Origin of the sequence: Nonomuraea sp. NPDC049625 (assembly GCF_040675285.1) — a bacterium.
Lineage (GTDB): Bacteria > Actinomycetota > Actinomycetes > Streptosporangiales > Streptosporangiaceae > Nonomuraea > Nonomuraea angiospora_A.
Map to the genome: position 1 here is coordinate 848,371 of NZ_JBFAOQ010000002.1, position 112,615 is coordinate 960,985.

Consider the following 112,615-nt stretch of genomic DNA (forward strand, 5'->3'; position numbering starts at 1 on the left):
CGCCGATGCGCTGGCCGGGATAGGAGTCGAGCACGCGCCGCCACGCGCGGTGGATGTCGTGCACGCCGTCGTTGTCGAAGTACGGCACCGGCTCCTTGCCGATCAGCGTGGTCTGGTTCGGGTGGCCGATGTCGGGCAGGTCGCGCGGCTTGACCATGCCGTGCGCCACGTCCACGCGGAAGCCGTCCACGCCCAGGTCGAGCCAGAACCGCAGGATCGACTCGAACTCGCCGCGCACCTCGTCGTTGTCCCAGTTGAGGTCCGGCTGCGCGGGGTCGAACAGGTGCAGGTACCACTGCCCGTCCTCGACCCGCGTCCACGCCGGGCCGCCGAAGATCGACTCCCAGTCGTTCGGCCGGTCGCGGAAGATGTAACGATCGCGGTGCTCGCCGCGCAACGCCTCCTGGAACCAGGGGTGGGCCGAGGAGGTGTGGTTGGGGACGATGTCCACGATCACCCGCAGGCCGAGGTCGTGCGCCTCGTCGATGAGCGCCTTGGCGTCCGCGAGCGATCCGAACAGCGGGTCGACGTCCCGGTAGTCCGCGACGTCGTACCCGAAGTCGGCCATGGGGGAGGTGTAGAAGGGCGTCAGCCAGATGGCGTCGACGCCGAGCCCGGCCAGGTAGGGCAGGCGATCGCGAACGCCGATCAGGTCACCCACGCCGTCGCCGTCTCCGTCGGCGAAGCTACGCACGTACACCTGGTAAATCGCGGCGTCTCGCCACCATGCGGTCATAGTCTCCCCCTGACGGTCTCGACTATGAAATCCCTTGCCGCAAGTTTACGCAAGCCCTTACATACCCCTCCAATCCGGAAATTTCGGCGTAAGAACCCACAAAGCCCTCGACCGAAACGCCTGCGCAGGAGATTCTTTATGTCAAGGGTGGACATCTAGCGTTAAGGCGCGATGTACTACCTCTTCAATCAGCCCCGTCACAGGTGACACGTGCGCAAGGTGTGGGCCCATGAGCTCGGTCGTTCTCGACAAAGTGTCCAAGGTGTATCCGGGCGACTACCTCGCAGTCGACCGGTTGAGCCTGCGGGCTGAGGACGGCGAGTTCCTCGTCCTCCTCGGACCCTCCGGCTGCGGCAAGTCCACGCTGCTCCGCATGATCGCGGGACTGGAGGAGATCACCGAGGGTGACCTGTGGCTGGACGGCGAGATCGCCAACCATCTGGCCCCGCGCGATCGTGACGTCGCCATGGTGTTCCAGAACGGCGCGCTGTATCCGCACCGGACGGTGCGCGGGAACATCGCCTTTCCCTTGGAGATCGCCAAGTCGGACCCGGCGATGGTGCGCGAGCGGGTGACCGAACTGTCGAAGGCCTTACACATCGACGAGACGCTGGACCGCCGCCCCGGCACGCTCTCCGGCGGCCAGCGGCAGCGTGTGGCCATGGGGCGGGCCATCGTCCGGCAGCCGAAGCTGTTCCTCATGGACGAGCCGCTGTCGAACCTGGACGCGGGCATGCGTACCGAGCTGCGCATGGAGATCTCGGCGCTGGTCAGGTCGCTCGGCGTCACCACGATCTACGTGACGCACGACCAGGTGGAGGCGCTGACGCTCGCCGACCGGATCGCCATCCTGAACCGAGGGGTGCTCCAGGACGTCGGCACCCCCTCCCAGATTTACAACGATCCAGCCACCGCGTTCGTGGCGGCGTTCCTCAACTCCCAGCAGTTGAACCTGTTGTCGGCCACTGTCAGGACGCCGCAGAACCAGTACGTCATGCTCGATTTCGGCCCGCACCAGCTCACGATGCCGTGGAGCGATCCGAGGGCGTACGCGATCTCGCAGCACACCGGCGGGCAGGTGCTGGTGGGCATGCGCCCGGACGGGCTGGCCCCGGTGCAGGAGTCGTACGACGGGCCGTCGTTCTTCGGGCGGGTGCGGGCGCTGGAGTACCACGGGCACGAGTGGCTTGCGTACCTGGCGTGCGGGGTGCCCGCCGTACCGGTGCCGGAGCCGCCGGACCCGCGCCAGCGGAGCAACGGGAACAAGAGCGGCCCGGGGAAGCTGTCGGGGCTGGTACGGCGGATCTTCTCCTCCCAGCGGGAGGAGGAGCACCAGGAGCAGGAGCAGGTCGGCCAGCACCCGAACAGCGGCATCCACCGCCGCTCCGACCTGATCGTCCGCCTGGGCAACCGCCCCGTCTGGCGCACGGGCGACGCCGCCAAGGTCGCGATCGACCTCTCCCGCATCATGATCTTCACCCTCGACGGCGCCCGCATCGACCCCCCGCGCCGATAGCCGGCGCCGCGCCGCGGTTCACTGCTGGAGGGTCTGGCTGCGTTCGATGAGGTCCAGCATGCCTTTCTGGATCTGGCGCAGGAAGGCGAGGACCTCGTCGGCGGCCGCGGCGACGGCCGAGTCGGCGGGGGCGACGGCGGGTTCGAGCAGCCGGGCCACGGTGTCGGCGAGGACTTGGTCGGGATCGACGCCGAGGGCGGCGGTGGCCGGGTCGGACAGCGCGGCGCCGAACCCCGTGAGCACGGCGTGCACGGCGTAGGTCAGCTCGGGCAGGGGCCGGTCGTGGCGGATCAGCCCGTGGCGGTGATGGATCGGCATGCCCGCCTCGCACAGGGCGCCGGGTGTGGTGCGGGCGAACAACTCGCGGTCGCCGGCCTGCTGGGTGAGCAGCCGCAGCAGATCGGCGTCGCCGCTCTGCACCCGGCGTGCCAGCGGGAACTTCAGCCCGGTGCGGACCAGCAGCGGGGCCAGGCGGTGCGGCAGCACGGTGGCGGGGTCGGCGCTGACGCGGCTGGTGATCTCGTCCAGGAAGGCCAGCAGTTCGCGGGCGAACAGCCCGAGGATGAGGTCCTCTTTGGCGGGCCAGTACAGGTAGACGGTGCCCTTGCCGACCCCCGCCGCGCGGGCGATCTCGCTGACCGTCACCTTGTGCACGCCGTGATCGAGCACCAGCTCCCGCGCGCTGTCCAGGATGCGGGCGGCTTTGCGCGAGTGGCGCTCGATCAGCTGGCTCACGTGGGCTGTCCTCTGCTTTCGGGCTGGGGTCGGGTCACACGGCGGCGACGTCGAAGGTCTTGTTCTTCATGTCCGGGCCGTTCATTATCTTGCCCATGGCCGGCCCGATGACCGGCGTGCGCATGAGGCGCAGCATCGCGCCGCGCATGACCAGTTCCTTGCGGTCGTGCGGCGTGAAGATCCTGCGCATGATCAGCGCGCTGTCCTGCTCGGTCTGGATGAAGGGCCGCATCCGGGCCTCCCAGGCGCGCAGCGCGCCGGGCAGGTCGCCGGGGTGGCGCTGCACCATGGTGCCCAGCAGCTCGCCTCCGGCGATGCCGCTGGAGGCGCCCATGCCCGCGTACAGGGTCACGCACCAGGCGGCGTCGCCGACCAGGACCACCCGGCCGTGGTGCCAGCGCGGCATCTTCACCTGGTTCACCGAGTCGAACAGGGACTCCGGAGCCTGCTCGAACGCCGTGAACAACTTCTCCAGGAGCGGTCCGGCGGGCTGCGGCCCGAACGCGGCGCGGATGGACTCGATCGGCGGGCGGGCGAACTCGGCGTCGATGTCGTCGGTGCGGTAGGAGAACAGCAGGCCCGGCGGGTGGTCGGAGAAGGGGAAGATCCACGCTGAGCGTCCCGGCTCGGCCAGGGTCAGGCCCTGCCCCTGGCCGAGGCCCTCGATCGGCCGGTCCAGCACGGTGGCGCCGATCATGTAGTTCAGCGGGCGCAGGTGCTCCTCGGGGCCGAAGGCCAGCCTGCGTACGGTCGAGCGCATCCCGTCGGCGCCCACCACCAGGTCGAAGCGCTCGGTGACGGTGGCGCCGGAGGCGGTGTCGCGCAGGGTGACCTCCGCCGCGGAGTCGTCCTGGGCGATGTGGGTGGGCACGGTGGAATAGCGGATCTCCACGTCGGCCGGCAGCGCGGAGAACAGCGCCCGCTCGATGTCCCCGCGCAGCACCACCCGTGGCTTGCCTGGCAGGTTGGCCAGGCTCATGCCGGCGGTGTGGCGACCGGCCCGGTTCACCTCGTAGGGGGGAAGCCGCGGAGTGCGGTCGCCGATCGCCTCCAGCGCGCCCAGCCGCTGAGCGGAGGCGAGACCGGTGCCGAACAGCAGGATGAAGTACCCGCCCGAGCGGCGGGCCGGGGCCCGCTCCACCAGCACCGGCTCCCAGCCGACCTGCCGCAGGCGCAGCGCGGTGGCGATGCCCGCGATCCCGAGCCCCACCACCAGCGCACGCCCGACTGCGTCCTTCATTGCCGACTCCCTTTCTGTCGTGTCACCACGACCCTAATAGACAAACTGACCAGATCGGTTCTGTTGGTCAGTTTTTCGGGACGCAGTCGTAGAGGGTGAGGCCGCCGGTCGCAGGACTTCCTCCATAGGCGGCGGCGGGGACTTCGGCGCAGTTCGCCTTGATCCATTGCGAGCGGCTCGTGCTCGACCCGCCCATCATGGAGCCGAAGCCGGACCCCAGTACGAAGCGCAGCTGTCCGGAACCCGTCCAGTCCTTCAGCTGCCGGACGGTCGGGGCGTCGTCGATGCCGATGAAGCCGCCCATGCCGATCACGGTGGCGTCGCTGCCGAGGATGAACGTGGAGGCGAACGTGGCGCCACCCTCGACGGCGAGCTTGATCCGGGCGGAGCCGGAGTTCTTGACGGCATGGTCGAGGATCTTGCGCTGGTCGGAGGTGAGCTCGGCGCCGCCGCCGGGAAAGCCTCCCGGGAAGCCGCCCGCGAGTCCGGATGGCATGTCGCCCGGGCTCCCGCCGGGAAAGCCTTCGGGAAGTTCCATGCCTGGCGGGAGTTCCATGCCTTCCGGGAGTTCCATGCCTGGCGGGAGCTGCATCCCTCCCGGGAGTTCGCGCCCGCCCGGAGCCGGGCCGGCTCCGCCACCGCCGCCGAAGGGCATGGCCGGCGGCCCCGCGGTGGGGTTGGCGCCGCCCAGCGCCGACGTGGTGCCGGGAACGCTGATCGCCCAGGCCGCGGGCGCCGCCAGCACCGCCAGGACCGCCACGCCGAGGGCGGCGGGCAGCAGCCGACGCCGGCCGGCGGACAGCAGGAGCAGGACGACCGCCGCCAGCCCGGCCGCACCCACAGGCCACACCAGCCAGCCGTTCCAGAACGGGGCCCGCCCGATCACGGCACAGGCCCAGGCCGCGGTCACAGCGACGGCCCCGGCCCCCAGCGGGAGCGCCCAGCGCGCCCCCGCCCGATGGGCGCGGGCCAGCGCCGTGACGAAGCCCGCGGTGAGGGCGGCGATGGCGGGGGCCAGCTGCGTCGTGTAGTACGGGTGGAAGATCCCCTGCTGCGTGGCGAACACCACGCCGCAGACCACCAGCCAGGTGCCCCACAGCACCCATCCGGCCGCGGCGAGCGGCTCACCGGGCATCGCGACCCCGCGCCGGCGCAGTACGGCGACGGCCAGGGCCAGCGGCAGCGCCACCCCGCACAACGGCAGCAGCCAGCTGATCTGCCCGCCGACCTGCTCGTTGAAGAGCCGCCCCGGACCGGCCGCACCGCCGAAGGAGATGCCGAAGCCGCCCGGGACGCCGCCGCTCCCGCCGCCGAGGACCCGGCCGAGGCCGTTGTAGCCGATGACCAGGTCCCAGGCGCTCCCGTCGGTGCTGCCGCCGACGTACGGACGGTTCCCCGGCCAGAGCGCGACCATCGCGATCCACCACAGGGAGGACACGGCGAGGACCGCGCCCCCGGCCAGCAGCCTGGCCAGCCGGCCGAGCCAGGGGCCGCGCGCGCCGACCAGCCAGGCCGCCGCGAAGGCGGGGATCACCATCCAGGCGGCCAGCATCTTCGTCAGGAAGCCGAGGCCGATCAGGAACCCGGCGGCGCACAACCAGCGCAGGGCGGCCCGGCCGGAATCCGTCCGCAGCGCCCGGGTCAGCGCGTACGCCGCCGCCACCAGCGTCAGCACCAGCAGGGTGTCAGGGTTGTTGTCACGGTTGATCGCCACCGTGATCGGGGTCAGGGTGAGGACCAGCGCGGCCAGCAGCCCCGCCGCCTCGCCCGCCCACAGGCGTACGGTGCGGTGCAGGAGGAACACCGTGGCGACGCCTTCCAGCACCTGGGGCAGGATCATCGCCCAGCCGTGCAGGCCGAAGAGCTTGGTGCTGAGGACCTGCGGCCACAGCGCCGCCGGCGGCTTGTCGACGGTGATCACACCCGCCGGGTCGTAGGCGCCGAACAAGAAGTTCGTCCAGCTCTGGCCCATCGACTTCACGGCGGCGGAGTAGTAGCCGTTGCCCCAGCCGAGGGAGCCGAGGGCCCAGCCGTACAGGCCGGTGGCCAGGAGCAGGATCGCCGCCAGCGCGGCCGGGGCCGCCCAGCCGGGCAGGCGACGGCCGGCGGCACGCGGCGGCAGTTCGGTGATGTCGGTCATCTGTGCTTCTTCTTCTCCGAAGACGATCAGGGTGTGGGACGGCGGAAGACGGCCAGGCGCAGCGTCACGAAACGGACGGCGGTGACCAGCACGGACGAGGCGGTGAGCACCAGCGTCTCGGCCGCGGCCGACGCGTCGGGCTGGACCTGGCGGAACAGCAGCACGGCGGCGGAGGTGACGACGTACCCGAGCAGGAAGAGGGCCCCCGCTCCCAGGTGCGCCCGTCCGGCCCCCGTGCCGGACCAGCGGAAGGTGAGGCGGCGGTTGGCCTCGGTGTTGAGCACGGTGAGGACGAGCAGCGACACCAGGTTCGCGATCACGGGCGGCCACCAGGAGCGCAGCAGCCAGTAGAGCAGGGCCTGACCGGCCGTCGAGAGCACGCCGATGGCCACGAAGCAGCCGACCTCCCAGGTGATGCGGGAGCCCGCCCTGGCGGGGGCCAGCACGGCGTCGGGGTGCTCGGCGGCGGGGGCGGGGCGCCGCGGCAACGGAGCCCGTGCGGCGCCCGAAGCCTTCATGCGGGCCACCCGCCACAGCCCGCGCAGGTCGTCCACGGCGGTGCCGACGACGTCGACCCGGGTGTCGACGTCCTCGACCCAGTCGACCGGGACCTCGTGGATGCGCAGCCCGTTGTGCTCGGCGAGCAGCAGCAGTTCGGTGTCGAAGAACCAGGCGTCGTCCTGCGTCCTTTCGAGCAGCGGGCCGAGCACGTCCGTACGGGCGGCCTTGAAGCCGCACTGCGCATCGCTGAACCGGGCTCCATGGGTGAGCCGGATGATCGCGTTGTAGCAGCGGGAGATCAGCTCGCGGCGCGGCCCGCGCACGGTGCGCGCGCCGGAGGCCAGCCGGCTGCCGATGGCGAGGTCGGAGTGGCCGCTGGCGAGCGGGGCGATCAGCGGCAGCAGCCCGTCCAGGCGCGTGGACAGGTCGACGTCCATGTAGACGACGATGTCGGCCTCGCTCGCGCCCCACACCGTACGCAGTGCGAGCCCGCGCCCCTTCCTGTCGAGGTGGACCACGTCCGTGCCGGGCAGCTCGGCGGCCAGCTCCCGGGCCACCTCCAGCGTCCGGTCACGGCTCGCGTTGTCCGCCACGGTGATCCGCCAGGGGAACGGCATCCGCTCACGGAGGTGCGCGTGAAGGGTGCGCAGGCATCCCGGGAGCGCGCGCTCCTCGTTGTAGACGGGGATGACGATCTCGACCGTGGGATTCGGCAGCTCCGAGCGCTGGAAGTCACGGAGGACGCCCTGGCCGCAGGTGGTGTCGGTCATCGCTGTCCACTTCTCTTCGCAGGGATGTCAGATCGCTCGGTGGGACGGCTCCATCACCGGCGATCAGCACGACGCCGGGCGCGATCCCCGCGCCGGGGCCGTCGTGGTCACCCCTCAAGCCTCGTGGCCCCGCCCCGGGGGAACGTCCGCCTGGAGGAGGGTTCTGAACTGCGGCGATCGCAGTAGACGTGGGCGCGGGCCTACCGCGCCCGCGGTTCCCGGCCGATCAGCGGGGCTGGGGGCGGACCAGGCCGGTCTCGTAGGCGATGATCACCAGTTGGGCGCGGTCGTGCGCCTTGAGCTTGGTCATGGCCCGGTTGACGTGGGTCTTGGCGGTCACCCGGCTGATCCCCAGCAGGTCGGCGATCTCGTCGTTGGTACGCCCGCAGGCGACCAGGGTCATCACCTCCCGTTCGCGCTCGGTGAGCACGGCGAGGTCTTCGGGGACGTGCTGGGCAGAGACGCCGGGGCCGGCCAGGAAGCGGGTGATCAGCCGGCTGGTCGCCGCCGGCGACAGCAGCGCCTCGCCCCTGGCCACCACCCTGATGGCCTCCTGCAGCTCGCCGGCCTCCACGCCCTTGCCGAGGAAGCCGCTGGCGCCCGCCCGCAGCGCGGCGAAGACGTACTCGTCGATCTCGAACGTGGTCAGGACCAGCACCCGGACCCCGGCCATGGCCTCGTCGGAGGTGATCTCCCTCGTCGCGGCCAGACCGTCCATCCCGGGCATGCGGACGTCCATCAGCACCACGTCGGCCATGGTCTCCCGCGCCAGCCGTACTGCGTCGTGACCGTTGGCGGCCTCGCCGACCACGTGCAGGTCGGGTGCCGAGTCGATCAGCACCCGGAACCCCGCGCGGACCAGCGCCTGGTCATCGGCCAGCAGCACGTTGACGGTCATCGCCTGTTCTCCCTGGAGGTGGGCAGCACGGCGTGCACCCGGAACCCGCCGCCGTCCACGGGCCCGGCGAGGAACGTGCCGCCGACCGACAGGGCCCGCTCCCGCATGCCGATCAGGCCGTGACCGAACCCGGGGGAGATCCCGCCCGCACCGCCACGACCGTCGTCGGTCACGGTGACGATCACCTCGTCGGCGGCGTACTCGATCCGCACGGTGGCGGTCGCCCGCGGCACGTGCTTGCTCACGTTGGTCAGCGCCTCCTGGACGATCCGGAACGCGGCGAGGTCCACAGGGGCCGGCAACGGCCTCGGATCGCCGTAGAGCAGCCGGCCCAGCTTCAGCCCGGCGGCGGTGAAGGAGTCGACCAGCTCCTGCAGCCCCTCCAGCCCCGGCGCGGGCTCGGTCAGGAGCTCGTCGCGGCTGCCCGGCCGGCGCAGCAGCCCCACCGTCGTCCGCAGCTCGTCCAGCGCCTCCTTGCCGGCTTCGCGGACATGGCCCAGCGCCGCGCGGGCCTGCTCGGGCTCGCTCTCCAGCATGTACGCGGCGACCTGCGCCTGCACGTTGATCAGCGCGATGTGGTGGGCGAGAACGTCGTGCAGCTCCCGCGCGATGTGCAGCCGTTCCTCCATCACCCGGCGTTCGGCCTCCTCCTCGCGCGTCTCCTCGGCCCTGCGCGCCCGCTCCTCGATGGCGGCCACGTACGCCCGGCGGCTGCGCATCGAGTCCCCGACGGCGGTGGCCATGCCGATCGCCGCGATCGGCGCCAGCACTTCGGGCGCCAGCCACGCGCTGTCGCCGAACACGATCCTGGCCACGGCGACCACCAGCGCGGCGAGCCCGCCGCAGATCCACGCGTGCCGGCGCGGGCATCGGGAGGCCACCGTGTACATCGCGATCGCCGACGCCAGGTCCAGCACGCTCCGCGCGCCGTCGATCATGGCATAGGCGGCGAACCCGGTGACCGTGACGGCGAGCACGGCGTGGGGCCACCGCCGCCGGAAGACCAGCGCGCCGCAGACGACCGCGGCCAGCGCGATGTCGTACGTGGTGAGGGGCCGCATCGGATGGTGCCACTCCGCGCCGGGCGGCGGGGGAGCGCCCGGCGCCAGCAGCGTCATCGCATACACGCACACGGCCAGGACAGTGTCGGCCGCATAGGGCCGGGACAGGAGTTCCCGTCTCAGCCAGGTCACCGTACGCACCTTTCAAACGTTAGGCCTGACCTGGGCGAAGTCCCTCATCCCGAGGTACCCATCCGCTCTACTGCGCCCGCAGTACGCCCGTCGCTCCGCCACTTGACCAATCGGACTGCAGTCCGTATTTTCGATGCAGTAATCGGACCACAGTCCGGAAAGGACGTGAAATCATGAGCAGACTGCTGCACATCTCCGCCTCCCCCCGTGGGGGCGAGTCGATCTCGCTGGGCATCGCGGGGACGTTCGTCGAGGAGTACCGCGCCGCCAGGCCAGGTGCGACGGTCGATCACTTCGACCTGTGGGACGGCACGCTCCCCGAGTTCGGCCCCGCCGCCGCGGGCGCGAAGATGACCGTGTTCGGTGGTGGCACGCCCGAGGGGGAGCAGGCGGAGGCGTGGGCGGCGGCCGTGCGGACGTTCGAGCGCTTCGACTCCTACGACCGATACCTCTTCAGCGTGCCGATGTGGAACGGGGGCGTGCCCTACAAGCTGAAGCAGTTCATCGACGTGGTCAGCCAGCCGGCGATGGTCTTCGGCGTGCACCCGGAGACCGGGTACCGCGGCCTGCTGACCGGCAAGCGCGCCGCCGTCGTCTACACCAGCGCCGTCTGGGGACCCGGCCTGGGGCCGGAGTTCGGCAATGACTTCCAGTCGACGTACTTCGAAGACTGGCTCCGCTGGGCGGGCATCGCCGACATCCAGGAGATCCGCCACCACCCCACGCTGACGGGCTCGTACGAGGCCGAACGCAAGCAGGCCGACGAACGCGCCCGCCGGATCGCCAGGACGTTCTAGCGCTCAGCCGAGACAGGTGTCCGCCGGATGTCTCAGGAGGCGCAGGTCCAGCGGGGCCCGTCCGGGGTGTCCTCCACGAGGATCCCGCCCTCCTGCATCGCCGCCCGCACCGCGTCCGCCACCTCGTACCTTCCCTCCTCGCGCAGCCGGGTGCGGAGCACCAGCAGGGGCTCCACCAGGGAGGGGAGGCTCTGCGAGCGGAGGCGGGCGGTCGAGGCGAGCTCGCCGAGGCGGGCGATGAGCAGCCGCATCAGCTCTCTCGCCTGGTCGACCCCGCCGGCGTCCTCCTCCGTGTCGGCCGCCCACTTGACGATCTCGGCCTCCAGGTCGAGCACCGCCTGGGCCGCCGCCACCAGGTCCGGACGGGCCACCGCCGCCTTGAACAGCTCCTCGCACCTGTGGATCGTCTCCTCCAGCGTCACCTCGGCCGGAGCGGGGTCCGCCGGGGGCGGCGGGGTGACGGCGCCCGTGCCGGGGCCGCCCTCGGCCAGGCGGCGCAGCTCGGCCAGGTCGGTGTGGGTGCCCGTGGGCAGGACCGTGGTGGAGCCGGGCAGGCGGACGGTCAGGCCGCCCCGGCCCGCCACCCGCACCGACTCGGTCTCGAGGTCGATCATCAGGGCGGTGTGCTCGTCGAGGCCCAGGACGGCGGTGCCGGGCGGCAGCTCGCGCTCCATGCGGGACAGCCGGCGCTCGCCCAGATAGCAGTAGCGGGTGTCGTGGGTGCCGCCCTCGGCGTTGTCGAAATGGGGGATCAGCACGGCCCGCAGCCCGAGCGGATCCAGCAGGTCGACGCCCTCGCGCCAATGCGGATCCGCGCCTACCTTGTAGATCTCGTAGACCGGCACGGTGGCCAGGCCCGCCGTGCAGGCGGCGGCCGAGGCCAGCACCGTCACCCCCTCGCGCGCGCGGATCCGGGCACGCAGGTCGCCGGCCACGCCCGAGCCGGCCCACCGGTCGAGCGCGTACGTCGGGCTGCCGGGACCCGAGAAGACCCAGTCGGCGCCCGTGATCCCGGCCGCCACCTCGACCTCCAGGCCGACGCTGCGCGCGAAGTAGCGGCAGGCGCGGGCGGAGATGTCGGCGGAGTTTTCCTGGAAGGCGTAGGGAGTGTCGAGCAGCACGGCCCGTGCCCCGGCACGCAGCGAACGCGCCGCCGCGCGGTGGATCTCGACCATGGTCGGGCTCGTCTCGCCCGACCCCATCAACACCAGCAAACCCGGCATGGCTGTCGGCCCCTCTCTCGCATGTCATCGACTACATCCGGGCCCGCCACGGCTTTCAAGAGCGTTGCGACAATGCGTCTGAGACGTACTTGCATATAGTTGGCAGTAAGTTGGTGGCGGTGACGGGAAGACACGTGATCCTGGTTGAGACGCTCATGCTACGGGTGGGCACCGACAATCGCTGGTCCTACCGGCATGCCCTCACCCGGCCGCGGCGAGAGGAGAGCCCCGACGAGGCGGCCCGCCGGCTCGGCGGGGTCGCGGCCGAGGACCCCGGGACCGTCGTGCACTCCACGAGCTGGCGATACGAGCCGGACGGCGGGGTCGTCCTGACCTATGCGGTCTGCCCGGACCCGGAGCCGTGGCTGCCCGCGGTCGAGGTGCCCGAGCTGGAGATCGCCAGGGGCGAGGGGCCCGCGACCCCGTCACCTGAGCGCGTCGCCCTGGCCAACGTGGTCGCGCACGCGGTCCGGCACCTGGGCTTCCTCATGGCCGAGGACCCCGTCGTGTCGCGCGTCCTGTCGAGCCATCCCGCGATCGCCCTCGCCCTGGAGCCGGCGGGCGCGCCCGCCTGAGAGGCGGCGGCCCAGCGCCTGCATGGGCCGTTCGACGTATCTGTAGCTGAGCGCGCTGACGGTCAGCACCACGGTCAGGGCCAGCGCCGCCATCATGAGCTGGTACGCCGGCTCGGCCCGGCGCAGGTCACCGGTGATCGCCACGAAATACTTCAGCAGCGGGTGATGCACCAGGTAGAGCGAGTAGCTGATCAGCCCGAGCCAGGTCAGCACCCTGGGCAGCCGCCGCCCCCGCAGCGCCATCCCCGCCGCGAACGTGGTCCCGGCCAGCACGATCGTCGTCAGCCACACATCAGCCCGCACCCACCACCAGCCGCCCTGGACGGCCCACAGCGGCGCGATCCCCACCAGCGCCGCGGCCACCGCGACCGGCCACAGCCGTCCGTGGCCCCGCTCCCACCGGTGGATGGCCGTCCCCGCGAACATCACCGCCAGCACCGCCACCGCGAGCCACGGCACCCGGCTGCTCAGCGGCAGCAGCGTCAGCGCCATCAGCCCCAGCACGCAGGCCGCGGCCGTGCGCAGGCGTCCCCACACGACGCAGGCCAGCCCGGCCGCGAACATCGCGGCGGAGACGTAGGCGGGCCACCCGCCCGTCAGCACCGCCCCCGACGCCACCAGCCCCACCACCACGGCCCCCGCCGCGAACGACACCGACAGCAGCCCGCTCCGGCCGTGCCCTCCGATCAGGAACAGCGCGGTGACCAGGAGGTAGAAGATCATCTCGTACGACAGCGTCCACATCGTGTCGGCCACGCCGCCCACGTTCACGACGTCGAGCAGCATTGTCGCGTGCGCCGCCACCGCGCTGGCGTCCCTGGGCACCTCCGGCCGCACCGGCACCCACCAGGCCAGGGCCAGCACGAGGACGACCACGCCGAGGTAGAGGGGATAGAGCCGGAAGAACCGGCTGATCCAGAACTTGCGCACGTCGCCGTGGCGTTCCAGGGACGTGGGGATGATGTAGCCGCTGACCAGGAAGAACACGAGGATGCCGTAGATGCCGAGGCTGAACCAGTACGGCCTGAGCTGGGGCAGGAACCACGGCAGCAGGTGCTCGGCCACCACGGCCAGCGCGCCGATCCCCCGGAGCGCGTCCAGCCACGCGAGCCTGGCGGCAGCGGGGACGGGGGTGGTCACGGGCTGGGCGGCGACGGCGGACACCCGGCCAAACCTACCCACGAAGGCTGAAGAGATGCTGGCACCGGAGAACGTCGTGCTCGGGCATCACCGATACGCTAATGATCCCGTGGCGAGAAGGAGGCCCCAGCATGACCGTCGCCGTCCATGTCGGACCCGAGCCGGTTCCCGTGCTCATCGAGGCGGTGCGTCAGGCGGGCGGCAGGGTCGTGCCGCTGGAGGAGGCCGAGGCGATCGTCTTCTTCGGCGGCGGTCCCGCGGAGCTGCGGCCGATGCTCCACGAGGGCATCCGCTGGGTGCAACTGCCGAGCGCGGGCATCGAGCGGTTCGCCGACGCCGGGCTGATCTCCGAGCACCCGGTCTTCACCGCCGCCACCGGCTCCTACGGCCTGCCGGTGGCCGAGCACGCGATGGCCCTGATGCTGGCGGCCGCGCGCCGGCTGTACCGGGCGGCCAGGGTCAAGACGTGGGAGCCGAAGACGTCCAGGGAGTTCGCGGGCTCGACGGTCGCGATCGTCGGCTACGGCGGCATCGGGCGGGTGCTCATGCGGATGATGGAGCCGTTCGGCTGCCGGGTCCTGGCGGTCACCGACAGCGGTGAGGCGCCCGGCGCGGACCTCGTGCTGCCGCGCGCCCGCTACCGCGAGGTGCTGCCCGAGGCCGACTACGTGGCCGTCCTGGCGCCGGCCACGCCGGAGACGAGGGGGATGTTCGGGAAGCGGGAGTTCGAGCTCATGCGCGAGGACGCCTGGCTGGTGAACGTCGCCCGAGGCAGCCTCGTCGTGACCGACGAGCTGGTGGACGCGCTGCGCGCGGGCCGCATCGGCGGCGCGGCGCTGGACGTCACGGACCCGGAGCCGCTGCCCGACGGGCATCCGCTGTGGAGCCTGGACAACGTGCTCATCACTCCCCACTCCGCCAACCCGCCCTCCTCCTACTGGCGCGGCCTGACCGAACGCGTCACCGCCAACGTGCGGCGCTTCGGCGACGGCGCCCCGCTGGAGGGCGTGGTCTCCCCGACCGAGGGGTTCTGAGGCGTCCCGGAGGCGGCTCAGAGGCGGCTCAGCCGAGGTTGAGGCGGGCCCCGTTGCTCAGCCCCGAGTCGTGCACCTCGAGCGCGGCCGGGGCGAGGTCCTTCGGCAGCTCGAACACCAGCGCGCCGGCGAACGACTGGCCCGCCTCGATGCGGATCGGCGTGATCTCCTTGCCGTCCATGTCGAGGAGCTTGGTGCCGCCGTGTAACTCCTTGTCCTCATCCACCAGCTTCTGCTGGCCCGGGTAGAGCACCCTGGCCTCCTGGCCGACGTTGCTGACCCGCACGCCGATCTGGCACGTGCGGGTCTGCGCGGACTTCACGGGCTTGGGGCACTTCGTGCTGGTAACGGCGAAGCGCAGCTTGCCGTCCTGCACGGGCCCGTCCTCGCCGGCCGACGAGGGCCGCAGCACCCAGATCAGCACGAGGATCAGCCCCACCACCAGCGCGAACGCGATGATCAAGGCGGTCATGCAGCCCGCGAACACACCCCGCTTGGGCTTGGCGGGCGGATAGCCCGGCAACGGCCCCTGGCCGGTGGCGGAGGGGTGGGGCATCGGCCCCTGCCCGGTCTGGTGGTGGGGGACCGGCCCGGTGAGATCCGGATGCGGCCCCCGCGGGCCCATCCCGGTCTGCGGCACGGGACCGGTCCGCTCGGGGTGGGGCGCCGGCGGCTGCTGCGGCACCCGGCCGACGCCGGGCGTGGGCCCGGTCCGCTCGGCAGGCGGCGGCTGCATCATGCCGGGCTTGGGCCCCGTGCGCTCGGCAGGTGGCATCTGACCCGGTTTGGGCCCCGTGCGTTCGGCGGGCGGCGGCTGCATCATGCCGGGCTTGGGGCCGGTGCGCTCGGCGGGCGGCACGTGGCTCGCCGCCCTCGGCGTGGGGCCGGTGCGTTCGGCGGGCGGCTGCGGCTGCGGCTGCGGCCCGCGGGGCTCGGCGTGCGGGCCGCGACCCTCGGGCCGGCGGGGCGGGCGACCCGCGCTCGTACGGTCGGGCGGCATCATCGGGAAGTCCGACGGGTTCCACGAGTTGGTCAGGTGCTTGGTGGCGGCGAGCTGCGCCGCGGGCTCGTCGGCCGCCCCCACCAGCTCCAGCAGCAGCTGCTTGGCCGCGGGCCGGCGCGCCGGGTCGGGGTGGATGGCCGCGGCCACCAGCCGGTCCAGCGGCGCGGGCAGCCCCCGCAGGTCGGGCGGCGCGCTGCGGGCCCGGGCCGCCATCACGTACGCGTCACCCTCGCCGAACGGATGCCCGCCCAGCCCCGCGTAGGCGATCAGCGACCCCCAGGCGAACACGTCGCCCGCCGGGCTGGTGCGCCCCTCGAAGACCTGCTCGGGAGCGATCCATCCGGGCGTGCCCATCACCATGCCGGCGTTCGTGTGCCGGGAGCTGACGTGCGTCGAGCGCGCCAGCCCGAAGTCGATCACCCGGGGCCCGGCCAGCGTCAGCATCACGTTGGCCGGCTTGAGGTCGCGGTGCACCAGCCCGGCCGCGTGGATCGCGGTCAGCGCGGCGGCCACGCCGACGGCCGCGGAGTGCAGCACCGACGGCGACAGCGCGCCGTGCTCGATCAGGTGGTCCTCTAGCGAGATGCCGTCGATGTACTCGGTGACGAGGTAGAGGACGCCGCGGTCCTCGCCGTGGTCGAGCACGCGCGCCGTGCAGAACGAGGCCACCTTGCGCGCGTTGGACACCTCTTCGTGGAAACGCGCCCGGTAGACCGGGTCGGCCGTGTAGTCGCGCCGGATCGCCTTGAGCGCCACCCGCTGCCCGTCGGCCGCCTTGGCGAGGTAGACCACGCCCATGCCACCGGAGCCGAGACGGCTGACCAGCTCATAGGGGCCGATCGCCGGCGGATCTTCCGGCTCCAGCGGAGTGCCTGCGGAGCGCCCCAACGTAGCCGTCCTCTCGCCGTCGTCATCCCGTCTCAATCCGAACCGTTCCTCCGCCCGGCACGTCATTTTGTACCCAAGACTCTAACGGAGGAAGTGCCTGCCCGGTGGCGACTAGTTCTGAGCAGGAGAGGGAGCGCCGTGGATGCGCAAGGGGCGCATCGTCACCCGCAGGCGCGAGAGGTTGAGACTGTGGGGGAGCGGGCGGTGCGGGGACAGCAGCCGCCCGACCGGCTTGGGGCGGGCGGCGCGGACGATGCCGGCCAGGAAGGCGGTGCCGACCGCGAGCGTGAGGTGCACGCCGTCGCAGCCCGGTCTGGCCCACCACTCGTTCGCCGCGGTGCCGTCCAGCCAGATCTCGGGGGCGAAGGTGTTCGCGTACGGCAGGCGCGAGCTGCGCTGGTGCGCGGCGATCGGCACGAGCACGGTGGTGCCGGCGGGCAGGGTGGTGCCGTACCAGTCGGTCCTGGTGGCGGTGACCCGCGACAGCGCCGGCACCGGCGGCCACAGGCGCAGCCCTTCGCGCAGGCAGGCCCGCAGGTAGTCGGCGTCGCGGCGGGCCGACTTGCGCTGGGCCGGGTGGGCGGCCAGCAGCGCAAGCGTCTGCATCAGCCCCGCCGACATCACGCCGAGGCCCATCAGCCAGAACGCCGCCTGCATGAGCCCGCGCGAGCGGCCCACCCCCGGCCTCTCCGCGATCAGGCCGGCCAGGCTGCCGGGTTCGGCGCGGCGCAGGTGGTCGAGGATGCGGGCGTCGTAGCGGCCCGAGAGCAGGTCCTGGCGCCGCCTGTCGCGCCACCTGCCGGCCCGCGTGAGGTCCGTCAGCAGGCGGGTGAGCTCCACGTCGTCGGCCGCGCCGTCGCCGTAGACGCAGCGCCTGGCCACCCGCTGCCACCGGGCGTTGAGCCGGTCGTGGTCGACCACGCCGGAGGTGAGCTCCCCGGCCTCCTCCCTGGCGATGTCGATGAACGTCGGGCGCAGCACGTCCGTCGGCAGGCCGAAGGGGCGTTGCTCGACGCCCTGCGCGAATTCGCCCTCCTCCGACAGCACGCGCAGGGCGTCCCGCTTGGAGATGATCAGCAGCGCGGGGCCGCGCAGGCCGCGCACGAGGACGGGGCGGCCGCCGTACCTGGCCTCGAGCTCGGCCAGCAGCGCGCGGGAGCGCAGCGGGTCGCGCCCAGGCGTCAGATGCGGCAAGCCCGGCGGGACGATCGTGGCGGCCAGGCGCAGGCTCTCCAGCACGGAGGCCCGGGGGAGGTCCCTAGGCACGCGCGGCCTTCCGTGCTCCGACCGGCGCCCGCGGGTCCGTGGCCATGCGGGCGCTGACCTTTCGGCCCGCGGGCGCCTCCTGGGTGGCCGGAGCAGGAAGGAAGTCCATATGCCGATGTGATCTCCCGTGGCGCCGCGTTCGCAATCAGGGGTCTCGGCCACCGGAACACTTCCGGGCTGAGGCCGCGGAGATGTTCCGATGGCCGGAACGCCTACGCGCCGAGGAGGGCCGCCGAGATGGCCTGGGCGGCGCCGCGTACGGAGATGCCGAGCTTGGCGAGCGGCACCGCGCCCACGGGGGCGGCCACGCCGAGGGACATGCAGATCCGGCCGCCCGGGCCGAACACCGGCGCCGCCACGCACGCCACGCCCTCGGTGAACTCCTCCTGCGAGTACGCCACGCCGTGCCGGCGGACCTGGGCCAGCTCGCGTTCGAGCCCGCCCAGCGTGGTGATGGTGCGGCGCGTCATCCGCTCGAACGAGCCGCGCGCCAGCAGCTCCTGGCGCAGCCTCGGGTCGAAGGCCAGCAGCGCCTTGCCGGTCGCCGTGCAGTGGAGCGGCGCGCGGTCCATGCCGTCGGAGCGGGAGTCGACGCGGTTGTGGCCGTAGAGGCGCTCGACGTAGCGGGCCTCCAAGCCGGAGGGGACCGCCAGGTTGACCGTCTGCCTGGTGGCCTCGTACAGGTAGAGCAGGTAAGGAAGCACGACCTTGCGGGTGCCGGGCACGCGGGCCCGGGTGATGCCGGCCATCGTCTCCAGCAGCTCGCCCGGCAGGTAGCCGTTGCCCACCCGCCTGGCCAGCTCGCGCGAGCACAGCACGCCCAGGATGCGGTGGGCGGTCGACTTGGGCAGGCCCGTGCTGCGGCACAGCTGCGAGAGGCTGACCGGGTGGGAGGCGGCGCCGAGCGCCAGCAGGATGTCGATGCCCCGCTCCAGGCTGCCCGGCTGGGCCACGGGGCGGTCGTCCGCCATCCTCTGCACTTGGCGGACCAGTTCCGTCGGCATTGATGTCCTTTCGCTCTCCGGAGAGCGAAAGGGGCTTCCCGGGGGCTGCGGTTGTCCTGTCCTTGGCGTACCCGGCTGCCGCCCGTTAACGCAGGCTGATGATCTCGGCGTACACGGAAACGGCCACTTCACCGGGCGTTCTGGCACCTATGTCCAGACCCGCCGGAACCCGTACGCGCTCGCCTCCCTCCACGCGCGCCAGCACCGCCGTGCCGCGCCTGCGGCTGGCGATCAGCCCGATGTACGGGACGCCCTTGGCCAGCGCGTCACGCAGGATCGGCTCCTCGCCGACCCCGTGCGAGGCCACCAGGACCGCGTCGGCGTCGGCGGCGACCCCGGGGCCGGTCTCGATCTGGTACCCCAGCGCCTGGCCGACGGCGGCGAAGGCCCGGCCGATGGGGCTGTCGCCGTACACGTGGATCAGCACGGGAGGCAGCACGGCCTCCAGGAAGATCTCCAGCGTGCCGCCGGACAGGCACGGCTGGCCCACGGCGATCAGGCCCTCCTCCTCGTGCGGCTCGCCCGCCTCCGGCGTGATCCGCAGCAGCGTGGTCCGTGCCGCGCGCCGGAGTTCGAGCAGCCGCAGGCCCTGCGCCCGGACGGTGTCGGTGGCGCAGACCCCGCCGACGAACCCCTCGATCGTCCCGTCCGGCAGCACCAGCGCGCGGTCGCCCGCCTTCGCGCTGGTCGGCCGCTGCGCCCGCACGACCGTGGCCAGCACGTACGGCTCCCGCCCCGACCGCAGCCGCGCGACCCGGGCGTCCAGGTCGGCGGCCGGGCGCGGCCGGGACGTCGGCATGCCGAGAAATTCGCTCATGCGCCCTCCTTCGTCGGACGCATGAGCGAGATTCGGCTGTGTCTGATTGTTCGCTCGCTGCGCTCACTCACGGGATGGCCAGGTCCGTGCGGAACGGGTCGCCGTTGACGACGCGCCAGACGTTCGCCGGGGTGAGCGGCATGTCGGCGTGCCGCACACCGTACGGCTTGAGCGCGTCCACCACGGCGTTGACCACGGCCGCGGGAGAGCCGACGGTGGCCGACTCGCCCACGCCCTTGGCCCCGATCGGGTGCGTCGGCGAGGGCGTCACGGTCTCGCCCAGCTCCCACGACGGGCACTCCATCGAGGTCGGCAGCAGGTAGTCCATGAACGACGCCCCCAGGTGGTTGCCGTCCTCGTCGAACGCCATCACCTGCATGAGCGCCATCCCCACCCCGTCGGCCAGCCCGCCGTGGATCTGCCCCTCGACGATCATGGGGTTGATCCGCACGCCGCAGTCGTCCACCGCCACGAACCTGCGCACCTTCACCTGCCCCGTCCCCGGATCGACGTCGACGACGCAGATGTAGGCGCCGAACGGGTAGGTGAGGTTGGGCGGGTTGTAGACGGTGGCCGCGTCCAGGTGGCCCTCGACGCCTTCCGGCAGCTCCAGGTTGGAGTGCGCGGCCAGCGCGATCTCGGCCATCGACTTGCCGGCGGACGGGTCGCCCACCACCGACCACCTGCCGTCGGCCCACTCCAGGTCGTCCGGCGCGGCCTCCAGCATGGCCGCCGCCACGATCTTGGCGCGGTCGCGCACCTTCCTGGCCACGATGGCGGTGGCCGCGCCGGAGACGGGGGTGGAGCGCGAGCCGTACGTGCCCAGCCCGAACGGCGTCTGGTCGGTGTCGCCGTGCACCACCTCCACGTCGTCGGCCGGGATGCCCAGCTCCTGCCCGACGATCTGGGCGAACGTGGTCTCGTGCCCCTGGCCCTGCGACTGGCACGAGACCCGCAGCACGGCCTTGCCCGTCGGGTGCACGCGCAGCTCGGCGCCGTCGGCCATGCCCAGGCCGAGGATGTCCATGTGCTTGCGCGGGCCCGCCCCGACGGCCTCGGTGAAGAAGCTGACGCCGATGCCCATCAGCTCGCCCCTGGCCCGCTTGTCGGCCTGCTCGGCGCGGAGCTTGTCGTAGCCGGCCATGTCCATGGCCAGGCGCAGCGCCCTGGGGTAGTCGCCGGAGTCGTACTCCCAGCCGGTGGGGGAGTGGTAGGGGAACTGCTCGGGTCTGAGCAGGTTGCGCATCCGCAGCTCGGCCGGGTCGAGGTCCAGCTCGGCGGCCAGTACGTCGATCATGCGCTCGACCAGGTAGACGGCCTCGGTGACGCGGAAGGAGCAGGCGTAGGCGACGCCGCCGGGGGCCTTGTTCGTGTAGACGCCGGTGACCTCGCAGTGGGCGGCCTCGATGTCGTACGAGCCGGAGAAGACGTGGAAGAACCCGGCCGGGAACTTGGTCGGCTGGGCCGTGCCGTTGAACGCGCCGTGGTCGGCCAGCACCTTGACCCTGATCGCCTGGATCCTGCCGTCACGCGTCGCCGCCACTTCGCCGCGCATGTGGTAGTCGCGGGCGAAGGCGGTGCTCATGAGGTTCTCGGAGCGGTCCTCCATCCATTTGACCGGCTTGCCGGTGACGATCGAGCCGACGATCGCGCACACGTAGCCGGGATATATCCCGACTTTTCCGCCAAAACCGCCGCCGATGTCCGGGGAGATCACCCGGATCTTGTGCTCGGGCAGCCCGGCCACCATCGCGTACAGCGTCCGGTGGGCGTGCGGCGCCTGCGTGGGGCACCAGACGGTCAGCTTGCCGGTGACCCTGTCGAAGTCCGCGAGCGCGCCGCACGTCTCCAGCGGCGCCGGGTGCACGCGCGGGTAGAGCAGGTCCTGGGCGACCGTCACCTCCGCCTGCTCGAAGAGGGCGTCGGTGCGGGCGCGGTCGCCGGCCTCCCAGTCGAAGATGTGGTTGCCGGTACGCCCTTCGAGATCGTCCCGGATGACCGGCGCGTCCTCGTCGAGGGCCCTCCTGGCGTCGATGACCGCGTCAAGGGGGTCGTACTCGACGTCGATGAGCTCCAGCGCGTCGCGGGCCGAGTAGGCGTCCTCGGCCACCACGAACGCGACCTCCTGGCCCTGGAAGCGCACCTTGTCCGTGGCCAGCACCGCCTGGGTGTCCTGCGAGAGCGTCGGCATCCAGGCGAGGCCGAGCCCGGCCAGGGTCTGCCCGGTGATGACGGCTTTGACCTTCGGGTGGGCCTCGGCGGCGCTCGTGTCGATGGAGACGATCCTGGCGTGGGCGTGCGGGCTGCGCAGCACGGCGCCGTACAGCATGCCGGGCAGCCGTACGTCGTCGGTGTAGTTGCCGCGGCCCCTGATGAAGCGGGCGTCCTCCTTGCGGTGCATGCGTCCGTAGCTCATGATTTCGCCTCCGTCGCGGACTCGGCGACATTCAGACTCGCCTGCGCAGCCCAGCGGATCGATCGGACGATGTTCTCGTAGCCGGTGCAGCGGCAGAGCTGGCCGGAGATCGCCTCGCGGATCTGGCCCTCGTCGGGGTCGGGCACGCGGTCGAGCAGCGCGCGTGCGGTGAGCAGCATGCCGGGCGTGCAGAACCCGCACTGCAGCCCGTGGCACTCCACGAACCCCTTCTGCACCGCGTCCAGCTCCCCGTCCCGTTCCAGGCCCTCCACGGTGGTGACCTCGTGGCCGTCGGCCATCACCGCCAGCACCGTGCACGACTTGACCGGTACGCCGTCGAGCCGCACCGTGCAGACCCCGCAGTTGGAGGTGTCGCAGCCCCAGTGGGTGCCGGTCAGGCCCAGCTCGTCGCGCAGGAAGTGCACGAGGAGCAGCCTGGGCTCGACCTCTCTGGTGTACGGCTGCCCGTTCACCGAGACCGTGATGCGCATGTCAGATCCTCCCTGCGGCTCTGACCAGCGCGCGCCGGGTCAGCTCGGCGGCCAGGTGGCGCTTGTAGTCGGCGGGGCCGCGCTGGTCGGCGTGGGGGTCGCAGTGCTCGGCGGCGATCCTGCCCGCCTCCGCGAACGCCTCCCCGCCGGGCGGCCTGCCTTCGAGGTAGCTCTCGGCCTCGGGGGCGCAGAAGTGCTCGGCGCCGACCGCGGTCAGCCCGATGCCCGCCCGCGCGAGCACGCCGTCCCGGACGGTGACGACCGCTCCGGCCGCGGCCACCGGCCAGTCGCCCACGCGCCGCTCGACCTTCTCGTACGCGCTGCCCGTGCCCGCCGTGACCGGCACGCGCAGCTGCACCAGCAGCTCGCCCGGCCCGACGGCGGTCTCGTACGGGCCGTGGTGGAAGTCCCTGATCGGCACGGTACGCTGACCGCCCGCGCCCTGGATGACCGCCCGCGCCCGCAGCGCCGAGAACACGGCGGACAAATCCTCGGAAGGGTCGCCCTGGCACAGCGACCCGCCAACGGTCCCCCGATTTCTCACTATCGGGTCGGCAATAACTCGCTCCGCATCCCGAAATATCGGGAAAAGGTCGGTGGCGGTGGTGCTGTCCAGCAGCTCTGTGTGGCGTACGAGCGCGCCAATGGCCAGTTCGTCACCCTCGACGGCGATCCGCCCCAGCTCGGCCAGCCCGTTGATGTCGATCAACGCCTCCGGCTGGGCCAGGCGCAGCTTCATCATCGGGATGAGGCTGTGCCCACCTGCGACGATCCTGGCCTCGGGGCCGTAGCGCGCCAGCAGTTCGAGCGCGTGCGGCACGCTGTCCGCTCTCTCGTATTCGAATCTCGCGGGAACCTGCATGACTGCACATTGCTGGCACCGATTTGTCCCGACAATCCGCAAATAAGGGATTCCTTAATGCGCGCCGGAGAACTATGAAGGGGGAATGACACTCAGCCAGCTCGGGGCGTTCGTTTTCGTCGCGCGTCTGGGATCTGTCAAGGCGGCGGCACGGGCGCTGGGCGTGAGCGAGCCCGCCGTCTCCCAGTCACTGGCCCAGCTCCGCAGGCACCTCGGCGACCCGCTGCTGACCCGTAGCGGCGACCGGATGGTGCTGACCGAGGGCGGGCGGCGGCTGCTCGGGATCGCCGCCCAGATCGTCGCGCTCGGCGCGGAGGCGGTCGCCGCGGTCCAGCCGGGCCGAGTCGGGCTGCACGTGGTCATGGACGCCGGGCTCGCCGAGTACGTGGCCGGGCCGCTCGTCTGCCTCTTCACGCAGCGCAAGTCGGTGGACGCCACCACCGGCGTGGCCGCCACGGCCGAGATCCCGCTCCTGCTGTCCAGCCGCCTGGCCGACGTCGCGCTCGGGGCCCAGGTGAGCGGCGAGGGCCTGGTGAGCCGCCCGGTCCTGCGCTGCCGCCTCATCGTGGTCGGCTCGCCCCGCGGCCGCCGCGACCAGTGGCTGGTCGGCCCCTCCGGGACGGACCCCCTGAGCGACACGAGCCGGTTGCTGCGGCTGCTGCGGGTCCCGGAGTCCCAGGTACGGGTCTTCGCGAACCAGACGGCCGCCTGGAAGGCCGCCGCCGAGGGCTCCGGCCTGGCGCCCGCCACGGCCCACCTGGTGGCGTCCCAGTTACGCAGGGGCGAACTGGTGGCCGTCGAGACCGCCGCCACCCCGCTGGCCGCGTACTGGTACGCCACGACCCTGGAACCGCCGAACCGGTCGGTGGCCGCGGGCACGTTCCTGAACTTCCTCACCACCCCGGCCGCCACCCAGGTCATGCGCACCCCGGAGGACGGCATCCCCCGCAGCCGCTTCCGCCCCCCGATCCACGTGTCGATCTGGAGCTGAGGCCTACTGGAGCCTCCGCCGCGCTCAGCGCAGGGCCGCGGCCTCCGAGGCGAGCTTCTCCACGCGGCCCCAGTCGCCGGTGGCCAGCGCGTCGGCCGGGGTCAGCCAGGTGCCGCCGACACAGCCCACGTTCGGCAGCGCGAGATAGTCGGCCGCCGTGTTCACCCGGATCCCGCCCGTCGGGCAGAAGCGCACGTCCGGCAGCGGCCCGGCCAGCGCCTTGAGGTAGGGGACGCCGCCCGCGGCCTCGGCGGGGAAGAACTTCAGCTCCTTGACCCCCCGCTCGACCAGCGCCATCACCTCGGACACGGTGGCCGCCCCCGGCAGGTACGGGACGCCGCTCGAATCCATCGCCTCGACCAGCGACAGGGTCGTCCCCGGCGAGACCAGGAACCGAGCCCCGGCGGCCACCGACGCCGCGATGTCCTCCGAGCTGCGGATGGTCCCCGCGCCCACGGTCGCCTCGGGCACCTCGGCCGCGATCCGGGCGATGGCCTCGCGCGCGGCCGGGGTCCGCAGGGTCACCTCGATGACCGGCAGGCCGCCGGCGACCAGGGCCCTGGCCATCGGCACGGCGCTCTCCACGTCGTCGATCACCACGACGGGGATCACCGGGGCGAGATCGAGCAGGCTCATGGGTTCTTCTTCTCCTCGTCGGCCCGTTGACGGCCGTCTAGTCACGTACAGGTCCGCCCAGACAAGTCCGCACGGTCATCCCACCAGTTCCCGGCGGGCGCGCTGGGCCAGCCAGGCCGCCGCGCCCGTCAGCGCCGGCTGCGGGGCGACGATCAGCGCGGTGCCGATGGCCTCCAGGTAGTGGGCCATGTCCGGATTTTCGGCGAAGCGGGTCCGGAAGCTGCTGGTGCGCACGCGTTCCACGATACGGGGGAGCACTCCGCCGCCCAGATACACCCCGCCCCTCGCGCCGAGGGTCAGGGCCACGTTCCCGGCGAAGCTGCCCAGCATCCCGCAGAACACCTCCACCGTCTCGGCGCACAGCGAGTCGTCCAGCCGGGCCACGATGTCCGAGGCGGTCAGATCGGGGGCGGCGACGCCGTTCACCTGGGCCAGCGCCCGGTGCAGCCGGACCAGCCCGGGCCCGGACAGCACGTGCTCGGCCACCACGTGCGGCAACCCCTGCGACTGCAGGACCTGGACGATCTCCAGCTCCCGCCGGTCCACCACCGGCACCGTGACGTGCCCGCCCTCGCCCGGGATCGGCGTCCAGCCGTGCTCCACGGGCACCAGCCCGCCCACGCCGAGGCCGGTCCCCGGCCCCAGCACGGCCTTGACCCCGTGACCCGGCTCGGGGCCGCCCAGCGAGACCAGGTCGTCGCCCTCCAGGTGCGGCAGCGACACCGCCAGCGCCTCGAAGTCGTTGAGCAGCGCCGCGTAGGGCACGCCGAGATCCCGTACGGACCCGGCCCACGCGGAGTTCGTGAGGCGGTAGCGGTCGCCGTCGATCGGCCCGGCCAGGGCCAGGCACGCCGCCCCCGGTCGCACTCCGCCCGCGTGTTCCGCGAGATAGGCGGCTACGGCTTCGGGGAGGGTCGGGTAGTCGGACCCCGCCAGGACCGCGACGTTGGCCGGCCGCGCTCCCGACGAGGTGACCAGGCCGAACCGGGCGTTGGTCCCGCCGATGTCGGCGACCAGCCACGGAAGGTCAAAGGCACTCACCACATACCTCCGGCGTCCAGGGCGGCGTCAAGATCGCTCGCCATGAACCGAAGGATCCCACGAACGCTCTCGCCGTCCCAGACGGGACGGCGAGCCATCGACTTCTGAACCGTCACCTCGCCAGCCCGGCGTGCTGGGCGCCGACCGGGGCGCCCGTCTCCAGGTGCGAGGCGCCGGCCTCGGCGAGGAAGCCCAGGCCGGGGCCGTGGTCGGGCGACTCGGCGCCGCTGAGGCCGAAGATCCCGGCGCCCTGCTCCGCGTGGCCCGCCATCCGGCGGAAGGCCGCGAACAGCTCGCGCCCGGTCCCCACCCACTGCGCGTCGCTCAGCGGGCGGCCCTCCGGCAGGCGGCGGGACAGCTCCTCGGCGGGCACCTGCAGCTCCAGCGTCCCCGCCGTCGAGTCCAGCCTGATCATGTCGCCGTCCCGCACCAGGGCGATCGGCCCGCCGTCGGCGGCCTCGGGCGACAGGTGGATGGCCGCGGGCACCTTCCCGGACGCGCCGGACATGCGGCCGTCCGTGACGATCGCGACCCGCTGACCCCTGTCGAGCAGCACGGCCAGCGGCGGCGTGAGCTTGTGCAGCTCGGGCATGCCGTTCGCGCTCGGACCCTGATAGCGGATGACCGCCACGAAGTCCTGCCCGTCCAGCTCGCCCGCCTCGAACGCCCGCAGCAGCTCCAGCTGGTCGTCGAACACCTTCGCCGGCGCCTCGATCACCAGGTGCTCCTGCTTGACCGCCGAGACCTTGGAGACGGCCCGGCCCAGGTTGCCCGACAGCATGTGGATCCCGCCGTCCGCCGAGAACGGCGCCGCGACCGGCCGCAGCACGTCCAGGTCGGAGCTGCCGCCGGTGACCGGCGCCCACACCAGCTCGCCGTCCACCAGCTCGGGAGCCTCGCGGTAGCGGTCGAGGCCGGGCCCGGCCACGGTCATGACGTCCCCGTGCAGCAGGCCCTCGTCCAGCAGGTCGCCGATGAGGACCTGCATGCCGCCGGCGTCGCGGAAGTGGTTCACGTCCGCCTGGCCGTTCGGGTAGATCTTGGTGAGGGACGGCACGACCCGCGACAGGCGGGCGAAGTCGTCCCAGGTCAGCACGATGCCCGCGGCGGCGGCCATGGCGACCAGGTGGATCGTGTGGTTCGTGGACCCGCCGGTGGCCAGCAGGGCGACGCAGGCGTTCACGATGGCCTTCTCGTCGACCAGCTCGCCGATCGGCGTGTACTCCGAGCCGTGCGCGGTGATCTCCACCGCGCGGCGCCCGGCCGCCTCGGTGAGGGCGTGGCGCAGCTCGGTGTGCGGGTTGACGAAGGTCGAGCCGGGCAGGTGCAGGCCCATGACCTCCATCAGCGCCTGGTTGGAGTTGGCGGTGCCGTAGAAGGTGCAGGTGCCGGGGGAGTGGTACGACTTCGCCTCGGCGTCGAGCAGCTCGTCGCGGCCCACCTTGCCCTCGGCGAAGAGCTGGCGGGTGCGCGCCTTGACCTTGTTCGGCAGGCCCGAGGTCATCGGCCCGGCCGGGACGAAGATCGCGGGCAGGTGCCCGAAGTGCAGCGCCCCGATGAACAGGCCGGGCACGATCTTGTCGCACACGCCCAGCAGCAGCGACGCGTCGAACATGTCGTGTGACAACGCGATCGCCGCGGCCATCGCGATCACGTCGCGGCTGTAGAGGGACAGCTCCATGCCGGGCCGCCCCTGCGTGATGCCGTCGCACATTGCGGGCACGCCGCCCGCCACCTGCGCCACGCCGCCGGCCTTGCGCACCGCGGCCTTCAGCTCCGGCGGGTACGTCTCGTACGGCTGGTGCGCCGAGAGCATGTCGTTGTAGCTCGTCACGATCGCCACGCCCGGCTTGGCGGCGCCGCGTAGCGTGAGCTTGTCGTCGGCGGGCGCGCCGGCGAAGCCGTGCGCCAGGTTCGCGCAGCCGAGGTGGGCGCGGGCCGGGCCCTTCGCCCTGGCGGCCTCGCCGTCGCGCCGGATGCGCGCCAGGTACGCTGCCCGGCTGGTGGCGCTCCGCTCGGCGATGCGGTCGGTGACGTCCTGGATGACGGGGTTCACGGTGCCTCCTTCGTCGGGTCCATGAACCCGGAATCGATTGTTCACACGTCCTCCTCGTGCCACTCGCGACCGCTGCGGCCGAGCAGTTCGTGGGCTCCGGCGGGACCGGTGGTCCCGGCGGGGTAGGGCTCGGGCAGGGCTCCGGACGACTCCCAGGTCGACAGGATCGGGTCGATCCAGCGCCAGGCCGCCTCCACCTCGTCACGCCGCATGAACAGCGTCGGGTTCCCGGCCAGCACGTCCGTCAGCAGCCGCTCGTACGCCTCCGGCACCCGCGCCGTGAACGTCTTGCCGAAGCTCAGCGACATCGGCACCGGCTTCAGCGTCACCTCGCCCGCGCCCGGCTCCTTGGCCATGATGTGCAGCTCGATGCCCTCTTCCGGCTGCAGGCGCAGCACCAGGCGGTTCGGCGTGCCACCGGGGAAGATGGAGTGCGGCACGTCCTTGAACTGCACCACGATCTCCGACCTGCGGTACGGCATCCGCTTGCCGGTCCGCAGGTAGAACGGCACCCCCGCCCATCGCCAGTTCTTGATCTCGGCCCGGATCGCGGTGAACGTCTCCACCCGCCGCGAGGCGTCCGTCGGCGGCGTGGAGGCGGGCTCGTCGAGGTAGCCCGGCATCCCGTCGGCCTCGGTGTACTGGCCCCGCACGGTGAAGCGGTCGACCTCCGTGCCCGTGATCGGGCGCAGCGCCTGCAGGACCTTGACCTTCTCGTCGCGGATGGCCTCACGGTCGTTGCGGGCCGGCGGCTCCATCGCGGTCAGCGTGAGGAGCTGGAGCAGGTGGTTCTGCACCATGTCGCGCAGCGCGCCCGCGTGGTCGTAGTAGCCGCGCCGGCCCGGCGTGCCGACGGTCTCGGCGGCGGTGATCTGGACGTGGTCGATCCACAGGGAGTTCCAGATCGGCTCGAGGAAGGCGTTGGCGAAGCGCAGGACCAGCAGGTTCTGGACGGTCTCCTTGCCCAGGTAGTGGTCGATGCGGAAGATCTGGCGCTCGTCGAAGATCGCGCCGACCTCGTCGTTGATCCGCTGCGCGCTCGGCAGGTCGTGGCCCAGCGGCTTCTCCAGCACCACGCGCGAGAGCGGCGTGACCAGCCCGGCCTCCTCCAGCTCGCGGCAGAAGGGGCCGAACGTCCGGGGCGGGCTGGCCAGGTAGAAGACCCGGTCGCGCTGCTCGTGCCCGGCCAGCAGCCGGCTCAGCGCCCCCCAGCCCGACTTGTCGGCGCCCCCGACGTCGACCGACACGTGGTGCAGGCGGCCGAGGAAGCGCTGCCACATGGCGGGGTCGTCGATCGGGACCTGGTCGCGTACCTCGGCGTCCACCTTGCCGCGGAAGTCGGCGTCGGTCAGGCCGCCCCTGGACATGGCGATGACGCGGGTCTCCGGGGAGAGCCGGCCGTCCCTGTCGCTGTGGTAGAGCGCCGGGAGCAGTTTGCGCATGGACAAGTCGCCGGTGCCGCCGAAGACGACGAGGTCGGCGGTGTGGGCGGGGCTGGTTGTCGACACGGGGGACACGGTTGCGGGCTCCGATGATCTACCAAGCAGGGACAGAACGGACACTAACGAGAGTTTGGGTCCCACACAAGCGGAGTTTTGGCATTTGAGATAAAAAAGTCTGGACTTTTCATGACCTAACCCCATGTGATTCACTTAGCCGATGCCTCGACGTACCGCCGCGACCCTCGCCACCAGTGGTGAGGTGCTCCGCCTCATCCGCACCGGAGAGGCCGCGACGCGGGCCGACCTGGGCCGGGTGACCGGCCTGTCGCGCCCCGCCGTGCAGCTGCGCGTGGGTGAGCTGCTGGAACGCGGCCTGGTCGTGGAGCGCGACGACGCCCCGTCCACGGGCGGGCGGCCGCCGGTCCGGCTGGAGTTCAACGCCACGGGCGGCGTGGTGCTGGTGGCGGCGCTCGGCGCCAGCCGCACCCGGGTGGCCGTCTGCGACCTGGCCGGGCGGGAGCTGGCCGGGCGCGAGTTCGCGATGGACGTGGAGCAGGGGCCCGACGTCGTGCTCCCGGTGATCATGGATTCCTGGGACGAGCTGCTCGGCGACCGGCCCCGCTCGATGCTCAGAGGCGTCGGGATGGGCGTGCCGGCCACGGTCGAGTTCGCGCAGGGACGCGCCGAGAGCGCCCGCGTGATGGCCTCGTGGACCGGCGTGGTGATCCCGCCGATCATCCGCGAGCGCTTCCCCGTCCCCGTGCTCGTGGACAACGACGTCAACGTGCTGGCCATCGGCGAGCACCGCGGCGCCTACCCCGACCTGGACGATCTGATGTTCGTGAAGATCTCGACGCGGATCGGCGCGGGCGTGATCGCCGGGGGCGGCATCCTGCGCGGCGCGCTGGGCGCGGCGGGCGAGATCGGGCACATCCCCGTGCTCGACGGCGGCGACGTGCTGTGCCGCTGCGGCAACACCGGCTGCGTCGACTCCGTGGCCAGCGGCACCGCGCTGCTGCGCGACCTGCGGGCCCAGGGCAAGGACGTCAAGACGATCGCCGACGTGACCGCGCTGGTGCGCGCCGGCGACGCCGAGACGATGGCCACGGTGCGCGAGGCCGGCCGCCGGATCGGCGAGGTGCTGGCCGGGGCGGTCAACATCCTCAACCCGTCGGTGGTGGTGCTGGGCGGCGACGTGGCCGAGGCGTTCGGTCCGCTGGTGTCGAGCATCCGCGAGGTCGTCTACCGCCGCTCCACGGCCCTGGCCACCCGGCGGCTGCGCATCGAGCCGAGCCGGCTGGGGGCGGGCGCGGGCATCAGCGGGTGCGCGGTGATGGTGCTCGACCACGTGCTCTCGCCGGACGCCGTGGACGAGACCATGACGATCTCTGCCCTGCGCCGCGAGCGCGTCGCCGCCCCGTAACGTCAGAGGTCCCAGCGGGGGACGTCGCTCTCCCGTACGAGCCCGTCCGCGCCGAACACCAGATGGCGATCGAGGTCGGCGGCGAACCAGCGGTCGTGCGTGACCGCCAGCACCGTCCCCTCGAACCCCGCGAGCCCCTGCTGGAGCGCTTCCGCGCTGGCCAGGTCCAGGTTGTCCGTCGGCTCGTCGAGCAGCAGCAGCGTCGCCCCCGACAGCTCCAGCAGCAGGATCTGCAGCCGGGCCTGCTGCCCGCCCGACAGCGTCTCGAACGGCTGCCCGCCCGCCGGCGCCAGCTCGTAGCGGGCCAGCGCCGCCATCGCCTCGTTGCGGGTCAGCGCGTACTCCCGCATCACCACGTCGGCGGCGGCCCGTCCGGCCAGGTCGGGCCGCGCGTGGGTCTGGGTGAAATGCCCGGCTGACACCCTGGCGCCCAGGCGGGCCACGCCGGTGTGCGCGATCGGCTCGCCCGCCAGCAGGCGCAGGAAGTGGGACTTGCCGGTGCCGTTCCGGCCCAGCACGCCGACCCGCTCGCCGTACCGGACCTCGGTGGAGAACGGCCGCAGCAGCCCGGTGAGCTCCAGGTCCTCGCAGGTCACCGCCCGCTTCCCGGTGCGCCCGCCGCGCAGCCGCATCCGGACGTTCTGCTCCTTCGGCGCGCGCTGCGGCGGCCCCGCCCGCTCGAACCGCTCCAGCCTCGTGACCGCCGACTGGTACGCCCCCGCCAGCGCGTCGTTGTTCGCCGAGCGCTGGCGCAGCGTGTGGACCAGTCGGCGCAGCCTGGCCCGCTCGTCCTCCCAGCGCCGGCGCAGCTCGTCGAGGCGCTCCCTGCGGCGCCTGCGGGCCTCGGCGTACGTCGCGAACCCGCCGCCGTGCACCCACACCCCGCGTCCCTCCACCGTGACGATCCGGTCGGCGGCCTCGGCCAGCAGCTGCCGGTCGTGCGAGACGAGCAGCACCGTCTTGGCCGAGCCCCTGATCGCCCGCTCCAGCCACTGCTTGGCCCGCACGTCCAGGTAGTTGTCGGGCTCGTCCAGCAGCAGCACCTCGTCCGGCCCGCGCAGCAGCGCCTCCAGCATGAGCCGCTTCTGCTCCCCGCCCGACAGCGTGCCCAGCTCCCTGTCCTTGACCCGCTCGTACGGCAGCCCCAGAGCCTCGGTGGCGCACACGTCCCACACCACCTCCAGCTCGTAGCCGCCCGCGTCGGCATAGTCGGCGATGGCCTGGGCGTAGGCGAGCTGGGCGGGCTCGTCGTCGTTCCGGGCGATCGTCGCCCCGGCCACCTCCAGCGCGGCGGCGGCGTCGCGGACGCGCCGCGGGGCGACGTTGAGCAGCAGGTCGTGCACGGTGCCGGCGCCGAGGAACTGCCGCATCACCCCGATCCCGCCGCTGCTCGCGACGCGGCCGTCCGACGGGGCCAGCTCGCCCGCGATCAGCCGCAGCAGCGTGGTCTTGCCCGCGCCGTTCGGCCCGACGAGCGCCGCCTTGGCGCCGGCGCCCACTTTGAAGGACGTCTCGAGCAGCAGCGGCCGCCCGTCCGGCAGCAGGTACGTCAGCCCGCTCACCTCGATGTGCCCCATGACGGCCACCTCCACTCGATCGTCGTTCGACCAACTAGACCATCGATCCGGTCACTAGAACAACGTATTATCTCCGGGTGGGAACCGTGTGGTCGCGCCCCCAGAAGGCGCCGAGGCAGACGCTGACGCTCGACCGGATCGTGGCCGAGGCGGTCGCGCTGCTCGACGAGGAAGGCGTGGGCCGGCTGACCATGCGCCGCCTGGCCGAGCGGCTCGACACCGGCTCGACCACGCTCTACTGGCACGTCAAGACCAAGGACGACGTCCTCGACCTGGCCCTGGACGCCGTCTTCGGGGAGGTGCGCCGGCCGGCGGGCGGCTCCGGGTGGCAGGAGGCCGTACGCGAGCTCATCGGAGGCTGGCGCGCGGCCCTGCTGCGGCACCCGTGGTCGGCCACCATCCTCGACCGCCCGCTCATGGGCCCGAACGCGCTGGAGCGTACCGAGTTCCTCTACGCGACCCTGGCCGCCGCCGGATTCGCCGCCCCCAAACCCGCCGCGTACAGCCTGTCCAACTACGTCATGGGCTCGGTCGTCATGCAGGTGACCTGGCAGGACCGCGACCGGGACGACACCGGCGAGTTCCTCAGGGAGCGCGCCGACCGTTATCCGGCGCTCGCCGAGTACGGGCTCGACCACGCGTGGGACGCCACGTTCGACGAGGGCCTCGGCTACCTGCTGGACGGCATGGAGCAGTCCCGCAGACGCGAAGGCGGCCGGCTCGGGTGAGCCGGCCGCCTTCGGGGGATCGTCAGTCCTCGCGGGCCTGCTTCGGGAGCATCAGGCCGACCGCGAACGTCGCGGCGATCATCCCGGCCGCCACCCACAGCGTGATCGTGACGCTCCCGGTGCCGAAGTAGAGGGTGCCCAGCAGGGCCAGGCCCAGCGCCCCGCCCACCTGCTGGAGCGCGGTCAGCGCGCCGGAGGCGGAGCCGGTCTCCTGGGGCTCGACGGCGGCCATCACGATGCTGAAGTACGGGCTCATGATCAGCCCGCTGCCCAGCCCGGCCACCGCCAGCGCCGGGGCGAGCTGCCACGGCGAGACCCCGGGGGACGCGACGGCGATCACACCGGTCACGCCGAGCCCCATGACGATCGCGCCGGCCAGCAGCACCTTGCGGCCGTGCCTGCGGGCGGCCTGCGCGACGCCCATGCCCGCGATCATGCCCAGCGACGAGGGCACACTGGTCAGCGCCGCCTTGAGCGGGGAGTAGCCCAGGCCGAGCTGGGTGTAGAGGCCGATCACGAGGAAGAACCCGGTGAAGGCGGCGAAGTAGATCGTGCCGGTCGCCATGCCCGAGACGAACGCCCGCTTGCCGAACAGGCTGGGCGCCACCAGCGGGTCGCCGCCGCGCCGGGCCCTGCGCTTCTCGTAGGCCGCGAAGACCGCGAACACCGCCGCGGAGGTCGCCATCATCGCGAACGCCCACGCCGGCCAGCCGCTCTCGCGCCCCTGGACCAGCGGGAAGACCATGAGAACGGTGCCCGCGGAGGCCAGCACGGCGCCCGGCAGATCGAGCCGCACGCCCTTGACCGGGCGGGAGGCGGGCAGGAAGCGCAGGGCGGCCAGCGCGGCGGCGGCCCCGATCGGCAGGTTGATCAGGAAGATCAGCCGCCAGTCGACACCGGTCAGCGCGCCCGCCAGGATCGGCCCGCCCACCGCGGACAGCCCCATGACCGGCCCGAACATCCCCATCGCGACCGCCAGCTCCTTGGGCGGGAACATCTCCTTCATCAGCCCCATGCCCTGGGGGATCATCGCCGCCCCGAACAGCCCCTGCACGACCCTGGCCGCGATGATCGTCTCGGGGGAGGCGGCCAGGGCGCACAGCAGCGACCCGACGGTGAACCCGACGACGCCGATGAGGAACATGCGCTTGCGCCCCACGATGTCCCCGAGCCGCCCGCCGGTCAGCAGGCCCGCGGTCATGGCGAGGGTGTAGGCCGCGCCGAGCCACTGGATCAGGGAGTCGCCGCCGCCCAGGTCGGCCCGCATCGTCGGGCCGGCGACGTTGGTGACGGTCGCGTCGAGCAGCTCCATCACCGAACCGGCGAGGACCACCGCGAGCGCGGGCCAGCGCCACTTGTAGGGGGCGGGGGTGGCGGGCGTCTGCGCGGGGCGGGTGTCGAGGATGGTCATCCACGGCCTCCTGAATCGGAACGGCTTGTTCTGTTCCAGAATAGCAGAACGGAATGCTTCATTCCACAACGAAGCCGAGATTCTTGCGGGGGAGGGGGTTGCCACGGAGCCGGTCAAGAGCGCGCGCCGTCACGGCGAGCAACCCGTGAGCCTTCACGACCGGCCATGACGGGCGGAAACGGGCGTCGGCGCGTGCGGCCCACCGTGCGCAGCCGTAAAGGACGGGCTTGAAGACCGTCGTGCGGCGTGTGCGGCCGTAAGAGGGGGTTCAGCGCTTTCTGGGGTGGCGCGTCTGGCCGGGCGGAACATGCGTGCGCGGCGGCGTGGCGGCGGTGGGAGGCGGCGCGGCGGACGAGCGGGTCGGCTGCACCGCTGGGGAGGCCGTGGCCGGCTCGGGCGTGGGCGTACGGGAAACCGAGGCGAGGGTCGGCCGCGTGGAGTTCGTCCGCCGCGGGGTCGGGCGCGCCGAGAGCGCCCGCTTCGGAGTGGGGCGGCGATGCACGGCGGAGGAGGGGTGCGCCGGGGACGCGGAAGGGCCGAGGGAGGTGGGCGCGGGGCTGAGGGCGGTGGGGGCGGTGGGGGCGGTGCGGAGGCGGGATTCGGTGGCGACCGGGATGGAGCCGTCACGGGCGCCGGGGCCGGTGCGGTGCCAGTCAACCGCGTCCAGCCGCCTGGCGGTGGACGCCCCGCCCACCAGAATCCCCGCCGAGGCCAGCATGAGCGTGCCGACCAGCGCGCCGGCGATCATCAGTATCCGCCCTCGCCGCCCGCCCTCGTCGGCGAACGGGTCGGGCTCCGATGATCGCTCCGTGCCGGTCACGCCTCAAATGCTAGAGAGGTGCCGCCGATGCCAGGGCCGATCCGGACAAATCGGAGAGTTAATTGTGATCATCAACAGGAGCACAGCAGCCCGCGCAGCGCCGTCTCCAGGCACAGGCCGGAGCGGGCCGGGGTCGGCCACGGGAAGCGGATCAGCGCCTCGTCCACCCGTACGGTCGCCCCGAACCGGTCCAGCTCCCACAGCCACACCTCGCCGGCCTCCTCGCCGAGCTGCCGGGACACGCCCGCGGTGAGCTGCGCCCGGTGCGAGGCGTTGACGTGCGAGAGCACCCGCTCGGCCGTCTCCGCCAGCGGGTCCGGCGCCGCGCCCAGGTAGTCGTCGGCGTCCAGCAGCCCCGACTCCTGCCCGGTCAGGTACACGACCTGTCCCACGTCCAGCCGCAGCAGCCGGGGCGCGGAGCGCTCCCCGAACCGCTCGAGCGCGTCGAACAGGCTCTCGTCGGCGCTGTGGGCGGCCACCGCGACCGCCGCGCCCCGTGCCTCGCTCTCCGGTACGGCCTCCGCCCACCCCTGCACCTCGAGCAGCCCGCGCGGATGGGTGGCCTCACCCAGTTGCCGCATCGCCGTCAGGTTCACCGCCACGACGGCGTCCTCGCGCAGGGGGTGCAGCGGCTCGCCGGGCAGCACCAGGAGCACGGGCCGGCCGCGCTCGTCCACGCCTCCCCGGGCCGGCGAGGGCGCTCCGTCGACGGACAGCTTGGCGACGTTCGCGGTCGCGGCGAGGGTGCGGACCCGCTCGGGGATCGGCAGCATGGGCCCTCCGTTCAATGATAGGTTAGGCTTCCCTAAGTAAGGATTACCTAATCACATTGAGGTGAACGTGCGCTACACCGGTCCCAAGGTGCGACTGTCTCGTCGCGCGGGCGTCCCGCTGACCAGGAAAGCCGTCCGCTACTTCGAGCAGCGCCCCTATCCGCCGGGCGAGCACGGCCGCAAGACCAACCGCCGCAGCACCGGCGACTACGGGCTGCGGCTGATGGAGAAGCAGAAGCTGCGCTGGTACTACGACGTGTCGGAGCGGCAGCTGCGCCGCTACTGGGACCTCGCCGTCCGCAAGTCGGGCGCGTCCGGCGCCGAGCTGGTCACGCTGCTGGAGAGCCGCCTGGCCTCGCTCGTGCTGCGCGCCGGGCTGGCGCCGTCCATCTACGCGGCACGCCAGTACGTCAACCACGGCCACATCGCCGTGGACGGCCGCAAGGTGGACATCCCCAGCTACCTGGTCAAGCCCGGGCAGGTGGTCACGGTGCGGGAGCGGTCCCGCAGGATGCAGCCGTTCGTGGCCGCCGCCGAAGGCGTGTACGCCGACGAGCGCACCGCGGCCTACCTCTCCGTGGATCACGCCAATTTGACGTTCACGCTGGTGAACCGCCCCGAACGCGAGCAGATCGTGGTCCCCGTGGAGGAGCAACTCGTCGTGGAGTTCTATTCTCGTTAGCCGTGAGCGAACCGGTAGAGCGTCATGCGAGTTGGTTAGAGCTGTTCTTCGACCTGGTGGTCGTCGTGGCGGTGGCGCAGCTGGCCCACCGGCTGGAGCACCCCACGTGGGAGAACGTCGCGTTGTTCGCGGTGCTCTACTACGCCGTGTGGAGCGTGTGGACGACACTGACGCTCTATTCGAACGCCGAGGCCGATCGCACCCGCACCCGCGGCATGCTGATCGGCATGTTCGGCATCGCGGTGATGGCCGCGGCCGCGCCCGACGTGGCGCACGTGCTGAAGGAGACCGGCGACACGCATGACGGCTGGTTCATCGCCGCCTACATCACCTGCAGGGTCGGCGCCTCGCAGACCCTGCAGCGCGCCGGCACGATCCTGACGGCGTGGCCGGCGGCCCAGCTCGGCGCGGGCCTGATCCCGTGGTTCGCCTCCATCGGCGTCCAAGGCCCGGCGCGCTACTTCCTGTGGGGGCTGGGCGCCGTACTCGACCTGATCTTCTCCGTGCTCCAGAGCCGCAGGCCGGAGCGCCTGATCAAGGAGATGCAGCACCAGGCCCTGCGGCAGGCGCAGCGGCTGGAGCAGCGTGACCGGCGGAGGGGCGACGGGCCGGTGGTGCGCCCGGCGGCGCGGGTCAAGGCCGCCGTCCTCGACCCCGCTCATCTCGGGGAGCGGCTCGGCCTGTTCGTGATCATCGTGCTCGGCGAGGCCGTCATGCAGGTCGTGATGGCCTCCTCCGGGCATTCCTGGGACCTGCAGCTCGGTCTGGCGGCGGTGGCCGGGTTCGGGCTGATCGTCTCGCTGTGGTGGCTGACCCTGCAGTACGGCGTGAGCGCGGTGCCGGGCGCGGCCGAGCGGGGGCTGCGCGCGTATGTGGCGCTGCCCGCGCACTTCGCGATGACCGCGGGCATCACCGCGACCGCGGCCGGGCTCGGCGCGGTCGCCGCGGACCCGGCCTCGCACCCGCACGGCGGCATCGGCTGGGTGCTGGCCGCCGGTCTGGCCGTCTACTTCGCCGCCTCCGCCGTGCTCGGCGTGGCGAGCGGCGCCGAGCGGCGGTGGATCTGGGGATGGGCCCTGCCGTCCGTGGCCGCGCCCCTGGCGGTGGGCGCGGTGTCCGGGTTCGTCGAGGGCTGGGCCGTGGTCGCGCTGCTGCTGGTCGTCGCCCTGTGGCGGGTCGCCTACCGGCACCGCGGCGGCACGGCCCAGGAGGGCTCAGTCCAGCCGGCGTAGCTCGGCGACCTCCTTGCGCAGCTCGGCCAGCTCGTCGAGGATCCGCTGGGTGTGCTCGCTGGTGTCCTCCAGCACCGCGCGCTCCTCGGCGCGTTCCTCGGCGCTCTCCTCGTCCATGGCGCTGACGACCACGGCCATGAAGAGGTTCAGGATCACGAACGTGCAGATCAGGATGAAGATGGTGAAGAAGACCCAGGCCGACGGATGGCGGGTCATCACCTCCCTGGCGATGTTGCCCCAGTCGTCGCCGGTCATCGTCTGGTAGAGGGTGAACAGCGAGGTCGGCAGGCTGCCGAAGCGCTCGGGGGAGGTGCTCCCGTAGAGCTTGGTGGCCATGACGGCGGCCACGTAGAGCACCAGGCCGAGCAGCACCACGATCGAGCTCATCCCCGGCATGGCGCGCAGCAGCGCCGAGACGACGCGGCGCAGGCTCGGCACGACCGACAGCAGCCGCAGGGCACGCAGGATGCGCAGCGAGCGCAGCACGGACAGGCCGCCCGTGGCGGGCATGAAGGCGATGAGGACGATCGCGGCGTCGAAGACGTTCCACGGGTCGCGGAGGAACCTGGAGCGTTCGACGTAGATCTTGGCGATCAGCTCGACGGCGAAGACGTACAGCGCAATGTGGTCGACCACGGTGAGCAGGTGGCCGAAGCGCGCGACCACCGCGGGGAAGGTCTCGAGACCCAGCGTGGCCGCGTTGAGCAGGATGACGCCGACGATGAACCGCTGGAAGCTTTCGCGGGCGAGGAAGGCGGCAGTGCGTTCACGCACGGGGGCAGGCTCCTAAGGGCTTGGTCATGTGCCCCACCATGATGGCGCAACATGATCAAGCCGATGTCTGTGGTATAAAAACGCACCTGAGCGACGAATGGTGAGGGCGCCGAGCGAGCATGTCCTATCCGAACTACGGTCCCTCCTACTACGGGCCGCCACCCCAGACCCACCCCCAGGGCACCGCCATCCTGGTGCTGGGCATCCTGAGCCTGGTGGTCTGCACGTTCATCGGCCCCTTCGCCTGGTCGATGGGCAACAGGGCGCTGCGCGAGATCGACGAGAGCGGCTACTACTACGAGAACCGCGGCATGGTGCAGGCCGGGCGCATCTGCGGCATCGTCAGCTCGGTCCTGATGATGATCACCCTCGGCTTCGTCGTCCTAATGTTCGGGCTCATGCTGGTCACCGGGGCCCTTTCCAGCTAGCAGGTCGCCCAGGCCCGACTCCAGCAGGTCGAAGGCCCGCTCCGCCTGAGCCCGCAGGCCGGGCTCGATGCTCTCCCAGTCCTCGCCCGCGAGGAGCCGGCGGATCGAGTAGTCGCCGAGCAGTCGCGTCGTGTTGAGAAGGTGGGAGGCCACCAGCCGCGGCGTCAGGTCGTCGGGGTCGGCCTCGAGCTCGTCGGCCAGCGCCTGCGCCAGCACGCGCTCCCGCTCCTCGCCGATCTCGCGGAGCTTGGCGCCCAGCGAGGGGGCCTCGTCGACGATCCTGGCGAACACGTCGACTCCCGCGTTGAGCCCGTAGCGCCAGTGGCGGGTGTCGAGCGCGTCGAGGAAGTCGCGGCGGAACGCCCGCACCACGCTCTCCCCGGGCCCCCGCTCGCGCAGCACGCGCGGGGCCAGGTCGACGGCCACCTCCTGCCGGTCGGCGAAGAGGTCCTCCTTGGTGCTGAAGTAGTTGAACACCGTGTTGACCGACACGTCGGCGGCCCGCGCCACCTCGGCCACGGTCACGTTGTCGAACCCCTTGGCCATGAACAGCCCCATCGCGACGTCCGCGATGCGCTGCCTGGTCTCGCGCTTCTTCCGCTCCCGCAGCCCCTCTTGCATGCCTCCATCGTACCAAGTTTGCAGTGACACCAAAATTGTGGTTACTCTAATTTTGGAGGCGATGAAATGATCAGGACTTCAGGTCTGAGCAAGACCTTCGACGGCGGCACAGAGGCCGTCAAAGGCGTCGACCTATCGGTCGGGCCCGGCGAGATCGTCGGGTTCCTCGGTCCGAACGGCGCCGGCAAGACCACGACCATGCGCATGCTGACCACGCTGCTGCGCCCCACGTCCGGCACCGCCACGGTGGCCGGCCACGACCTGCTCGGCGACGCGAAGGAGGTGCGCAGGCGCATCGGCTACGTCTCCCAGACCGGCGGGACGTCGCCGACCTCGCCGCTGATGGGTGAGCTCGTGCTCCAGGGCATGCTGTACGGCCTGAACCGGGCGACGGCCGAGGCCAGGACGCGGGAGGCGCTGGAGCGGCTCGAACTCGCGGGCCTGGAGTCGAAGCCCGGCGCCGCGCTGTCCGGCGGGCAGCGCCGCCGCTTCGACATCGCGTTCGCCCTGCTGCACGACCCGGTCCTGCTCTTCCTCGACGAGCCCACGACGGGCCTCGACCCGCAGAGCCGGGCCAACCTGTGGGACCACATCCGCTCGCTGCGCGGCGAGCGGGGCATGACGGTCTTCCTCACCACCCACTACCTGGACGAGGCCGACGCGCTCTGCGACCGGATAGTGATCATCGACCACGGCCGGATCGTGGCCGAGGGCGCCCCGGCCGAGCTGAAGACCGGCGGGCGCACGCTCGACGAGGTGTTCCTGGACATCACCGGAAGGTCCCTGCGCGAGGAGGCGGGCGTCTGATGCTGCGTGACACCTGGGTGCTGTTCCGCCATGGCGTGCGCGTCACGCTCCAGCAGAAGGTCGGCATGGTCTTCGGCGCGATCCAGCCGCTGCTCTTCCTGGTGCTGTTCGGGCCCATCTTCACCACGTTCGGCACGTGGGAGACGCTCGTCCCCGGCCTCATCATCCAGCTCGGGCTCATGAGCATGGGGCTCGCCGGGTTCGGGGTGGTGTTCGAGAAGCGCTCCGGCGTGCTGGAGCGCATGCGCGTCACCCCGGCCAGCCGGCTGGCGCTGCTGCTCGGGCGCGTGCTCAACAACGCGCTCACCATGACGATCCAGACGCTGCTGCTCCTGGTGGTCGCCTTCGCCTTCGGCCTGCGGGCTCCCGCGCCGGGGCTGGCGGCCGGGTTCGTGCTGGTGATCGTGCTCGGGAGCAGTCTGGCCGCGCTGTCGTACGCCATCGCGCTGACGATGAACGAGCACCTGTTCGCGCCCGTGATGTCCACGGCGGTGATCCCGCTGGTCCTGCTGTCCGGCTCGTTCCTGCCGATGTCGATGGCGCCGGGCTGGCTCGACGCCATCTCGCACATCAGCCCGTTCAGGTACACGCTGGAGGCGCTGCGCGACCTGTTCGAGGGGCACTACCTGACGGGCACCGTGGGCCTGGGAGTGGCCGTGACGGTGGTGTTCGCCGCGGCCAGCCTCACGGTCGGGACCCGGGTCTTCAACCGGGAGAACGCCTGAGAGCGCCGTTCAGGCCGCGTTCCTGGCGCGCCGCCGCAGCGCGGCGATGATCCCCGCCGGGTCCACGTTCCCGTAGCCGTAGTCGTAGTCGAAGCCCACCTCGCTGCGGTCCTCGGCGGTGCGCCGCAGCAGCGCCCGCAGCTGGGTGGGCGACAGCCGGGTCGACGGCCACAGGGTGCGGACGGCGGCGACGAGCCCGGCGGCCACCGGCGTCGCCGCGGAGGTGCCCGAGTCGGGCTCGTCGTCGCCGAACGCCTTGGACCCGGAGAAGTGGGTGTAGGCGCAGAAGTCGGGCTTGCGGGCGGTCAGCCGCCCGGGGCCCTGCGAGGAGTAGCCCACCCGCTCCCCGTTGATGTCGACGCCGCCGACGGACAGGGCCTTCGGGTGGGAGTTGGCCCCGACGATGGGCCGGTTGGGGTAGACGCACCGGCCGTCGGGGCACTGGGTGCCGCAGTTGCCCGCCGCGAACAGCACGTCCGCGCCCGCCCGGTCGAGCTCGGCCACCATCAGGTTGAACGGGTGGGCGGCGTTGTCGGAGTAGTTGCCCGGATGCCCGACGGGGAAGTCCCACTCGGGGGAGAAGGAGCCCCACGAGTTGCTCACCACCAGCGCCCTGGTCTCGGCGGGCTGGGCGGCGAGCACGCTGCGCAGGTGCGCGAACGCCGACACCGCGTCCGACAGCAGCCCGTCCAGCGCCGAGCCGCCGGGCCGGGTGGACAGCAGGACCGGGATGTCGATCAGCGACGCCTGGGGAGCGGCGATGAGCGTGTCGAAGGCGCACATCGTCCCGTGATCGACCTCGAACTCGCCCGCCTTGCCCGACACGCCCTGCGGGCTCCAGGACCGCTCGGCGTCCAGCGTGACGCCCCTGCCGAGCTGCCTGGCGGTGTGGGCCGCGTTGATCCCGGTGTCGAGCACGGCCAGCGCCACCCCGCTGCCGTCGAGACCCTCGGCGCTCAGTCCCGGCACGTTCAGCAGCCGCTCCACGTCGTGCCAGGTGCCGACCGGCGGGTCGCCTCCGCACGTGCGCGTGGTCGCGATCACCGGGTCGGCGAAGACGCCGACCACGTCGGGCCTCAACGCGGGCAGCAGCGTGACCCTGGAGGCCAGCTCGTCGTCCGAGATGGTGCCGCGCACCAGCACGGAGGCGTCCTCGGCGGCCAGCGAGAAGTCGAGCGGCTGGTTGAGCGAGAGGGGGTCGCCCCCGGCGATCGGGACGGGCCGCGCGACCGCCACGGGGACGTACGCGGTGTCGAGCTCGACCCCGGGCAGCCCGTCGGCCACGTCGGCCGTGGTGGCGCTCTGATCCGGGTCGGCGACGGCCGCGACCAGATCGGGGGAGGGGCGGAGCTGGATCAGGACCCGCATGTGTCACCACCGAATCTCGTGGAGGGAATGAACTCCCCAAGATTCCTCCATTCATCGCCCCGGCGTCCAGCGCCTTTCAAGGGTTTGACCTGCGCAAATACCCTAATTAGTGCGAACCGGATGACATTTCTTCCGGGGCGTCAGGCTTCCGTGTTCCCGGTCTGTTCACTACGGTGTCGAATCATGACGCTCCAGGCGCAGATGCCGGTCGACGACGGAGAAAAAGCTCACTGGCTGGCGGTGCGGCCGAGGCTCGTCCTCGCCAGCGCCTTCATGCTGTTCCTCGAGCTGGCGCTGATCCGGTGGACCGGGTCCAACATCGTCCACCTCAGCTATTTCACCAACTTCGTGCTGCTCGGCTCGTTCCTGGGCATCGGGCTCGGCTTCCTGCGCGTGGGGCGGTCGCGGCGGCAGCCGTACTACTCGCCCGTGGTGCTGGCCGTCCTGGTCGCCGTCGTCCTGACGTTCCCCGTGACCGTCGACAGGAACACCGAGGGCGTCCTGTACTGGACGAGCCTGTCCACCAGCGGCCCGCCCGCGTGGCTGATCCTGCCGGTGATCTTCGCCGCCGCCGCGCTGGTGCTCATGGGCCCCGCCGAGCTCGTCGGGCGCTGTTTCCCCGAGCTGCCGCGCCTGGAGGCCTACCGCTACGACCTGATCGGCAGCCTCAGCGGGATCGCCGCGTTCACGGCGCTGTCGTTCCTGAGCGCGCCGCCGGTGTTCTGGGGGCTGGTCGCGGCCATCTGCTACGGGCTGCTGCTCATGCCCCGGCCGCGCTCGCTCTACCTCGGCCTGGTGACCGTGCCCTCGCTGGCCGTGGTGGGGCTGCTGCTGATGGAGACGCTGACCGCCGGGGCCATCTGGTCGCCGTACTACAAGGTGACCGCGCGCCAGCTCACCCAGCTCGGCGTGCCCGTCACCGACATCTCCGTGAACGGCATCCCGCACCAGCAGGCCGTGCCCGCCGCCGCCCGGCTGCAGTGGGAGGCCCAGTACGGCCTGCCGTACGAGCGGACCAGCAAGCCACCCAAGGACGTGCTCATCGTCGGCGCGGGCAGCGGCACCGACGTGGCCATCGCGCTGTCCAAGGGCGCCAACCGGGTGGACGCCGTGGAGATCGACCCCAAGCTGCGCGAGCTGGGCGGCTCGGTCCACCCCGACAAGCCGTACGACGACCCGCGCGTCACCACCCACATCACCGACGGGCGGGCCTTCCTCGAGCGCACGGGCGACAAGTACGACCTGATCCTCTTCGCCCTGCCCGACTCGCTCACCCTCGTCTCCGGGGCGAGCTCGCTGCGCCTGGAGAGCTACCTGTTCACCGAGGAGGCCATGAAGGCCGCCCGCGCCCACCTCAAGCCGGGCGGCACCTTCTCGATGTACAACTACTACCGGGAGAGCTGGCTGGTCGACCGCCTCGCCTCCACCATGCAGAGCGCCTTCGGCCACAAGCCGTGCGTCGACGTCGTCAGCACCGCCGGCCAGCAGGCCGTCATCACGGCGGGCGTGACGGCCGACGCGCAGCGCTGCGCGTCGGAGTGGCCCGGCGCCGCCCCCGGCACCCCGCAGCCCGCCAACGACGACCGGCCGTTCCTCTACCTCAAGGACGCCACGATCCCGCCGATCTACATCATCACGCTCGGCCTGATCCTCATCGTCAGCCTCTTCGCCGTCCGCGTCGTCGCCGGACCCTACGAGCGGATGCGGCCGTACGCGGACCTGTTCCTGCTCGGCGTGGCGTTCATGCTGCTGGAGACGAAGAGCGTGACCGGGTTCGCGCTGCTGTTCGGCACCACGTGGGTGGTCAACGCGATCGTCTTCGCCGGCGTCCTGGTCGCGGTCCTCGCCGCCGTCGAGGTCACCCGCCACTTCCGCACCCCGCCGCTGCCCGTCATGTACGGCGTGCTGCTCGCGGGCCTGCTGCTGTCCTGGCTGGTGCCGAACTCGTGGCTGCTGTCCCTGCCGGTGCCCCTGCGCGCGGTGGCGGCCGTGGTGGTGGCGTTCCTGCCGATCTTCGCCGCGAACGTCGTCTTCGCCAAGCGCTTCGCCGAGACGGCCGACGCGACCACTTCCTTCGGCGCTAACCTGCTGGGGGCCATGGTGGGTGGCTGCCTGGAGTACGCGGCGCTGGTGATCGGGTACAAGGGGCTGCTGATCGTGGCGGCGGTGCTCTACATCGGGGCGATGGTGCTGCTGCCCCGGAAGTCGGTCACCGCCTGACGGCCGGGCGGCGGGGGGATTCCCCGCCGCCGGTGCCGTGGGTTACAGGCCGCAGAGCTCGTCGAGGGACTTGGCGCCCTTCTGGGTGTTCCTGGTCGGCGTCTGCGTGGGCGCCGCCGCCTGGCGCGTACGGGTCGGCGTGGCCGAGGACGTGACGCTCGGGGACGCGCTCACGTTGGCCGTCTGGGCCTGGCGGGCGGGCCGGCCGGAGTCGGCGATCGCCTTCCTGGAGGCCACGCGGATCTTCGCCCAGTCGGGCCGGCCCGAGTAGAACTCCGGCGGCACGAACTGCAGGCTCGTGATCCGGGCGTCCTTGACCTTGACGGCCAGCTCCACCAGCGGCTGCACCAGGTGCTGCGGGATGTTGGTCTGGGCCAGCCGCTTGGCCGCGCCGGCGATCCTGGTGAAGTTGGTGAGGATCACGGTGGGGGTGGCCTGCTGGGCGAAGGCGCCGATGACGCAGCGCTGGCGGGCCATGCGGGAGAAGTCGTCGCTGTTGACCCGGGAGCGGCCGTACCAGAGGGCCTGCTCGCCCGACAGTTTCCGGTAGCCCGCCTTGATGGTGCCCGCCGTGCCGAAGTGGCCGCCCCACTTGACGTCCTGCTCGACCCGGATCTTGAGGCCGCCGATGGCGTCGACGAGGTCCGCGAAGCCGTACATGTTCATCAGCATGTAGTAGTCGATCTTGAGGTTCAGCGTGTAGCCGATGGCGTCCATCAGCGCCCGGGGGCCCTTGTTCTTGCCGCCCATGAGCTGCGGGTTGTCGTTGGCGTACTGCCAGACCTCGTTGAGCAGGCCGCCGTTGGGGAGCTCGGCCATGTAGCCGTTCGGGAACTGCTTGTGCAGCGGCGAGGTCGGCGGGAATCGCACGTGCTGCAGGTTGCGCGGCAGGCTGAACAGGACGGTGTTGCCCGTCTTGAGGTCGATGCTGGCCACGTTCATGCTGTCGGTGCGCACGCCGGTGCGGTTGCCGGCCGCGTCGCCGCCGATCAGCAGGAAGTTCACGCGGTCCTTGCCGCCCCACGGGTCCTCGCCTTCCTTGACCGGGGCGGGGGCCTCGGGGTCGGGTGCCGAGGGGAAGATCTGCTTGATCGCTTCCCGCGCGGTCAGCACGTAGTTGGCGGTCAGGGCGAACGGCGACATCACCGCCACGCACAGCACCCCGACGACGATGCCGGTCAGCACCTGGCCCTGCTGGTTGAGGCGGTTGGGCCCGAGCGCGACGTACGAGGTCACCAGCACCGCGAACCACATCAGCGCGAGGACCGAGGCCACGACGACCACGGTCATCATCATCCCGTCGCCGGCGAACGCGGTGAGGTTCTGCATGTTCCGGGTCAGCCCGAAGGCCAGGGCCGCAAGGAGCAGCACCGCGTACACGCTGAGGAGGATCAGCCCGGTACGGCGGCGCCCGGCGCGCAGATGTGCGGCGCCGGGCGCGATGGCGGACAAAGCGGTCCACCCGAGTACTGATCCGGTCGTCAGGGGCTTGGCGAAGCGAGGGGAGGAGGAGCCAGGGCGCGGACGGCGAACGGGTCGCCGTTTCTTGTTGCCCCCTGGCACGGTTTCTGCCCCATCGCGATTGCTCACACCCGGCTCCTTACACGCCTACCAGGCAAAACTGTCGTTGCCCCCCGTTGGGCACAAGATTGCCAGGATTCTAGTCCCCATATCTGGACATCAGAGACATGTGCCCAAGCTGAGATGAACACTACGTGCACGATGGGCCGCGTTTATGGGGTTTTGGGTAGGTCGTAATTTTTTCAGGAGACGGTCGAGGACGGCGCCATCCAGGTGTTGCACTGGTACGTCTTGTCCCGCTCCCAGCCCTGCCGGAACCACCGGTTGTTGTTGGCGGGCGTGCCGTGGTCGCGCGGCCACCCCGGATAGTCGCCCACCTGGGCGTAGAACGAGAACAGGCGGCTGCGCAGGGACGTGCTCACCGGGTACGTCGCCGCCACCGACCGCATCCACATGGCGCCGAAGCAGGTCGCCTGCAGCTCGAGCCGCCTGCTGAGCGCCAGCTTGCCGCTCTGGCCGGAGGAGTCGAGGGTGGCGCTCCACCAGGAGTCCATCAGGCCGGTGATGTTCTGGATGTGGTGGCCGTACTCGTGGGCCATCATGCTGATGATGCCGCCGTGCCACTGGATGATCTGGCCGTACCCGCGGGCGTTGCCGTTGCCCCGGGACATGGCCGAGGTGGAGGCGTAGATCGTGTTGTTGCGCGGGCAGTAGTACGGCACCATGCTCCCGGCCGACGGATAGTCGCCGCACGCGCCCCGGCCCCGCTTGGCGGCGATGGCGTAGTTGGGCGCGCTGAACTGGATGCCCTGCTTCTCCAGGATCGGCCCCCAGGCCCGGTCCATGCACTTGCCGGTCTTCAGGATCAGCGCCTTGAGCTGACTGTGGTTGAAGATGTCGGCGCTCCCGCCGGAGCAGCTCAGCCTGGGCAGCGAGCCCGCCCGGTACATGGTGTTGCTCTTCAGGCTCGTGTTCAGCGTCACCTTGGGAGGCTGCGTCGGGGTCGTCTCCGGCTCCTGGGTCTCCTCCCGGGTGGGCTGCTGCGTCGGCGAGTCGGACTCCGTCGGGGTCGGCTGCCGCGTGCGGGTCGGGAACGGGTCGCTGGTGGCGCGCTCCGACGGCTCGTACGTCGGGATCGCGACCGGTGTCGTCGTCTCCGACCTCGACGCGCTCTTGAACAGCGCCGACGCGATGACGATCAGCACGAACAGCGCGGCGATCCCCCCGAGCACGCCGCCGATCACGCCGAAGACGCCCATGCCGGACTTCCTGCGCTGCGGTGGCCCCCACTGCGCCGGCGGCAAAGGGGGCGGCGGGGGTGGCGGCGGAGGCGGGGGCGGCGGTTGCCGGTATTGCTGCTGCTGCCCGTAGGGTGGCGGCGGTGGCGGGTACTGCGGGCCGCCCTGGGGATAGGCCTGCTGCGGGTAGGCGGGCCCCTGAGGGTGGGGCGGCGCCTGCTGGTACGGGTTCCCCTGCGGAGGCGGTCCCGGGGGCGGGGGGGGCGGTGGGGGAGGCGGCGGAGGCGTCGGGTACGGTTGCCGGCTCGGCGGCTGCGGCTGGCGGTAGTTCGGCGGCGGCCACGGCAATGAGGGAGGCCTCTGTGGCTGCCCTGGCCCCTGTGGCGGGGGTGGATAATGCCCGTTCCCTGTCACCGTGTCTCCCCGTTCGCCCGGTTGTCTGGAATCGATGGCTTTGCGCCGCGACTTGCCGGACCCTTGCCAAATTTGGGGCAAAAGCATACTCATTTCTCACCCGTCACGGATGTAGCAGTGATCGGTTACGGTCCGAAATCATTCGAGGTGATCTCGGTTATCTCCCGGTCCGCGCGGCGGGCGTTGCCCTAGCTTCTTTGGCATGAATCTCCAGCAGCTCCGCTATGTGGTCGCGACTGCGGAGCACCGCACCATGACCGACGCGGCAAGATCGCTTTACATCGCGCAGCCTGCGCTGTCCCGCGCGATCCGCGATCTGGAGCGGGAGCTCGGTATGACGCTCTTCGCTCGTTCAGGCCGTGGCGTGGTCGTCACCGCGCAGGGCCGTCGCGTGGTCAAGCTGGCGAGGGAGGCACTCGATGCCGTTCACGAGATCGAGGGCCTGGCCAACCACAGCGGCGTCACGGAAGCGGAGCTCCGCATCGCGTCCACGCCCAGCCTCGAACCCGGCCTGGCCGGGCGGCTGCTCCCGGCTTATGCGGCCGAGCATCCGGGAGTACGCGTGCACATCGTTCGCTGCGACGGCAGAGACGGCGTCGTCAGCGCCATCAGAGATCAGCGGGCCGACCTCGGGCTCACCGATCTCCCGGTCCCCACGGACCTGATCACCCATCCGCTCGAGCGCCAGGAGATCGTGCTGATCTCCCCGCCCGGGCTCGACCTGCCCAACCCGGTGCCGATGGGCAAGCTGCACGGCATGCGCCTGGCGCTGCCGGCCCGCGGCAGCATGCGGCGCAGGGAACTGGACGCGATGTTCGGCAAGTACTCGGTGAGCCCCGTGGTCGTGCTCGAAACCGACGAGCGCAACGGCTGGCTCAACGCGGTACGCGCGGGCCAGGCGTCGTTGCTCTGGTACCGCGGCCTGGCGGAACAGGCCAGTCGCGCGGGCCTGATCGTGCGCTCGCTCGAACCCGCCGTGCGGCGCGTCATCGCCGTCGTGCACGCCCGCCGCCGCCTGCCGCTGATCGCCCAGGACTTCCTGTCCACGGCGGAAAAGGGGACAGCGGCCTGACCCGATTAGGAACGATCCAGACCGGCACACCCCCTACCGGGAGACCGGCAACCGCACCACGGCCCGCAGTCCAGGCGCGGCGTCCTCCAGGACGACCGTGCCGCCGTGCGCACGCACGGTCTCGCGTACGATCGCCAGCCCCAGCCCGGCGCCGCCCTCATCACGGCTGCGCCCGGAGTCCAGCCTGGTGAACCGGTTGAAGACGCGCTCGCGATCCTGCTCAGGGATGCCGGGCCCGTCGTCGGTCACCGTCAGCACTCCGTCCGCGGTCAAGGCCACCTCGACCTTGGAAGAGGTGTGGCGTACCGCGTTGTCCATCAGGTTCGTCAGCACCCGGCTCAGGTCGAGGGCGTCTCCGCGCACCACGACCGGGTCGCACACCGTCAGGCGCGCCTCGGCGTACCTGTCGACGGTCTGGCGGACCACCTCGTCCAGCTCGACGGGTTCCCGCCTGGCGGGCACGCCGCCGCGCTCGTCCAGCCTGGCCAGCGCCAGCAGGTCCTCGGCCAGCCTGGACAGCCGCATCGTGTCCTCCAGGACGCCCTCGGCGGTCTCCCGCCAGTCCTGACCCTCCGGATGTCCCAGCGCGACCTCGAGCTGCAGCCTGATGCTGGCCAGCGGGCTGCGCAGCTCGTGCGCCGCGTCGGAGACCAGCGCCCGCTGGCGCTGCTCGGCCTCCTCCAGCCTGGCCAGCATGCCGTTGAGCGTGGTGGCCAGCGAGTACACCTCGTCACGCGACTGCGGCACCGGCAGTCGGCGCGACCTGGCCGTGTGCGTGATGTCCGCCGCGCCCCTGCGCAGGGCCGCGATCGGGCGCAGCGTACGGCCGATCATGAGCCAGCTCGCCACCGCGAGCAGCACGATCAGCGCGGGCGTGCCCACCAGCAGCACCCGTCCGGCCGTGACCAGGCTGGTCTGGATCTCGCTGATGGGCCGGGCCGCGATCACGGTCTGCCCGCGGTCCGCGCTGAGCACGATCACCCGCAGGAACCCGGGGACCGCGTACGGCCGCCCGTCCAGGAGCGTGGCCTGCCCCCGCTTGAGCACCTTGTCCCGGGCCTTGGCGTCCAGCAGCGGGACCAGCCGGTCGGTGCCGTACGTCACGTGCGTGATGCGCCCGCCGGCGTCGATGACCTGCACGATCGTGCCGTCGTGCGTGGTGATCGGGCTGGTCAGCGTCCCGGCGTCGGCCGCCACGCGCACGGCCTGCGCCGTCTGCCTGGTGGACTCGTCCACCGTGTCCATCAGCGCCCGTTCGAGCACGCTGACCAGCACCGACGCCGACACGGCCAGCGCCAGCGCGAGCACCGCGGCGGCCGCCACCGTGAGCCTGAACCGCAGCCCCTGCCGCCGCCACCAGACGAGCGGGGAGTCAGCCACCGTCGCCCGCCAGCCGGTAGCCCGCGCCGCGCACGGTCTGGAGCGCGTTCCTGCCGAACGGGGCGTCGATCTTGCGCCGCAGGTAGCCGACGTACACCTCGACCACGTTCGGGTCGGTGTCGAAGGTGTCCCAGACGTGCTCCAGGATCTCCGCCTTCGACACGACCTCGTCCCGCCGCCGGATCAGGTACTCCAGCAGCGCGAACTCCCTCGGCGTCAGCTCGATCGAGGTCCCGTCCCGCTCGACCCTGCGCCGGGCCGGGTCGAGCGACAGGTCGCCTGCCACCAGCACCGACGGCCGCCGCCCCGCGTCGCGCCGCAGCAGCGCCCGCAGCCTGGCCACCAGCACCACGTACGAGAACGGCTTGGTCAGGTAGTCGTCGGCGCCCAGGTCGAGCCCGTCGGCCATGTCGTATTCGCCGTCCTTGGCCGACAGCATGAGGATCGGCACCCAGTTCTCCTCCGCGCGCAGCTGCTTGCACACGTTGTAGCCCGAGAGCCTGGGCAGCATGATGTCGAGCACCACGATGTCGTAGTCACCCTGCCTGGCCGCGTGCAGGCCCTCCTCGCCGTCGTGGGCGAGGTCCACGGCGAACCCCTCAGCCTGGAGCCCCCGCTGGAGCGCGGCGGCCATCCGCCGCTCGTCCTCGACGACAAGTACTCTCATGTGGCAATTCTCCTGTTCCCGGCCTGAGACAACGCTGAGAAGGCTGAGAGCCGTCTCAGACAGTCTCAGGTCCGCCTAAGGATGCATCACGCAGGCTCTGAACATCGACATACCGTTAAGGAGTGAGATGCGCAGAGGCACGTTCGTGAGGTGGGGAGTCCCGATCGCGGCGGCGGCCGTGATCGGAGCCGCGATTGGCGCCGGCCCCGTCATAGCCGCGGTGAGCGGCGACCCCGTGCTGCCGGAGCGGTCGGCACAGCAGCTGCTGGCCGACGCCGTGGCGGCGACCGGCAAGGAAGGCGGCATCGCGCCGATGTCCGGCACGGTGCAGCAGACGGCCTCGCTCGGCCTGCCGGCGCTGCCGCAGACCGGCGAGGCGTCGCCGCTGAGCCTGCTGTCCGGTTCGCACGAGGTGAAGGTCTGGTACGGCGGCGACGACAAGGTCCGGGTGGCCCTGCCGACCCAGCTGAACGAGACCAACCTGATCGTGAACGGCGACACGGGCTGGTACTGGGAGAGCGCCACCAACACGGCCACCAAGCTGACCATCAAGGCGGAGACCGGGCAGGACAAGCGCGCTCTGCCCACGCCGCGGCCGACCGACGTGACGCCGCAGCAGGTGGCCGAGCACCTGCTGGCCAACGTCGACCAGCACACGGCGGTCCGCGTGATCAACACCGCCCAGGTGGCGGGCCGGCCGGTCTATCAGCTCGTGCTGGCGCCCAAGGACGGGGGCTCGCTCGTCCAGGAGATCCGCATCGCGCTCGACGGCGAGACGTACGTCCCGCTACAGGTGCAGGTCTACGCCAAGGGCTCGGCCGAGCCGGCGTTCCAGGTCGGGTTCACGCAGGTGACGTTCACGCCGCCGGCGGCCGAGAACTTCACCTTCACCCCGCCCGCGGGCGCCAAGGTGGAGGAGAAGACCCTCGGGGCCGGCATGGACCAGGACGTGGCGGCGGATCGCGCCGAGCACGCCAAGGACGTCGCGGAGCGGGCGAAGGTCGTGGGGCAGGGCTGGACGACCGTGGCGGTCGTGCCGTTCTCGCTGTCGGACCTGAAGACCGCGACGCCGTCGGACGGTCGCGAAGGCCGCGGCCCTGGCGCGGGTGCCGACCCGAGCGCGCTGATCGACAGCGTGCTGAAGTCCGCCACCCCGGTGAGCGGCACGTGGGGCTCCGGCAAGCTGATCAAGACCAAGCTCGTCACCGCCCTGCTGACCGACGACGGCCGCCTCCTGGTCGGCGCGGTCACCCCGGAGGAGATCACCAAGGCGGCGGGCACCAAGTGACCACCGTCACGCAGGAAGCAGGGGCGCCCTCCGGGGCGGCCCTGCCCCCGGGGGTGAGCGCGGGGGAGTTCGCGATCGTCACGGAGGGCCTGACCAAGCGCTTCCGCGGCGGCCAGGTCGCCGTGGACACGCTGGACCTGGCCGTGCCGCGCGGCTCGGTGTTCGGCTTCCTGGGGCCGAACGGCTCGGGCAAGACCACCACGATCCGCATGCTGCTCGGCCTGGTCGCGCCGACGTCGGGCGGGTACTCCGTGCTCGGCCTGCCCCAGGCCCAGGCTCTGCCCAAGGTGGGGGCGCTGGTCGAGGGGCCGGCCTTCTACCCGTACCTGTCGGGCGCGGCCAATCTGATGCGCTTCGACTCCGCCGACCCGACCGCGCCCCGCGCGAGCGCGAAGCGGCGCATCGCCGAGGCGCTGGACCGCGTGGGCCTGTCGGCCGCGGCCGCCAAGCGCTTCCGCAACTACTCGCTCGGCATGCGCCAGCGCCTGGCCATCGCCGCCGCCCTGCTGGGGCCGCGCGAGCTGCTCATCCTGGACGAGCCCACCAACGGGCTCGACCCGCAGGGCACGCGCGAGGTCCGCGCGCTGGTCAAGGAGATCGCCGCCGACGGCACCACGGTCTTCGTCTCCTCCCACCTGCTGGCGGAGGTGGAGCAGATGTGCACGCATGCCGCGATCATGCGTACCGGCAAGCTCGTGGCGCAGGGCACGATCGCCTCGCTGAACGGCGGGCTCGTGACGCGCGTCCGGGTGGAGACACCGGACGTGGCGGACGCCGCGCGGGTGCTCGGCACGCTCGGCCTCGCCGACGTGCTGACCTCGGGCGGCGAGGTCACGGCGGAGCTCGGCGGCCACGCGCCGGAGCGCGTCAACGCCGCGCTGGTGGGGGAGGGCGTGGCCGTTCGCGGGCTGGCCGTGGTGCGGCCGAGCCTGGAGGACGTGTTCGTGGGACTGACAGGGGAGGGCTTCGATGTCGACGGCTGAGACGGCGACGGTTGAGACGGCGACCGCTGAGACGGCGGGGACCCTGGGGTCCGCCGTCGGGACCACGGGGGCAGAGACCCAGGGGGAGCGCCGCACGCCCGGGCTGGTGCCCGTCGCGGAGTCCATGCGCACCACCGAACGCCGCCCGCCGGAGCCGTCCGCTTCCGCTCCCGCCCCCGCGGCGGGGAGGGCGTGGGCGTTCTGGCGGCTGCTCGGCTCCGAGCTGGGCCTGACGTTCCGCAGGCCGCGCAACCTGACGATGCTGGCCGTGCTCGGCGTCGTGCCGATCGTCATCGGCGTGGCGCTGCGGCTCGTGGCCTCCGAGGAGGGGATGGGCGGACTCGTCCAGGACGTCGTGGGCAACAGCCTGATGCTGACGTTCGTGTCGTTCTCGTTCCTGGTGCTGCTGCTGATGCCGGTCGCCGTCAGCGTCGTGGCCGGCGACTCGATCGCGGGCGAGGCCGGCGCGGGGACCCTGCGCTACCTGCTGGCCGCCCCTGCGGGGCGCACCCGGCTGCTGCTGGTCAAATACCTCAACGCGGTCGTCTTCGCGTACGCGGTCACCGCTGTGGTGGCCCTGACGGCGCTGGTGACGGGCCTGATCCTCTTCCCGGCCGGGGACGTGACACTGCTGTCCGGCAGCACGATCTCGATGGCCGACGGGCTGCTGCGCATCCTCATCGCCGTCGGGTACGTCGGCGCCGGGATGGCCGCCCTGGCCGCGGTCGCGGTGGCGCTGTCGACGTTCACCGAGGTGTCCATCGGGGCCATCGCGGCCACCATGGTGCTGGTCATCGTCTGCCAGGTGCTCCGGGCGATCCCCGAGCTGGGCTCGATCACGCCCTACCTGCTGCCGTCCAAGTTCACGAACTTCGACGCCGTGCTGCGCAGCCCGATCGACTTCGGGAGCCTGCGGGACGGGCTGCTGGCGTTCGGGGCGTACATCGTGCTGTTCGGCTCGATCGCCTGGGCGCGCTTCTCCGGCAAGGACATCACCTCCTGACAGCGGCAGCGCCCCGACCGCGGACGGCCGGGGCGCGGGACGCCGGAACGTCAGGCGGCGGGACGGCGGCGCAGGCCGAGCGCGCCGATCACGACGCCGATGACGCCCACCACGAGGCCGGCGCCGCCGAGCAGGCGGGCGGTGCCGTCGGAGGCCGACGCGGCCGCCACCGGCGTCACCGAGGGAGCGGCGGCGGCCGGAGCGGCCGAGGCCGGCGCCGAGGCCATGCCGTGCTCGTCGCCCCCGCTCGCGGGGACCAGCTTGAGCGTCGGGGCGGGGTGCTCCGCCTCGGTCCCGTCCGTCTTGGGCGCGTCCGACCAGTCCACGACCTCACCCTTGGAGTAGGTCTGCTTCGTCGGGAACACCAGCGAGTCCGTGTCCTTGGGCAACTGCCCCATGGACACCTCGAACTCCTGGAACTCGCCCGGGTTGATCTTGCCGCCGGACCACACGATCTTGGTCACGGCCTCTTCGAGGTCGCCGTACTCGGTCTTGACCGGCTTGGGCAGCTTGCCCTGCGTGACCTTGACGTCCCAGCCCGGCAGGGGCTTGACCGACACGAACGCCAGCGGATGGTCGACGGGGAAGGAGACCTCGATCTTGGTGGTCGAGGCGTCGTCGCGCTCGTTCGGCACCCGGAACGCGACCTTGGTGAATCCGCCCTGCTCGGCGGTGCCCGGCTGGATGGAGACGTGGGCCAGGGCCGGGATGGCGAGGCCGACGGTGAGGGCGGTGGCGGCGGCGAGCACGGTCGCCGCACGGCGTGCGAAGGACATGCGGGAACTCCACTTGGTGAACGGGGATGAACAAGGGGTGTCAGACGGTCAGGCGGGAAGTGGAGGACCACGCCTGGCCACGCTGTGCCGGAACTCCGGCTGGAGCGGGACGACCCTCGCCCGGACGATCGGCGCGGCGGGCCGCGCGAACGGCGGCACGGCGACGGCCGGGAGCAGCATGAGACGGCGGCCGACGAGGCGCAGCAGCGACCAGAGCACGACCTCGCCGCGCGCCAGCCACAGGCCCGTGATCAGCGTGGCCGTCACGTGCGTGAGCAGCATGCCGGTGTTGACCGCCAGGCCGCCCTGGCCGTGGCCGTGCGCCGCGGCCCCCAGCTCGAACAGGCCGCGCATGGAGAAGTAGGCGGCGCCGTCGCCCGCGAACAGCTCGTGCAGCGCCAGCTGCGCCCCCACCAGCACGACGTTGATCGTCGCCGCGGAGCGCTCCTTGCCGCACAGCGCCAGCCCGAGCGCGGACACGCCCGCGAGCCCCAATCCGGCGACCCACGGCGCGGGCGCCGAACCGCCGCCCAGCACGTGCGCGAAGGCGGCGAGAGCCACGCAGACGGCGGCGAAGGCGGCTGTCCGCGCGAGTCTGAGGGGAAGGTGCGCACGCATGGGTGTGCCCCATGCTCTCACGGGGCAGTGAGTCATGAGACCCGAAGTCCGAAGCCGCACAGTGGCTGGTCCAAAACGGGCATTTAGGGCTAGGGTCGTGCCGACCGCGTTGACATTGAGGTGAGAACGTTGCGGCACTTGGGTGGTTTCCTCATCGGGCTGGTGGTGACGGCGGCCGTGCTGGCGGGCGGTGGCTGGGCCGTCCAGCAGGCCATCGGCAACGCCGCGGCCACGCCACCGGACAACCAGAAGATGTGGATCGCGCTGGGCGCGATGGCCGCCGTCGGGCTGGTCGTCGGGCTGGTGGTGGCGGGCCGGATCTCGCCTTTGGCGACGTTCGTGCCGTCGCTGGTCCTGCTGGCCTGGACGGTCGTGTACGCACTCGACGTGAACAGGGCGATCTCCCTCATTCCGAGCGCCCCGTCGGTCAACCAGATCATCCTGGACGCCGGCCTCGGCGCCAAGACCCTGCTCACGTCGGGCGTGTTCGCCCTGCTCGGCGTGGCGCTGTTCATCCCCGTCCTGATGCCGTCGCGCTGGTCGCGCCAGTACGACGACGTCGACGAGGACTACGAGGCCACGCCGGAGGGCAGCTACTACTGAGTTGTCCCTACTGGGCCGTCCCCGTGTAGAGGCGGGTCACCACGTCCTCGATGCTCGACTGGCCGGGAGACGTCGCCATCAGGTCGTCGAGCGTGCCGTCGAACGCCAGCCGCCCGTGGTCGATCACCATGACCCGGCGGCACAGGCGCTCGATGTCGCCGAGGTCGTGCGTGGTCAGCAGCACGGTCGTGCCGCGCTCGGCGTTGACCCGCTGCAGGAACTCCCTGATGCCGGCCTTGCTGACCACGTCCAGCCCGATCGTCGGCTCGTCGAGCACCAGCACGTCGGGCGCGTGCAGCAGCGCCGCCGCGAGGTCGCCCCGCATGCGCTGGCCCAGGCTGAGCTGGCGCACCGGCGTGCGCATGAACTCGCCCAGGTCGAGCGTCCCGGTCAGCTCGTCGAGCCGCGACCTGAACGTGGCCCGGTCCACCCGGTACAGGTGGCGGATCAGCTCGAAGCTGTCGACGAGCGGCAGGTCCCACCACAGCGTCGTCCGCTGCCCGAACACCACCCCGATCCGCCGCGCCAGCGACGTGCGCCGGCGCGACGGGTCGAGCCCGGCCACCCGGACCCGGCCGGACGTCGGCGTCAGGATGCCGCAGAGCATCTTGATGGTGGTGGACTTGCCGGCCCCGTTGGGCCCGAGGTAGCCGACGAACTCTCCCGGCGACACGGTGAACGACAGGTCGCTCACGGCGTGGACGACATTCCTCTTGATCTTGAACGAGCGTCCGGCCCTCTCAAGTTCGATCATCCTCAACTCCCCGTGGATCGGTAGTGCCTGATGCCCTGCCGCCAGGCCAGCCCGGCCGGCAGGGCGAGGACCAGCGCGGCGACCGGCGCGGAGAACCTCAGGAACTCCGGCGTGCCGAAGGGGTCGTCCCTGCCCAGCACGTACAGGCCGGGCTGCCAGTTGACGAAGGCCAGCGGGAGCACGTACGTCACGCCCCTGACCAGGTCGCGGCCGTAGATGCTGAGCGGGTACTGGTTGAGCTGGGCGCTGCCGTAGGTGAAGGCGTTGGACACCTCGGGGGCGTCGGTCAGCACGAACTGGATCGCGCCGCCGAGCGTCCAGATCGCCCCGAAGATGATGATCCCGCTGACCAGCATGACGGGGATCATCCAGGCGCGCCGCCAGTCGAGGTCGAGCGCGGCGACGCCGTAGCCGAGCACGACGCACGCCTGCAGGATCCGGCCCACCCTGGCGGGCACGAACCGGTCGGTGGCGAGCTGGATCCACGGGCTGACCGGCCTGATCAGGAACGTGTCGAGGGTGCCCGCCTTGATGTGCTGGCTGATCCGGTCGATGTTGCTGACGAACGTGTCGCAGATGGCGAACGACACGCCGGCGGCGCCGTACAGGAAGAGGACCTCGTCGCGGGAGAAGCCCGCGAGCGTGGCCGTGTTGGCGAAGACGATCAGGATCACGGCGACGTCCACCGCGGCGGTGAGGGCGCCGAACAGGGTCATCAGCGCGAACGACACCGGGTACGCCGCCGCGGCCCGGGTCCAGGTCCACAGCAGCAGGAAGTAGGTCCTAACCACCCTGGATCACCACCTTGCGGCGGACCGCCATGGTGGCGAGCGCGCCCAGCCCGAGCAGGATCGCCGCCCAGAGCGATTGGAAGGCGAGCGTCTCCAGGACCGGGGCCTTGCCCAGGTAGAGATCGGTCGGGAGCTGGACCATGGCCGCCCAGGGCATCACCATGACCAGGTCGCCGAACCAGCCGGGGAACAGGTGCAGCGGCACGAGCATCCCGGAGAAGAACGTCGTCAGGAGCATCGACACGACCGCGACGCCGCGGTCGTCGAGGAGCCAGCAGACCGACAGCGCCACCAGGTAGCGCCAGCCGAAGCCGACCACCACCGCGACGGCGAAGCCGGCCAGGAACGCCAGCCACTGCCCCGGCCCGGCGGGGACCGTGATGCCGAACACCACCGCGCCGACCAGCATGGGCGGGATGCCGCGGACCAGGAACAGGTACGCGGCCCTGCCCAGGTCCTCGGCCAGCGTCCAGAGCTGGAGCGAGGCGGGCCGGACCAGGTCGAGGGCGATGTCGCCGCTGCGGATGCGCTCGGGGATGCCGAGCCCGCCCCCGAACAGCTGCAACGGGCCGATGAACGCCTGGGTGATGAAGCAGAACGTGACGGCGTCGGTCACGTCGTAGCCGCCCAGCCCGGGGCGGGCCTGCCAGAGCGCGATGAGGATGTAGGCGCGAAGGATGCCGAAGACGCTGTTGGTGAAAGCGCCGGCGATCGCGCCCCAGACGTAGGTGGCGTGCTTGCGGAAGCCGTACCGGACGAGCCGGGCATATAGGGGTATGGTTTTGCACCTCCGGAGAGTGAGGACACGGTGACCAACCGTGTACGGACCCGCGCACGGGTCTGCCGATGGAAAGCATGGAATTATCCGTTGCGGGCCGTGGACCCCGCAACGCAATTAATCGTTCAACGGTCGGCGAGACGGTAGACGAAGCGCAGGCCCGACCAGGTGTCGTCGATCGCGGCCACCTTGTTGTCCACCAGGCCCATGGACAGGCCGTAGTCGCGGACGGGGTTCTCCGAGAGGTCCGTGGGCACCTTGCTCGCGCGTTTCGGCCAGCAGACCCACAGGCCGCCGCTCTTCGCCAGCAGGGCCAGGGCGGATGGGAACGCCCCGTGAAGGGCGGCCGAGTCGGGGCAGAAGACCAGTATGACGTCGTACGGCCCGCCGGCCGGGGTCCGATGCACCTCGGCGTCGGGCTCGCCCAGGTCGAGGCCGTCGGGGGCATCGATGGCGAGGACCTGGCGCCCAGGCTTGACGCCGAGCTTGCGCGGCAGCGGTGTGCCCGAGTATCCAGCCATGGAGGACAGCGTGTCACAGCGCCGAAATATCCAGGTAAGAGATGAGATACTTACTGGCCGGTAGAAGGATCTTCATTCGGGGAAGGAGATTCATCGGAGGGCCGATATGCAGATCGACCGGGACGTGCTCCCCGACTATCCCTTGAGCTGGCAAGCGCGCGCCCTGACCAGTCTGATGTGGGGCACCCTGAAGCCGGCGTCCACAGTGCTGATGCGCCATCCGCTGGCCCTGGCCTGCGCGGCCCGGCTCGGAGAACTCGGGGGCCTGGTGACCGTGCCCCAGCCCGAACACGTGGCGATCGTGCCCGCGGAGTTCTCGGCGTGCGGGGGCGAGTGGGTGCACGGCAGGCCGGGGCTCGACGAGGGCAAGGCGGTGCTCTACTTCCACGGCGGCGGTTACTTCTCGTGCTCGCCGCGTACCCATCGGTCCATCACCTGGCGGCTGTCGGTGACGGCCCGGCGGCCCGTGCTGGCGCTCGACTACCGGCAGGGGCCCGTGCACACGCTGGCGGACTCGCTGACCGACGCGCTGGACGCGTACGACTGCCTGCTGCGGCGCGGCCACGCGCCCGGGGACGTCATCCTGGCGGGGGACTCCGCTGGGGGCCACCTCACGCTGGCCACGCTGCTGGCGCTGCGGGACCGGGGGCTGCCGATGCCCGGCGCGGCGATCTGCCTGTCGCCGTGGGCCGACCTGACCGATATCCCGCGAAACGCGAACCGCTGGCAGGACCCCATGCTCCCGGCCGGGCGGGTGCGCTGGCTGGCCCGCCGGTGGACCTCGGGCCTCGACCCGAGCGACCCGCTGGTCTCCCCGGTGCTCGGGGACTTCACGGGGCTGCCGCCGCTCATGATCGTGACCGGCTCGACCGAGGTGCTGCGGGACGAGGCCAGACGGGTGGCCGAGCGGGCGCGCCAGGCCGGGGTGCCGGTACGGTACGAAGAATGGAACCGGATGCCGCACGTCTTCCCGATCCTGGCGGACGTGCTGCCCGAGGCGCGGCTGGCCTTCCGGCACATGGCGTACTTCCTGCGAGCCGTGGCCGCCCGCCGGGCGTCCAGAGGCGACATCGCGGCGGCGTGAGTTTCCGGCACTGCCCTTTTCGAGGTTCCCGGCGTACGCTGACAGCTTGGAGAACGTGTAAGGTTAGGTATACCTAACCTGAAGTCAGGGGGCTGTGCATGACCGAGAAGCCCACGGATCACCATCGTGGCGTCGTCCTGCGGACCGAGTGGATCTCGCGGCACATGGTCCGCGTCGTGGTCGGGGGCGACGGGCTGGCCGACTTCGCCACCACCGGCCTGACGGACCACTACGTCAAGCTGGTCTTCCCCTACGAAGGCGTCGAATACCCCACCCCGTTCAGCGTGAAGACCTGCCGCGAGACGATGCCGCGCGAGCTCTGGCCGCGGCTACGGACCTACACCGTACGCGCCTGGGACCCCGACAGCCGCGAGCTGACCCTCGACTTCGTGGTGCACGGCGACGAGGGCCTGGCCGGCCCGTGGGCCGCCCAGGCCGCTCCGGGGGACGTCGTGCTCATGCTCGGCCCCGGCGGCGGCTACGCGCCCGACCCCGAGGCCGACTGGCACCTCCTGATCGGCGACGAGAGCGCGCTGCCGGCCATCGGGGCCGCGCTGGAGGGCCTGCCGGAGGGCGCGCGGGCGCACGTACTGGTCGAGGTGGACGCGCCCGAGGACGAGCAGAAGCTCGAGACGGCCGCCGACGCCCGCGTCGCGTGGCTCTACCGGAGCGGCCGTCCCGTGGGCGAGAAGCTCGTGGCGGCGGTGCGGACGCTGGAGTTCCCCGAAGGAAACGTGCACGCGTTCGTGCACGGCGAGGCCGGCTTCGTGAAGGAGCTGCGCCGTCACCTGCGCGTCGAACGGGGCATCGGGCTGGACCGGCTGTCCATCTCCGGATACTGGCGCTCGGGGGCCGACGACGAGGCGTGGCGTGAGATGAAGCGCGACTGGAACCGTCAGGTCGAGGCCGAGGAGGAGTCCGCGATCGCCTCCTAGGCTCCCCAGGCACGCCAGGGCCGAAACACCACTTCAGACCGCTGAACCCCAGCACTTACTGACCCCAGAGGAACGAACGCCTTACCTGCAATACCCCTTATGACAGACATGCGGAAAGCCTCCGCGGATCCGGCCACAGTGTGCTTTGCCGAGTCCCGGATCAGAGAGGCGAAACCCGTATGGCGCGTGGTGCTGGCGACATGCCTCCTGGCGTGCGGCCGCTTACGGTGGGCGACCCGGTCATCATCGGCCGATACCTGCTCCTCGGCCGCCTCGGCACGGGCGGGATGGGAGTGGTGTATCTGGCCGAACACCCTCGGGGTGGCTTGGTCGCGCTCAAGACGCCGCATGCGGTGCATCTCAACGATGCCACCTTACGCGCGCGCTTCGCCGAGGAAGTGACTTTCTCGCGAAGACTGGTGCCGTTCTGCACGGCGGCGGTCCTGGAGGACGGCGCCGACAAGGACCGCCCGTACCTGGTCACCGAGTACATCCCGGGTCCGGCGCTCTCCCAGGTCGTCGCGGCCAAGGGGCCGCTCACGCCCGATCTCGCGTACGGCGCGGCGCTCGGCGTGGCCGCCGCGCTGGTGGCGGTGCACGAGGCAGGGCTGGTGCACCGGGATCTCAAGCCCGGCAACGTGCTGCTGTCCACGCGGGGGCCGCGCGTCATCGACTTCGGGATCGCCCGCGACGTCGACACGCTGGCCGCGCACACGCAGGCCGGGCAGGTCATGGGGAGCCCTGGATGGGTGGCTCCCGAGCGGCTGACGGGTGGCCCGGCGCTGCCCGCGTCGGATGTGTTCGCGTGGGGGTGCGTGGTGGCGTTCGCGGCCACGGGGCACCACCCGTTCGGGAGCGGGGAGGCGGATGTGCTGACCCGGCGCATCCTGTTCGACCCGCCGCGCGTCGCGGGCGTGCCCGCCATGCTGCGGCCCGCCGTCGAGGCGGCGCTGGCCAAGGATCCCGCCGACCGGCCCACGTCCGCCGACCTGCTCCGGGCGCTGCTGGCCGCCGGGGGCGTCGGCGAGCCGTGGGATCTGCGGCAGGCGGTGGACGGGGTGCTGGAGGAGATCTGGACGCCCGTGCCCTATCCGCCCGGCGGCGGGCGGGTACGTCTCGCCTCTTCGACCGGCGAGTCCAGGACGCCGGAGGGGGCTGTGGAGCGTTCCCGTACGCGCAGGCGCCGGGCCAAGGCCGGGGCGCATCTGTCGCACGCCAGCTTCGCCGCCCTGGCCACGGTGTCCATCGCGGCCCTCACGGTGATCGCGGCGGGCGGCGACGGCACGAGCGTCGGGGGCGGCTCGCTGCTGCCGGGCGACCCGCCGATCGTGCGCTCTTACGGCAGCGCGGACTCGACCGCCCGCCCCTCGTCCACGCCCGCCGTCACCCTCCCGCCGACGAAGTCCGCCGCCCCGCCCACCCCGGCGAGCACGCCCACGACGTCCGTCCCGCACGCCCGTACCAAGGCGCCGCTGACGGTGCGCAGCCCGTCGCCCGGCCGGCAGGACACGTTCGGACCGGCCAACAGCAGCGGGCCGGGCGGCGAGGACCCCGCCGACTGCGCGAGCCCGGTGCGCAGGCGCGGCAACGCGGTCAGGAGGGACTGCCCGCAGCCGTCGCAGTCGATCAGCACGATCCCGCAGGACGGGCCCGGCGAGTCGCCGGACCCGTCCGTGTCCGTCCCGGAGACGCCGACGGCTACCGGATCTTAGACAGGTCGATCAGGTAGAGGTCGTCCTTGAGGGGGTAGCTGAGCATCCTGCCGGTCGAATCCATGGACGGCAGCCTGATGGAACTGCCCTCCCCGGGGATGCGCAGGTCGCCCGACTTGCCGGTGTCCAGGTCGTAGAGTCCCACGCCCTCCGGCCTCCCCACGCCGTAGACCGAGACGTAGAAGCGGTCCTGGACCGGCTGGTACGCGGAGTGCACGGAGCCGGGCACGTTCTTCTGCGACGAGCCGTCCCGGTGCCGGAAGAAGGTCGTGCCGTCCGCGGCCGTGCCCAGGCAGATGGTCACGCCGCAGAGACGCAGCTGTTCGCCCGGCTGGGTGACGGCCGTCCGGGTCTCGCCGGTCTCCACGTTCTGGATCCGGGAGTACGGCATGCCGCGGGGCTCGCCTCCGCTCCCCGGCGCGCCGATCCACGGCCAGGCCAGCAGATGCATCCCGGCGCCACCCTGGACCGGCTCCACCGTCCCGCCCCCGAGGGGAACGGTGAAGACCCCACCGGTGTACAGCGAGAAAACGATCTTGTCGTTGACCACGGCCAGCTTGTCGATTCCGCTGCCGTCGTCGGCCGTGTCGAGACGCTGATCGGCGACGATCTTCGGGGTGCCGCCGTCCAGCGGCACCGTCCAGAGGTGCGCGACGGAGTCCTTCGTCCCGCTCCACCAGGCCACCTGGCCGCCGCCCACGGCGAAGCCGTTGCCGAAGCCCACCGTGTCCTCGGAAGCCGGGACGTCGGCGATCTTGCGTGGCGTGCCGGAGCCGAGGTCGTAGGCGTAGATGGCGTTGATCGATCCGGATTCGCCTCCCTGGGCCTCCATGAGCAGCGTACGGTCGTCGACGAACGTCTGCGGTCGCCACGGCACCCCGTCGGGGGACTTCGCCGAGACCTTCCGCACCGCCTCCGGCCAGACCTTCTCCACCTGTTCGGCCGGCGCCTCGGTGTTTTGCCCGCTGGCGGGGACGGCCGTGATGGTGTCGCCGCCGCGCAGCACGGCCGTGGCCCCGGCCCCGACCAGCACGACCGCCGCGGCGGCCAGCGCGATCCGGGCGCGCTGCCTCCTGCGCCGGTGGATCCGCTCCAGACGCTGGGGCAGCAGGGCAGGCAGGCCCGGCGCCTGCTCGGCGGCGTGGCCGAGCGTCCTGCGCAGCGTCTCCTCAATCTCGGTCATCGTACGTTCTCCCTGGTCATCGGCTTACTCGGGAGGCCCGCGCGCAGTTTGTCGAGCGCGCGGGAGGCCTGGCTGCGTACCGTGCCGCGGGAGATCCCGAGCACGGTGGCGATCTCGGCGTCGTCGAGCTGCTCGTAGTAGCGCAGCACCAGCACCGCGCGCTGCTTGCGTGGCAGCCCGGCCAGCGCCTGCCACATCCTGCGCTCGTCACCGCTGGGCAGCAGGTCGTGGTGCTCGCCTTCCGGCAGGTCCCAGGCGAGCAGCTCACGCCTGCGCAACCGCCAGGTGGCGATGTGCAGCCTGGCCATGGTGGTGCGCGCGTAACTCTCCGGGTTCTCCTTCAGCCGCAGCCGGGACCAGGCGCCGCGCAGCTTCAGCAGCGCCTCCTGGACCAGGTCGGCCGCGTCGTGCGGATTGCCGGCCAGCACATAGCCGTAGCGCAGCAGCGCGTCACCGCGTTCGGCGACGAACTCCGCGAAACGGGGATCACCTTCCAACAGTCCTCGCCCTTCGTCGTTCCTTCACCTCCGAGAGGAACAAGGTGCGAAAACTGTTGCACGCCACGCCTGGGGCGACGTGCACGGCGGGCTACGCTCGGAGGTGGATCAACTCTTCTGTGAAAGAGGATCATCATGAGTACGAGAACGTTCCCGCTCACGCTGCGCGTCACGGTGAGCGGGGCGACGCCGGACGAGATCAGGGAGAAGGCCGTGGCCCGGGCGCTCAGCTTCTTCGGTCTCGGCGCCGAGCTGGACGTCATCAGCGCCGAGGCCGAGCCCGACGCGGAGGCGGAGGGCCGCTACCGCGCCACCGTGCTCTTCCGGAAGGTCGCCTGACGAACCGGGGGCTCGTGATCCGGCGGCGTGCGTGCGGCGAATATACGGTGATTGCCAGTCGATGACAGGAGGCGTGCGATGACACGTTGGCGCCGGTTCGTGCTCACCCTGACCGTCGCGATGTTCACCGTGGTCGCGGCGGCATCGGCCGCGGCGGCCGGCATCCAGGGCAGCGGCCTGAACTGATCACCGCCACGCGACACCGGAACGGCCGGTTCCGTCCTGGCCGTTCCGGCTCCCTGGCCTGACCTGCTGTGTCGCCTCCTTCAGCAGGTCCCGCAGCCGTTTCACCAGGTCGGGGTCGCCGTCGAAGGTCAGCCCCGCACCGTCGCCCCGCCCCCACAGCCACAACAGCACGTCCTGGGACGCGCCCGAGATCGACGCCTCCGCCGTGGAACCGTCCCTGGAAACCTCGACGCCCGAGGCGGACGAGCCGGCGATCCGTTCCCACGGAGATCGACACCGCGCGGCCGTCCGCGCCGGCGAGTCCGTCGCCGAAGTCCTCCGGCCGCTGACGGGAGGCGAACGCGAGGAAGGTCACGAGGATCTCGTCGATGCCGTCCACGGCCAGGTCGGCGGGGATCGGCATGACGGGCTCGCCGGCCGCGCATTCGTGCATAGTCCTGCTCGATCAGTTGCAAGTACCGGCGCTGATCCGTGCGCCAAGTTCAAACACGGTTACGCGATCGCCCCGTTACTTGACGACCTGGAAGATGAACGGCGCGACCAGGCCAAGGAGAGCCAATGCCTCGGTGAGGACGAAGCCGAGGAGCATGTTCTGGCGGATCAATCCGTAGGCTTCGGGCTGCCGTGCGATGGCCTGCACGCCTTGACCGAAGATGATGCCGACCCCGACTCCGGGGCCTATGGCAGCAAGGCCGTAGCCATCTGTATTACCGGAGCCCGCAGTCGGTGGGTGACGGCACGGCCGGATTTCGGCCCCGAGCTAACGACCTGCGGCCCACGGCATCAGCTCGGCGACGATGCTCTTGCTCCACGGCCGGACGAGAGAGCGCAGCTCCTCGCAGGGCTCGGCGCCGAGCGCGGTGTACGGTGCCATCCCCATCCGGTCGGTCGCCTCTTCGATCTCCTCGCGCCATCCGCGCCCTTCCTCGGTGAGAGATCCCTCGAAGAGCCAGCCACGCTCCTCCAGCCCCTGTACGGCGGCAGCCCAGTCGGCCTCGGGCCACCCTCGCGTGCTTCGGAGCACCTCGGACGTGACGGCGCCGGTGGCCGCGTGGGTGACCAGGGCTTCGATGCCGCTCAGGCCGGCGGCCAGGAGGGCGGCGAGATGGCCGTCGCCGCGGTACTCGCGCAGCAGGGTCTGGGCGTGCCAGAGCACCAGGTGGGGAGCCTCGGGCCAGGGCAGTGCCGCGTGCGCGGCGTACAGGGGCCGCCCGCTGAGCTCTCCCGCGACGGTCTCCGCCGCCCGGCGGGCCAGCGCTGCCGCCCGCGCCATCTCCGGGGAGTCCACGGCATCGCCCAGCACGCGGCGCAGCGTGGCGTCGGCCGATGCGAGCCGGGCGGCCAGGATGTCGGACGGCGAGGCGATCTGCCAGGCGGCCGGGATCGCCTGCCGTACGAGATCGGGGTTGAAGTTGTAGAAGGTCGCGATCACCGTCGCGGCGGGCACCGGACCGAGAGCGGCGGCTCGGGAGGCGAAGTATCCCATCCGGCCGCTCAGCCCGAGCTTCTCGTAGGCGGCGCTCGCCTCGGGGGAGAAGTAGATCATGCCGTGCAACGGCTCCAGGGTGCGCCAGGTCCGGCGTTCCAGCGTCATGCTGGGAAAGATACCGACCAGTCGGTATAAGTGTCCACAACTCTTGGATCAGAGAGGGGCTGGATCAGCGAAGCCATGCGTATAAGGCTCCTGATACCGAGATGGCACAGGCAAGGACGAACATGACCAGGGAAATCGGCGTGGTGAACGTGCGGTGAGGATTGCGTTGCACGAGACGGAGCGAATCCATGTTCAGGGTCGCAGCCAGCCGATCCTGAATCTCCGCTATCGGCTGCAAGGCCAATCGGGCAAGACCGCGGCTGCGCCAGCCCGCAAGTGCCGCTGCGACAGAGACCAGAGCCGCTACGAGCCCGACGGCGCCGGCTACGGCGTCAAGCTTCGCCTGGAGAGCGGCGACGTAGGCGGCGGAATTCACAGCGGTCGATACGAGGTAGAAGTTGAGGACCTGGAGCCCTTGGCTGATGCGGTACTCGTACCAGCGTGTGGCATGTTCGAGGGCGGCCACGAGCGACTCGTGATCATTCGGCCCGGGTGGCGGCGGGATCGGGGCGACGCGGCGGCCAGGGATCCACTGGGTGATCGCGGTCCGGACAGAGGAGATCGTCTTGCCCACCAAACCCTCCGTTGAAGGTCAGCCCACTTCTCCAATGACAGCACACCACCCCATGAAAAGGGTTTTGCCGTGCGGCGTCGAATGAAAGTGGGCCGCGCCAGTGCTGGGGGAGACTGGCGCGGCCCGTTTCGCCGGGGAACCGCCGCATGCCCGGAGGGCGGTCCGGCGAGATCAGTGGGCGAACTGCTCCTCTTCCGTCGACCCCCGGAGCGCGGTCGTCGAGGAGTCAGGTGCCACGGCCGTGCTGATCAGGTCGAAGTACCCGGTGCCGACCTCGCGCTGGTGCCTGGTCGCGGTGTAGCCGCGCGACTCGGCGGCGAACTCGGCCTCCTGCAGCTCCACGTACGCCGTCATGCCGTCCGCGGCGTACCCCTGGGCCAGGTCGAACATGCCGTAGTTCAGCGAGTGGAACCCGGCGAGCGTGATGAACTGGAACTTGTACCCCATGTGTCCCAGCTCCCGCTGGAACTTGGCGATGGTGGAGTCGTCCAGGTGCTGCTTCCAGTTGAACGACGGTGAGCAGTTGTAGGCGAGCATCTTGTCCGGGTACGCCGCCTTGATGGCCTCGGCGAACTCGCGGGCCACGTCCAGGTCGGGCGTGCTGGTCTCCATCCAGAGCAGGTCCGAGTACGGCGCGTACGCCAGCCCGCGGGCGATGCACGCCCCCAGCCCGTTCCTGACCCGGTAGAAGCCCTCCGGGGTGCGCTCGCCGGTGGTGAACGCCTGGTCGCGCGGGTCCACGTCGCTGGTCAGGAGCGTCGCGGCCTGTGCGTCGGTCCGCGCGATGATCAGCGAGGGGACTCCGGCGACGTCCGCGGCGAGGCGGGCGGCGGTCAGGGTCTTGATGTGCTGGCCGGTCGGGATGAGCACCTTGCCGCCCAGGTGGCCGCACTTCTTCTCGGAGGCGAGCTGGTCCTCCCAGTGCACGCCCGCGGCGCCGGCCGCGATCATGCCCTTCATCAGCTCGAACGCGTTCAGCACCCCGCCGAACCCGGCCTCGGCGTCCGCCACGATCGGCGCGAGCCAGTGCGGGGCGTCGGTGTCGCCTTCCGACCAGGTGATCTGGTCGGCGCGCAGCAGCGCGTTGTTGAGGCGGCGCACGACGGCGGGCACGGAGTTGGCCGGGTACAGGCTCTGGTCCGGGTACGTCTGCCCGCCCAGGTTCGCGTCCGCGGCGACCTGCCAGCCGGACAGGTAGATCGCCTTCAGTCCCGCCTTCACCTGCTGGACGGCCTGGTTGCCGGTCAGCGCGCCGAGGGCGTTGACGTAGTCGTCGGTGTTCAGCAGGTCCCACAGCCGGCCGGCGCCGAGCCGGGCCAGCGTGTGCTCCTCCTGGACGCTGCCGCGCAATCTGATCACGTCTTCGGCGCCGTACGTGCGCTCGACGCCCTCCCAGCGAGGGTCGTTGTCCCATTCGTCCTGCAGCTGCTCAGCAGCTCCCTTGAGGCGATCGATCATTGTTCACTCCCTTGTCGTCCCCTGGGGCTCACAGCCGAGTGTGTGCCCTGGGAGGGGCCGCCCATAGTCATCAGTCGAGAGAAGAACGACGAAAATTTCCAGGCCATACATTACTGACGGGTATTCAACAGTGAAGAAATCGATAGTTTTCCTGTTGGCCTAGACCAATCCGAGCGACACGGCAGTCTGGCTCCGACCTGTTCAGGAGACTAGAAAATGGGCCGAATTTCTGTCTAAGATGCCGACATGGTGCCCTTGCTAGGCGAAGAACCGCTGTCTTTGACGCAGGAGCTTGACCTGATCGCGTTCGGCCAGCGCCTCCGGCACCTGCGCAAACAGCGCGGCCTCACCCTGTCCGACCTGGGCTCGCGCGTCGGCAGGGCGCCGAGCCAGCTGTCGCTGCTGGAGAACGGCAAGCGCGAGCCCAAGCTCTCGCTGCTCAAGGGGCTGGCCACCGCGCTGGGCGTGCCCATCGAGGAGCTGCTGCGCCGCCAGCCGCCCAACCGCCGCGCCCAGCTGGAGATCGCGCTGGAGGAGGCGCAGCGCGACCCCATCTACGCCGGGCTCGGGCTGCCCCGGCTGAAGGTCTCCGCCCGCGTCCCGAACGACGTGCTCGAACACCTCCTCGGCCTGTACGGCGAGCTGCGCGCCCGGCAGGCCCGCGGCACCGCCACCCCGGAGGAGGCCAGAGCCGCCAACGCCGAGCTGCGGCGCAGGCAGCGCGAGGTCGGCAACTACTTCGGGGAGATCGAGGAGGCCGCCGCCAAGGCGCTGGCCGCGGTCGGCTACCGTACGGGCGCGCTGTCGCAGAGCATGATCCAGAGCCTGGTCACGCACTTCGGCTACACCGTGCACACCGCGCAGGACCTGCCGCGATCCGTACGTTCCATCACCGACCTCCGCAACCGCCGCATCTACGTCAAGCACGAGCAGCTCGGCATGCACACCCCGCGCACGATCCTGCTCCAGACGCTCGGCCATCTCGCGCTCGGCCACGACAAGCCGCGCGACTTCGCCGACTTCCTGCGCCAGCGCACCGAGGCGAACTACTTCGCCGCCGCCGTCCTCGTCCCCGAGAAGGCCGCCGCGCTCTACCTCCAGGAGGCCAAGGCCGACCGGGCGCTGTCGGTGGAGGACCTGCGGGACGTGTTCGCGGTGTCGTACGAGATGGCCGCCCACCGCTTCACCAACCTCGCCACCCACCACCTGGGTCTCGTCTGCCACTTCGTGCGCAACGACGCCGGGGGCACCATCTACAAGGCGTACGAGAACGACGGCATCGTCTTCCCGGCCGACGAGCAGGGGGCCATCGAGGGGCAGCGGATGTGCCTGCAGTGGTCGGGGCGGCAGGTGTTCGCCTCGCCCGACCGGTTCTCGGTGTACTACCAGTATTCCGACTCGCCCACCGGGACCTATTTCTGCGTGGCGCACGTGGATCCGTCGCGGGAGCGGGACTTCGCCATCACGCTGGGGGTGCCGTACAAGGAGTCGCGCTGGTTCAGGGGCCGGGAGACCACCAGCCGCACCAAGTCCAACTGCCCCAACGGCGACTGCTGCCGCCGCCCGCCCGCCGAGCTGTCCGAGCGCTGGGAGGGCTACGCCTGGCCGTCCGCCCGCGCCAACTCCCACGTCCTGGCCGCGCTGCCGCCGGGGTCGTTCCCCGGGGTGGACGAGGCTGACGTGTACACGTTCCTGGAGCGTCACGCCGCCACCGCATAATCTGAAATATGGGGATACGGGGGGAGGGGTCGCATGCTGCCTGAAGTGCGAGGATGGTTGCGGCACCGTACTTCGTCCGCTGAGGACTGGCCGCTCCGGGACCTGAAGGCCGCCAAGGGGGAGACCACGGTGAGCGTGGTGCTCCCCGCCCGCGACGAGCGGGAGACCGTGGGGCAGATCGTCGGCGTGATCCGGCGCGAGCTGGACGGGCTCGTCGACGAGATCGTGGTGATCGACTCGCGTTCCTCCGACGACACCGCGCTGGTGGCGCGGCGCGCGGGGGCCTGCGTGCACGCGCAGGACGAGATCCTGCCGCAGCTCAAGCCGATGGACGGCAAGGGCGAGGCACTGTGGAAGTCCCTCGCCGTGACCTCGGGGGATGTGCTGGTGTTCGTGGACGCCGACATCCGGAAATTTCGTGCTTCTCTGGTATTCGGCCTGCTCGGGCCGCTGTTCGCGGACCCCACCGTGGTCTACACGAAGGGTTGCTATGACCGGCCCTTGCACGGCACCGCCAACGGCGGCGGTCGTGTCACGGAGCTGGTGGCCCGCCCGCTCATCAACCTCCACTGGCCGCACCTGGCCGGTTTCGTCCAGCCCCTGGCCGGGGAGTACGCCGGCCGCCGCTCGGCTCTGGAACGCGTGCCGTTCCTGACCGGTTACGGCGTGGAGCTGGGGCTGCTGATCGACCTGCTCGAACTCGCCGGGCTGGACGCGTTCGCGCAGGTGGACCTGGGCTCGCGCGAGCACGCCCCGCAGTCGACCGAGGCGCTCGGGAGGATGGCGTCCCAGATCATGCTGGCCGCCTGGTCACGCCTGCTGCGTCAGGGCAAGATCGAGACCTGCCACGAGCCGTCCGTCCGGCTGGCACAGTTCCGGAGGGGGCCGGACGGGCACGACATCCTGCTCCGCGACATCGGGATCGGCGAGCGCCCGCCCATGATCACCGTAGCTCCGTGACCATGATCACCGTAGCTCCGTGAACACGATCAGCGTGGCTCCTTCAAACCCGACGTGACGAACGCGGCGATCTGGTCGCGCATGGCCTCGTGGTCGTCCGCCGCGTCGCCCAGGATGATGCGCCCGAGCTGGCGCATCATCGAGGGGAACAGCGCCAGCCCGGTCATCATGAACAGCGTCCGGGCCACCTCCGGCGACGGCTCCACGCCCAGACCCTCCGCCAGGGAGGCCGTCTTGCGGCGGCAGCGCTCCACCCGTACCTCCTGCCCGGCCGGCAGCCCTTCCTGGTCCCGGTAGTTGAGCGCCTCCCACATCAGCAGCCGCACCAGCTCGGGATGTGAGTGGTAGTAGTCCGTCAGCCGGGCCACGTAGTCACCGGGATCGGCGCCCGGGAGGGAGATCTGCGTCGTCAGGTCATCGAGCGCCTCTTTGATGACCTCGTCGAACAGCTTCTCCTTGCTGCCGAAATGCCCGTAGATGCGCTCTTTGTTGACGCCGGCGCGCTCGGCGATGCGATCCACGCGGGCGCCCGCCACACCGTACGCGGCGAACTCCTCCCGTGCGGCCTCCAGCAGGGCGGCGCGCGTGGCGGTGGTCGAGACCTTGGGTGCCATGCCGCCCATGATATCCACCAACCAGTTGGTTGTAATCCAACTGAATGGTTGACATCCAACTAGTTGGTTGGCTACCGTCCCGACACATGACGACCACCATTTCCCCCGCGCCGCACGAACTCGCGGCGACCTCGCCGGCCGGCTTGCCGTTCGGACGCACGCTGGCAGCCTTGACCCTCACCGCCGTGCTGGTCAGCGGCCAGCTGTACATCGTGATCCCGCTCCTGCACGACATGGCCACCGGCTGGGGCGCCTCGGCCGGCGGCCTGACCTGGCTGGTGACCGCGTTCGGCATCGGGTACGGAGCCGGTTTCCTGATCTTCGGCCCGCTGTCCGACCGGTACGGGCGCCGCCGGATGCTGATGATCGGACTGCCCCTGGCCGCGCTCACCTCGGCGGCGGTGGCGTTGAGCCCGAACCCGGAAGTGGCGCTGGCGTTGCGGGCGGTGCAGGGGCTGGCGGTGGCGATGTTCCCGCCCGCGGCCCTGGCGTACCTGGCGGAACGGGTCGAGCCGCGCCGCCGGGTGGGCGCGATCGCGGCGATCACCGGCGCGTTCCTCGCCTCGGCCGTGCTGCTCCAGGTCGCCGCCCAGCTGCTGGTGGACGTGATCGGCTGGCGCGGGCTGTTCCTGCTGTCGGCGGCCGGGTTCGTGCTGGCATTCCTGGGCGTGCGGGCCGTCACGCTGCCCGACCTGCCGCGTGAGGGTGGTGGCTCGCCGCTGTCGGTCTACCGGGCGGTGCCGGGCCTGCTGTTCCACCGCGTCCTCGGCCTCCGGTACGTGGCCACGGTCATGCTGATGGCGGGCTTCGTGGCCGTTTACACCGGTCTGCAGATCTACGGCGTGACCTCGTCCTCCGAACTCCTCGCGCTCCGCGCGGCGGGGCTCCCGTCGATCGTCCTGGTGCCGCTGCTCATGCCCTGGCTGGCCCGGATCCAGGCGCCGATCAGGGCGGCGGCGTTCCTGGCGGCCGGAGCCCTCGCCCTCGCCTCTGTCGGCCTCACCGGGACGGCCGCGCTGGTGCTGCTGCTGGCCGTCTACGTCGCCGCCATCACCGGCGGCCTGCCCAGCCTGAACGAGGCGATCTCCGCCGGCGCCGGACCGGCCCGGGGGACGGCGCTGTCGCTGTTCTCCTTCGCGCTCGCGGTCGGCGGCAGCGTCGGCCCGCAGCTGGCCGCCGCGTTCGGGGGATTCACCCCGCTCCTGTACGGCCTCGCGATCGGCATGGTGCTGGCGGCCCTGGCCGCACTGCTCTCGGGGGTATTCCACCGCGTAGCTACTGACCGGTAAGGTGTTCTGTTACCACCGGTAACATCGGGTCGAGGAGAGTGCGCACATGACCGGCTTCTGCCCGGAGCCCAGCGACGACGTGGTCGAGGTACGCGACTGGGTGCACGCGTTCGCCCGCGACGTGATCCGCCCGGCGGGCGCCGAATGGGACGAACGCGAGGAAACCCCCTGGCCGGTCATCCAGGAGGCGGCCAAGATCGGCCTCTACTCCCTCGACTTCTTCGCCACCCAGTGGTTCGAGGACAGCGGGCTCGCGCTGCCCGTGGCGTTCGAGGAGATCTTCTGGGGTGACGCGGGCATCGGCCTGGCCATCGTCGGCACCGGCCTGGCCGCCGCCGCTCTCGCCGCGAACGGCACCCCCGACCAGATGGGGGAGTGGCTGCCGCAGATGTTCGGCACGGAGAACGACGTCAAGCTGGGCGCCTTCTGCGCCTCCGAGCCCGACGCCGGCTCGGACGTCGGCGCCATCCGCACCCGCGCCGTCCATGACGGCGGCGACTGGGTGCTGGACGGCGTCAAGACCTGGGCCACGAACGGCGGCATCGCGAACGTCCACGTGGTCGTCGCCTCGGTCGACCCCTCACTCGGCACCCGGGGCCAGGCGTCCTTCGTCATCCCGCCCGGCACCCCCGGGCTGTCCATGGGCCAGAAGTTCCGCAAGCACGGGATCCGCGCCTCCCACACGGCCGAGGTGATCCTGGACGGCGTCCGCGTACCGGGCTCCTGCCTGCTCGGCGGCAAGGAGAAGCTGGACGCCCGGCTGTCCCGCGTACGCAACGGGGAGCGGGCGGGGGAGCAGGCGGCGATGCGCACGTTCGAGACCACCCGCCCGTCGGTCGCCGCCATGGCCGTCGGGATCGCGCGGGCGGCCTTCGAGTACGCCAGGGACTACGCCCGCGAGCGGGAGCAGTTCGGCCGCAAGATCGGCGAGAACCAGGCGATCGCCTTCCTCCTCGCCGAGATGGCCACCCGGGTGGACATGGCCCGCCTGCTGACCTGGCGGGCCGCCTGGATGGCCCGCAACGGCAGGCAGTTCTCGCAGGCGGAGGGCTCGATGTCGAAGCTCGTGGCGGGGGAGACGGCGGTGTGGGTGACGGAGCAGGCGATCCAGATCCTGGGCGGGGCCGGATACACCAGGGAGCACCCGGTGGAGCGCTTCCACCGGGACGCCAAGATCTATACGATCTTCGAAGGGACGTCGGAGATCCAGCGCCTGATCATCGGCCGCGCCGTCACCGGCCTGCCGGTCCGCTGAATGCCGAGGGCCTCGAACACACAGACCCTGTCATGGTGGTCGGTGATGCTTGAGGACGTGCTTCGGCCTCCGGTAGCGGTTACTGGCACGCCCTCGCTGCAGGGGCAATGATCGTTCTCGACGTCATTGCGCAGTGGGCGGCGAGCGCGTCCTGGGGAGATCGTCTTCAGACCAGTCGTGCCGGCCACCATGCTCTGGCTCCTGCGGACCGTATCTCGCTGACGACGCTGCAATCCGGGAGGACGAGCGTGAAACTGAGACGCGGACAGCAGGAAAGTCCGGGAAATGACCGGCGCATGCCCTGGTGACGACGACTGCGCCTTGTGACGCTGACTGCAATCGCTCTGGCGAATTCACGGGGAGACTCGATGCAGACAGCAGGAAAATCCCGGAAAGTACGGCCCACAGCCCGAGTCCTGGCGACGGCGACCGCGTTGGCGGCAGCTATGGCGACCACCATCTCACCGGCATCGGCTGCCGCAGGTGGCGCCCCGGCAGCCACTCGGCTCGCGCGTCCGGCCGGTGTCAGTGTCTGCCTGGGGCTATGGGCCGCGTACAACGCCATTCTGCTCAGGCACCTGGGGGACGGTTGCAGCCCAGCGGGCACTTACCACATCCACGTCTGGGGCGGTGGCCGCGACATGAACTATCCCACCTACACCTATAACCGCAGCACCCTCAGGGAATTCTCCTATACATGGCCGGTGCCCGCAGGCACCAACATCTGCGCGGAGCTCTGGTACCACAAGCCCGGCGGCGGCTATGAGAGCTGGGGCCTTCCCTGCGAAACGATGTGACTTCCCGCAAGGCCATTCCGCCGTCATCGCCGCCACGATGGCGATGACGGCGGGTTGCACTCGAAGCTGACCGGCCCGAGCCGGCGCGGGTCGAGCGTGTCCTTGTGCTGGTTCCGCCGCTTGCTGCTGGTGTGGAGCCTGGTGGCGCGGGCCTGCCGCTGCCACGGCGGCGACCGGTCGCGGTAGGAGATCAGCGCCGGGCGGGACGACACCGACCGGTAGCGGTAGTCCTGGTCCGCGAGACGTTACGTCACCCACTCCGACATACGCGCGCCGATCGACAGACCCTGGAAGTCGGGCAGCACCACAAGCCTGTGCTCCTCCATCTTCAGGTTCCGCACGCGCGGGTTTTGGAAATGCCGGTACGCCAGGAACGCCACCGGGGCACCGTCGATGCACAGCAGCCCGGACCTCGCGGGCGAGCGTGGGCCGGGTTGAACCGTCCTCTACGCGAACGAGGCTGCGGCAGTCCTGCTCGGCGAGCGCCTCGACCAGCCGGCCCGGCCACAGCGCGCGGGCGAGCGTGGTCTTCCCCGGCACCGGAAGCGCCGACGAGCAGGCCGACGTTCCACCGGCGTTCCTCGACCGGCAGGTGCGCTGACCAGGTATTCGTGAGCGCGTCTTACAGGGCACGTCGAACATGCCCTGTAACTGAAGGAGACGGCCGGTTCGGCGTACAGGGGTGGCGAGCGTGATGTCCGCATGTACGACGATCTCCCTTCTGGAACGATCGAGTCATCGGGTTCCCAGCGTCGGAGTTGCCGGAGCATCATCAGCCCATGGCCGAGAAGAACACGAAGCGGTGGTCCGAACGGTGAAGCCTTCATCGATCATCGTGGCCGTGCTGGTGCTTGTGACGGTCCCAACGTTGGTGTGGATGCTCGGCCCTGGTGCCACGTGGGTGCTGGAGCACATCGACCATGTCACGGTCTTCGCAGAGGACAAGGATCGGGCCGCCGCACTGGCGGCGATCCGCGGCAATGTCCTGGCCGTGGCCACCGGCTTGGCGGCGATGCTCGCGGTGTTCTACACCGCGCGTAACGCCGACACCGCCCGCCGCACTTTCCAGCTCGGCGAGCGCGGGCACGACACCGACCGCTTCAGCAAGGCGGTCGAGCAGCTCGGCAGCGGCCAGGCCCCGGTCCGGCTCGGCGGCCTGTACGCCCTCGAACAACTCGCGCAGAACAACCCAGCGCTGCGCCAGACCATCGTGGACGTCATCTGCGCCTACCTCCGCATGCCGTGGACGCCGCCGGACGCCAAGGATCGGCACCAGCAGGTCCGCGCCGCCCAGCGCGCTGCCCGCACCCCGGCTTCGGGCCGTGCTCAGGCGCGGGCAGGCCGGGACCCGGACGAGGAACGACAGGTCCGGCTCACCGCCCAGCGCCTCCTTACCGACCACCTGCGCTGCTACCAACGCCGCTGGTGGCAGCGCCGCACCGCCGTCAACCAGCGCTACTGGCCCGGCATCAGCCTCGATCTCACTGGCGCCGTGCTCATCTCTCTCGAGCTGAGCTGCTGCCGTATGCATCGGGCGCACTTCAGCGAGGCGCTCTTCACCGGCGACGCCGACTTCATGGGGGCGACTTTCACCGGCGACGCCTGGTTCAACGGAGCGACCTTCACCGGCACCGTCAGGTTCAACACAACGACCTTCACCCGCTTGGCCGACTTCAAAGAGGCCCGGTTCACCGGTATCCACGCCTACTTCAACGGAGCGACCTTCACCGGCGAGGCCAGGTTCAATAGAGCGACCTTCACGAGCCACGCCGACTTCGATGGAGCGACCTTCGCCAACTACAGCCGCTTCGATGGGACGGCCTTCACTGGTGGTGCCCAGTTCACCCAAGCGGCCTTCGTTGAAAACCCCGGGTTCAACCACACGCGGAACTCGCGCATCTACGTGGCGAATGCGCGGGTGGCCGGGCGAGAGTGGCGAACAGCCTCGAACGTGGTGACCGGCCCCACCGGCGAAGTGCTGAAGCCAACCCATCCGCCCGACGACGGCGCCAAGGACGAGCACGCAGGTGGAGGACCAACCGCCTCGTCATAGCGGGGCGTGAACCATTGGGCTACATGAGGGCTCGGACGGAGTGGCCTTCCTCGGTGAGCCGTTCGAGGAGTTCGACCTGCTCGGCCTCGGACTCGCAGGTGACGACGACGCCCCACACGGTCGGCCGCGATTATCTTGGGTTGGCGGCCTTGTCTAGCAGGTCAAAGCGAGATGATCTTCCTTTCGCGTGGGGCAAGTTGACCGCCTCTTCCAGAGAGCCCCAACGCCGGCAAAGAGCATTGCCGAGCCGCTGTCGGCAGCCTGACCTTCGCGCACACGGCGTTCACCTGGTGAACCATTGGAGAGCTCGTCCCCGAAGCAGAACGGCGTTGAGCAGGCTGGAAAGTGCGGCGACCGCGACCACGCAGTCCACGCACGCATGCCATGAGTGAGACCTTCAGGGGTCAGGTGCCGCGGCGGGCGTCGAGGTGGCGGTGCGGTCGGCCGTGGTGGCAGGTGGCCTGGAACGCACGAGGAATCAGGCGGCGACCGACGCCCTGGCGCTGTGTGTGCAGGCGAACGACAGCCTGGTGCTCAACCTCAACGGCAGGAGCCGAACACCTCTGTTGTGAGCATGGCCACGTCGGTGAACAGGCCCGGGCGGGCCTTGCCGTACCTGACCGAGATGCCGGTCTGCTTCATGGCCGGGTCGAGAATGGCGGCTCGGTGTTCGTCGCTGTTCATCCACCAGCGGACGGCCGCGCGCGGCGTGGCGGTGCCGTCCCAGCCCGAGAAGACGTTCTCCTTGACCTGCCAGGTGCCGGACGGGCAGTAGCCGGCCGCCCTGGCCCGGACGCCGACGTCGGAGTGCGTCACCGGGTTGATGTGCCACTGCTTGTTCTTCGGGTCCTCCGGCCGGTCGATCCACCACTTGAGCAGCCTGGCTGCCTGCACGTGCTCGTCGGCCGCCTTGTACAGGCGGTAGCTGTCCTCCAGGGGCGCGACGCCAATGCGGGCACGCTCGGCGTTGACCAGGCAGCGGATGGCGTTGGACGCGAAGCCCTCCATGAGGACGATCGCCGCCTTGCGCTGGCCTTCGGTCAGCTCGGGTTTGTGCTTCTTGAACCAGGGCTCGGTGCGGACGGGGTTGTCGGCGAAGGCGCAGTCGGCCCGCTGCGCGTGGGCGGGCGCGGCGGTGGCCGCCAGCCCGGTGGCCAGCAGCGCCGCTGCGAGGAAGGCTCTCATGTCTCGACTGTGCTTTTGCACCGCGCGGCGCCGCATGAGTAAGGGATACTCAAAAGGAGGGTGGTCGCCGCTACGCCGTGCGACGGTGAAACCGCTCGGCCAGGCGCGCCCCTGCTGGACGAGTACACCGCTCTTCGGGCCGGGCACAGGTCAGGGTCTGCACGAGTATCGCCAATCCTGGCCGACCCACCATGGCGAGCAGGGCACGTCCCTTTCGAGATCATCTTGTCGTAGCGGTCCGGTACGCTCTCCGCCGATCACCTTCGCGCGAGAGGCTGCCGATGTTCCGTGTCCTGGCCATCCTGGCGGCCACCGCGCCGACCTTCTTATCCATCCTGATGCTCCGCAGCTTCGGCTGGTTCGGCCACGAGCCGCCACAACCGGATCCGCTGGAGCTCGCGATCGGGGTGGCCTACGGCTACGCCACCGACTACCTGCCGGTCCTGCTGGCGTTCCTCGCGCTCTGGGCGCCGCGATGGCTTCCCAAGGTCGGCGCGATCGCGGCGGCCTTGGCGTTGGTGCTCACCGTGTCGACCCTCGTGGTCTCTGGAACCGGCGGCTTCGGCCCGCAGTTCGGCTCCATACTGGCCTGCCAGGCGATCGCCGTCGTCGCTCTCCTGCGGACCCGCCCGGAGCAGCGGGTGCCATGGCCACGGGCGGTCATCTGGAGCGCGGTCGTGCTGCTCGCGCTCGGCCAGACCCTGGCCAGGAACACCCCCACCGGCGACTTCGGCTGCTACGCGGACATGAAGGGGACATGGGCGCTGGCCTTCTACCACCTCGACACCGCCCACGCCCTCTACTACTGGGTCTCGATCGCCGCGATCGGTGCCGTGCTCTCCGGGTACCGGGCTGCACCGCTCTGTGGCCTGGTGCTGCTGGTGCCCGCACTGCTCCAGCCCGCCGCCTGGCTCCTGTCCAACGCGCCGCACAACTGCTCCAGCCCTCTGGAGCTGTTCGACTGGCCGTACCTGATCGCGGGGGTGCTGGCATCGACCTCCCGCGCTCGCCTGCTCGACCGGATCTAGCCGATGTTCCGTCTCTTGGCCATCCTGGCCGCAGCCGCGCCGAGCCTCCTGTACTCCCTGCATCCCGGCACCTTCTGCGGCTGGGCTCCGGCCACGTGGCCCGAGCCGACCCCGTTGCGCGTGGCGATCTGGGACACCGCCTTGTGGACGGTCCCAGTGCTGCCGGCGGTGCTGGCGTTGCTCGCCATCTGGGCACCACGACGGTTTCCGGTGCTCGGCGCGATCACCGCGACGGTGTCGCTGGCGATCAACTCGCCCACGCTCGTCATCCCTTACACGACCCCGTGCGGCCCGCAACTCTCCCCCTGGACGTCACTCTCATGCCAGGCGGTCGTGGTCGTAGCCCTCCTGCTGGCGCGCGGGGAACGGCGGGCGCCCATGCCCCGGCTGCGGGCGGTCTGCTGGACGGGGATCGTGCTCATCCCATTCGCCAGGATCGCACTGGCGGTGCTCATCTCCACCTACTCCGGCAGCCTCCCCGGCTGCTTCGCGCAGCTCGAAGGTCCGTGGGCGGAGGTCGCCGGCCACCTGTCCAGAGCCACGGGCTCGGGCATCCTGATCAGCATGGCCGCGATCGGCGCGGTGCTCGGGGGCGGCGTGGCGGGGCCGGTCCTCTCAGTCGTGCTGCTCGTCTTCGCGCTCTTCGAACCGATCGCCCAGCTTGCGACCTCTGCGCCGCACGACTGCTCCACCGTCCTTGGACTGGTCGGCTGGCCCCACCTCGTCGCCGCGGGGCTGGCCCTGGCCACCCGGCTGCGCGCAGCCGGCCAGTCCTAGCAGCAACGCCGTTCCGTTGGATTTCCGGCCGGAGCTACGGGGACCCCAGCAAGCAGCGCCCGTCTTCTCAGGGAAGGCGGTGGAGCCTGGAGCCGCGACGCCGCCGGGGGACACGGAAGGTCAGCGGCAGGTCTCACGACTGTTGAATAGGCGACCTCCATCAGTACCGACGCCGTAGTAGACGTGGCTCTACGCCGCATAGACGGGCGCCAGGTCGACGAAGACGCGGTAGTCCGAGATCAGACCGTCGTCGCGGGTATGCCAGATCGACACGGCCACGACGCTGACGTCCTTGCCGTCGAGCCGCCGGTATGTCACCTCGGTCTCGGCGATGGTGTCGGCGTCGACCTGCCACGTTCTGACGAGCCTGTGCGCGAGGCCCGCGATGGTCGCGAAGAATGTCCGCAGCCCCTCTGCGATGGCGTTGCGTCCCACCATGGGCTCGGCATTGCCGAACACCATCCTGGCGTCCTCCGCCAGCAACTGCACGAACTTGCCGGGCTCGAACGAGTCGACCACCTGGAAAACGCGCTGTGCCTCATCGTCGGACATGCCGATCTCTCCTCCCATGGCGAGGGTCGCTGCTCGGGACGTTACGTGGCGACGGGCAAGATGCAACCCCTTCTTGAAAACCAACTGACCGGATCGGGATGCCTCTGGGCTGCATTGATGGGCAGGGCTCGGGACCGGCCCATCAGCCTGACCATCTTCACACTGACCCGGCCGACCACTTCGGGTTTGCCGTGACCCTGCACATTGCCGTGGCTGGGGTTCGTCCCGCACGCCCCATAGCCGACAACACGCGACGAATTGCTGGCTCAGGACACTAGGGCGAGGGCGTCGTCCTACAAGGCTTGAGGCACCTGCCCCTCGGGTACCCGTTCGGCGTGGATCAACCGGATGATCGCCTGGCTCATCCGGGCGTAGTCGTGGTCGTTGACCAGCTCGCCGCTGAGGCTGAAGTCGTTCATCACCGCGATCCGGTCGGCGAGAGTGACGATCTCCGGCAGGTCCGAGGAGATCAGCAGCAGCGCCAGCCCCGCTCCGGCCAGCTCGGCGATCAGCTCGTGGAACGCCGCCTTGGTACGTACGTCGATGCCGACCGTCGGCTCGTCCACGATGAGAATCTCGCATTCGGCGGCGAGCCACTTCGCGAGGCTCACCTTCTGCTGGTTGCCGCCGGAGAGCTGGCCCGCGAGCTGGGACGGCGACGAGATCCGGATGCCCAGCCGGTCGACGTACCGGGTCACCAGGCGACGTTCCGCCCGATCGGTCACCAGCCCGGCCCTGGCCAGGCGCCGCCAGACTGTGACGCCGACGTTGCGGGTGATCGGCTGGTCGAGGAAGAGGCCCTCCTCCTTACGGTTCTCGGTCACGTAGCCGATGCGGTGGCCGCGGAGCGCCTCGCCCACATCGCGGATGCGCACCGGACGGCCCCGCACCTCCACGGTTCCCGACGTGATCCGGTCGAGCCCGAGTAGCGCCTTGGCCAGTTCGCTGCGGCCGGCCCCGACCAGGCCGTACAGTCCGAGGATCTCTCCCGGGCGCACCGACAGGGAGACGTCGCGGTGGCCCCGCGCGGTGCACACCTTGTCCAGCCGCAGGGCCGGCGGCGTCACCGGGTCGACGTGCCGCTCGGCGAGGCGGACCGAGGAGTACGCCCGCCCGACCATGAGGTCGACGATCTGGTCCTGCGTGTAGCCGGCGAGCGGCTCGGCCTCGGCCACGCTGCGCCCGTCGCGCAGCACGGTGACCGTGTCCGCGACCGCGAACACCTCCTCCAGCTTGTGGCTCACCAGCACGACGGCGTGTCCGCTGTCGCGCAGCTTGCGTACGATCCCGTAGAGCCGGTCGGCCTCGTCCCCGGTGAGCGACGCGGTCGGCTCGTCGAGCAGGAGCACCTTGCTGTCGACGCTCAGCGCCTTGGCGATCTCGACCAGCTGCGCCTGCGCCACGGAAAGCCGGGAGACCGGGGTGCCCGGGTCGAGGTCCAGGTCGAGCAGGTCGAGGCAGCGGCGGGCCTCGGCACGCATCCGCGCCCGGTCGACGAGACCGAAGCGCCGCGGCAGGTGGTGGAGCAGGATGTTCTCGGCGATGGAGAACTCGGGGATCAGGTTGCGCTCCTGGTGCACCACGCCGATGCCGGCCCGCTGGGCGTCGAGTGGCCCGTTCAGGTGCAGCTCGGCGTCGCCGAGCGCGACCCGCCCGCCGTCCGGCCTGTGCACACCGGTGAGGATCTTGATGAGTGTGCTCTTGCCGGCGCCGTTCTCGCCCAGCAGGGCGTGCACGCTGCCCGCGGCGAGCCGCAGGGTGGCCCTGTCCAGCGCGCGGACTCCCGGGAACGTCTTCACCAGGTTCTCGGCGGTGAGCATCATGACGACCCCTTCGACAGCTTCTGGCGTACGGCGCCGAGCAGCACCGCACCGAGGACGACCGCGCCGACGATCAGGTCGATCCAGCGCGGGTTGATGCCGAACTGCGCCTGCATGACGTCCACCAGCCGCACCAGGAACGCCGCGAGGCAGGTGCCGGCGACGCTGACCACCCCGCCGGCGAGCGCCACCCCGCCGATGATCGGCGCGGCGAAGCTCTGCAGCAGCAGATCGTCGCCGATGCTGGAGTTGACGGAGCCGGAGGCGGCGACCGTGATGACGGCGGCGACGCCGGCGAGCAGGCCGCTGAGCCCGTGCGCGATGACGATCGACCGATCGTTGGAGATGCCGGAGAGCCGCGCGGCGAACGGGCTGCCGCCGGTCGCCAGCAACTGCCGGCCCACGACCGCGCGGCCGAAGAACAGGGCCACCAGGGCGGCCACCACCAGGGCGAGGACGAGGACGACCGGTAGCCCGAGCATCGAGGCGGTGCCGAGGCCGCGCAGCCATGGCGAGTACCCCTGGAAGGTGTCGGGGCCGTTGACCCCGTACCGCAGCCCCTCGATGATCGTCATGGTGGCGAGGGTCACGATGAACCCGTTGATCCGGGTGAACACGACGAGCAGCCCGTTGACCAGGCCGGCGGCGAGACCGACCCCGAGCGCGCCCAGCACGGCCAGCGGGGCGGGCAGCCCGGCTTCGAGCATGAGCCACGCCGCGACCATGGCGCACAGGCCCGTGAGGGTGCCGACCGACAGGTTCATCTGGCCGATGGCCAGCACGACCATCTGGGAGAGCCCGATCACGATCGGGACGGCGAGAAAGCGGAAGAACGCGTCCAGCGTGCCGCGCGAGAGCAGGTTGCCGTCCGTGGCGACGGCGAGCGCGACGAAACCGGCGGCCGCGAGCACCGCGAGGGTGAACTCCGGCCGGGCGGTGACATCCTTGAGCCGCCCGCCGAGTCCGGCGCGGACGGCGGTCGTGGTGCCGGTGCTCATGCCCGTGCCCTCCTTCGTTCCGCGGCGACGTGGCGCACCCGATCGAGCGACAGCGCGCCGAGCAGCACCAGGCCGATGTAGAGATTGAGCTGGTCGAGCTGGAACTGCAGCAGGTTCAGGCCCTTGTAGATGACCTGGGTGAGCGTCGCGCCCAGCACCGTGCCGAGCACGCTGACGGCGCCGCCGGCCAGCAGCGTGCCGCCGAGTACCGGGCCGAGGAAGGAAGGCAGCAGGAACGCGTCGCCGATGCGCGCCGAGAACGCGCCGTTGTTCGCGGCGAGCAGGAAGCCGGCCAGCCCGGCCAGCAGCCCGCTGAGCGCGTGGGCCTGCACCACCCGGCTCCGGACGGGGATGCCGGACAGCTCGGCCGCCTTCTCGTTGGCGCCGGTCATCAGGATCTCCCGGCCCAGCCTGCCGAAGCGGAACAGCAGGCCCACCGCCAGCACCGCGACGAGGGCGAGTGGCGCGACGAGTGGGATGTACGGGCCGCACAGGTCGCCCATGCAGTAGTCGGCGAACGTGTCGTTGCGCAGCGCGTCCATGCCGGCGGGCCGGCTGCTGAAGGCGACGCCGTCGGTGAACCTGGTGTAGAGGATGGTGATGAGCCCCACCAGGGCGAAGTCCATCGCCAGCGTGACCACGAACGAGTTGACGCCGGTACGCGAGATGATCAGCCCGGCCAGCGCGCCGAGCAACGTGCCCACGATCAGCCCGATCGCCAGGCCGACGAGCAGCGACACGCCGAGCCGGTCGTAGGCGAGGCCCATGGCGAACGCGCTCATCGCCGCCATCCGGCCGACGGCCATGTTCATGTGCCCCAGCGACAGGACCGCCAGCTGGGAGAGGCCGACCACCGCGTACACGCTGATGTCCGACTGCAGCGGCACGAGCGTGAGCGTGGTGTCCATGAACGCCGGCCGCAGCACGGTGAAGATCGCGACCAGGGCGATCAGCAGGATGAGCAGCCCGAGGCGCGGGTTCGCCCAGAGTGGCATCCTCGAGGGCTCGCGCGGACCCGCCGCGGGGATCTCCGGCGGCGTCGCGGTCCGCGTGCTCACGCGACTCTCCGGTCGTCGATCGCGTCGCGGTCCCACTCGATGCCGAGCCCGGGGGAGGCCGGCGCCAGAGCGTGCCCGTCGGCGATCCCGATCTCCTGCCGGGTGATCGCCCTGAGCTGGGGGATGTGCTCCAGGTAGCGGCTGTTCGGGACCGCACAGCAGAGGCTCACGTGCAGCTCCATGAGGAAGTGCGGACAAACCGGCACGTTGTACGCCTCGGCCAGGTGCGCGACCTTGAGCCAGGGCGTGATGCCGCCGATGCGTGCCACGTCCACCTGCACGATGCCGGCCGCCTGCCGGTGCAGGTACTCGCGGAACTGCGCCACGGAGTAGAGCGACTCGCCCACCGCGACGGGGATCGAGGAGGCCGCGGCCAGTGCCTGGTGTCCGGCGACGTCATCGCCCGGCAGCGGTTCCTCGAACCAGTAGGGGTCGGACGGTTCGAGGAGCCGGGCCCGCCTGACGGCCTCCGCGGGGGTGAGCGACTGGTTGGCGTCGAGCATGAGGTCGAAGTCGGGCCCGACCGCCGCTCGGACGGCGGCCAGCCGTTCCGCGTCCTCGACGGGGGAGCGGCCGATCTTGAGCTTCACGCCGGGCCAGCCCGCGGACCGGCTGGCCTTGGCGCCGGCGATGAGCTCCTCGGTGGTGAGGTGCAGCCAGCCGCCCTCGGTGTCGTACAGCGGGATGCGGTCCTTCGCGCCACCCGCGAGGACCCACAGCGGCTGGCCGGCGTCGCGGCACCGCCAGTCCCACAGGGCCGTGTCGACGGCGGCGAGGGCCAGGGAGGTGATCGCGCCGACCGTGGTCGCCCGGGTCGCGACGAACAGGTCGTGCCACACGGCCTCCACCCGGCGGGCGTCCGCGCCCGCCAGCCTGGGCAGCAGGTAGTCGCGCAGCAGGGCGAGCACGGAGGTGCCACCGGTGCCGATCGTGTACGTGTAACCGGTGCCGGTGCCGCCGTCGTCGGTCCGGATCTCGACGAAGACGGTCTCCTGCTTGATGAACGACTGGACGGCGTCCGTGCGGACGGTCTCGACCTCCAGGTCGACAAGATATGCCTCGGCGTGAGTGATCGCGGGCAAGGGAGGCTCCTCCTGGGGCTCGTGGGATTACTTGCAGGACAGGTACCGGCTGTCGAACGCCTTCTTCAGCTCGTCCGTCTTCGCCTGGCGGTCCGTGTCGTAGGTGTCGATGTCGTCCTTGGTCACGACGAAGGAACCGGAGTCGACGATCACTCCCGGTTGCGCCATCGTGCAGCCGCCCGCGAGCTTCATCAGCGCGTACGAGCCGACGGACGCCTGGCCGACCGGGTTCTGCAGCACGGTCGCGGCGACCGAGCCGTCCCTGAGACCGGCGAGGATGGTCTTGTCGTCGTCGATCGCGACGACCTTGATCGGCAGCTTGGACCGCTCGACGCCCTCCGCGGAGGCCACCGCGGGGTTGTAGGCGGTGTTGACGATGCCCTGGATCTGGTCACCCTTGGCGGCGAGGAGGTCGGCGACGGCCTTCTGGGCCGTCTGCAGGTCCTTGTCCACGTCGGTCACGGTCTGCAGGAGCTTCACCTTCCCGCCGGTCTCATCGACCGCCTTCTGCACCCCCGCGATGCGGCGCTGGGTGTTGGAATCCACCTTGTTGCCGGTCAGGTGCACGAGGTCGCCCTGACCGCCCATGGCCTCGATCGCGGCCTGCGCCGCCTTGTAGGCGGCCAGCTGCACGTCGGTGGACAGGCAGAAGTCCGCCTTGTCGACCTCGCCGGCCGGGCAGGACGCCAGCGAGGCGACCGGGAAGCCCTGCCGCTTGAGGTCCTCGAAGGTGGCGTTGATGTTCTCCGGGGAAACGCCGAAGACGCCGAAGGCGTTGTAGCCCTGCGCGGCGAGGGACTTCAGCACGTCGTTCTGCTTGGTCTGGTCCCAGTCGGAGGTCTCGTTGAAGGTGACGTCGCCGACGCCGAGATCGCTCTTCGCCTTGGTGGCGGCGTCCTTCCACGGCTGGAAGTAGGGATGTGCCCCGCCGGGGACCAGGGCGATCTTGACCTGGTCGGGCGTCCGGGTGGACGCGCCGGCCGGCGTCGTGTCGTCGCTCTTCCTCGTGCAACCGGCGGTGGCGGTGGCGGCGAGCACGAGGGCGGCAGCCAGCCCGCCGAGCCGGATCAGTGATCGTTGATTCATGACTACGCCTCTCGGGATCATAGATCCTATAGGATGTTTCATGGAGGTATAGTTCCTGTTCCGTCGGGACGTCAAGACTTGACCTTCCGGCGACACGTCGACTCCGTGGGAGGATTGGGCCCGATGGCATCCACCGAACCGATCCGGCTCAGGCGGTCGACGCTCGGCGACGACGTCTACGACGTGCTCAGGGCGCGCATTCTCGAGCACAGCATGCAGCCCGACGACCGCGTCAACATCGACGCGCTGGCCCGCGAGCTCGAGGTGTCCCAGACGCCGATTCGCGAGGCCCTGGCTCGACTGGAGTCCGACGGGCTGGTCCGCAAGCGCCCCCTCGTGGGCTACACGGTCACCCCGCTGCTCACGCGCGCCGAGTTCAACCACCTGTTCGAGATGCGGCTGCTGCTGGAGTGCGCCACCGCGCGGTGGGCCGCCGAGCGGGCCACCTCAGCGCAACGCGAGTCGATCATCGCGGAGGCGGCCACCTCGATCGCGCAGGAGCCGGACGACCCCGAGGGCTGGCGCTGGCACGCGGCCTTCACCGCCCACGACGCCCGCTTCCACGATCTCATCGCCGAGGCGTCGGGCAACCCCCTGCTCCGCGACGGCCTCGAGCGCCTGCACGTCCACCTTCACCTGCACCGGAGATACTTCCCCTACGCCCACGCCGGCACGACGATCGAGGAGCATCAACGCATCGCCGCGGCCATCGGGGCCGGGGACCCGGACGCGGCCGAGGCGGCGACGCGAGGACACCTGAGCGCGGCGCGTGAGCGACAGCTGACGGCATTCGACTGACGCCCGCCCGCCGACCGGCCCGTGCCGGGCGGCGGGCGGGGTCCGGTCGTCAGCCGGCGTTCGCGAACCGGTTGACCCAGTAGGCCGTGCGGTCCAGATAGGCGGTCTGAGCCGAGGCGCCGGTGCGCCCGTAGGCGCCCTCGAAGCTCTGGTACCCCGTCCGCACGACCGCCGGCTCGATCACGCTGCCCTCGTGCCACTCGTTGAAGGACGTGATCGACACCCAGGTGGGGTTGGTCTGGAGGGCGTTGGACCACTCCTTGTCGTAGGTGGCTCCGTTGTCCCTGGAGAGGGTGGGCGTGGTGTTGCCGGGCACCGCGCGGTCGTCGATGTAGCCAGGGCCCACCGACGGGGCCCACACCAGGCCGCGCTGGCGTGCGTAGTCCGCGGCCTGCTGCCAGCCGGGCGCCGTGGCGCCGGCGATCGCGTCGTAGGTGTACATGCCGTTGAAGTTCGCGATCTTCGTGGTGTCGGTGGTCTGGGCGAGGATGACGTTGCTCTGGTTGACCTGGCTCAGGGCCGACCAGTCGGTGATGCGCAGGCTCTCGAAGACGTAGAAGGCGTTGCGGAAGGCCGGATGCGAGCCGTAGGTCTGGTTGATGTAGCGGATGTCCTCCACGGTGGAGGCGGCGGTGCGGCCGGAGTAGGGCTCCAGGTGCCAGGCCACCTTGAGCCCTTCCTTCGCCGCGGCGTCCATGACGCCTCTGGCGAGGTTGTCCTCATAGCTGCCGCGGCCCCACCAGCTGAGCACCAGCACACCGACGCCGGCCTGTTTGATCCACTTCATGTGCTGGGGCACCGCGCCGGCGAAGTCGCCGGAGTCGTAGGCGCTCAAAGCGGGGTACAGGTCCGCGCCGACGTCGTCGGGCGGGGTGTGCCCGCCCTGCGGCCAGTGCCGCCAGCTGCCGCTGACCTGCGGCGAGCCGTACCAGGGGTAGTAGAAGATGTGCACCTTGTCCGACAGCGCCGTGCCGCCGTTCGTCGAGCTCGTCAGGGTGAAGGTGTCGACGTCGAAGAGGAAGCCGCTGCCGCCGGTGAAGGCCAGGAAGAGCGGTCCGGTGGCGGTGCCGGTCAGGGTGGTGGAGACGTTCTGGAAGGTCTCCCAGCCTCCGGTGTTCGGTACGGTGACCGAGCCGAGCAGGGTGCCGGTGGCCGATCCCGAGCGGATCTGGATGGTGCCGCCTGCCCCGGCGGAGGAGACGCGGGCGGAGAAGGTCTTGGCGCCGGTGGTGGTGACGCCGGAGTAGCCTGCCCAGTCGCCGTTCTCGATGTAGCCGAGTGTCTGGCCGCCGCTGGCCGGGGTGTGGTTCGCGATCTGCACCCCGGAGCCGGAGGTGTACGCCTCGCCCTCGACCGTGACGCTGCTCCCGCCCAGCTCCTTGATCCGGATGTTGCGGAAGGCCACCTGGTCCGAGGCGCTGTGGTTCTGGATGCCGACGTACCCCTGGAGCAGCGAGCGCCGCGGGTCGGTGTTGGTGAAGTCGTTGATCTTCACGCCGTTCAGGAGGACCTGCAGCCGCTCGCCCTCCACCAGCAGCTCGTAGGTGTTCCACTCGCCGGGCGGGTTCAGCGCGGCGTCGCGGGCGGCCTGGTCGGCGGCCTTGAAGCCGTAGATCGCCCCGGTCGTGCGGTCCGGGGTGTCGGTGGCTCGATCTGCACCTCGTAGCCGTTGTCGATGGCCGACTGCGGATCGGACGAGGCGGGGAAACCGACGAAGATCCCGGAGTTGCCGTCGCCGGTCAGCTTCCAGTCCAGCTTCAGCGAGTACGAGCCGAACTCCTTGGCGCTGTGCCACAGCAGCCCCATCCCGCCCTGCGAGGTCAGGGTGGCGTCGGCGTTGGCGAAGCTGCCCGGGCCGGCCTGGGACCAGCCGCTGGTGGAGCCGTCGTACAGCGTGGTGTAGCCGGTCTCCGGCCGGCAGTCGGCCTTGGCGACCCCGGCCGCGTACCGGATGCCGCCGAGGAGCACGTTACGGAAGGCGGGATCGGCGTACGACTCCATGGTGTGGCCGAGCCCGGTGTAGAAGGCGCGCCCCTGGCCCTGCGGGTGGCACCACGTGATGGGGTGGTCGCCCATGTCGCCGCCGCTGTAGGTGCTCTCGTTGAGGTTCTGCAGCACGCGTACGGAGGAGCGCGGGTTGGTGCGGTAGTTGTACCACTCGTCGGTACGCGTCCAGGTGGGACCGAGGTGGGCGGTCGCCGGGTGCGCGCGGTTCTCGGTGCGTACGGTGGCCTGCTGGATCGCGGGGTGGCTCTTGAAGTAGGCGCCGGCCAGCTTCTCGTAGTACGGCCAGTCGTACTCGGTGTCGGCGGCGGCGTGCACGCCCACGTATCCGCCGCCGGAGTCGACGTAGGACTGGAAGGCGGCCTGCTGGGTGTCGTTGAGCACGTCGCCGGTGGTGTTGAGGAAGACGACGGCCTTGTAACCCGCGAGGTTGGCGCCGGTGAAGGCTCCGCCGTCCTCGGTGGCTGTCACGGTGAAGTTGTTGCCGCCGCCGAGATCGCGGATGGCCTGGATGCCCGCCGGGATCGCGTCATGGCGGAAGCCGGCGGTCTTGGAGAAGACCAGCACCTGGTAGGCCGGGTCCGAGGGGGCGGCGGTTAGGCTCGCCGCGACGAGTACGAGGCCGAGGAGTTTGTGAATCATCGCCGCCTACCTGGTGATCGTGAAGGTGTCGATGTCGAAGAGGAAGCCGCTGCCGCCGGTGAAGGCCAGGAAGAGCGGTCCGGTGGCGGTGCCGGTCAGGGTGGTGGAGACGTTCTGGAAGGTCTCCCAGCCTCCGGTGGTGGGTACGGTGACCGAGCCGAGCAGGGTGCCGGTGGCCGATCCCGAGCGGATCTGGATGGTGCCGCCTGACCCGGCGGAGGAGACGCGGGCGGAGAAGGTCTTGGCGCCGGTGGTGGTGACGCCGGAGTAGCCTGCCCAGTCGCCGTTCTCGATGTAGCCGAGGGTCTGGCCGCCGCTGGCCGGCGTGTGGCTGGCGATCTGCACCCCGGAGCCGGAGGTGTACGACTCGCCCTCGACCGTGGTGCCGGGCGGCGCTCCGGTGGTGAAGGTGAAGGCGTCCACATCGAACAGGTTGCCCTGCCCCGACACGCCCTTGAAGACCAGGAACAGCTTTGTCGTGCCGCTGGGGGCGTTGCTCAGAGCGGCGGAGACGTCGGTGAAGGAGTCCCAGCCTCCGGTGTTGGACACGGTGAGGGTGCCCAGCAGCGTCCCGGTCGAGGAGCCCGCCCGCACCTCGACCGTGCCGCCGGGGCCGCCGGAGGAGACCCGGGCGGTCACCCTGGTGGCCCCGGCCAGCAGGTAGGGCTCGAAGGAGATCCAGTCGCCGTTGTCGGTGAAGCCGACGGTCGCGCCGCCCTCGGCCCCGCCGTGGTTGGCGACCTGGATGCCCTGCTGGGCGCCGAAGTGCTCGGCCTGCCGGTGCACCGGCTGCAGCGTGCGGAGGCCGTGGCCGGTCAGCCCGCCCTTGTCGGTGTACTCGGCGTCGAAGACGCCGTAGAGGTTGGCCGCCGCGTCGTGCTCGCCGTCCGCCGGGATGGTGATCGATCCCTCGCAGCCGTTCCTGGAGGTGATCGCATGGGTGTGGCTGTCGTGGCCCACCAGGTACGTCACCTTGACGCCGGCGCAGTCCACGGTGCCGTCCTCGGGGTCGGTGACGGTGACCTTGAAGGTCACGGCCTGGCCGTAGGAGAAGAGCTGGCCGTCGACCGGGGTGGTCAACGTCACGGTGGGCGCGGTGTTGCCGACCGTGATCACCAGGCTGGCGGTCCCGCTCAGGCCCTGCGGGTCACGTACGGTCAGGGTCGGCCGGAAGGTGCCGTTGGCGCTGTAGGCGTGGGTCGGATTGGCCTGCGTGGAGGTGGCGCCGTCGCCGAAGTTCCACGAATAGGTGAGCGCGCCGCCCTCGGGGTCGGAACTGCCGGCCGAGGAGAAGGCCACGGTCAGCGGCGCCTGCCCGGAGGTCTTGTCGGCCGCGGCCTTGGCGACGGGGTTGCGGTTGGCGCCGGCGAGGTACTCGATCCGGTACAGCGCCTGGTTGCCGCCGCCGGTGCCGTAGTCCAGCACGTACAGGGCGCCGTCCGGGCCGAACTCCGAGTCGATGATCTGCGTGCCGTCCCAGGGGAAGTCCTCGATCACGCCGGGTGTGCCGTCGCTCTTGACCTCGATCGCCTTGATCCACTGGCGGCCGAACTCCATGGCGAAGTAGCGGCCGTCGAGGGACTGCGGGAACTTGACCGTCGAGGTCGAGCTCGCGTCGTAGCGGTAGACGTCGCCGCCCATGGGCGACTCGGAGCCGCCGCCGAACTCGGGCGGCGCGCCGGCGTCGCCGTACTTGATCCAGCTCGGACTGGCCGCCGGCAGCGTGGCGAGCCCGGTGTTGCGGAAGGAGTTGTTCGCGGGCCCGCCCGCGCAGTTGTACCTGGCGCCGGCCGGGCCGCTGGGGAAGGTGTACTCGTTGTAGGTCTCGGCGGTGGTGTTCGTCCCGGTGCAGTACGGCCAGCCGTAATTGCCCGGGGCGGTGATGCGGTCGAACTCCACCTGGCCGCCGGGGCCCCGGTTGGAGTCGGCGGCGCCCGCGTCCGGGCCGTAGTCGCCCAGGTAGACCGTGCCCGTCGGCTTGTCCACCGACATGCGGAAGGGGTTGCGGAACCCCATGGCGTAGATCTCGGGCCGGGTCCTGGCGGTGCCGGGCGGGAAGAGGTTGCCCGCCGGGATGGTGTAGGTCCCGTCCGGCTGCGGCTTGATGCGCAGCAGCTTGCCGCGCAGGTCGTTGGTGTTGCCCGAGGAGCGCTGCGCGTCGAACTGCGGGTTGCGGTCGGTGCGCTCGTCGAGCGGGGAGTAGCCGCTGGACTCGAAGGGGTTGGTGTCGTCGCCGGTGGTGAGGTAGAGGTTGCCGGCGCCGTCGAAGTCGATGTCGCCGCCGACGTGGCAGCACTGGCCTCGGTCGTTGGGCACCTCGAGCACGACCTTCTCGCCGGCCAGGTCGAGGGTGTTGTCGGCCTTGAGGGTGAAGCGCGACAGGTTGAGGTGGCCCTTCCAGGGCGCGAAGTCGGCCTCGGTGCCGGTCACGGGGGCGTCCCCGGCGGGAGTGCTCAGCTTGGGGGAGTAGTACAGGTAGACGAGGCGGTTGGTGGCGAAGCCGGGATCGACGGCGATGCCCTGTAACCCCTCCTCGTCGTGGGTGTAGACATCGAGCTTGCCCGCCACCTTGGTGGCGCCGGAGGCATCGGTGTGGCGGACCGTGCCGTCGCGGGCGGTGTGCAGGACCGACCTGTCGGGCAGGACCGCGAGCGACATGGCCTCGCCTAGCTCGGCCGGCCCGAGGGCCAGCTGGACCTGCTGATAGTCGCCGGGAGGGATGTCCATCGCCGCCGCGCTGGTGAGCACCAGCGACGCCGCGACGAGCAGCCTCGACCACGCAGACATGGGCTTCCTTTCCTGACCGGGGGGACGTCAGGCAAGGCGCGCGCCGACCGCGCTTTGCTGGTAGGGCTGGGGGTGCTGCCCCAGGTTGCGCTTGACGTTTTGGCAGTGAGATTTTCCGACAAATGGGCTTAATAGAGATGCTTACCTCGCCGTAATGTGCCTGTCAAGGAGCTGTCATTTCCGTCGATGAATGGTTGATGGCGATGAAGATCCGTAAAAAATCAACAGTTATCCGCAATTTTGAGCCTGGAGCGCTCCACCGTCTTGCGCCGGTCGGCTCCGTGGCATTAAATCGTCCCCACGTCCGCCTGGCCGCCGAACGGAGAGTTGCGGCGGGCTCCCTACCGCCGACTTCGGAGTCGCCGCACTGGGTGCTGTCCTCGGGCCAGGCGGGCGGAATCCGCTTCCTTGACGCGAAACTTACAGTCGCTATACCCACCTTGACGCTCCTGGCCTCGTCCGTCATGCTGCGTCTCACAAATCGGTTTGCACGTTGGGGAGTACATGACCGACTTTCCACGGCGGGTGCTGGTGACGGGGGCGGCAGGACACGTCGGCCGGGCCGCCCTCGATCTCCTCGCGCGCCATCAGGTGGCGGTGACGGGCCTGGACCTGCGCGGTCCCGGCGGCCTGCCGCTCGATCGCATGGTGGTGGGCAGCGCGGGCGATCCGGAGATCGTGCGGAAGGCGCTGGACGACGTGGACGCCGTGATCCACCTCGCCGCGCTCCCCGCGCCCGTGCTGGGCACGCCGGAGGAGGTGTTCTGCGGTAACACCAGGGCCACGTTCGTGGTGCTGGAGGAGGCCGGTCGGGCGGGCGTGCGGCGTGCCGCCATCGCCAGCAGCATGTCGGCCCTGGGGCTGGCCTGGGCGGACCGAGTGCTGCACCCGGCCTACGTGCCCGTCGACGAGGACATCCCGTTGCAGGTCGAGGACCCGTACGGGCTGTCCAAGCAGACGGACGAGCTCACGGCGGCCATGATGAGCCGCCGGCATGGGATGACGACCGTCGCGCTGCGCTTCCCCCGGCTGGGCGGGCCGGAGGACAAGCTCCGGCGCACGGCGGAGGAGTGGGCCGCCGACCGGGCCGCCGGAGCCAGGGAGTTGTGGTGCTACCTGGACGTCCGGGACGCCGCGCGGGCGGCCTGGCTGGCGGTCACGCGCCCGATCGAGGGCCACCACGTGCTCGCCGTCGCCGCGCCCGACACGCTGATGTCCGAGCCGACCGAGGAACTGCTGGCCGCGTTCCACCCCGGCAGCGAGCGGCGGGCGCCGCTGCCCGGCCGCGCCGTTCCGGTCGACCTGCGCGCCGCCGAGCGGGTGCTGGGCTTCACCGCGAGGCACGTGCTGCCGTGACGAGCTCGATGGAGGAGACCCGGGCCGGCCCGACGGAGGGCTGGATGCGCTCTGGCGTTAAAAGTTCAGCGGCTGAAAGGATTATGCCGATGTAATATCACCGCATGCTGATCCAGCAGCCGCAGGGCCGCCGTGAGCGGAAGAAGGCCGAGACCCGGCGCGCCATGGCGGAGGCGGCGCTGCGCCTGTTCGCCCTGCGGGGGTTCGACGCGGTCACGGTCAACGAGGTCGCGGAGGCGGCCGACGTGTCGGCCAAGACCGTGTTCAACCACTTCCCCACCAAGGAGCAGCTGTTCTTCGAGCACGAGCCGCTGCTGGCCGGCGACCCCGCCGAGGTCGTGCGGCAGCGCCCGCCCGGCGGGCAGGTGCTGGTCGCGCTGAGCCGGCTGCTGCGTGCCGAGCCGGCCGGTGACCTGGCGCTGTTCGGCCGGATCCACCGCGACAGCGAGACGCTGCGCGCCTACGGCCGGGAGCTGTTCGCGGCGCGCGAGCGCGCGCTGGCCGAGGCCCTGGTGGAGGAGGCGGGCGGCGACCTCAGGCCGCGGATCCTGGCCGTCGCCGCGCTCGGGCCCCTGCGGCAGGTGTGGGAGTCGATCCTGCTGGAGGCGGCCGAACGGGTGCCACCCGCCGAGGCCGTCGCGCGAGGCGTGCGCATGCTGGAGGAGACGTACGCGGTCCTGGGCGGCGCGTTCGAGAGCCTCCTGCACCATCGGGCGCCGGCGGCACACCACGCTCCGCCGGTCCCCGAGGAGCACTCGCGCGCGCTCCGAGGCGAGCGGCCGAGCATCCGGCGGGTCGCCGAGCTGGCGGGGGTGAGCGCGACGACCGTGTCCCACACGCTCAACCGCCGCCGCCCGGTGGCGGAGGAGACGCGGCAGCGCGTGCTGCAAGCCATCGAGGAGCTCGGTTACCGGCCCAACGTCCTGGCCCGAGGACTGCGCACCAGCCGCAGCCAGACCATCGGGCTGATCATTCCCGACATCACCAACCCCTTCTACCCGGCGCTGGCCCGCGGCCTTCAGGACGTGCTCGGCCCGGAGGGCTACGACCAGATCATCAGCAACACCGACGGCGTCCGGCGCACCGAGCAGGCCGCGATCGAGCACATGATCGCCCGCCAGGTCGACGGGCTGGCCTTCGCCGTGTTCCACACCCACGCCGAGGACCTGCTGCCGGTCATCGAGGCCGGCATCCCGGTGGTCCGGCTGGGCGGCAGGCTCGTCCAGCACGGAGTGGACCTGGTGCACAGCGACGACGAGGGGGGCGGGGCCGAGGCCACCCGCTACCTGCTCGGCTGTGGCTACCGCAGGATCGTCTTCGTGTGCGGCCCGGCCGCCGAAGGCCCGGCGGCCGAGCGCGTGGCCGGTTACCGCGCGGCCCTCGCCGAGGCCGGCGCGCCGGCCGACCAGGCCCTCGTGGCCCACACCCACTTCAGCCGCGCGGGCGGCGCCGAGGGTGTGGCGCGGCTGCTGGAGCTGGCCGAGCCGCCTGACGCCCTCCTGTGCGCGAACGACGTCATGGCGATCGGGGCCCTGGACGAGGCGGCTCGACGGGGCCTGCGCGTCCCCGAAGACCTGGCCGTGATGGGCTTCGACGACATCGACGCCGCCGGCATGGTCTCACCCGGCCTGACCACCATGGCCAACCCGGCCCGCGAGATAGGCCAGGCCACGGCCGTGCGGCTGCTGGAACGGCTGCGCGAGGCCATCGACGAGCCGTCCACCGAGCTGGTCGTGCCCGCGCGCCTCGTACGGCGTCAATCCGCCTGAGGGCGAACTCTTGACACCGCAATCGTTACGTGTAGATTTCGAGAGATCTTAACGATTTGCGCGCGCCTGGAGCATCCTTCTCCCCCCGAAAGGACGCCGTGATCGCAAAACGTCGGAATCTCGCCCTTGTCCTCATCCTGGCGGCCCTGGCCTGGTCGCCGCAGGTGGCGCCGGCCGCCGCAGCGAACCTGTCGAGCAACGTGCACCTGTTCTACTACCCCTGGTACGGCACGCCCGCTGGAAGCGGCGAGTGGCGTCACTGGCAGCAGGGCGGCCACACCCCGCCGGAGGATGTCGGCGCCGACCTCTACCCCGCCCTGGGCGCCTATGACTCCGGCGACTCCCGGGTCCTGGCCCAGCACATGAAGTGGATCGCGCGGACCGGCGCCGGAGTGATCGTCTACAGCTGGTGGGGCCAGGGCAGTTACGAGGACGGCCTGGCCCGCCGCGTCATGGACGCCGCGGCCAGGCGGGGCGTCAAGGTCGCCTGGCACCTGGAGCCGTACGAGGGCCGCACAGCCGCCTCCACCGTCGAGGACATCCGCTACCTGCACCGGCAGTACGGCTCGCACCCGGCCTTCGACAACGTCTTCTACGTGTTCTGGAGCCTTCAGGTCGCCGACTGGTCCGCGCTGGACGAGGTCGACCAGGACGACATCATCCTCGCTCAGACCACCGACACCACCAAGATCGCGCACTTCGACGGCATGTACACCTACGACGGCATCGCGGGGGCCACCGCACCCGGCTGGAAGCAGGCCGGCGAGTACGCCAAGGCGCACGGGCTGATCTGGGCGCCCTCGGTGGCCCCCGGCTACATCGACGACCGCGCCGTACCCGGCAACACCACGCCGACGGTCGCCCGCGACAACGGCGCCGCTTATGACCGGCAGTGGACCAACGCCCTGGACCCGGCCATCGGTGGCTCGCCGACCTGGGTGTCGGTCACCTCCTTCAACGAGTGGCACGAGGGCTCGGTCATCGAGCCCGCCGACCGCACCCCGCCGCCCGGTCACGGCTACCAGACCTTCCAGGGCGCCTACGGCAAGCAGGGCAGGGCCGCCGAGACGGCCTACCTGGACCGCACGCGGTACTGGGTCGAGAAGTTCGAGAGCGTGCGCTAGCCGTACGGGAAGGGAAGACCGATGACAACGGTGGGCAAGCGCGCGCTCGGTCTGGCCGTGGCGCTCGTGATGGGACTCGCCGCCTGCTCGAGCGGCGGCGGAGGCGGGCAGGGGCAAGCCGGGCAGTCGCTGCGGATGTGGACGTTCAAGAAGTCGCACGCCGACGCGTTGAACAAGGCGGCGGCGCAGTTCAAGGCCAAGACGGGCATCAGCGTCACGGTCGAGGCGGTGACCCCCGACGACGTGTTCGTCAGCAAGGTCCAGAGCGCCGCGCAGACCAACGGCCTGCCGGACGTGCTGGAGGTGCATGCGTCCGGCGAGGACTTCGAGATGGGCTCGTCGGGCTTGCTGCAGGACCTGGCGGCCGATGTCACCGACGCGTGGAAGCAGCGCCTGCTGCCCTCCACGCGTGAGAGCGGCGTGCTGACGCAGAAGAAGATCGACTCGGTGGCCGCCGACTCGCCCATCAAGAACGGCAAGGCCGGTCAGCGCTTCTCCGTGCCGTTCACGGCGGGCGCCTTCGGCATCGTCTACGCCAACAAGGACAAGCTCCGGGCGGCCGGGCTCGATCTGGACACCCCGCCGAAGTCGTGGGAGGAGTTCCTGAAGGCGCTGGAGGCCACGACCGGTAAGAGCCAGGGCGGGCTGTCGCTGGGGCTGAAGATCTCCCAGACCGGCTTCAACTGGATCTATCAGCCGCTGGCCTTCGCCTACCTCGGCAAGGAGCGTTTCCAGGCGCTGTTCGGCAAGGGCACCACACAGGGCTTTGCCTCGCCGGACGGCGTCAGGACGCTGGAGACGTATGCCAGGCTGACGCCGTACTGGATGCCCGGCGCCACGACGCTCGGCATCGACGAGGCCGACATCGCCTTCGCGCAAGGCAAGTCGGCCTTCGACGTGGGCGGCACGTTCACGCTGGCCTTCCTCGCACAGAACGGGATGAGCCCCGACAAGGTGCTCGCCTTCCCCATTCCGGCGTCGGCCGAGGGCACGCACAAGCAGATCTCGATGGCGCCGCTGGCGCTGACCGGGCTCGGCGTGACGGCCACGACGCGCAACCGCGAGGCCGCCGTCAAGTGGATCGACTGGGTGACCTCGCCCGAGGGTGCGGGCATGGTGGCCAAGGAGTCCCTCGACCTGCCCTCCACGGACCTGGGCACGCAGGCGGAGTCGCTGCTCGGCAAGGACCTGGCCGCGCTCCAGAAGTACTTCACCGGGCCGCCGGAAAGCAGCTACGAGGCGGCCGACGACAGCTTCTTCCCCTCCGACTGGGACCAGGTCAAGCCGGGTGACCTGACCGTACGGCTGACGCCGCTGGGGGAGGTCGGCCCACAGCAGGCGGGCACTGAGCTGGACAAGATCATGGCGTCGATGTGGAAGTCCACCAAGTGAGCACGACCTCCGTCGAGCTCCCCGCGCGGCGGCTGCGCGAGCAGCCCCCCGCGCGGTGGCGGCGCCGGCTGATCGGATGGGCCTTCGTAGCGCCCGCTGTCGCGTTGTTCCTGCTGATGGGCGCCTACACGATCGTCAGCGGGTTCCTGCTGAGCTTCGCCAAATGGAACGGCTTCACCCCCGAGTGGCGCTGGGCCGGGCTGGGGAACTACGCCGACCTTCTGTACGCGGACCCGTCGCTCACCGGCGACCTGCGCCGGGCCGCGGGGAACACGGCGCAGGTCATGGTCGCCGTGCCGCTGCTGACCGTGGCCGTCTCCCTCCCGCTCGCGGTGATGCTGAACTCCATCACCCGCCTGCGCGGCGTTCTCCGCTCCGTCTACTTCCTGCCGTACGTGACCAGCGGTATCGCCGTCTACTTCGCCTGGCGTTACGTGCTGGAGCCCGACGGCGCGCTCAACCTGCTGCTCGGCTCGCTGGGCCTGGGCAGCCTGCGGCAGCCGCAGGGCTTCCTCGGCAACCCGGACACCGCGCTGCCGACGTTGATCGTCATCCTGGTGTGGTCGAGCGTGCCGGTGGCCACGCTGCTCTACCTCAGCGGGCTGCAGGCCATCGACCGCAGCCTCGTCGAGGCGGCGCAGATCGACGGCGCCGGCTCCTGGCACGTGCTGCGGCGCGTCATCTGGCCGCTGCTGAGGCCCATCACCATGGCCATCGTGCTGCTGGGCGTCCGCGACACGCTGCACGGTTTCCAGATCTTCCTGATCGCGACCAACGGCGGGCCCGGCGGGCACACCGACGTGCTGGGGCTGATGGCGTACCGGCTGGCCTTCATGAAGGGCCTGGCGCCCTCGCTCGGCCACGCGAGCGCGCTGGGCTGGCTGCTGTTCGCGGGAGCCGTCCTGCTGACCCTGGCCAACGCGCGCCTGCTCCGGAGGGCCCAGTGAAGCGTTTCGCCTGTGCCGGGCTGATCGTCTATGCGCTGATCAGCATGTATCCGTTCCTGTGGATGGTGTCGGGCGCCTTCAAGGCCCGCGGCGAGGTCCTCGAACACAACCTGCTGCCGCGCGAGCCCACGCTGGACACCCTCATCGCCACGTGGGGCCGGCTGCACTTCCTGGACTACTTCCTCAACAGCCTCCAGGTCACGGCGATGACCGTGATCGGCGTGCTGGTGGTCTACAGCCTGGCCTCCTACGCCTTCGCCGTCCTGGATTTCCCCGGCCGCCGCTTCCTGTACTGGTTCTTCGTGGCGCTCCTGTTCGTGCCCGGCATCACGGTGCTGCTGCCGGTGGTGATCCTGGAGAAGAACCTCGGCCTGCTGGGCACCCATCTGGGGCTGGTGCTCCCCTTCGTCAACGGCACCGCGCCGCTGACGGTGCTGCTGCTGACCAGCAGCTACGGTTCCATCCCACGCGAGCTGCGCGAGGCCGCCAGGTCGGACGGCGCGGGAGAGGCGCGGATCTTCTGGTCGGTGTATCTGCCGCTCGCCAAGCCGGCGCACATCACCGTTGCCGTGCTGACGGCGGTGCCGACGTGGAACGAATACGTGCTGACGCGGGTGTCACTCTCGGACCGGTCGCGGTTCACGCTGCCGCTGGGGCTGGAGTCGCTCATCTCCAGCGAGGTGCCGCGCTACAACGAGGTCATGGCCGCCTCCCTGATCACGGTGCTCCCGGTGATCGCGCTCTTCCTGCTTCTGCAGCGCTACTTCGTCAACGGGCTGGTGGGGGCGATCAAGGGCTGACCACCGGGGGGTGGCGAAGCTGTCACGAATCGTCCGGGTCGATCAAGGAGGGCGCGGGCCTCGTCGGGGCGGAGCATGCGGCCGTGTGCGAACGCCGCGGCGTACGCCTCCTCGCCGAGTGCGGCACGGGCCGCGAAGGCGATCCTGTCCAGGTCGCCCTGTTGGGCAGGCGTGACCGCCTTCGGGATCGACTCGCGGGCCGCGGCGGCTGCTCCGAGCAGTTGGGCGGCCTCGTGAGGGTGGCCGTCGAGTGCGCAGGCGCCCGCGAGGCCGGACAGCGCCTGCGCGATGTCCGCTCCCGCGCTCAGGTCTCGTGCGATGGCGAACGCTTCCATGTGCCGGGCCATGGCGCCTGCGGGGTTGCCGCGCAGCTCCTCGACATAGCCGAGTTCGACAAGGACGCTCGGCGCATACAGAGGGCGTCCTGGTCCGGTGTGGTGCCGGGCGGCGTCCATCAGGTGCAGCAAGTGGGCCTCGGCCGCGTCCAGGTCGCCCTCCCGGCGAGCGGAGAAGGCGAGCCCCATCTCCGCGAACACGGCGCCGAGGGGGGAGCCCTGCTCCGTGGCGAGCCGAAGCCCCCGCTCGCAGTGCTCACGCGCCGACGGATAGTCGCCACATTCCATGGCGATCCAGCCCAGCCAGGACAGGCGCCCGGAGAACTCGGGCCAGAGCCCGAGCTCTCCGGCCATGCGCAGCCCGTCTCGGTGCAGGCGGGTCGCCCGCTCGTAGTCGCCGATCAGAACGGCGTGGGCGCCGAGCCACTCGGTGGCCTGCAGCAGCCCCCACCGGTCACCGAGCCGTCGGAACAGCGCCGCGCTCCGCGCGCCGTCACGCTCGAGCGCGGCGGAGTCGCTTTTCACGTGCGCGTGTTTGGCCCGCAGGCTGAGCGCGGCCGCCACTCCCCACTGATCGTCGACGGCGCGGAACGTGGTCAGAGCCCGGTCGATCAACTCCCCGGTGGCAGCCACATCGCCGAGGTCGACCTCGGCGAACGCGAGGAACCACTCGGCCCTGGCCTGCCCCGGCTCGTCCGCCACCCCTTCGAAGGCATTCAACACCGCCTCGTGCCGGGCCGGCCAGCCGGCGATCTCACCCCGCAGGAACGACATGCCGGTGTGCCAGGCCATGGCCCTGGCCCGGGCGGCCCGGGGCGCCTCACCCCGGGCGTCCAGCGCCGCCTGGAACGACCGCCCTGCTTCTGCCAGGCGGCCGCGCAGGAACCAGTACCAGGCCAGCGCGTTGGCCAGGCGCAGCGCGAGGTCGGCCTCGCCCTGCCGGGCCGCGTCGTCGAGCGCGTCGTGCAGATTGGCTGCCTCGGCGTCCAGCCGCTGCAGCCAGCGCCGCTGATCGGGGCCGTAGAGATGGGGTTCGGCCAGCTCGGCCAGCTGGGTGTAGTGGGTGCGGTGGCGCCGCCTGATCTGCTGGAGCTCGCCGGCCTCGTGCATGCGTTCGGTGCAGTAGACGGCCACCGACTCCAGGAGCCGGTAGCGGGGATCGTCGTGGCGGCGGTCGGACACGACCACGAGCGACCGGTCCACCAGGCGCGCCAGGATGTCGAGCACCTCGTCGGGATGCACGCCGTCGTCCGCGCAGACCGCCTGGGCGGCCTCCATGGTGCACCCGTCGGCGTGGACGGCCAGGCGGCGCAGCACCGTGCGCTCGGCCTCGGTGAGCAACTGCCAGCTCCAGTCGATCATCGCCATGAGTGTCTGCTGTCGTGGCGGAGCACCTCGGTGTCCCGTCGTCAGCAGCCGGAACCGATCGTCGAGCCTGGCAAGCAGGCCGTGCATCCCCAGCGTGCGCACACGGGTGGCGGCCAGCTCCAATGCCAGGGGGATGCCGTCCAGCCTGCGGCACAGCACCGCGACGGCCTCCGCGTTGTCCGGGGCGAGGGCGAACCCGTGCGCTGCGGCGGCCGTACGCGCCACGAACAGCCGCACCGCGCTGAACCGCCCCAACGTCGCCGGGTCGGTGTCGTCGCCGGGGCCGGGCACCTCCAGCGCCGGCACGGGCCAGACCACCTCACCCGCCAGGCCGAGCGGCTCCCGGCTGGTCGCCAGGACACGCAGTCCGGGCACGGCGCGCAGCAGGAGGCCGGCGAGCTCCGCGACCGGCTCGATCACGTGCTCGCAGTTGTCCAGCACCAGCAGCAGCCGCCTGGCGCGCAGGGCTCGGGCGAGCCGGTCGGCGGGAGCTTCCCGCGGTCCGGCGCCGCCGTCGTGGATGTCCAGGACCGCCATCACCAGGTCGGTGAGCGACCCCATCGCATCAGGCAGGCCGGGCCGCAACGCGCCCAGCTCGACGAGCCACGCGCCGTCGGCCATCGTCTCGGCCATCGGGGCGGCGACGTCGATCGAGAGCCGGGTCTTGCCCACCCCACCCGAACCGGTGAGCGTCACCAGCCGGTGTTGTCGCAGCAGCGCGCGCACCTCGGCGACCGCGTCGTCGCGGCCGATCAGGTCGGTGATGGCATTGGGCAGGTTGGTCGCCGGCGCGGGGCCGAGCGGCGCGTGGAGGCCCGGGTCATGAGCCAGGATCGAACGGTGCAGCCCGGCCAGGGCGGGACCTGGGTCCACACCGAGCTCCTCGGCAAGATGGGCCCGCGACTCCTCGTAGCTGCTCAGGGCCTCGCCCTGTCGCCCGGCCCGGTAGAGGGCGAGCATGTGCAGGGCGCGAGGCCGCTCCCGCAGCGGGTGGCGGGCCAGCAACTCGCCGAGCTCGCCCGCGACCGCGGCGTGCATGCCGAGCGTGAGCCGGGCCTCGGCCAGGTCCTCCATGGCGGTGAGACGCTGCTCCTCCAGGCGCGCGATCGTGGTGCGTGCGAACGCCTCGTCGGCGAAGTCGATGTAGGCCGGGCCCCGCCAGAGGGCCAGCGCGCCGGACAGCAGCTCGGCCTTGGCCCGCGGGTCGGCCGTCTCGCGGGCCTCGGCGGTGAGGCTCTCGAACCGGTGGGCGTCCACCGCGTCGGCGTCGACGCGGAGCAGATAGCCCGGCGGTGGGGACACGACGAGCGCCCGCCCACCCGGCTCGGCCTCCTCCAAGGCCCGGCGTAGGTAGGAGGCCTTCGCCGACAACGCGCCCGGCGCGTTGCCCGGCGGATCGTCGCCCCACAGGTGATCGATGAGCAGGTCGGCGGGCACCGGCCGCCCGTGGTGCGTCAGCAGGGCCGCCAGCAGGGCCCGGACCTTCAGACCCGGCACCGCGACGGCGCCGCCGTCGTCCCGCCACACCGCGAGCGGCCCCAGCACCCCGAAGCGCATGACCGTCACCATAACGCGGGCCGGCGACAATTTCGCCGGCTGCCGTACCCTGCGGCCCTGGGCGGGCGGTGCGGGGCCGCATGCCGGTCAGCGCGGGCCGAGGGCCTTGGCGACGAGCGTGCCGATGTGGTGGAACGTACTGTAGTCGCCGGCGCTCACGCGGTTCTTGGCCACGGCGATGACCATGCCGGTAGCGGTGTCGGCGTACGCCGCGGTCCCCCCGCTTCCGGCCATGCCGAACAGGGTGAGGCTGTCGAGCGGTCCGGGGAAGCCGATGTCGTACCCCAGCCCCCGGGCGGCCGGGGCCCCGGTGACCTCGTCGACCCCGCTGATCGTCACCGTGGTGACCTCTCGGAGACGCTCGGGGGAGATGAGCCGCACGCCGCCGACCTCGTCCATCAGGGCGGCGTACATGCGTGCCACGGCTCGGGCGGTCATGACGCCGCCCGCGGGGATGTCGGCGGCGAGCACGTCCTCGCGGTTGCAGAAGGCCGCGCTCGGCAGGGCCGCCGGGGGCGCCGCCGTCCAACCGTTCACGACTCTGAAGAACGGCACCTGCCCGGCCATGGCGGCAATCATGTCGGGAGTCAGCTCCATGCCGCCCGCCGTCTCCTCCAGGCGGGCCTGCCGGCCGAGCTCGGAGGCGGGTACGCCGAAGAACAGCTCGTCCGCCACGCCCAGAGGCCCGGCCACCTCATCGCGGAGCACCTGGGAGATCGGCCGGCCGGTGGCCCGGCGCACGATCTCGCCGGCGATGTAGCCGAACGACTGCGGGTGGTACCCCGTCCTGGTGCCGGGTTCCCACCACGGTGTCGCGTCGGCGATCGCCGCGCACATCCTGTCCCAGTCGGTCAGATCCTCAGGTGTCGTGTCCCGTGGGAGGCCGGGCACGCCGACTGAGTGGTTGAGCACGTGGCGCAGGGTGGCACGCTCCTTGCCATGCGCGCCGAACTCCGGCCAAAGCTCCGCGATCGGGGTGTCGTAGGTGACAACGCCCTGTTCCACGAGCACGTGCACGACGGTGGAGGTCACCCCCTTGCCGGTCGAGGTGACGTGGAACGGCGTGTCCCGCGTGACCGGCCGGCCGGTCACCGGGTCGGCCTGGCCGGCGACGGCGTCGATCACCAGCTCTCCGCAGTGGTAGACGGCGACCTGCAAGCCCCGTTCGACGCCGGACCCGACCAGCTGGTCGATGGTGTCCTGCGTCTGCTGCTGAATGTCGGTCATGGTGATGTTTCCTCTTTCGTTGCGCTTTGATCTGTCGCTGAAGCCGTGGGAGGTCAGCGACGGGCTGTGGGCGGGGCTCAAGCCACTGCTGCTCCAGCGTCAGCGGCTCCTACTTCTCGGCAGCGGCTACCGGCTCGTGGGCCAGGACGACGACTCCCGATGCGAACGTCTTCGTGCCGGTCAGGCGGAACCGTGTCTCGCTCCAGCCGGTGAACAGGCTCTCTCCGCGCCCCAGGACGACGGGATGAATCCAGACCCGGATCTCGTCGACGAGGTCGTGCCGAGTCAGCGTCCGGGCCAGCCCGCCGCAACCGAACATCAGGATGTCCCTGCCGGGTTGCCGCCTGAGCTCGCGCACCGCCTCGACGACATCGCCCTTGAGCAGGGCCGAGTTGGTCCAGCTGACGTCGTCGAGTGTGGTCGACACGACGTACTTCGGCATGGTGTTGATCCGGTGGGTGAAATCGTCGGACGCGGGCCCGTCCTCGCTCATCGACGGCCAGGACTCAGCGAAGCCCTGGTAGGTGACCCGTCCCATCAGCAGGGCGTCCGCGGCGAACAACTGGTCGCGGGCGTAGGCCTCATATTCCGCGGTCGCGTACTCGAGGGACCACTCGTGCGGGTCCTGCTGGACGCCGTCCATCGTCGCGAAGACCGAAACGATCACTTTGCGCATGGCATGCTCCTGGGGCTGTAACGGGGTTGCGATCATCGGTAGGTGTAGGGACGCACGGCACGCGCCTCGCGCAGCGCGTACGCCCACCAAGTCAGCTCGTCCAGCGTCGTCTTGACCGTGTTGTTGCACGTCGCGGTGGGTTTGGGCCAGCTGCCGTCGGCGGCGAACAACTCCCAGTAGCAGGGCAGACTGACCAGGGTGCGGATGGCGACGGCGTGCAGTTCGCCGAACACCTCACGCAACTGGGCTACGGCGTGCAGACCGCCCGATTCCCTCCCGTAGGAGACGAAGGCGACGGGCTTGGCCTGCCACTCCTCGTAGAACCAGTCGATGGCGGTCTTGAGCGGAGCGGGGAAACTCCGGTTGTACTCCGGTGTGACCACCACGAACGCGTCGGCGGCGGCCAGCCTGGGAGCAAGGGCCCGTACCGGCTCCGGGACGAGCTCGTCCTGGTCGGTGAGGGTGTCGGGCAGACCTGCCGTGGCCAGGTCGACGAGATCGATGTTCAGCTCCCGGCGCTTGCGGGCCTGGGCGACGAACCAGGAAGCCGCGGTCGGGCCGAACCGCCCGCGGCGGATGCTGCCGATGATGATCACCAGCCGCAGTGGTGTGGTGTCCGGCATCTCGGGCCTCCCTCGGGTTCGTGTCGTGCTCAACCCTGCGCGAAGGCGCCTTCGGTCTGTTTACGCTCTTTCGCCCTCCAGCGGACCGGGATGCCGCGGTGAGCGTAAACAAACCGTAATGACCACCTCGCATCATGGGCGGCGCATCGAAGCACCCGTAGCCGAGAAGGGCCGTGCCATGTCCAGTGCCGACGTAGATGAGTTCGTTCGGACCAAGCTGCCGCCACAGCATCAGACCATCGTCCGTATCCTGCGAGAGCTCATGGCCGAGGGTGCGCCGGACGCATCGGAGGTGATCAGCCGCGGGTCCCCCGCGTGGAAGGGTCGCACCATCCTCGCGATCATCAGTAACAGCAAGACGCACATCACGTTCGCGTTCGCTCGAGGCGCGGAGTTCGACGACGACCACGGCCTGCTGGAGGGCGTGGGGAAGACCACCAGGCACGTCAAGCTCAAGAGCCCGGACGCCCTCAACCATGACGCATTGCGTGGCTACATCCGGCAGGCGGTCGCGCTCGATCAGGAATAGTCCTCGGGCTCGGCGCCCGGGCGGAGTGGAGATGGTCGACCTGGGGCTCGATGGCAGCGTCCAGGAGGACACCCCCGGCCCCCTCGCGCCCGGCTTCGACGGCGGGACCTGGCGGTTCAGGGCCACGGGCGATCCGGCCGGGCGCGCCGTCGGGCGTCTGACGCTCAACGTCATCCGCGACGAATCGGCGAGAACTTCACGTTGCCGCGTGCTCGACGGTGCGCGGTGGCGTCGGATGCTTCCCGTTCATCTTCCTCATCGCCCAGCATGGCGGCTTCTTCGCCGGCGCTGCCGGTCTCGCGAAGCTCAGCGGGTCACGGCGGTCTCCCGCTCCACACGCGACAACTTCTCGGGATTACGCACGTGGTAGGCGCCGGTGACGTAGCCGTTCTCCATGCGCACCGCCACCACTCCGTCGATCTCCCCGTCGACCCGTACGAGCAGCCCGGGGCCGCCATTGATCTGAACCAGCTCGACCGACCGTTCCGCGTCGCGCTTCCACCAGCCGACGGCCAGCAAGCGGGCCACGTTGTCGATCCCCACGACGGGCCGCGGCAGGGCATGTTTGATTCCGCCGCCGTCGCTCAGGGCGACGACGTCCGGCGCGAGGACGTCGAGCAGGCTCTGCAGCTCGCCGGTTTCGACCGCTCGCTGGAAGGCTTGGAGCGCGGCTTGGGTCTCGGCGGAGGAGGCGATGCCGCGGGGGCGGCGGGCGGCGACGCGTGCCCGCGCCCGGTAGGCGATCTGGCGGACCGCGTTCGGGGTCTTGCCGACGGCTTCGGCGATCTCGTCGTAGTCCAGATCGAACACCTCGCGCAGTACGAACACCGCCCGTTCGGTCGGCTGAAGCGTCTCCAGCACCAGCAGCATCGCCATCGAGACGCTCTCGGCGAGCTCGACGTCCTCGGCCACATCAGGCGCGGTGAGCAAGGGCTCGGGCAGCCACGGCCCGACGTAGGACTCCTTGCGCCGGGCGAGCGCGCGTAGCCGGTCCAGCGCCTGCCGGGTGACGATCCGCACCAGGTAGGCGCGCTCCTCCCGCACGGTGCCGAGGTCGACGCCCACCCATCGCAGCCAGGTCTCCTGCAGGACGTCTTCGGCGTCGGCGGCCGAGCCGAGCATCTCGTAGGCGACGGTGAACAGCAGGTTGCGGTGGGCGACGAACACCTCGGTGGCGGAGTCCGCAGAGCCGACGTGGTCGGCACGATCGAGCGGCTCGGCTGGGTCCGCACTTCGTTCGCTGCGCTCGGTCATGCCCGGCTCCTGCTTGTTCGTTCTCGGCACTGCCACACGCACAAGACGCCGGTCCCCACCGCTTTGTAACACCCACGTAGGTGGCCTATGTCACATGGCCGCGCTGTTACAGGGATCGGGGCGCCGACGTCTCGTGGTCGTCAGGACGCCGCGCGAACGATCCGTACGGCACTACGACAAGTTGAGAGTGAGAAGGGAAGTCTTCCCCATGTCCACGCCCACGACGACCGGCCAGCGGTCGCGCATGCCCAACCCCCTCCCCTTCCTCCCCGAGATGGCGGAGGTCGGCATAGGTCTGCACAAAGCCCTGCAGAACGGCGCGATTCCCCCGGCCACCATCGGCCTGTTGCAGCTGCGCGCCGGGCAGATCCTCGGCAGCACGTACTTCACCATCCGGGAGACCGGCAACCTCCGCCGGTTGGGGGAATCGGAGGAGCGCATCACCGCCGTGGCCACCTGGCGGGATGCCACCTACTTCACCGACGCCGAACGGGTCGCGCTGGAGCTCGTGGAGGCGGTCCTCACCCCGAACCCGTCCGGGGAGCGCGTCCCCGACGAGCTGTACGCCAGGGCGTCGGAGCACTACGACGACAAGGCGATGTGGTCGCTCATCATGGCGATCGCCCACATCGGCTTCTTCGCCCCCGCCGCTCTCATCGCCAAGCCGATCCCCGGCATGCCCCCCGGCCAGAACTACAGCGCGTAAGAAAGGCACGACAGCATGAGCATCACCACGTTCGCGGTGGCGGGAGCGACCGGGCGGCTGGGCCGCCACGTCGTCGACGTCCTGACCGAGAGGGGACGCCGGGTCGTGCCGATGTCCCGCGCCACCGGTGTGGACGTCATCACCGGTGAGGGCCTCGCCGAGGCCCTCACCGGGGCCGAGGCCATCATCGACGTCGCCTCGTGGCACTCCTCCGACCAGGAGGCGGCGACGGAGTTCTTCCGTACGTCGGCCCGCAATCTGCACGAGGCCGGCCAGAAGGCGGGGGTCGCCCAGATCACCATGGCGTCCATCATCGGCGCCGACAAGGCCACCGCCGGTTTCCTCGCCGCCAAGAAGGTGCACGAGGAACTCCTCCTGTCCGGCCCGATCCCCGTCCGCATCCTGCGGGCCGCGCAGTTCCATGAGTTCGTCGGCCGGCTCCTGGACTGGCAGCAGAGCGACGTCGCCTACATCCCGGCCCTGCCCACCCAGCTCGTCGCCTGCCGCACCGTGGCCGAGGAACTGGTCGACCTGGCCACCGCCCCCGCCGCCCCAGGAACACCGATCCCCGAGATCGCCGGACCTCGCAAGGAGACCATGGCCGAGGCGGCCCAACTTCTCGGCGCCCGCCGGGGCATCAAGGTCGTCGGCGTCGACGGCTCCGGCATGCCCGATGCCGAGATCGCCGCCAACGGCGCCTTCCTGCCCAGCTCGCATGCCAAGCTCGCCGGACCCACCTTCCAGGAGTGGCTCAACACCCAGCCCTGAGCCGGCCTTGCCCTTGTTCCCGGAACTCCACCACCCGGGGCCTCGAGAACAAGGGCTCCCCGAGCCTCACCCTCGGAGATCCAGTGGCTGCCTCTTCGGACGACATCCACAGAAAAGGGCTTACTCCGGCTCGGAGGTGGTGGGGCCCGCATCGCAACTCCGGCCCGAGCCCGGCCGGTCGGCCGGTGCTCAGCGGGAGAAGAAGTCGCGTAGCGCGGTGGTGAGGCGGTCGATGTCGTTCTGGTCGTTGTAGGGAGCCAGACCGACGCGCAGCCCGCCCTCGTCGCCGAGGCCCATCCAGCGCGACGCTTCGATCGCGTAGTAGTTGCTGACCGTCGTGTTGATCTTCCGGTCGGCGAGGAAGTCGCGTATGGCGGTGGCCGGGTGTCCGTCGAAGGTGAGCAGCAGCGTGGGGGTACGGCTGGCGGCGCGCGAGTGCGAGATCACCTGAGGCAGGCCGTCCAGCTCCGTCTCCAGGCCCTCGCGCAGACCGTCCTCGCTCTTCTCGACGGCGGCCATGGACGCGAGCAGCCGCTCACGCCGGGAACCGGTGCCGGGCAGGATGCCGGCGAGGAAGTCGACGGCGGCGGTCGTCCCGGCGAGCAGTTCGTACGGCAGCGTGCCGAGCTCGAAGCGCTCCGGCACCACGTCGGTGGCCGGGAGCAGCTTGTCCGGCCGCAGCGACTCCAGCGTCTCGGGCGCGGCGGCCACCACGCCGAGGTGCGGGCCGAGGAACTTGTACGGCGAGCAGGCGAAGAAGTCGGCGCCGAGCGCGGCCAGGTCGACCGGGACGTGCGCGCTGTAGTGCACGCCGTCGACGTAGAACAGAGCGCCGCGGGCGTGCGCCAGCCGGGAGATCTCGGCGATCGGCGGGCGGGTGCCGATCAGGTTGGAGGCGGCGGTGATCGCGACCAGCCGCGTGCGTTCCGACAGCACCGCCTCGACCGCGTCGAGGGTGACCTCTCCCGACTTGGGGTCGAAGTCGATCCAGCGCACCGTGGCGCCCGCCGCCCCGGCGGCGATCACCCACGGCCGGATGTTGGAGTCGTGGTCCAGCCGCGACACGACGACCTCGTCGCCCGGACGCCAGGTCTTGGCCAGGGTGCGCGCGAAGTCGAAGGTCAGCTGGGTCATGCTGCGTCCGAACACGATGCCGCGCGGGTCGCCGCCGACGAAGTCGGCCATCGCCGCCCGGGCGGCGAGCGTCACCTCATCGGCGAACCTCTCGGCCTCGGTGACCAGGCCGCGGTTGGCGATGGCGGCGGTGAGCGTGCGGTGTACGGCGTCGGCGACGGCGGTGGGTGTCTGCGAGCCGCCGGGGCCGTCGAAGTGCGCCGCCCCCTGCGCCAGGGCGGGGAAGTGCGCGCGAAGGGCCTGAAGGGAGTAGGTCATGATCGGTTCATTCCTAGGGGGATCAGCGGGTGGTGTCGGCGCCGGCCTGGAAGAAGTAGGCCACGGTCCGCGCGCCCGGATCGACCACGCCGACGGCGCGCTCGCCGACGTAGCTGGCCCGGCCCTGGCGGGCACGGATCGCGGCGGTCGCCTCGGCTCCGGCGGTGGCGGCGCGCGCGGCCGCGGCCAGCAGCTCGTGCAGCCCGGCGTCGCCGGCCTCGGCGAGCGCGTCGCGGGCCGGCTGCAGGGCGTCGACCAGCGTCTTGTCGCCGGGCTCGGCCGACCCGACCCGCTGGATGGCGGCCAGCCCGTCCGCCACGCGGTCGGCGAGTGACCGGCCCGCCTCGGAAAGGTGGAGGAAGAGCAGCCCGAACAGCGGGCCGCTGGTGCCGCCGATCTCGTCCAGGAAACCCTCGGCGAGGGCACGGAATTCGGCCTCCCCGGTTCCCGGCGCGGTCCGCTCGGCGTGCTTGCGGTAGAGCGCCACGCCGGAGGCGATGTTGGTGCCGAAGTCGCCGTCGCCCGCGGCCTGGTCAAGGGCGTTCAGCGCGGCCTCCTGCTCGGCCACGCGGGCGGCGAAGGCCAGGATCCAGCGGCGGGTGTGCTCGCCGTCGATCACCACGGTCATCGGAGTCGTCCTTTCGGTTGATGTTCGTCAGCAGGGTTCGGATGATTCAAGCGCCGGCGTCCCACAACGCGGTGGTGCGCTCGTCCAGCTCGGCGAGCGTGAGGGAGAAGCCCGACATGTCCAGCGCGGTGACGTACGAACCCACGAGGTTGCGGCTCACGGTGTGCCCGAGATCCGCCAGATGCCCGGCGGCCAGGCCGAAGATGCCGAAGAGTTCGAGCTCGGTGGTGGCGCCGAGCCCGTTGACGAACAGCAGCAGCGGCGCGCCCGGCGCGGGCTCGATCGCGTTGACCAACTCGCCGGTCATCCGCGCGAGCAGGTCGGTGAGCCGGGGGGTCTCGATCGTCTCGCCCGACCGCTCGCCGTGGATGCCGACGCCGTACTCCAGCTCGCCGTCGCCTAGTTCGGCCTGCACGGTGCCGGTCCGCACGCCGGTGTGGAACCGGTTGGCGACCGCGACGCTGCGGGTGCGGTCCAGGAACGCCCGGCCGAGCGAGCGCAGCTCCTCGAGGCCGGCGCCCTGGTCGGCGGCCGCGCCGAGGATCTTCTCGACGAGTACGGTGGCGCCGGTGCCGCGCCGGCCGAGCAGGATCTCCGGGTCGTCGGTCGCGAGGTCGTCGTCCACCACCAGCTCGGCGCAGGCGATGCCGTCCATGGCCAGGCGTTCGCGGGCGATGCCGAAGTTGATGAT

104 protein-coding genes and 1 pseudogene (2 of these 105 running past the window's edge) are annotated in these 112,615 nt (G+C 71.0%); 40 read left to right on the forward strand and 65 right to left on the reverse strand.

Annotated features, from left to right (window positions below; translation table 11 throughout):
• Positions 1-736: the 5' portion of a glycoside hydrolase family 13 protein gene (locus tag AB0J87_RS11325; protein ID WP_363964293.1), read on the reverse strand. The gene continues 725 nt to the left of window position 1, outside the view; only the first 736 of its 1,461 coding nucleotides appear in the window; it begins with the start codon at positions 734-736; its stop codon lies off the left edge, out of view.
• 229 nt (positions 737-965) lie between these two features.
• Between AB0J87_RS11325 and AB0J87_RS11330 the strand changes: the two genes are divergently transcribed.
• Positions 966-2,252, forward strand: coding sequence for an ATP-binding cassette domain-containing protein (locus tag AB0J87_RS11330; RefSeq protein WP_363964295.1), 1,287 nt, complete (start codon positions 966-968; stop codon positions 2,250-2,252).
• An 18-nt stretch (positions 2,253-2,270) separates the two neighbouring features.
• Here AB0J87_RS11330 and AB0J87_RS11335 read toward each other — a convergent pair whose 3' ends face one another.
• From AB0J87_RS11335 to AB0J87_RS11360, 6 genes are all read right to left on the reverse strand, one after another.
• The gene (locus AB0J87_RS11335) at positions 2,271-2,987 is read right to left on the reverse strand and encodes a helix-turn-helix domain-containing protein (RefSeq protein WP_363964297.1); all 717 of its coding nucleotides are present in this window, start codon (positions 2,985-2,987) and stop codon (positions 2,271-2,273) included.
• A gap of 34 nt (positions 2,988-3,021) precedes the next feature.
• Positions 3,022-4,227, reverse strand: a complete 1,206-nt coding sequence (locus AB0J87_RS11340; protein WP_363964299.1) for an FAD-dependent monooxygenase — start codon at positions 4,225-4,227, stop codon at positions 3,022-3,024.
• Between the two features lie 67 nt (positions 4,228-4,294).
• On the reverse strand, positions 4,295-6,367 hold the full coding sequence (locus tag AB0J87_RS11345; RefSeq protein ID WP_363964301.1) for a glycosyltransferase family 39 protein: 2,073 nt from the start codon (positions 6,365-6,367) through the stop codon (positions 4,295-4,297).
• Positions 6,368-6,393: 26 nt separating this feature from the next.
• Entirely contained in the window at positions 6,394-7,638 is a 1,245-nt protein-coding gene (locus tag AB0J87_RS11350; protein WP_363964303.1) for a bifunctional glycosyltransferase family 2/GtrA family protein, read from the reverse strand.
• A gap of 226 nt (positions 7,639-7,864) precedes the next feature.
• Positions 7,865-8,536 (reverse strand): response regulator transcription factor, encoded by a 672-nt coding sequence (locus AB0J87_RS11355; protein WP_350726879.1) that lies wholly within the window; start codon positions 8,534-8,536, stop codon positions 7,865-7,867.
• On the reverse strand, positions 8,533-9,729 hold the full coding sequence (locus tag AB0J87_RS11360) for a histidine kinase (protein WP_363964305.1): 1,197 nt from the start codon (positions 9,727-9,729) through the stop codon (positions 8,533-8,535). Before AB0J87_RS11360 ends, AB0J87_RS11355 begins: the two co-directional genes overlap by 4 nt.
• Before the next feature lie 173 nt (positions 9,730-9,902).
• On the opposite strand from AB0J87_RS11360, the gene AB0J87_RS11365 reads away from it, so the two are divergent.
• Entirely contained in the window at positions 9,903-10,526 is a 624-nt protein-coding gene (locus AB0J87_RS11365) for an NAD(P)H-dependent oxidoreductase (RefSeq protein ID WP_363964307.1), read from the forward strand.
• Positions 10,527-10,558: 32 nt separating this feature from the next.
• Here the strand turns inward: AB0J87_RS11365 and AB0J87_RS11370 are convergent, their stop codons facing one another.
• Positions 10,559-11,749, reverse strand: coding sequence for a hypothetical protein (locus AB0J87_RS11370; RefSeq protein ID WP_363964309.1), 1,191 nt, complete (start codon positions 11,747-11,749; stop codon positions 10,559-10,561).
• A 425-nt stretch (positions 11,750-12,174) separates the two neighbouring features.
• Complete coding sequence (locus tag AB0J87_RS11375; protein ID WP_363964311.1) at positions 12,175-13,488, reverse strand: acyltransferase; 1,314 nt, start codon at positions 13,486-13,488, stop codon at positions 12,175-12,177.
• Between the two features lie 107 nt (positions 13,489-13,595).
• On the opposite strand from AB0J87_RS11375, the gene AB0J87_RS11380 reads away from it, so the two are divergent.
• Positions 13,596-14,498, forward strand: coding sequence for a D-isomer specific 2-hydroxyacid dehydrogenase family protein (locus AB0J87_RS11380; RefSeq protein ID WP_363964313.1), 903 nt, complete (start codon positions 13,596-13,598; stop codon positions 14,496-14,498).
• 28 nt (positions 14,499-14,526) lie between these two features.
• Here AB0J87_RS11380 and AB0J87_RS11385 read toward each other — a convergent pair whose 3' ends face one another.
• The 7 genes from AB0J87_RS11385 to AB0J87_RS11415 form a co-directional block, all read right to left on the reverse strand.
• Positions 14,527-16,389 (reverse strand): protein kinase, encoded by a 1,863-nt coding sequence (locus AB0J87_RS11385; protein ID WP_363964315.1) that lies wholly within the window; start codon positions 16,387-16,389, stop codon positions 14,527-14,529.
• Positions 16,390-16,500: 111 nt separating this feature from the next.
• Positions 16,501-17,655 carry a cytochrome P450 gene (locus tag AB0J87_RS11390; protein WP_363964317.1) on the reverse strand — a complete coding sequence of 385 codons (1,155 nt, stop codon included), beginning with the start codon at positions 17,653-17,655 and terminating at the stop codon, positions 16,501-16,503.
• 212 nt (positions 17,656-17,867) lie between these two features.
• Entirely contained in the window at positions 17,868-18,626 is a 759-nt protein-coding gene (locus AB0J87_RS11395) for an IclR family transcriptional regulator (RefSeq protein WP_350726887.1), read from the reverse strand.
• A 118-nt stretch (positions 18,627-18,744) separates the two neighbouring features.
• The gene (locus AB0J87_RS11400) at positions 18,745-19,476 is read right to left on the reverse strand and encodes an XdhC family protein (RefSeq protein ID WP_363964319.1); all 732 of its coding nucleotides are present in this window, start codon (positions 19,474-19,476) and stop codon (positions 18,745-18,747) included.
• A gap of 67 nt (positions 19,477-19,543) precedes the next feature.
• Positions 19,544-21,892: an aerobic carbon-monoxide dehydrogenase large subunit gene (locus AB0J87_RS11405; protein ID WP_363964321.1), complete on the reverse strand. Its 2,349-nt coding sequence runs from the start codon at positions 21,890-21,892 to the stop codon at positions 19,544-19,546.
• Positions 21,889-22,383: a (2Fe-2S)-binding protein gene (locus tag AB0J87_RS11410; protein WP_350726890.1), complete on the reverse strand. Its 495-nt coding sequence runs from the start codon at positions 22,381-22,383 to the stop codon at positions 21,889-21,891. Before AB0J87_RS11410 ends, AB0J87_RS11405 begins: the two co-directional genes overlap by 4 nt.
• A 1-nt stretch (position 22,384) precedes the next feature.
• Positions 22,385-23,245, reverse strand: a complete 861-nt coding sequence (locus AB0J87_RS11415) for a xanthine dehydrogenase family protein subunit M (protein ID WP_363964324.1) — start codon at positions 23,243-23,245, stop codon at positions 22,385-22,387.
• A gap of 85 nt (positions 23,246-23,330) precedes the next feature.
• Here AB0J87_RS11415 and AB0J87_RS11420 point away from each other — a divergent pair, with 85 nt between their 5' ends.
• Positions 23,331-24,236: a LysR family transcriptional regulator gene (locus AB0J87_RS11420; protein ID WP_363964326.1), complete on the forward strand. Its 906-nt coding sequence runs from the start codon at positions 23,331-23,333 to the stop codon at positions 24,234-24,236.
• Positions 24,237-24,260: 24 nt separating this feature from the next.
• Here AB0J87_RS11420 and eda read toward each other — a convergent pair whose 3' ends face one another.
• The 4 genes from eda to zwf form a co-directional block, all read right to left on the reverse strand.
• Positions 24,261-24,872, reverse strand: a complete 612-nt coding sequence (gene eda, locus AB0J87_RS11425; RefSeq protein ID WP_363964328.1) for a bifunctional 4-hydroxy-2-oxoglutarate aldolase/2-dehydro-3-deoxy-phosphogluconate aldolase — start codon at positions 24,870-24,872, stop codon at positions 24,261-24,263.
• 75 nt (positions 24,873-24,947) lie between these two features.
• Complete coding sequence (gene glk, locus AB0J87_RS11430) at positions 24,948-25,913, reverse strand: glucokinase (protein ID WP_363964330.1); 966 nt, start codon at positions 25,911-25,913, stop codon at positions 24,948-24,950.
• A gap of 112 nt (positions 25,914-26,025) precedes the next feature.
• Complete coding sequence (gene edd / locus AB0J87_RS11435) at positions 26,026-27,969, reverse strand: phosphogluconate dehydratase (RefSeq protein WP_363964332.1); 1,944 nt, start codon at positions 27,967-27,969, stop codon at positions 26,026-26,028.
• Positions 27,970-28,010: 41 nt separating this feature from the next.
• The gene (zwf, locus tag AB0J87_RS11440; RefSeq protein WP_363964334.1) at positions 28,011-29,477 is read right to left on the reverse strand and encodes a glucose-6-phosphate dehydrogenase; all 1,467 of its coding nucleotides are present in this window, start codon (positions 29,475-29,477) and stop codon (positions 28,011-28,013) included.
• 151 nt (positions 29,478-29,628) lie between these two features.
• Here zwf and AB0J87_RS11445 point away from each other — a divergent pair, with 151 nt between their 5' ends.
• Positions 29,629-30,834 (forward strand): ROK family transcriptional regulator, encoded by a 1,206-nt coding sequence (locus AB0J87_RS11445; RefSeq protein WP_357736598.1) that lies wholly within the window; start codon positions 29,629-29,631, stop codon positions 30,832-30,834.
• Between the two features lie 2 nt (positions 30,835-30,836).
• Here the strand turns inward: AB0J87_RS11445 and AB0J87_RS11450 are convergent, their stop codons facing one another.
• Positions 30,837-32,411 carry an ATP-binding cassette domain-containing protein gene (locus AB0J87_RS11450; protein ID WP_363964336.1) on the reverse strand — a complete coding sequence of 525 codons (1,575 nt, stop codon included), beginning with the start codon at positions 32,409-32,411 and terminating at the stop codon, positions 30,837-30,839.
• A gap of 77 nt (positions 32,412-32,488) precedes the next feature.
• On the opposite strand from AB0J87_RS11450, the gene AB0J87_RS11455 reads away from it, so the two are divergent.
• Positions 32,489-33,139 carry a TetR/AcrR family transcriptional regulator C-terminal domain-containing protein gene (locus AB0J87_RS11455; RefSeq protein WP_363964338.1) on the forward strand — a complete coding sequence of 217 codons (651 nt, stop codon included), beginning with the start codon at positions 32,489-32,491 and terminating at the stop codon, positions 33,137-33,139.
• 22 nt (positions 33,140-33,161) lie between these two features.
• On the opposite strand, the gene AB0J87_RS11460 is transcribed toward AB0J87_RS11455, so the two are convergent.
• The 3 genes from AB0J87_RS11460 to AB0J87_RS11470 all read right to left on the reverse strand — a co-directional run bounded on the left by AB0J87_RS11460 (position 33,162) and on the right by AB0J87_RS11470 (position 36,143).
• Positions 33,162-34,550, reverse strand: a complete 1,389-nt coding sequence (locus AB0J87_RS11460; RefSeq protein WP_363964340.1) for an MFS transporter — start codon at positions 34,548-34,550, stop codon at positions 33,162-33,164.
• Between the two features lie 268 nt (positions 34,551-34,818).
• A complete protein-coding gene (locus AB0J87_RS11465) occupies positions 34,819-35,370 on the reverse strand; it encodes a hypothetical protein (RefSeq protein WP_363964342.1) in 552 nt (183 codons plus the stop codon).
• 71 nt (positions 35,371-35,441) lie between these two features.
• Positions 35,442-36,143, reverse strand: a complete 702-nt coding sequence (locus AB0J87_RS11470) for a DUF2470 domain-containing protein (RefSeq protein ID WP_350740752.1) — start codon at positions 36,141-36,143, stop codon at positions 35,442-35,444.
• A gap of 67 nt (positions 36,144-36,210) precedes the next feature.
• On the opposite strand from AB0J87_RS11470, the gene rpsD reads away from it, so the two are divergent.
• Together rpsD and AB0J87_RS11480 are read left to right on the forward strand one after the other, a co-directional pair.
• On the forward strand, positions 36,211-36,825 hold the full coding sequence (gene rpsD, locus AB0J87_RS11475; RefSeq protein ID WP_363965049.1) for a 30S ribosomal protein S4: 615 nt from the start codon (positions 36,211-36,213) through the stop codon (positions 36,823-36,825).
• A 2-nt stretch (positions 36,826-36,827) separates the two neighbouring features.
• Positions 36,828-38,057: a low temperature requirement protein A gene (locus AB0J87_RS11480; RefSeq protein WP_363964344.1), complete on the forward strand. Its 1,230-nt coding sequence runs from the start codon at positions 36,828-36,830 to the stop codon at positions 38,055-38,057.
• Here the strand turns inward: AB0J87_RS11480 and AB0J87_RS11485 are convergent.
• Positions 38,040-38,831, reverse strand: a complete 792-nt coding sequence (locus AB0J87_RS11485) for an ion transporter (RefSeq protein ID WP_350740755.1) — start codon at positions 38,829-38,831, stop codon at positions 38,040-38,042. The two genes, AB0J87_RS11480 and AB0J87_RS11485, sit on opposite strands and share 18 nt — an antisense overlap.
• Before the next feature lie 119 nt (positions 38,832-38,950).
• Here AB0J87_RS11485 and AB0J87_RS11490 point away from each other — a divergent pair, with 119 nt between their 5' ends.
• Complete coding sequence (locus AB0J87_RS11490) at positions 38,951-39,259, forward strand: DUF4190 domain-containing protein (protein ID WP_363964346.1); 309 nt, start codon at positions 38,951-38,953, stop codon at positions 39,257-39,259.
• Here AB0J87_RS11490 and AB0J87_RS11495 read toward each other — a convergent pair.
• Positions 39,215-39,880, reverse strand: a complete 666-nt coding sequence (locus AB0J87_RS11495; protein ID WP_363964348.1) for a TetR/AcrR family transcriptional regulator — start codon at positions 39,878-39,880, stop codon at positions 39,215-39,217. The two genes, AB0J87_RS11490 and AB0J87_RS11495, sit on opposite strands and share 45 nt — an antisense overlap.
• A 66-nt stretch (positions 39,881-39,946) precedes the next feature.
• On the opposite strand from AB0J87_RS11495, the gene AB0J87_RS11500 reads away from it, so the two are divergent.
• Complete coding sequence (locus AB0J87_RS11500) at positions 39,947-40,687, forward strand: ATP-binding cassette domain-containing protein (protein ID WP_363964350.1); 741 nt, start codon at positions 39,947-39,949, stop codon at positions 40,685-40,687.
• The gene (locus AB0J87_RS11505; protein ID WP_363964352.1) at positions 40,687-41,412 is read left to right on the forward strand and encodes an ABC transporter permease; all 726 of its coding nucleotides are present in this window, start codon (positions 40,687-40,689) and stop codon (positions 41,410-41,412) included. Before AB0J87_RS11500 ends, AB0J87_RS11505 begins: the two co-directional genes overlap by 1 nt.
• A gap of 9 nt (positions 41,413-41,421) precedes the next feature.
• On the opposite strand, the gene AB0J87_RS11510 is transcribed toward AB0J87_RS11505, so the two are convergent.
• Positions 41,422-42,780: a S8 family serine peptidase gene (locus AB0J87_RS11510; RefSeq protein ID WP_363964354.1), complete on the reverse strand. Its 1,359-nt coding sequence runs from the start codon at positions 42,778-42,780 to the stop codon at positions 41,422-41,424.
• 183 nt (positions 42,781-42,963) lie between these two features.
• Between AB0J87_RS11510 and AB0J87_RS11515 the strand changes: the two genes are divergently transcribed.
• On the forward strand, positions 42,964-45,000 hold the full coding sequence (locus AB0J87_RS11515) for a spermidine synthase (protein ID WP_355192399.1): 2,037 nt from the start codon (positions 42,964-42,966) through the stop codon (positions 44,998-45,000).
• Positions 45,001-45,042: 42 nt separating this feature from the next.
• Here the strand turns inward: AB0J87_RS11515 and AB0J87_RS11520 are convergent, their stop codons facing one another.
• Positions 45,043-46,452, reverse strand: a complete 1,410-nt coding sequence (locus AB0J87_RS11520; protein WP_363964357.1) for an LCP family protein — start codon at positions 46,450-46,452, stop codon at positions 45,043-45,045.
• A gap of 311 nt (positions 46,453-46,763) precedes the next feature.
• Positions 46,764-47,780, reverse strand: a complete 1,017-nt coding sequence (locus tag AB0J87_RS11525) for a neutral zinc metallopeptidase (protein WP_363964359.1) — start codon at positions 47,778-47,780, stop codon at positions 46,764-46,766.
• A 595-nt stretch (positions 47,781-48,375) separates the two neighbouring features.
• Here AB0J87_RS11525 and AB0J87_RS11530 point away from each other — a divergent pair.
• Positions 48,376-49,245 carry a LysR family transcriptional regulator gene (locus AB0J87_RS11530; RefSeq protein ID WP_363964361.1) on the forward strand — a complete coding sequence of 290 codons (870 nt, stop codon included), beginning with the start codon at positions 48,376-48,378 and terminating at the stop codon, positions 49,243-49,245.
• A gap of 33 nt (positions 49,246-49,278) precedes the next feature.
• On the opposite strand, the gene AB0J87_RS11535 is transcribed toward AB0J87_RS11530, so the two are convergent.
• Complete coding sequence (locus AB0J87_RS11535) at positions 49,279-50,625, reverse strand: ATP-binding protein (RefSeq protein ID WP_350740773.1); 1,347 nt, start codon at positions 50,623-50,625, stop codon at positions 49,279-49,281.
• On the reverse strand, positions 50,618-51,292 hold the full coding sequence (locus AB0J87_RS11540) for a response regulator transcription factor (protein WP_363964363.1): 675 nt from the start codon (positions 51,290-51,292) through the stop codon (positions 50,618-50,620). Before AB0J87_RS11540 ends, AB0J87_RS11535 begins: the two co-directional genes overlap by 8 nt.
• Before the next feature lie 127 nt (positions 51,293-51,419).
• Here AB0J87_RS11540 and AB0J87_RS11545 point away from each other — a divergent pair, with 127 nt between their 5' ends.
• The 3 genes from AB0J87_RS11545 to AB0J87_RS11555 are packed head-to-tail and all read left to right on the forward strand — an operon-like array spanning position 51,420 to position 54,566.
• A complete protein-coding gene (locus AB0J87_RS11545) occupies positions 51,420-52,580 on the forward strand; it encodes a DUF2092 domain-containing protein (protein ID WP_363964365.1) in 1,161 nt (386 codons plus the stop codon).
• Positions 52,577-53,563, forward strand: coding sequence for an ABC transporter ATP-binding protein (locus tag AB0J87_RS11550; protein WP_363964367.1), 987 nt, complete (start codon positions 52,577-52,579; stop codon positions 53,561-53,563). Before AB0J87_RS11545 ends, AB0J87_RS11550 begins: the two co-directional genes overlap by 4 nt.
• Positions 53,550-54,566: an ABC transporter permease gene (locus AB0J87_RS11555; RefSeq protein ID WP_363964369.1), complete on the forward strand. Its 1,017-nt coding sequence runs from the start codon at positions 53,550-53,552 to the stop codon at positions 54,564-54,566. Before AB0J87_RS11550 ends, AB0J87_RS11555 begins: the two co-directional genes overlap by 14 nt.
• A 50-nt stretch (positions 54,567-54,616) precedes the next feature.
• Here the strand turns inward: AB0J87_RS11555 and AB0J87_RS11560 are convergent, their stop codons facing one another.
• Both AB0J87_RS11560 and AB0J87_RS11565 read right to left on the reverse strand, forming a co-directional pair.
• A complete protein-coding gene (locus AB0J87_RS11560) occupies positions 54,617-55,342 on the reverse strand; it encodes a YcnI family protein (RefSeq protein WP_363964371.1) in 726 nt (241 codons plus the stop codon).
• A gap of 48 nt (positions 55,343-55,390) precedes the next feature.
• Positions 55,391-55,960 (reverse strand): MFS transporter, encoded by a 570-nt coding sequence (locus AB0J87_RS11565; RefSeq protein ID WP_363964373.1) that lies wholly within the window; start codon positions 55,958-55,960, stop codon positions 55,391-55,393.
• A 120-nt stretch (positions 55,961-56,080) separates the two neighbouring features.
• Between AB0J87_RS11565 and AB0J87_RS11570 the strand changes: the two genes are divergently transcribed.
• Positions 56,081-56,563 (forward strand): hypothetical protein, encoded by a 483-nt coding sequence (locus tag AB0J87_RS11570; RefSeq protein WP_363964375.1) that lies wholly within the window; start codon positions 56,081-56,083, stop codon positions 56,561-56,563.
• Between the two features lie 7 nt (positions 56,564-56,570).
• Here the strand turns inward: AB0J87_RS11570 and AB0J87_RS11575 are convergent, their stop codons facing one another.
• The 4 genes from AB0J87_RS11575 to AB0J87_RS11590 all read right to left on the reverse strand — a co-directional run bounded on the left by AB0J87_RS11575 (position 56,571) and on the right by AB0J87_RS11590 (position 59,407).
• The gene (locus AB0J87_RS11575) at positions 56,571-57,317 is read right to left on the reverse strand and encodes an ATP-binding cassette domain-containing protein (protein WP_363964377.1); all 747 of its coding nucleotides are present in this window, start codon (positions 57,315-57,317) and stop codon (positions 56,571-56,573) included.
• A gap of 2 nt (positions 57,318-57,319) precedes the next feature.
• Positions 57,320-58,108: an ABC-2 family transporter protein gene (locus AB0J87_RS11580; protein WP_363964379.1), complete on the reverse strand. Its 789-nt coding sequence runs from the start codon at positions 58,106-58,108 to the stop codon at positions 57,320-57,322.
• The gene (locus AB0J87_RS11585; protein WP_363965051.1) at positions 58,101-58,886 is read right to left on the reverse strand and encodes an ABC-2 family transporter protein; all 786 of its coding nucleotides are present in this window, start codon (positions 58,884-58,886) and stop codon (positions 58,101-58,103) included. The genes AB0J87_RS11580 and AB0J87_RS11585 overlap by 8 nt, the downstream gene beginning before the upstream one ends.
• 125 nt (positions 58,887-59,011) lie before the next feature.
• Positions 59,012-59,407, reverse strand: a complete 396-nt coding sequence (locus tag AB0J87_RS11590; RefSeq protein ID WP_363964381.1) for a hypothetical protein — start codon at positions 59,405-59,407, stop codon at positions 59,012-59,014.
• Between the two features lie 106 nt (positions 59,408-59,513).
• Here AB0J87_RS11590 and AB0J87_RS11595 point away from each other — a divergent pair, with 106 nt between their 5' ends.
• The 3 genes from AB0J87_RS11595 to AB0J87_RS11605 all read left to right on the forward strand — a co-directional run bounded on the left by AB0J87_RS11595 (position 59,514) and on the right by AB0J87_RS11605 (position 63,138).
• Positions 59,514-60,491 (forward strand): alpha/beta hydrolase, encoded by a 978-nt coding sequence (locus AB0J87_RS11595; protein WP_363964383.1) that lies wholly within the window; start codon positions 59,514-59,516, stop codon positions 60,489-60,491.
• Positions 60,492-60,589: 98 nt separating this feature from the next.
• Positions 60,590-61,426, forward strand: coding sequence for a siderophore-interacting protein (locus tag AB0J87_RS11600; RefSeq protein WP_363964385.1), 837 nt, complete (start codon positions 60,590-60,592; stop codon positions 61,424-61,426).
• Between the two features lie 212 nt (positions 61,427-61,638).
• Positions 61,639-63,138, forward strand: coding sequence for a protein kinase (locus AB0J87_RS11605; protein WP_363964387.1), 1,500 nt, complete (start codon positions 61,639-61,641; stop codon positions 63,136-63,138).
• Here AB0J87_RS11605 and AB0J87_RS11610 read toward each other — a convergent pair.
• The gene (locus tag AB0J87_RS11610; protein ID WP_363964389.1) at positions 63,125-64,321 is read right to left on the reverse strand and encodes a hypothetical protein; all 1,197 of its coding nucleotides are present in this window, start codon (positions 64,319-64,321) and stop codon (positions 63,125-63,127) included. The genes AB0J87_RS11605 and AB0J87_RS11610 overlap by 14 nt on opposite strands.
• Positions 64,318-64,818, reverse strand: coding sequence for a SigE family RNA polymerase sigma factor (locus AB0J87_RS11615; RefSeq protein ID WP_363964391.1), 501 nt, complete (start codon positions 64,816-64,818; stop codon positions 64,318-64,320). The genes AB0J87_RS11610 and AB0J87_RS11615 overlap by 4 nt, the downstream gene beginning before the upstream one ends.
• 135 nt (positions 64,819-64,953) lie before the next feature.
• Between AB0J87_RS11615 and AB0J87_RS11620 the strand changes: the two genes are divergently transcribed.
• Positions 64,954-65,157: a hypothetical protein gene (locus AB0J87_RS11620; RefSeq protein ID WP_363964393.1), complete on the forward strand. Its 204-nt coding sequence runs from the start codon at positions 64,954-64,956 to the stop codon at positions 65,155-65,157.
• Positions 65,158-65,343: 186 nt separating this feature from the next.
• Here AB0J87_RS11620 and AB0J87_RS11625 read toward each other — a convergent pair whose 3' ends face one another.
• From AB0J87_RS11625 to aceA, 5 genes are all read right to left on the reverse strand, one after another.
• Positions 65,344-65,598, reverse strand: coding sequence for a hypothetical protein (locus AB0J87_RS11625; protein WP_363965053.1), 255 nt, complete (start codon positions 65,596-65,598; stop codon positions 65,344-65,346).
• A 253-nt stretch (positions 65,599-65,851) separates the two neighbouring features.
• Complete coding sequence (gene atpE / locus AB0J87_RS11630) at positions 65,852-66,091, reverse strand: ATP synthase F0 subunit C (protein WP_363965055.1); 240 nt, start codon at positions 66,089-66,091, stop codon at positions 65,852-65,854.
• 12 nt (positions 66,092-66,103) lie between these two features.
• Positions 66,104-66,937 (reverse strand): hypothetical protein, encoded by an 834-nt coding sequence (locus AB0J87_RS11635; protein ID WP_350740812.1) that lies wholly within the window; start codon positions 66,935-66,937, stop codon positions 66,104-66,106.
• Positions 66,938-67,001: 64 nt separating this feature from the next.
• Positions 67,002-67,511, reverse strand: a complete 510-nt coding sequence (locus tag AB0J87_RS11640; RefSeq protein ID WP_363964395.1) for a hypothetical protein — start codon at positions 67,509-67,511, stop codon at positions 67,002-67,004.
• Positions 67,512-67,682: 171 nt separating this feature from the next.
• Complete coding sequence (aceA, locus tag AB0J87_RS11645; RefSeq protein ID WP_355192433.1) at positions 67,683-68,969, reverse strand: isocitrate lyase; 1,287 nt, start codon at positions 68,967-68,969, stop codon at positions 67,683-67,685.
• Positions 68,970-69,248: 279 nt separating this feature from the next.
• Here aceA and AB0J87_RS11650 point away from each other — a divergent pair, with 279 nt between their 5' ends.
• Both AB0J87_RS11650 and AB0J87_RS11655 read left to right on the forward strand, forming a co-directional pair.
• The gene (locus AB0J87_RS11650; protein ID WP_363965056.1) at positions 69,249-70,688 is read left to right on the forward strand and encodes a helix-turn-helix domain-containing protein; all 1,440 of its coding nucleotides are present in this window, start codon (positions 69,249-69,251) and stop codon (positions 70,686-70,688) included.
• A gap of 33 nt (positions 70,689-70,721) precedes the next feature.
• Positions 70,722-71,648, forward strand: a complete 927-nt coding sequence (locus tag AB0J87_RS11655; RefSeq protein ID WP_350740818.1) for a glucosyl-3-phosphoglycerate synthase — start codon at positions 70,722-70,724, stop codon at positions 71,646-71,648.
• A 29-nt stretch (positions 71,649-71,677) separates the two neighbouring features.
• Here AB0J87_RS11655 and AB0J87_RS11660 read toward each other — a convergent pair whose 3' ends face one another.
• Positions 71,678-72,262 (reverse strand): TetR/AcrR family transcriptional regulator, encoded by a 585-nt coding sequence (locus AB0J87_RS11660; protein WP_350740820.1) that lies wholly within the window; start codon positions 72,260-72,262, stop codon positions 71,678-71,680.
• 86 nt (positions 72,263-72,348) lie between these two features.
• Here AB0J87_RS11660 and AB0J87_RS11665 point away from each other — a divergent pair, with 86 nt between their 5' ends.
• From AB0J87_RS11665 to AB0J87_RS11675, 3 genes are all read left to right on the forward strand, one after another.
• A complete protein-coding gene (locus AB0J87_RS11665) occupies positions 72,349-73,551 on the forward strand; it encodes an MFS transporter (protein WP_363964398.1) in 1,203 nt (400 codons plus the stop codon).
• Positions 73,552-73,597: 46 nt separating this feature from the next.
• Positions 73,598-74,806, forward strand: a complete 1,209-nt coding sequence (locus AB0J87_RS11670; protein ID WP_355192441.1) for an acyl-CoA dehydrogenase family protein — start codon at positions 73,598-73,600, stop codon at positions 74,804-74,806.
• Between the two features lie 446 nt (positions 74,807-75,252).
• Positions 75,253-75,603: a hypothetical protein gene (locus tag AB0J87_RS11675; RefSeq protein ID WP_355192443.1), complete on the forward strand. Its 351-nt coding sequence runs from the start codon at positions 75,253-75,255 to the stop codon at positions 75,601-75,603.
• Between the two features lie 23 nt (positions 75,604-75,626).
• Here AB0J87_RS11675 and AB0J87_RS11680 read toward each other — a convergent pair whose 3' ends face one another.
• The gene (locus AB0J87_RS11680; protein WP_363964400.1) at positions 75,627-75,815 is read right to left on the reverse strand and encodes a hypothetical protein; all 189 of its coding nucleotides are present in this window, start codon (positions 75,813-75,815) and stop codon (positions 75,627-75,629) included.
• Between the two features lie 33 nt (positions 75,816-75,848).
• Entirely contained in the window at positions 75,849-76,007 is a 159-nt protein-coding gene (locus AB0J87_RS11685) for a GNAT family N-acetyltransferase (RefSeq protein WP_363965058.1), read from the reverse strand.
• 20 nt (positions 76,008-76,027) lie between these two features.
• Here AB0J87_RS11685 and AB0J87_RS11690 point away from each other — a divergent pair, with 20 nt between their 5' ends.
• Both AB0J87_RS11690 and AB0J87_RS11695 read left to right on the forward strand, forming a co-directional pair.
• Entirely contained in the window at positions 76,028-76,204 is a 177-nt protein-coding gene (locus AB0J87_RS11690; protein WP_363964402.1) for a hypothetical protein, read from the forward strand.
• A gap of 234 nt (positions 76,205-76,438) precedes the next feature.
• Entirely contained in the window at positions 76,439-77,656 is a 1,218-nt protein-coding gene (locus AB0J87_RS11695; protein WP_363964404.1) for a pentapeptide repeat-containing protein, read from the forward strand.
• Positions 77,657-78,196: 540 nt separating this feature from the next.
• Here AB0J87_RS11695 and AB0J87_RS11700 read toward each other — a convergent pair.
• Positions 78,197-78,841, reverse strand: coding sequence for a CAP domain-containing protein (locus AB0J87_RS11700; protein ID WP_363964406.1), 645 nt, complete (start codon positions 78,839-78,841; stop codon positions 78,197-78,199).
• A gap of 281 nt (positions 78,842-79,122) precedes the next feature.
• Here AB0J87_RS11700 and AB0J87_RS11705 point away from each other — a divergent pair, with 281 nt between their 5' ends.
• Complete coding sequence (locus tag AB0J87_RS11705) at positions 79,123-79,869, forward strand: hypothetical protein (protein ID WP_363964408.1); 747 nt, start codon at positions 79,123-79,125, stop codon at positions 79,867-79,869.
• 3 nt (positions 79,870-79,872) lie between these two features.
• On the forward strand, positions 79,873-80,646 hold the full coding sequence (locus AB0J87_RS11710) for a hypothetical protein (RefSeq protein ID WP_363964410.1): 774 nt from the start codon (positions 79,873-79,875) through the stop codon (positions 80,644-80,646).
• A gap of 189 nt (positions 80,647-80,835) precedes the next feature.
• Here AB0J87_RS11710 and AB0J87_RS11715 read toward each other — a convergent pair whose 3' ends face one another.
• The 6 genes from AB0J87_RS11715 to AB0J87_RS11740 form a co-directional block, all read right to left on the reverse strand.
• Positions 80,836-81,198, reverse strand: a complete 363-nt coding sequence (locus AB0J87_RS11715) for a nuclear transport factor 2 family protein (RefSeq protein WP_363964412.1) — start codon at positions 81,196-81,198, stop codon at positions 80,836-80,838.
• Between the two features lie 293 nt (positions 81,199-81,491).
• Positions 81,492-83,021, reverse strand: a complete 1,530-nt coding sequence (locus tag AB0J87_RS11720) for a sugar ABC transporter ATP-binding protein (RefSeq protein ID WP_363964414.1) — start codon at positions 83,019-83,021, stop codon at positions 81,492-81,494.
• Positions 83,018-84,016, reverse strand: coding sequence for an ABC transporter permease (locus AB0J87_RS11725; RefSeq protein ID WP_363964416.1), 999 nt, complete (start codon positions 84,014-84,016; stop codon positions 83,018-83,020). Before AB0J87_RS11725 ends, AB0J87_RS11720 begins: the two co-directional genes overlap by 4 nt.
• Positions 84,013-85,074: an ABC transporter permease gene (locus AB0J87_RS11730; protein WP_363964418.1), complete on the reverse strand. Its 1,062-nt coding sequence runs from the start codon at positions 85,072-85,074 to the stop codon at positions 84,013-84,015. Before AB0J87_RS11730 ends, AB0J87_RS11725 begins: the two co-directional genes overlap by 4 nt.
• Positions 85,071-86,156 carry a mandelate racemase/muconate lactonizing enzyme family protein gene (locus AB0J87_RS11735; RefSeq protein WP_363964420.1) on the reverse strand — a complete coding sequence of 362 codons (1,086 nt, stop codon included), beginning with the start codon at positions 86,154-86,156 and terminating at the stop codon, positions 85,071-85,073. The genes AB0J87_RS11730 and AB0J87_RS11735 overlap by 4 nt, the downstream gene beginning before the upstream one ends.
• Positions 86,157-86,183: 27 nt before the next feature.
• Positions 86,184-87,242 (reverse strand): sugar ABC transporter substrate-binding protein, encoded by a 1,059-nt coding sequence (locus tag AB0J87_RS11740; protein ID WP_363964422.1) that lies wholly within the window; start codon positions 87,240-87,242, stop codon positions 86,184-86,186.
• A 123-nt stretch (positions 87,243-87,365) separates the two neighbouring features.
• Between AB0J87_RS11740 and AB0J87_RS11745 the strand changes: the two genes are divergently transcribed.
• The gene (locus AB0J87_RS11745; protein ID WP_363964424.1) at positions 87,366-88,040 is read left to right on the forward strand and encodes a GntR family transcriptional regulator; all 675 of its coding nucleotides are present in this window, start codon (positions 87,366-87,368) and stop codon (positions 88,038-88,040) included.
• A 49-nt stretch (positions 88,041-88,089) separates the two neighbouring features.
• Here AB0J87_RS11745 and AB0J87_RS11750 read toward each other — a convergent pair whose 3' ends face one another.
• The 3 genes and pseudogenes from AB0J87_RS11750 to AB0J87_RS11760 form a co-directional block, all read right to left on the reverse strand.
• A complete protein-coding gene (locus AB0J87_RS11750) occupies positions 88,090-88,992 on the reverse strand; it encodes a glycoside hydrolase family 99 protein (protein ID WP_363965060.1) in 903 nt (300 codons plus the stop codon).
• 41 nt (positions 88,993-89,033) lie between these two features.
• A pseudogene (locus AB0J87_RS11755) lies at positions 89,034-90,686 on the reverse strand (carbohydrate-binding protein); the annotation flags it as partial.
• A 6-nt stretch (positions 90,687-90,692) separates the two neighbouring features.
• Positions 90,693-93,473 carry a carbohydrate-binding protein gene (locus tag AB0J87_RS11760; protein ID WP_363964426.1) on the reverse strand — a complete coding sequence of 927 codons (2,781 nt, stop codon included), beginning with the start codon at positions 93,471-93,473 and terminating at the stop codon, positions 90,693-90,695.
• A gap of 504 nt (positions 93,474-93,977) precedes the next feature.
• Between AB0J87_RS11760 and AB0J87_RS11765 the strand changes: the two genes are divergently transcribed.
• From AB0J87_RS11765 to AB0J87_RS11790, 6 genes are all read left to right on the forward strand, one after another.
• Positions 93,978-94,829: an NAD(P)-dependent oxidoreductase gene (locus AB0J87_RS11765; RefSeq protein ID WP_363964428.1), complete on the forward strand. Its 852-nt coding sequence runs from the start codon at positions 93,978-93,980 to the stop codon at positions 94,827-94,829.
• Between the two features lie 104 nt (positions 94,830-94,933).
• Positions 94,934-96,598 carry a substrate-binding domain-containing protein gene (locus tag AB0J87_RS11770; protein WP_363964430.1) on the forward strand — a complete coding sequence of 555 codons (1,665 nt, stop codon included), beginning with the start codon at positions 94,934-94,936 and terminating at the stop codon, positions 96,596-96,598.
• Between the two features lie 98 nt (positions 96,599-96,696).
• Complete coding sequence (locus AB0J87_RS11775) at positions 96,697-97,722, forward strand: glycoside hydrolase family 99 protein (protein WP_363964432.1); 1,026 nt, start codon at positions 96,697-96,699, stop codon at positions 97,720-97,722.
• A gap of 21 nt (positions 97,723-97,743) precedes the next feature.
• The gene (locus tag AB0J87_RS11780) at positions 97,744-99,114 is read left to right on the forward strand and encodes an extracellular solute-binding protein (protein WP_363964434.1); all 1,371 of its coding nucleotides are present in this window, start codon (positions 97,744-97,746) and stop codon (positions 99,112-99,114) included.
• Positions 99,111-100,061: a sugar ABC transporter permease gene (locus AB0J87_RS11785; protein WP_363964436.1), complete on the forward strand. Its 951-nt coding sequence runs from the start codon at positions 99,111-99,113 to the stop codon at positions 100,059-100,061. Before AB0J87_RS11780 ends, AB0J87_RS11785 begins: the two co-directional genes overlap by 4 nt.
• Positions 100,058-100,861, forward strand: coding sequence for a carbohydrate ABC transporter permease (locus tag AB0J87_RS11790; protein WP_363964437.1), 804 nt, complete (start codon positions 100,058-100,060; stop codon positions 100,859-100,861). The genes AB0J87_RS11785 and AB0J87_RS11790 overlap by 4 nt, the downstream gene beginning before the upstream one ends.
• On the opposite strand, the gene AB0J87_RS11795 is transcribed toward AB0J87_RS11790, so the two are convergent.
• From AB0J87_RS11795 to AB0J87_RS11810, 4 genes are all read right to left on the reverse strand, one after another.
• Positions 100,822-104,121: a BTAD domain-containing putative transcriptional regulator gene (locus AB0J87_RS11795; protein WP_363964439.1), complete on the reverse strand. Its 3,300-nt coding sequence runs from the start codon at positions 104,119-104,121 to the stop codon at positions 100,822-100,824. The two genes, AB0J87_RS11790 and AB0J87_RS11795, sit on opposite strands and share 40 nt — an antisense overlap.
• Positions 104,122-104,208: 87 nt before the next feature.
• Positions 104,209-105,348, reverse strand: coding sequence for a serine hydrolase domain-containing protein (locus AB0J87_RS11800; RefSeq protein ID WP_363964441.1), 1,140 nt, complete (start codon positions 105,346-105,348; stop codon positions 104,209-104,211).
• Positions 105,349-105,457: 109 nt separating this feature from the next.
• On the reverse strand, positions 105,458-106,024 hold the full coding sequence (locus tag AB0J87_RS11805; protein ID WP_363964443.1) for a dihydrofolate reductase family protein: 567 nt from the start codon (positions 106,022-106,024) through the stop codon (positions 105,458-105,460).
• 32 nt (positions 106,025-106,056) lie between these two features.
• Positions 106,057-106,647 carry an NAD(P)H-dependent oxidoreductase gene (locus tag AB0J87_RS11810; protein ID WP_363964445.1) on the reverse strand — a complete coding sequence of 197 codons (591 nt, stop codon included), beginning with the start codon at positions 106,645-106,647 and terminating at the stop codon, positions 106,057-106,059.
• 118 nt (positions 106,648-106,765) lie between these two features.
• Here AB0J87_RS11810 and AB0J87_RS11815 point away from each other — a divergent pair, with 118 nt between their 5' ends.
• Positions 106,766-107,176: a DUF1801 domain-containing protein gene (locus AB0J87_RS11815; RefSeq protein ID WP_363964447.1), complete on the forward strand. Its 411-nt coding sequence runs from the start codon at positions 106,766-106,768 to the stop codon at positions 107,174-107,176.
• Between the two features lie 306 nt (positions 107,177-107,482).
• Here AB0J87_RS11815 and AB0J87_RS11820 read toward each other — a convergent pair whose 3' ends face one another.
• Positions 107,483-108,430, reverse strand: a complete 948-nt coding sequence (locus AB0J87_RS11820) for an RNA polymerase sigma-70 factor (RefSeq protein WP_363964449.1) — start codon at positions 108,428-108,430, stop codon at positions 107,483-107,485.
• A 208-nt stretch (positions 108,431-108,638) separates the two neighbouring features.
• On the opposite strand from AB0J87_RS11820, the gene AB0J87_RS11825 reads away from it, so the two are divergent.
• Entirely contained in the window at positions 108,639-109,136 is a 498-nt protein-coding gene (locus tag AB0J87_RS11825) for a carboxymuconolactone decarboxylase family protein (protein WP_363964451.1), read from the forward strand.
• 15 nt (positions 109,137-109,151) lie between these two features.
• Complete coding sequence (locus tag AB0J87_RS11830) at positions 109,152-109,904, forward strand: NAD(P)H-binding protein (protein WP_363964453.1); 753 nt, start codon at positions 109,152-109,154, stop codon at positions 109,902-109,904.
• Positions 109,905-110,093: 189 nt separating this feature from the next.
• On the opposite strand, the gene AB0J87_RS11835 is transcribed toward AB0J87_RS11830, so the two are convergent.
• The 3 genes in view from AB0J87_RS11835 to AB0J87_RS11845 are tightly spaced (at most 46 nt apart) and all read right to left on the reverse strand, a layout consistent with a single transcriptional unit that may run on beyond the window.
• Positions 110,094-111,296 carry a cysteine desulfurase-like protein gene (locus tag AB0J87_RS11835; RefSeq protein WP_363964455.1) on the reverse strand — a complete coding sequence of 401 codons (1,203 nt, stop codon included), beginning with the start codon at positions 111,294-111,296 and terminating at the stop codon, positions 110,094-110,096.
• Between the two features lie 22 nt (positions 111,297-111,318).
• On the reverse strand, positions 111,319-111,924 hold the full coding sequence (gene dhaL, locus AB0J87_RS11840; protein WP_363964457.1) for a dihydroxyacetone kinase subunit DhaL: 606 nt from the start codon (positions 111,922-111,924) through the stop codon (positions 111,319-111,321).
• A gap of 46 nt (positions 111,925-111,970) precedes the next feature.
• Positions 111,971-112,615: the 3' portion of a dihydroxyacetone kinase subunit DhaK gene (locus AB0J87_RS11845; RefSeq protein WP_363964459.1), read on the reverse strand. It continues 333 nt past the right edge of the window; only the last 645 of its 978 coding nucleotides appear in the window; its start codon lies off the right edge, out of view — the gene reads right to left on this strand; it ends in the stop codon at positions 111,971-111,973.

What these genes read in the sequence shown, in the direction of transcription:
- AB0J87_RS11330 (WP_363964295.1), top strand. Translation starts at nt 966, where the DNA reads ATGAGCTCGGTCGTTCTCGACAAAGTGTCCAAGGTGTATCCGGGCGAC.
- AB0J87_RS11340 (WP_363964299.1), bottom strand. Translation starts at nt 4,227, where the DNA reads ATGAAGGACGCAGTCGGGCGTGCGCTGGTGGTGGGGCTCGGGATCGCG.
- AB0J87_RS11345 (WP_363964301.1), bottom strand. Translation starts at nt 6,367, where the DNA reads ATGACCGACATCACCGAACTGCCGCCGCGTGCCGCCGGCCGTCGCCTG.
- AB0J87_RS11350 (WP_363964303.1), bottom strand. Translation starts at nt 7,638, where the DNA reads ATGACCGACACCACCTGCGGCCAGGGCGTCCTCCGTGACTTCCAGCGC.
- AB0J87_RS11355 (WP_350726879.1), bottom strand. Translation starts at nt 8,536, where the DNA reads ATGACCGTCAACGTGCTGCTGGCCGATGACCAGGCGCTGGTCCGCGCG.
- AB0J87_RS11365 (WP_363964307.1), top strand. Translation starts at nt 9,903, where the DNA reads ATGAGCAGACTGCTGCACATCTCCGCCTCCCCCCGTGGGGGCGAGTCG.
- AB0J87_RS11370 (WP_363964309.1), bottom strand. Translation starts at nt 11,749, where the DNA reads ATGCCGGGTTTGCTGGTGTTGATGGGGTCGGGCGAGACGAGCCCGACC.
- AB0J87_RS11380 (WP_363964313.1), top strand. Translation starts at nt 13,596, where the DNA reads ATGACCGTCGCCGTCCATGTCGGACCCGAGCCGGTTCCCGTGCTCATC.
- AB0J87_RS11395 (WP_350726887.1), bottom strand. Translation starts at nt 18,626, where the DNA reads ATGGCGGACGACCGCCCCGTGGCCCAGCCGGGCAGCCTGGAGCGGGGC.
- AB0J87_RS11400 (WP_363964319.1), bottom strand. Translation starts at nt 19,476, where the DNA reads ATGAGCGAATTTCTCGGCATGCCGACGTCCCGGCCGCGCCCGGCCGCC.
- AB0J87_RS11405 (WP_363964321.1), bottom strand. Translation starts at nt 21,892, where the DNA reads ATGAGCTACGGACGCATGCACCGCAAGGAGGACGCCCGCTTCATCAGG.
- AB0J87_RS11410 (WP_350726890.1), bottom strand. Translation starts at nt 22,383, where the DNA reads ATGCGCATCACGGTCTCGGTGAACGGGCAGCCGTACACCAGAGAGGTC.
- AB0J87_RS11415 (WP_363964324.1), bottom strand. Translation starts at nt 23,245, where the DNA reads ATGCAGGTTCCCGCGAGATTCGAATACGAGAGAGCGGACAGCGTGCCG.
- AB0J87_RS11420 (WP_363964326.1), top strand. Translation starts at nt 23,331, where the DNA reads ATGACACTCAGCCAGCTCGGGGCGTTCGTTTTCGTCGCGCGTCTGGGA.
- eda (WP_363964328.1), bottom strand. Translation starts at nt 24,872, where the DNA reads ATGAGCCTGCTCGATCTCGCCCCGGTGATCCCCGTCGTGGTGATCGAC.
- AB0J87_RS11445 (WP_357736598.1), top strand. Translation starts at nt 29,629, where the DNA reads ATGCCTCGACGTACCGCCGCGACCCTCGCCACCAGTGGTGAGGTGCTC.
- AB0J87_RS11450 (WP_363964336.1), bottom strand. Translation starts at nt 32,411, where the DNA reads ATGGGGCACATCGAGGTGAGCGGGCTGACGTACCTGCTGCCGGACGGG.
- AB0J87_RS11460 (WP_363964340.1), bottom strand. Translation starts at nt 34,550, where the DNA reads ATGACCATCCTCGACACCCGCCCCGCGCAGACGCCCGCCACCCCCGCC.
- AB0J87_RS11470 (WP_350740752.1), bottom strand. Translation starts at nt 36,143, where the DNA reads ATGCTGCCGATCCCCGAGCGGGTCCGCACCCTCGCCGCGACCGCGAAC.
- AB0J87_RS11490 (WP_363964346.1), top strand. Translation starts at nt 38,951, where the DNA reads ATGTCCTATCCGAACTACGGTCCCTCCTACTACGGGCCGCCACCCCAG.
- AB0J87_RS11495 (WP_363964348.1), bottom strand. Translation starts at nt 39,880, where the DNA reads ATGCAAGAGGGGCTGCGGGAGCGGAAGAAGCGCGAGACCAGGCAGCGC.
- AB0J87_RS11500 (WP_363964350.1), top strand. Translation starts at nt 39,947, where the DNA reads ATGATCAGGACTTCAGGTCTGAGCAAGACCTTCGACGGCGGCACAGAG.
- AB0J87_RS11505 (WP_363964352.1), top strand. Translation starts at nt 40,687, where the DNA reads ATGCTGCGTGACACCTGGGTGCTGTTCCGCCATGGCGTGCGCGTCACG.
- AB0J87_RS11510 (WP_363964354.1), bottom strand. Translation starts at nt 42,780, where the DNA reads ATGCGGGTCCTGATCCAGCTCCGCCCCTCCCCCGATCTGGTCGCGGCC.
- AB0J87_RS11515 (WP_355192399.1), top strand. Translation starts at nt 42,964, where the DNA reads ATGACGCTCCAGGCGCAGATGCCGGTCGACGACGGAGAAAAAGCTCAC.
- AB0J87_RS11525 (WP_363964359.1), bottom strand. Translation starts at nt 47,780, where the DNA reads ATGGGCGTCTTCGGCGTGATCGGCGGCGTGCTCGGGGGGATCGCCGCG.
- AB0J87_RS11530 (WP_363964361.1), top strand. Translation starts at nt 48,376, where the DNA reads ATGAATCTCCAGCAGCTCCGCTATGTGGTCGCGACTGCGGAGCACCGC.
- AB0J87_RS11540 (WP_363964363.1), bottom strand. Translation starts at nt 51,292, where the DNA reads ATGAGAGTACTTGTCGTCGAGGACGAGCGGCGGATGGCCGCCGCGCTC.
- AB0J87_RS11545 (WP_363964365.1), top strand. Translation starts at nt 51,420, where the DNA reads ATGCGCAGAGGCACGTTCGTGAGGTGGGGAGTCCCGATCGCGGCGGCG.
- AB0J87_RS11555 (WP_363964369.1), top strand. Translation starts at nt 53,550, where the DNA reads ATGTCGACGGCTGAGACGGCGACGGTTGAGACGGCGACCGCTGAGACG.
- AB0J87_RS11560 (WP_363964371.1), bottom strand. Translation starts at nt 55,342, where the DNA reads ATGTCCTTCGCACGCCGTGCGGCGACCGTGCTCGCCGCCGCCACCGCC.
- AB0J87_RS11565 (WP_363964373.1), bottom strand. Translation starts at nt 55,960, where the DNA reads ATGCGTGCGCACCTTCCCCTCAGACTCGCGCGGACAGCCGCCTTCGCC.
- AB0J87_RS11575 (WP_363964377.1), bottom strand. Translation starts at nt 57,317, where the DNA reads ATGATCGAACTTGAGAGGGCCGGACGCTCGTTCAAGATCAAGAGGAAT.
- AB0J87_RS11590 (WP_363964381.1), bottom strand. Translation starts at nt 59,407, where the DNA reads ATGGCTGGATACTCGGGCACACCGCTGCCGCGCAAGCTCGGCGTCAAG.
- AB0J87_RS11595 (WP_363964383.1), top strand. Translation starts at nt 59,514, where the DNA reads ATGCAGATCGACCGGGACGTGCTCCCCGACTATCCCTTGAGCTGGCAA.
- AB0J87_RS11600 (WP_363964385.1), top strand. Translation starts at nt 60,590, where the DNA reads ATGACCGAGAAGCCCACGGATCACCATCGTGGCGTCGTCCTGCGGACC.
- AB0J87_RS11610 (WP_363964389.1), bottom strand. Translation starts at nt 64,321, where the DNA reads ATGACCGAGATTGAGGAGACGCTGCGCAGGACGCTCGGCCACGCCGCC.
- AB0J87_RS11620 (WP_363964393.1), top strand. Translation starts at nt 64,954, where the DNA reads ATGAGTACGAGAACGTTCCCGCTCACGCTGCGCGTCACGGTGAGCGGG.
- AB0J87_RS11635 (WP_350740812.1), bottom strand. Translation starts at nt 66,937, where the DNA reads ATGACGCTGGAACGCCGGACCTGGCGCACCCTGGAGCCGTTGCACGGC.
- aceA (WP_355192433.1), bottom strand. Translation starts at nt 68,969, where the DNA reads ATGATCGATCGCCTCAAGGGAGCTGCTGAGCAGCTGCAGGACGAATGG.
- AB0J87_RS11655 (WP_350740818.1), top strand. Translation starts at nt 70,722, where the DNA reads ATGCTGCCTGAAGTGCGAGGATGGTTGCGGCACCGTACTTCGTCCGCT.
- AB0J87_RS11660 (WP_350740820.1), bottom strand. Translation starts at nt 72,262, where the DNA reads ATGGCACCCAAGGTCTCGACCACCGCCACGCGCGCCGCCCTGCTGGAG.
- AB0J87_RS11665 (WP_363964398.1), top strand. Translation starts at nt 72,349, where the DNA reads ATGACGACCACCATTTCCCCCGCGCCGCACGAACTCGCGGCGACCTCG.
- AB0J87_RS11670 (WP_355192441.1), top strand. Translation starts at nt 73,598, where the DNA reads ATGACCGGCTTCTGCCCGGAGCCCAGCGACGACGTGGTCGAGGTACGC.
- AB0J87_RS11675 (WP_355192443.1), top strand. Translation starts at nt 75,253, where the DNA reads ATGGCGACCACCATCTCACCGGCATCGGCTGCCGCAGGTGGCGCCCCG.
- AB0J87_RS11700 (WP_363964406.1), bottom strand. Translation starts at nt 78,841, where the DNA reads ATGAGAGCCTTCCTCGCAGCGGCGCTGCTGGCCACCGGGCTGGCGGCC.
- AB0J87_RS11705 (WP_363964408.1), top strand. Translation starts at nt 79,123, where the DNA reads ATGTTCCGTGTCCTGGCCATCCTGGCGGCCACCGCGCCGACCTTCTTA.
- AB0J87_RS11710 (WP_363964410.1), top strand. Translation starts at nt 79,873, where the DNA reads ATGTTCCGTCTCTTGGCCATCCTGGCCGCAGCCGCGCCGAGCCTCCTG.
- AB0J87_RS11715 (WP_363964412.1), bottom strand. Translation starts at nt 81,198, where the DNA reads ATGTCCGACGATGAGGCACAGCGCGTTTTCCAGGTGGTCGACTCGTTC.
- AB0J87_RS11720 (WP_363964414.1), bottom strand. Translation starts at nt 83,021, where the DNA reads ATGATGCTCACCGCCGAGAACCTGGTGAAGACGTTCCCGGGAGTCCGC.
- AB0J87_RS11725 (WP_363964416.1), bottom strand. Translation starts at nt 84,016, where the DNA reads ATGAGCACCGGCACCACGACCGCCGTCCGCGCCGGACTCGGCGGGCGG.
- AB0J87_RS11740 (WP_363964422.1), bottom strand. Translation starts at nt 87,242, where the DNA reads ATGAATCAACGATCACTGATCCGGCTCGGCGGGCTGGCTGCCGCCCTC.
- AB0J87_RS11745 (WP_363964424.1), top strand. Translation starts at nt 87,366, where the DNA reads ATGGCATCCACCGAACCGATCCGGCTCAGGCGGTCGACGCTCGGCGAC.
- AB0J87_RS11760 (WP_363964426.1), bottom strand. Translation starts at nt 93,473, where the DNA reads ATGTCTGCGTGGTCGAGGCTGCTCGTCGCGGCGTCGCTGGTGCTCACC.
- AB0J87_RS11765 (WP_363964428.1), top strand. Translation starts at nt 93,978, where the DNA reads ATGACCGACTTTCCACGGCGGGTGCTGGTGACGGGGGCGGCAGGACAC.
- AB0J87_RS11770 (WP_363964430.1), top strand. Translation starts at nt 94,934, where the DNA reads ATGCTGATCCAGCAGCCGCAGGGCCGCCGTGAGCGGAAGAAGGCCGAG.
- AB0J87_RS11780 (WP_363964434.1), top strand. Translation starts at nt 97,744, where the DNA reads ATGACAACGGTGGGCAAGCGCGCGCTCGGTCTGGCCGTGGCGCTCGTG.
- AB0J87_RS11795 (WP_363964439.1), bottom strand. Translation starts at nt 104,121, where the DNA reads ATGCGCTTCGGGGTGCTGGGGCCGCTCGCGGTGTGGCGGGACGACGGC.
- AB0J87_RS11800 (WP_363964441.1), bottom strand. Translation starts at nt 105,348, where the DNA reads ATGACCGACATTCAGCAGCAGACGCAGGACACCATCGACCAGCTGGTC.
- AB0J87_RS11805 (WP_363964443.1), bottom strand. Translation starts at nt 106,024, where the DNA reads ATGCGCAAAGTGATCGTTTCGGTCTTCGCGACGATGGACGGCGTCCAG.
- AB0J87_RS11810 (WP_363964445.1), bottom strand. Translation starts at nt 106,647, where the DNA reads ATGCCGGACACCACACCACTGCGGCTGGTGATCATCATCGGCAGCATC.
- AB0J87_RS11815 (WP_363964447.1), top strand. Translation starts at nt 106,766, where the DNA reads ATGACCACCTCGCATCATGGGCGGCGCATCGAAGCACCCGTAGCCGAG.
- AB0J87_RS11820 (WP_363964449.1), bottom strand. Translation starts at nt 108,430, where the DNA reads ATGACCGAGCGCAGCGAACGAAGTGCGGACCCAGCCGAGCCGCTCGAT.
- AB0J87_RS11825 (WP_363964451.1), top strand. Translation starts at nt 108,639, where the DNA reads ATGTCCACGCCCACGACGACCGGCCAGCGGTCGCGCATGCCCAACCCC.
- AB0J87_RS11830 (WP_363964453.1), top strand. Translation starts at nt 109,152, where the DNA reads ATGAGCATCACCACGTTCGCGGTGGCGGGAGCGACCGGGCGGCTGGGC.
- AB0J87_RS11835 (WP_363964455.1), bottom strand. Translation starts at nt 111,296, where the DNA reads ATGACCTACTCCCTTCAGGCCCTTCGCGCGCACTTCCCCGCCCTGGCG.
- dhaL (WP_363964457.1), bottom strand. Translation starts at nt 111,924, where the DNA reads ATGACCGTGGTGATCGACGGCGAGCACACCCGCCGCTGGATCCTGGCC.